The 112,036-nt window shown below is 67.0% G+C and carries 108 protein-coding genes, 1 tRNA gene and 1 other RNA gene (2 of these 110 only partly in view); 56 read left to right on the top strand and 54 right to left on the bottom strand.

Annotated features, from left to right (window positions below):
* From GO488_RS13625 to GO488_RS13610, 4 genes are all read left to right on the top strand, one after another.
* Window positions 1-1,863, top strand: the 3' portion of a protein-coding gene (locus GO488_RS13625; protein WP_162318370.1) for a twin-arginine translocase subunit TatC. 363 nt of this gene lie to the left of the window's left edge; only the last 1,863 of its 2,226 coding nucleotides appear in the window; the start codon falls outside the window, past its left edge; its stop codon occupies window positions 1,861-1,863.
* Window positions 1,864-1,910: 47 nt separating this feature from the next.
* Window positions 1,911-2,087 (top strand): ribbon-helix-helix domain-containing protein, encoded by a 177-nt coding sequence (locus GO488_RS13620; protein WP_135303406.1) that lies wholly within the window; start codon window positions 1,911-1,913, stop codon window positions 2,085-2,087.
* On the top strand, window positions 2,077-2,793 hold the full coding sequence (locus GO488_RS13615; RefSeq protein WP_162318369.1) for a queuosine precursor transporter: 717 nt from the start codon (window positions 2,077-2,079) through the stop codon (window positions 2,791-2,793). The genes GO488_RS13620 and GO488_RS13615 overlap by 11 nt, the downstream gene beginning before the upstream one ends.
* Before the next feature lie 66 nt (window positions 2,794-2,859).
* Window positions 2,860-3,822: a dienelactone hydrolase family protein gene (locus GO488_RS13610; protein WP_162318368.1), complete on the top strand. Its 963-nt coding sequence runs from the start codon at window positions 2,860-2,862 to the stop codon at window positions 3,820-3,822.
* A gap of 19 nt (window positions 3,823-3,841) precedes the next feature.
* Here GO488_RS13610 and GO488_RS13605 read toward each other — a convergent pair whose 3' ends face one another.
* Both GO488_RS13605 and GO488_RS19795 read right to left on the bottom strand, forming a co-directional pair.
* Window positions 3,842-4,636 (bottom strand): 23S rRNA (uridine(2552)-2'-O)-methyltransferase, encoded by a 795-nt coding sequence (locus GO488_RS13605; RefSeq protein ID WP_162318367.1) that lies wholly within the window; start codon window positions 4,634-4,636, stop codon window positions 3,842-3,844.
* A 49-nt stretch (window positions 4,637-4,685) separates the two neighbouring features.
* Entirely contained in the window at window positions 4,686-5,285 is a 600-nt protein-coding gene (locus GO488_RS19795; protein ID WP_162318366.1) for a hypothetical protein, read from the bottom strand.
* Window positions 5,286-5,471: 186 nt separating this feature from the next.
* Between GO488_RS19795 and GO488_RS13595 the strand changes: the two genes are divergently transcribed.
* From GO488_RS13595 to hjc, 4 genes are all read left to right on the top strand, one after another.
* A complete protein-coding gene (locus tag GO488_RS13595) occupies window positions 5,472-6,215 on the top strand; it encodes a DNA polymerase sliding clamp (protein WP_162318652.1) in 744 nt (247 codons plus the stop codon).
* Between the two features lie 23 nt (window positions 6,216-6,238).
* On the top strand, window positions 6,239-7,126 hold the full coding sequence (locus GO488_RS13590; RefSeq protein ID WP_162318365.1) for an alpha/beta fold hydrolase: 888 nt from the start codon (window positions 6,239-6,241) through the stop codon (window positions 7,124-7,126).
* Window positions 7,127-7,162: 36 nt separating this feature from the next.
* On the top strand, window positions 7,163-7,774 hold the full coding sequence (locus GO488_RS13585) for a cell division protein CdpA domain-containing protein (protein WP_162318364.1): 612 nt from the start codon (window positions 7,163-7,165) through the stop codon (window positions 7,772-7,774).
* Window positions 7,775-7,872: 98 nt separating this feature from the next.
* A complete protein-coding gene (gene hjc / locus GO488_RS13580) occupies window positions 7,873-8,391 on the top strand; it encodes a Holliday junction resolvase Hjc (RefSeq protein WP_162318363.1) in 519 nt (172 codons plus the stop codon).
* Between the two features lie 183 nt (window positions 8,392-8,574).
* On the opposite strand, the gene GO488_RS13575 is transcribed toward hjc, so the two are convergent.
* Window positions 8,575-9,207, bottom strand: a complete 633-nt coding sequence (locus GO488_RS13575) for an SWIM zinc finger family protein (RefSeq protein ID WP_162318362.1) — start codon at window positions 9,205-9,207, stop codon at window positions 8,575-8,577.
* Window positions 9,208-9,355: 148 nt separating this feature from the next.
* Here GO488_RS13575 and GO488_RS13570 point away from each other — a divergent pair, with 148 nt between their 5' ends.
* A complete protein-coding gene (locus tag GO488_RS13570; protein WP_162318361.1) occupies window positions 9,356-9,565 on the top strand; it encodes a DUF7472 family protein in 210 nt (69 codons plus the stop codon).
* Here GO488_RS13570 and priL read toward each other — a convergent pair.
* Window positions 9,562-10,644, bottom strand: a complete 1,083-nt coding sequence (gene priL / locus GO488_RS13565; RefSeq protein ID WP_162318360.1) for a DNA primase regulatory subunit PriL — start codon at window positions 10,642-10,644, stop codon at window positions 9,562-9,564. The genes GO488_RS13570 and priL overlap by 4 nt on opposite strands.
* A gap of 93 nt (window positions 10,645-10,737) precedes the next feature.
* Between priL and GO488_RS13560 the strand changes: the two genes are divergently transcribed.
* Both GO488_RS13560 and GO488_RS13555 read left to right on the top strand, forming a co-directional pair.
* A complete protein-coding gene (locus GO488_RS13560) occupies window positions 10,738-12,249 on the top strand; it encodes an MATE family efflux transporter (protein WP_206674411.1) in 1,512 nt (503 codons plus the stop codon).
* Between the two features lie 104 nt (window positions 12,250-12,353).
* On the top strand, window positions 12,354-13,841 hold the full coding sequence (locus GO488_RS13555) for an MATE family efflux transporter (protein ID WP_162318359.1): 1,488 nt from the start codon (window positions 12,354-12,356) through the stop codon (window positions 13,839-13,841).
* Between the two features lie 924 nt (window positions 13,842-14,765).
* Here the strand turns inward: GO488_RS13555 and GO488_RS13550 are convergent.
* The 3 genes from GO488_RS13550 to GO488_RS13540 form a co-directional block, all read right to left on the bottom strand.
* Window positions 14,766-16,043, bottom strand: coding sequence for an adenosylhomocysteinase (locus GO488_RS13550; RefSeq protein WP_162318358.1), 1,278 nt, complete (start codon window positions 16,041-16,043; stop codon window positions 14,766-14,768).
* Window positions 16,044-16,088: 45 nt separating this feature from the next.
* On the bottom strand, window positions 16,089-16,934 hold the full coding sequence (locus tag GO488_RS13545) for a hypothetical protein (protein WP_162318357.1): 846 nt from the start codon (window positions 16,932-16,934) through the stop codon (window positions 16,089-16,091).
* Between the two features lie 133 nt (window positions 16,935-17,067).
* A complete protein-coding gene (locus GO488_RS13540; protein WP_162318356.1) occupies window positions 17,068-18,366 on the bottom strand; it encodes an amidohydrolase in 1,299 nt (432 codons plus the stop codon).
* A gap of 89 nt (window positions 18,367-18,455) precedes the next feature.
* On the opposite strand from GO488_RS13540, the gene hisG reads away from it, so the two are divergent.
* On the top strand, window positions 18,456-19,304 hold the full coding sequence (gene hisG / locus GO488_RS13535; RefSeq protein WP_162318355.1) for an ATP phosphoribosyltransferase: 849 nt from the start codon (window positions 18,456-18,458) through the stop codon (window positions 19,302-19,304).
* 26 nt (window positions 19,305-19,330) lie between these two features.
* On the opposite strand, the gene GO488_RS13530 is transcribed toward hisG, so the two are convergent.
* The 4 genes from GO488_RS13530 to GO488_RS13515 form a co-directional block, all read right to left on the bottom strand.
* On the bottom strand, window positions 19,331-20,956 hold the full coding sequence (locus GO488_RS13530) for a gamma-glutamyltransferase family protein (RefSeq protein WP_162318354.1): 1,626 nt from the start codon (window positions 20,954-20,956) through the stop codon (window positions 19,331-19,333).
* Between the two features lie 42 nt (window positions 20,957-20,998).
* Entirely contained in the window at window positions 20,999-22,288 is a 1,290-nt protein-coding gene (locus GO488_RS13525; protein WP_162318353.1) for an MFS transporter, read from the bottom strand.
* A 1-nt stretch (window position 22,289) separates the two neighbouring features.
* Entirely contained in the window at window positions 22,290-22,679 is a 390-nt protein-coding gene (locus tag GO488_RS13520) for a DUF7473 family protein (RefSeq protein ID WP_162318352.1), read from the bottom strand.
* 74 nt (window positions 22,680-22,753) lie between these two features.
* The gene (locus tag GO488_RS13515) at window positions 22,754-23,314 is read right to left on the bottom strand and encodes a TATA-box-binding protein (protein ID WP_162318351.1); all 561 of its coding nucleotides are present in this window, start codon (window positions 23,312-23,314) and stop codon (window positions 22,754-22,756) included.
* Between the two features lie 162 nt (window positions 23,315-23,476).
* Here GO488_RS13515 and GO488_RS13510 point away from each other — a divergent pair, with 162 nt between their 5' ends.
* Both GO488_RS13510 and GO488_RS20095 read left to right on the top strand, forming a co-directional pair.
* On the top strand, window positions 23,477-24,508 hold the full coding sequence (locus tag GO488_RS13510; protein WP_162318350.1) for a TIGR01177 family methyltransferase: 1,032 nt from the start codon (window positions 23,477-23,479) through the stop codon (window positions 24,506-24,508).
* An 89-nt stretch (window positions 24,509-24,597) separates the two neighbouring features.
* Window positions 24,598-24,750 (top strand): rubrerythrin-like domain-containing protein, encoded by a 153-nt coding sequence (locus tag GO488_RS20095; RefSeq protein WP_162318349.1) that lies wholly within the window; start codon window positions 24,598-24,600, stop codon window positions 24,748-24,750.
* On the opposite strand, the gene GO488_RS13500 is transcribed toward GO488_RS20095, so the two are convergent.
* The 8 genes from GO488_RS13500 to GO488_RS13465 all read right to left on the bottom strand — a co-directional run bounded on the left by GO488_RS13500 (window position 24,751) and on the right by GO488_RS13465 (window position 30,435).
* Window positions 24,751-25,287, bottom strand: coding sequence for a GTP-dependent dephospho-CoA kinase family protein (locus GO488_RS13500; RefSeq protein ID WP_162318348.1), 537 nt, complete (start codon window positions 25,285-25,287; stop codon window positions 24,751-24,753). It lies immediately after the preceding gene.
* A 1-nt stretch (window position 25,288) separates the two neighbouring features.
* Complete coding sequence (gene spt4 / locus GO488_RS13495) at window positions 25,289-25,486, bottom strand: transcription elongation factor subunit Spt4 (RefSeq protein ID WP_162318347.1); 198 nt, start codon at window positions 25,484-25,486, stop codon at window positions 25,289-25,291.
* On the bottom strand, window positions 25,486-26,064 hold the full coding sequence (locus tag GO488_RS13490; RefSeq protein WP_162318346.1) for a DNA-directed RNA polymerase: 579 nt from the start codon (window positions 26,062-26,064) through the stop codon (window positions 25,486-25,488). Before GO488_RS13490 ends, spt4 begins: the two co-directional genes overlap by 1 nt.
* A gap of 1 nt (window position 26,065) precedes the next feature.
* Entirely contained in the window at window positions 26,066-26,446 is a 381-nt protein-coding gene (locus GO488_RS13485; protein ID WP_162318345.1) for a twitching motility protein PilT, read from the bottom strand.
* Window positions 26,443-27,675 (bottom strand): translation initiation factor IF-2 subunit gamma, encoded by a 1,233-nt coding sequence (locus GO488_RS13480; protein ID WP_162318344.1) that lies wholly within the window; start codon window positions 27,673-27,675, stop codon window positions 26,443-26,445. The genes GO488_RS13485 and GO488_RS13480 overlap by 4 nt, the downstream gene beginning before the upstream one ends.
* A 155-nt stretch (window positions 27,676-27,830) precedes the next feature.
* Window positions 27,831-28,244 carry a response regulator gene (locus GO488_RS13475; RefSeq protein ID WP_162318343.1) on the bottom strand — a complete coding sequence of 138 codons (414 nt, stop codon included), beginning with the start codon at window positions 28,242-28,244 and terminating at the stop codon, window positions 27,831-27,833.
* A gap of 145 nt (window positions 28,245-28,389) precedes the next feature.
* Window positions 28,390-29,040 (bottom strand): potassium channel family protein, encoded by a 651-nt coding sequence (locus GO488_RS13470; RefSeq protein WP_162318342.1) that lies wholly within the window; start codon window positions 29,038-29,040, stop codon window positions 28,390-28,392.
* 3 nt (window positions 29,041-29,043) lie between these two features.
* The gene (locus GO488_RS13465) at window positions 29,044-30,435 is read right to left on the bottom strand and encodes an APC family permease (protein ID WP_162318341.1); all 1,392 of its coding nucleotides are present in this window, start codon (window positions 30,433-30,435) and stop codon (window positions 29,044-29,046) included.
* Between the two features lie 136 nt (window positions 30,436-30,571).
* Between GO488_RS13465 and GO488_RS13460 the strand changes: the two genes are divergently transcribed.
* Window positions 30,572-31,522, top strand: coding sequence for a DUF5787 family protein (locus tag GO488_RS13460; protein WP_162318340.1), 951 nt, complete (start codon window positions 30,572-30,574; stop codon window positions 31,520-31,522).
* Here the strand turns inward: GO488_RS13460 and GO488_RS13455 are convergent, their stop codons facing one another.
* The 10 genes from GO488_RS13455 to GO488_RS13410 form a co-directional block, all read right to left on the bottom strand.
* A complete protein-coding gene (locus GO488_RS13455) occupies window positions 31,523-31,696 on the bottom strand; it encodes a hypothetical protein (RefSeq protein ID WP_162318339.1) in 174 nt (57 codons plus the stop codon).
* 24 nt (window positions 31,697-31,720) lie between these two features.
* Entirely contained in the window at window positions 31,721-32,038 is a 318-nt protein-coding gene (locus tag GO488_RS13450; RefSeq protein ID WP_162318338.1) for a hypothetical protein, read from the bottom strand.
* A 70-nt stretch (window positions 32,039-32,108) separates the two neighbouring features.
* Window positions 32,109-32,276 (bottom strand): DUF8015 family protein, encoded by a 168-nt coding sequence (locus GO488_RS13445; RefSeq protein WP_162318337.1) that lies wholly within the window; start codon window positions 32,274-32,276, stop codon window positions 32,109-32,111.
* 45 nt (window positions 32,277-32,321) lie between these two features.
* Window positions 32,322-33,599, bottom strand: a complete 1,278-nt coding sequence (locus GO488_RS13440; protein ID WP_162318336.1) for an argininosuccinate synthase — start codon at window positions 33,597-33,599, stop codon at window positions 32,322-32,324.
* Window positions 33,600-33,605: 6 nt separating this feature from the next.
* A complete protein-coding gene (cysC, locus tag GO488_RS13435) occupies window positions 33,606-34,463 on the bottom strand; it encodes an adenylyl-sulfate kinase (RefSeq protein ID WP_162318335.1) in 858 nt (285 codons plus the stop codon).
* A complete protein-coding gene (locus GO488_RS13430; protein WP_162318334.1) occupies window positions 34,463-35,323 on the bottom strand; it encodes a hypothetical protein in 861 nt (286 codons plus the stop codon). The genes cysC and GO488_RS13430 overlap by 1 nt, the downstream gene beginning before the upstream one ends.
* A complete protein-coding gene (locus GO488_RS13425) occupies window positions 35,314-36,537 on the bottom strand; it encodes a sulfotransferase family protein (protein ID WP_162318333.1) in 1,224 nt (407 codons plus the stop codon). The genes GO488_RS13430 and GO488_RS13425 overlap by 10 nt, the downstream gene beginning before the upstream one ends.
* A 641-nt stretch (window positions 36,538-37,178) precedes the next feature.
* Window positions 37,179-38,054 (bottom strand): MBL fold metallo-hydrolase, encoded by an 876-nt coding sequence (locus tag GO488_RS13420; protein ID WP_162318332.1) that lies wholly within the window; start codon window positions 38,052-38,054, stop codon window positions 37,179-37,181.
* Window positions 38,055-38,146: 92 nt separating this feature from the next.
* Entirely contained in the window at window positions 38,147-38,413 is a 267-nt protein-coding gene (locus GO488_RS13415) for a hypothetical protein (protein WP_162318331.1), read from the bottom strand.
* Between the two features lie 56 nt (window positions 38,414-38,469).
* The gene (locus tag GO488_RS13410) at window positions 38,470-39,849 is read right to left on the bottom strand and encodes an ATP-binding protein (RefSeq protein WP_162318330.1); all 1,380 of its coding nucleotides are present in this window, start codon (window positions 39,847-39,849) and stop codon (window positions 38,470-38,472) included.
* Window positions 39,850-39,943: 94 nt separating this feature from the next.
* On the opposite strand from GO488_RS13410, the gene GO488_RS13405 reads away from it, so the two are divergent.
* The 4 genes from GO488_RS13405 (at window position 39,944) to GO488_RS13390 (ending at window position 42,644) form a co-directional block, all read left to right on the top strand.
* A complete protein-coding gene (locus tag GO488_RS13405; RefSeq protein WP_162318329.1) occupies window positions 39,944-40,426 on the top strand; it encodes a pyridoxamine 5'-phosphate oxidase family protein in 483 nt (160 codons plus the stop codon).
* Window positions 40,427-40,549: 123 nt separating this feature from the next.
* Window positions 40,550-41,683: a thiolase family protein gene (locus GO488_RS13400; protein ID WP_162318328.1), complete on the top strand. Its 1,134-nt coding sequence runs from the start codon at window positions 40,550-40,552 to the stop codon at window positions 41,681-41,683.
* A gap of 485 nt (window positions 41,684-42,168) precedes the next feature.
* On the top strand, window positions 42,169-42,384 hold the full coding sequence (locus tag GO488_RS13395; RefSeq protein WP_162318327.1) for a DUF7511 domain-containing protein: 216 nt from the start codon (window positions 42,169-42,171) through the stop codon (window positions 42,382-42,384).
* A 56-nt stretch (window positions 42,385-42,440) separates the two neighbouring features.
* Complete coding sequence (locus tag GO488_RS13390) at window positions 42,441-42,644, top strand: hypothetical protein (RefSeq protein ID WP_162318326.1); 204 nt, start codon at window positions 42,441-42,443, stop codon at window positions 42,642-42,644.
* Here the strand turns inward: GO488_RS13390 and GO488_RS13385 are convergent.
* Window positions 42,641-43,729 carry a pyridoxal-phosphate dependent enzyme gene (locus GO488_RS13385; RefSeq protein ID WP_162318325.1) on the bottom strand — a complete coding sequence of 363 codons (1,089 nt, stop codon included), beginning with the start codon at window positions 43,727-43,729 and terminating at the stop codon, window positions 42,641-42,643. The two genes, GO488_RS13390 and GO488_RS13385, sit on opposite strands and share 4 nt — an antisense overlap.
* A gap of 88 nt (window positions 43,730-43,817) precedes the next feature.
* Here GO488_RS13385 and GO488_RS13380 point away from each other — a divergent pair, with 88 nt between their 5' ends.
* Window positions 43,818-44,258, top strand: a complete 441-nt coding sequence (locus GO488_RS13380; protein ID WP_162318324.1) for a hypothetical protein — start codon at window positions 43,818-43,820, stop codon at window positions 44,256-44,258.
* A 147-nt stretch (window positions 44,259-44,405) separates the two neighbouring features.
* On the opposite strand, the gene GO488_RS13375 is transcribed toward GO488_RS13380, so the two are convergent.
* Window positions 44,406-45,362 (bottom strand): succinylglutamate desuccinylase/aspartoacylase family protein, encoded by a 957-nt coding sequence (locus GO488_RS13375; RefSeq protein WP_162318323.1) that lies wholly within the window; start codon window positions 45,360-45,362, stop codon window positions 44,406-44,408.
* A gap of 102 nt (window positions 45,363-45,464) precedes the next feature.
* Here GO488_RS13375 and GO488_RS13370 point away from each other — a divergent pair, with 102 nt between their 5' ends.
* Window positions 45,465-45,716: a DUF7536 family protein gene (locus GO488_RS13370; protein ID WP_422111221.1), complete on the top strand. Its 252-nt coding sequence runs from the start codon at window positions 45,465-45,467 to the stop codon at window positions 45,714-45,716.
* Here the strand turns inward: GO488_RS13370 and GO488_RS13365 are convergent.
* Window positions 45,713-46,933 carry a potassium channel family protein gene (locus GO488_RS13365; RefSeq protein ID WP_162318322.1) on the bottom strand — a complete coding sequence of 407 codons (1,221 nt, stop codon included), beginning with the start codon at window positions 46,931-46,933 and terminating at the stop codon, window positions 45,713-45,715. The genes GO488_RS13370 and GO488_RS13365 overlap by 4 nt on opposite strands.
* A gap of 232 nt (window positions 46,934-47,165) precedes the next feature.
* On the opposite strand from GO488_RS13365, the gene citZ reads away from it, so the two are divergent.
* A complete protein-coding gene (gene citZ, locus GO488_RS13360) occupies window positions 47,166-48,311 on the top strand; it encodes a citrate synthase (RefSeq protein ID WP_162318321.1) in 1,146 nt (381 codons plus the stop codon).
* 75 nt (window positions 48,312-48,386) lie between these two features.
* Here the strand turns inward: citZ and GO488_RS13355 are convergent, their stop codons facing one another.
* Window positions 48,387-50,021, bottom strand: a complete 1,635-nt coding sequence (locus tag GO488_RS13355) for a potassium channel family protein (protein WP_162318320.1) — start codon at window positions 50,019-50,021, stop codon at window positions 48,387-48,389.
* A gap of 293 nt (window positions 50,022-50,314) precedes the next feature.
* Between GO488_RS13355 and ilvA the strand changes: the two genes are divergently transcribed.
* The 4 genes from ilvA (at window position 50,315) to GO488_RS13335 (ending at window position 52,253) form a co-directional block, all read left to right on the top strand.
* Window positions 50,315-51,526: a threonine ammonia-lyase gene (gene ilvA / locus GO488_RS13350; RefSeq protein ID WP_162318319.1), complete on the top strand. Its 1,212-nt coding sequence runs from the start codon at window positions 50,315-50,317 to the stop codon at window positions 51,524-51,526.
* A 36-nt stretch (window positions 51,527-51,562) separates the two neighbouring features.
* The gene (locus GO488_RS13345; protein ID WP_162318318.1) at window positions 51,563-51,940 is read left to right on the top strand and encodes a Rid family detoxifying hydrolase; all 378 of its coding nucleotides are present in this window, start codon (window positions 51,563-51,565) and stop codon (window positions 51,938-51,940) included.
* Window positions 51,940-52,143 (top strand): DUF7981 family protein, encoded by a 204-nt coding sequence (locus GO488_RS13340; protein ID WP_162318317.1) that lies wholly within the window; start codon window positions 51,940-51,942, stop codon window positions 52,141-52,143. Before GO488_RS13345 ends, GO488_RS13340 begins: the two co-directional genes overlap by 1 nt.
* Window positions 52,144-52,171: 28 nt before the next feature.
* Window positions 52,172-52,253, top strand: a tRNA-Ser gene (locus GO488_RS13335).
* Between the two features lie 227 nt (window positions 52,254-52,480).
* On the opposite strand, the gene hisH is transcribed toward GO488_RS13335, so the two are convergent.
* Complete coding sequence (gene hisH, locus GO488_RS13330) at window positions 52,481-53,131, bottom strand: imidazole glycerol phosphate synthase subunit HisH (protein ID WP_162318316.1); 651 nt, start codon at window positions 53,129-53,131, stop codon at window positions 52,481-52,483.
* Between the two features lie 346 nt (window positions 53,132-53,477).
* Here hisH and rnpB point away from each other — a divergent pair.
* The 11 genes from rnpB to GO488_RS13275 all read left to right on the top strand — a co-directional run bounded on the left by rnpB (window position 53,478) and on the right by GO488_RS13275 (window position 66,085).
* Window positions 53,478-53,847, top strand: an RNA gene (gene rnpB, locus GO488_RS13325) — RNase P RNA component.
* Between the two features lie 60 nt (window positions 53,848-53,907).
* A complete protein-coding gene (locus tag GO488_RS13320) occupies window positions 53,908-54,903 on the top strand; it encodes a matrixin family metalloprotease (RefSeq protein WP_162318315.1) in 996 nt (331 codons plus the stop codon).
* Between the two features lie 202 nt (window positions 54,904-55,105).
* Complete coding sequence (locus GO488_RS13315; RefSeq protein WP_162318314.1) at window positions 55,106-55,717, top strand: rubrerythrin family protein; 612 nt, start codon at window positions 55,106-55,108, stop codon at window positions 55,715-55,717.
* Between the two features lie 119 nt (window positions 55,718-55,836).
* A complete protein-coding gene (locus GO488_RS13310; protein ID WP_162318313.1) occupies window positions 55,837-56,646 on the top strand; it encodes an SDR family NAD(P)-dependent oxidoreductase in 810 nt (269 codons plus the stop codon).
* Window positions 56,647-56,855: 209 nt separating this feature from the next.
* Entirely contained in the window at window positions 56,856-58,922 is a 2,067-nt protein-coding gene (gene uvrB / locus GO488_RS13305; protein ID WP_162318312.1) for an excinuclease ABC subunit UvrB, read from the top strand.
* Window positions 58,923-59,010: 88 nt separating this feature from the next.
* On the top strand, window positions 59,011-60,546 hold the full coding sequence (locus GO488_RS13300) for an ATP-binding protein (RefSeq protein WP_162318311.1): 1,536 nt from the start codon (window positions 59,011-59,013) through the stop codon (window positions 60,544-60,546).
* 84 nt (window positions 60,547-60,630) lie between these two features.
* Window positions 60,631-61,119: a cation:proton antiporter regulatory subunit gene (locus GO488_RS13295; RefSeq protein ID WP_162318310.1), complete on the top strand. Its 489-nt coding sequence runs from the start codon at window positions 60,631-60,633 to the stop codon at window positions 61,117-61,119.
* A complete protein-coding gene (locus tag GO488_RS13290) occupies window positions 61,112-62,314 on the top strand; it encodes a cation:proton antiporter (protein ID WP_162318309.1) in 1,203 nt (400 codons plus the stop codon). The genes GO488_RS13295 and GO488_RS13290 overlap by 8 nt, the downstream gene beginning before the upstream one ends.
* 248 nt (window positions 62,315-62,562) lie before the next feature.
* Window positions 62,563-63,405, top strand: a complete 843-nt coding sequence (locus GO488_RS13285) for an alpha/beta fold hydrolase (RefSeq protein WP_162318308.1) — start codon at window positions 62,563-62,565, stop codon at window positions 63,403-63,405.
* A gap of 434 nt (window positions 63,406-63,839) precedes the next feature.
* Window positions 63,840-65,102, top strand: coding sequence for a putative manganese transporter (locus GO488_RS13280; RefSeq protein ID WP_162318307.1), 1,263 nt, complete (start codon window positions 63,840-63,842; stop codon window positions 65,100-65,102).
* 50 nt (window positions 65,103-65,152) lie between these two features.
* Window positions 65,153-66,085 (top strand): hypothetical protein, encoded by a 933-nt coding sequence (locus tag GO488_RS13275; RefSeq protein ID WP_162318306.1) that lies wholly within the window; start codon window positions 65,153-65,155, stop codon window positions 66,083-66,085.
* On the opposite strand, the gene GO488_RS13270 is transcribed toward GO488_RS13275, so the two are convergent.
* A complete protein-coding gene (locus tag GO488_RS13270) occupies window positions 66,086-67,024 on the bottom strand; it encodes a M48 family metallopeptidase (RefSeq protein WP_162318305.1) in 939 nt (312 codons plus the stop codon).
* Window positions 67,025-67,359: 335 nt separating this feature from the next.
* Here GO488_RS13270 and GO488_RS13265 point away from each other — a divergent pair, with 335 nt between their 5' ends.
* The 4 genes from GO488_RS13265 (at window position 67,360) to GO488_RS13250 (ending at window position 72,358) form a co-directional block, all read left to right on the top strand.
* Window positions 67,360-68,622, top strand: a complete 1,263-nt coding sequence (locus tag GO488_RS13265; protein WP_162318304.1) for a DUF7504 family protein — start codon at window positions 67,360-67,362, stop codon at window positions 68,620-68,622.
* A gap of 127 nt (window positions 68,623-68,749) precedes the next feature.
* Complete coding sequence (locus GO488_RS13260) at window positions 68,750-69,316, top strand: HalX domain-containing protein (RefSeq protein WP_162318303.1); 567 nt, start codon at window positions 68,750-68,752, stop codon at window positions 69,314-69,316.
* Window positions 69,317-69,804: 488 nt separating this feature from the next.
* The gene (locus tag GO488_RS13255) at window positions 69,805-71,199 is read left to right on the top strand and encodes a sensor histidine kinase (protein ID WP_162318302.1); all 1,395 of its coding nucleotides are present in this window, start codon (window positions 69,805-69,807) and stop codon (window positions 71,197-71,199) included.
* Window positions 71,200-71,782: 583 nt separating this feature from the next.
* Window positions 71,783-72,358 (top strand): DUF7344 domain-containing protein, encoded by a 576-nt coding sequence (locus GO488_RS13250; protein ID WP_241692942.1) that lies wholly within the window; start codon window positions 71,783-71,785, stop codon window positions 72,356-72,358.
* 444 nt (window positions 72,359-72,802) lie between these two features.
* Here GO488_RS13250 and GO488_RS13245 read toward each other — a convergent pair whose 3' ends face one another.
* The 6 genes from GO488_RS13245 to GO488_RS13220 form a co-directional block, all read right to left on the bottom strand.
* Window positions 72,803-74,485 carry an asparagine synthase-related protein gene (locus tag GO488_RS13245; protein ID WP_162318300.1) on the bottom strand — a complete coding sequence of 561 codons (1,683 nt, stop codon included), beginning with the start codon at window positions 74,483-74,485 and terminating at the stop codon, window positions 72,803-72,805.
* A gap of 27 nt (window positions 74,486-74,512) precedes the next feature.
* Complete coding sequence (glmS, locus tag GO488_RS13240) at window positions 74,513-76,327, bottom strand: glutamine--fructose-6-phosphate transaminase (isomerizing) (RefSeq protein ID WP_162318299.1); 1,815 nt, start codon at window positions 76,325-76,327, stop codon at window positions 74,513-74,515.
* Window positions 76,328-76,901: 574 nt separating this feature from the next.
* A complete protein-coding gene (locus GO488_RS20150) occupies window positions 76,902-77,483 on the bottom strand; it encodes a helix-turn-helix transcriptional regulator (RefSeq protein WP_338401342.1) in 582 nt (193 codons plus the stop codon).
* Window positions 77,484-77,738: 255 nt separating this feature from the next.
* Window positions 77,739-78,401, bottom strand: a complete 663-nt coding sequence (locus tag GO488_RS19845; RefSeq protein ID WP_194242922.1) for a DUF7344 domain-containing protein — start codon at window positions 78,399-78,401, stop codon at window positions 77,739-77,741.
* Between the two features lie 340 nt (window positions 78,402-78,741).
* On the bottom strand, window positions 78,742-80,073 hold the full coding sequence (locus GO488_RS13225; protein ID WP_162318297.1) for a nucleotide sugar dehydrogenase: 1,332 nt from the start codon (window positions 80,071-80,073) through the stop codon (window positions 78,742-78,744).
* Entirely contained in the window at window positions 80,070-80,654 is a 585-nt protein-coding gene (locus GO488_RS13220; protein WP_162318296.1) for an acyltransferase, read from the bottom strand. Before GO488_RS13220 ends, GO488_RS13225 begins: the two co-directional genes overlap by 4 nt.
* A 308-nt stretch (window positions 80,655-80,962) precedes the next feature.
* Between GO488_RS13220 and GO488_RS13215 the strand changes: the two genes are divergently transcribed.
* Complete coding sequence (locus GO488_RS13215) at window positions 80,963-82,531, top strand: hypothetical protein (protein ID WP_162318295.1); 1,569 nt, start codon at window positions 80,963-80,965, stop codon at window positions 82,529-82,531.
* 207 nt (window positions 82,532-82,738) lie between these two features.
* Here GO488_RS13215 and GO488_RS13210 read toward each other — a convergent pair whose 3' ends face one another.
* Entirely contained in the window at window positions 82,739-83,728 is a 990-nt protein-coding gene (locus tag GO488_RS13210; protein WP_162318294.1) for a Gfo/Idh/MocA family protein, read from the bottom strand.
* The gene (locus GO488_RS13205) at window positions 83,725-84,816 is read right to left on the bottom strand and encodes a DegT/DnrJ/EryC1/StrS family aminotransferase (RefSeq protein WP_162318649.1); all 1,092 of its coding nucleotides are present in this window, start codon (window positions 84,814-84,816) and stop codon (window positions 83,725-83,727) included. The genes GO488_RS13210 and GO488_RS13205 overlap by 4 nt, the downstream gene beginning before the upstream one ends.
* A 364-nt stretch (window positions 84,817-85,180) precedes the next feature.
* On the opposite strand from GO488_RS13205, the gene GO488_RS13200 reads away from it, so the two are divergent.
* From GO488_RS13200 to GO488_RS13190, 3 genes are all read left to right on the top strand, one after another.
* Window positions 85,181-86,188, top strand: a complete 1,008-nt coding sequence (locus GO488_RS13200) for a DUF1616 domain-containing protein (RefSeq protein WP_162318293.1) — start codon at window positions 85,181-85,183, stop codon at window positions 86,186-86,188.
* Window positions 86,188-86,763 carry a metal-dependent hydrolase gene (locus GO488_RS13195; protein WP_162318292.1) on the top strand — a complete coding sequence of 192 codons (576 nt, stop codon included), beginning with the start codon at window positions 86,188-86,190 and terminating at the stop codon, window positions 86,761-86,763. The genes GO488_RS13200 and GO488_RS13195 overlap by 1 nt, the downstream gene beginning before the upstream one ends.
* A gap of 240 nt (window positions 86,764-87,003) precedes the next feature.
* Entirely contained in the window at window positions 87,004-88,734 is a 1,731-nt protein-coding gene (locus GO488_RS13190; RefSeq protein ID WP_162318291.1) for an asparagine synthetase B family protein, read from the top strand.
* Window positions 88,735-88,852: 118 nt separating this feature from the next.
* Here GO488_RS13190 and GO488_RS13185 read toward each other — a convergent pair whose 3' ends face one another.
* Window positions 88,853-90,265, bottom strand: coding sequence for a right-handed parallel beta-helix repeat-containing protein (locus GO488_RS13185; protein WP_162318290.1), 1,413 nt, complete (start codon window positions 90,263-90,265; stop codon window positions 88,853-88,855).
* Between the two features lie 258 nt (window positions 90,266-90,523).
* Between GO488_RS13185 and GO488_RS13180 the strand changes: the two genes are divergently transcribed.
* The 3 genes from GO488_RS13180 to GO488_RS13170 are packed head-to-tail and all read left to right on the top strand — an operon-like array spanning window position 90,524 to window position 92,960.
* A complete protein-coding gene (locus tag GO488_RS13180) occupies window positions 90,524-91,396 on the top strand; it encodes a winged helix-turn-helix transcriptional regulator (protein WP_162318289.1) in 873 nt (290 codons plus the stop codon).
* Window positions 91,393-91,854, top strand: coding sequence for a response regulator (locus GO488_RS13175; protein ID WP_162318288.1), 462 nt, complete (start codon window positions 91,393-91,395; stop codon window positions 91,852-91,854). The genes GO488_RS13180 and GO488_RS13175 overlap by 4 nt, the downstream gene beginning before the upstream one ends.
* Window positions 91,851-92,960 carry a hybrid sensor histidine kinase/response regulator gene (locus GO488_RS13170; RefSeq protein WP_162318287.1) on the top strand — a complete coding sequence of 370 codons (1,110 nt, stop codon included), beginning with the start codon at window positions 91,851-91,853 and terminating at the stop codon, window positions 92,958-92,960. Before GO488_RS13175 ends, GO488_RS13170 begins: the two co-directional genes overlap by 4 nt.
* Window positions 92,961-92,991: 31 nt before the next feature.
* On the opposite strand, the gene GO488_RS13165 is transcribed toward GO488_RS13170, so the two are convergent.
* The 4 genes from GO488_RS13165 to GO488_RS13150 form a co-directional block, all read right to left on the bottom strand.
* Window positions 92,992-93,903 (bottom strand): glycosyltransferase family 4 protein, encoded by a 912-nt coding sequence (locus tag GO488_RS13165; protein ID WP_162318286.1) that lies wholly within the window; start codon window positions 93,901-93,903, stop codon window positions 92,992-92,994.
* Window positions 93,900-94,982 carry a DUF354 domain-containing protein gene (locus GO488_RS13160; protein ID WP_162318285.1) on the bottom strand — a complete coding sequence of 361 codons (1,083 nt, stop codon included), beginning with the start codon at window positions 94,980-94,982 and terminating at the stop codon, window positions 93,900-93,902. The genes GO488_RS13165 and GO488_RS13160 overlap by 4 nt, the downstream gene beginning before the upstream one ends.
* 259 nt (window positions 94,983-95,241) lie before the next feature.
* Window positions 95,242-96,801 (bottom strand): right-handed parallel beta-helix repeat-containing protein, encoded by a 1,560-nt coding sequence (locus GO488_RS13155; protein WP_162318284.1) that lies wholly within the window; start codon window positions 96,799-96,801, stop codon window positions 95,242-95,244.
* 303 nt (window positions 96,802-97,104) lie between these two features.
* On the bottom strand, window positions 97,105-97,926 hold the full coding sequence (locus GO488_RS13150) for an LpxD N-terminal domain-containing protein (RefSeq protein WP_162318283.1): 822 nt from the start codon (window positions 97,924-97,926) through the stop codon (window positions 97,105-97,107).
* A 300-nt stretch (window positions 97,927-98,226) separates the two neighbouring features.
* On the opposite strand from GO488_RS13150, the gene GO488_RS13145 reads away from it, so the two are divergent.
* From GO488_RS13145 to GO488_RS13135, 3 genes are all read left to right on the top strand, one after another.
* Window positions 98,227-99,237 (top strand): glycosyltransferase family 2 protein, encoded by a 1,011-nt coding sequence (locus tag GO488_RS13145; RefSeq protein WP_162318282.1) that lies wholly within the window; start codon window positions 98,227-98,229, stop codon window positions 99,235-99,237.
* Window positions 99,227-99,988 (top strand): polysaccharide deacetylase family protein, encoded by a 762-nt coding sequence (locus GO488_RS13140; protein ID WP_162318281.1) that lies wholly within the window; start codon window positions 99,227-99,229, stop codon window positions 99,986-99,988. Before GO488_RS13145 ends, GO488_RS13140 begins: the two co-directional genes overlap by 11 nt.
* A 183-nt stretch (window positions 99,989-100,171) precedes the next feature.
* A complete protein-coding gene (locus tag GO488_RS13135) occupies window positions 100,172-102,136 on the top strand; it encodes a glycosyltransferase family protein (protein WP_162318280.1) in 1,965 nt (654 codons plus the stop codon).
* A gap of 253 nt (window positions 102,137-102,389) precedes the next feature.
* Here GO488_RS13135 and GO488_RS13130 read toward each other — a convergent pair whose 3' ends face one another.
* Window positions 102,390-103,691: a glycosyltransferase family 4 protein gene (locus GO488_RS13130; RefSeq protein ID WP_162318279.1), complete on the bottom strand. Its 1,302-nt coding sequence runs from the start codon at window positions 103,689-103,691 to the stop codon at window positions 102,390-102,392.
* A 188-nt stretch (window positions 103,692-103,879) separates the two neighbouring features.
* On the opposite strand from GO488_RS13130, the gene GO488_RS13125 reads away from it, so the two are divergent.
* The gene (locus tag GO488_RS13125; protein ID WP_162318278.1) at window positions 103,880-105,517 is read left to right on the top strand and encodes an alkaline phosphatase family protein; all 1,638 of its coding nucleotides are present in this window, start codon (window positions 103,880-103,882) and stop codon (window positions 105,515-105,517) included.
* 85 nt (window positions 105,518-105,602) lie between these two features.
* Here GO488_RS13125 and GO488_RS13120 read toward each other — a convergent pair whose 3' ends face one another.
* The 3 genes from GO488_RS13120 to GO488_RS13110 form a co-directional block, all read right to left on the bottom strand.
* Window positions 105,603-106,361 (bottom strand): YihY/virulence factor BrkB family protein, encoded by a 759-nt coding sequence (locus tag GO488_RS13120; protein WP_162318277.1) that lies wholly within the window; start codon window positions 106,359-106,361, stop codon window positions 105,603-105,605.
* 206 nt (window positions 106,362-106,567) lie between these two features.
* Entirely contained in the window at window positions 106,568-106,891 is a 324-nt protein-coding gene (locus GO488_RS13115; RefSeq protein WP_162318276.1) for a helix-turn-helix transcriptional regulator, read from the bottom strand.
* Between the two features lie 253 nt (window positions 106,892-107,144).
* Complete coding sequence (locus GO488_RS13110; protein ID WP_162318275.1) at window positions 107,145-108,731, bottom strand: ATP-binding protein; 1,587 nt, start codon at window positions 108,729-108,731, stop codon at window positions 107,145-107,147.
* Between the two features lie 287 nt (window positions 108,732-109,018).
* Between GO488_RS13110 and GO488_RS13105 the strand changes: the two genes are divergently transcribed.
* The 4 genes from GO488_RS13105 (at window position 109,019) to GO488_RS13090 (ending at window position 111,799) form a co-directional block, all read left to right on the top strand.
* Window positions 109,019-109,189 (top strand): hypothetical protein, encoded by a 171-nt coding sequence (locus GO488_RS13105; protein WP_162318274.1) that lies wholly within the window; start codon window positions 109,019-109,021, stop codon window positions 109,187-109,189.
* Window positions 109,186-109,404, top strand: coding sequence for a hypothetical protein (locus tag GO488_RS13100; protein ID WP_162318273.1), 219 nt, complete (start codon window positions 109,186-109,188; stop codon window positions 109,402-109,404). Before GO488_RS13105 ends, GO488_RS13100 begins: the two co-directional genes overlap by 4 nt.
* 566 nt (window positions 109,405-109,970) lie before the next feature.
* Window positions 109,971-111,440 (top strand): ATPase domain-containing protein, encoded by a 1,470-nt coding sequence (locus tag GO488_RS13095; RefSeq protein ID WP_162318272.1) that lies wholly within the window; start codon window positions 109,971-109,973, stop codon window positions 111,438-111,440.
* Window positions 111,440-111,799 carry a response regulator gene (locus tag GO488_RS13090; protein ID WP_241692941.1) on the top strand — a complete coding sequence of 120 codons (360 nt, stop codon included), beginning with the start codon at window positions 111,440-111,442 and terminating at the stop codon, window positions 111,797-111,799. Before GO488_RS13095 ends, GO488_RS13090 begins: the two co-directional genes overlap by 1 nt.
* Here GO488_RS13090 and GO488_RS20090 read toward each other — a convergent pair.
* Window positions 111,796-111,906, bottom strand: coding sequence for a HAMP domain-containing histidine kinase (locus GO488_RS20090; protein ID WP_162318271.1), 111 nt, complete (start codon window positions 111,904-111,906; stop codon window positions 111,796-111,798). The two genes, GO488_RS13090 and GO488_RS20090, sit on opposite strands and share 4 nt — an antisense overlap.
* A gap of 95 nt (window positions 111,907-112,001) precedes the next feature.
* A protein-coding gene (locus tag GO488_RS13080) for a hypothetical protein (RefSeq protein ID WP_162318270.1) crosses the window boundary here: on the bottom strand, window positions 112,002-112,036 show its end. 652 nt of this gene lie beyond the right edge of the window; the window shows 35 of its 687 coding nt (coding positions 653-687); its start codon lies off the right edge, out of view; it ends in the stop codon at window positions 112,002-112,004.

Here is a 112,036-nt window from a genome sequence, read left to right as displayed (position 1 = left end):
CACGTCCCGGTCTGGAAGGGGGCGCTGTTCGTCCTCACCAGTCTGGGGCTGTTCACCGTCGGCGTCGCCTACGCCTACGAACTGTTCTTCCCGATGATGTTCAACTTCCTGGCGGGCAACGCGATCGCCGCCGGGTTCAAGCCCCAGTACTCCATCGTCAAGTGGGCGCAGTTCGTCTTCCTGCTGGCGGCGTCGTTCGGGCTGGCCGCGCAGTTGCCGCTGCTGATGACCGTCCTCTCCTACACCGGGATCGTCCCCTACGAGACGTTCCGTGACAAGTGGCGCTACGCCGTGGTCATCATCTTCGCCTTCGGGGCGCTGTTCTCGCCGCCGGACCCCTTCACCCAGATCATGTGGGCCGCGCCGCTGTGCGGGCTCTACGCGCTGAGCCTCGCGCTCTCGAAGCTCGCGGTCACGGTCAAACGCTCCTCGGACCTCATCAGCACGCGCCGGGTCGCCGCGAGTCACTGGAACGTCCTGCTGGGCGTCGTCGTCGCCGTCGGCGGCGCGGTGTACCTCGTCTTGACCACGTCGGCCTTCGAGTACGTGCGGGCGACCGTCGCCTTCCTCGCGCAGTACTCCTCGCGGCTCCCCGGCGCCCTCTCGCGTCCCGCGCTGTTCGGCCTCACGACGGAGACGACGGCCATCGTCCTCGGCGCGGCGCTCGGCCTCCTCGTCGCCGTCGGCGTCCTCTACTACTACGTCCTGCAGGCGCTGGGCCAGAGCGCCGCCCCCTCGGGCCGACGACACGGCGACCCGACGGCCATCGACATCGACGAGATCGACGGAGCGGCCGTCGAAGTCGCGCCGCCGGAGGTCTTCGAGGAGATGAGCGAGGAACAGGCGCTGGCCCACGCCGACACCGCGCTCTCGGAGGGCGACCAGGAGAAGGCCCAACTCATCCTCGACCGCTGGGACATGGCCAACGAGGCCGACGAGTCAGATCAGGAGGACTCTCAGGCCGCCGACGCCGAAGCCGCGACGGCCGAGAGCGGTCAGGGCGGCAGTGAGGGCGAGAACGTCCTCGCGTCGACCACCGCCGGCATGATGAGCGCCTTCTCCGAGGAGGAGACGACCGAGGACGACGTGGGCGGATACTACTACGACCTGCGCTTCATCTTCGACTCGATCGCCTCCAAGGCGTTCTGGATCATGGGCGTGTTCGGCGCCGTCCTCGCCGGCGCGTTCTTCTTCCTCTACTCGGGCGGCATCGAGCGGCTACAGCGGACCTTCGTCAGCCGCCTGCCGCCGGGAATGGCCGAGGGGTTCGACATCGTCACGCTCCATCCGGTCGAACACCTCGTCTTCATCGTGAAGTTCTCGACCATCCTCGGATTCGTCTCCGTCGTCCCGCTGTTGCTGTACTTCGCGTGGCCGGCGCTGCGCGAGCGCGGCTTCGTCGTCGGCGACCGCAACGTCCTGCTCCTCTGGGGCGGGACGGTGTTTGCGGCGCTTATCGGCGGGAGCCTGCTCGGCTTCCTCTACGTCGCGCCGATGACCATCTCGGCGATCGCCTACGACCAGTTGCAGGCCAACATGGTCATCGCCTACCGCATCAGCAAGTTCGGATGGCTGGTGTTCTTCCTCACCATCGGTATCGGCCTGCTCGTGGAGATCCCCGTGACGATGTTCCTGTTCCACCGGGGCGGCATCGTCCCCTTCGAGCTGATGTACGAGCGCTGGCGCGAGGTGATCATCGCCATCGTCGCGCTCTCGGCCATCCTCTCGCCCAGCGGCATCTTCACGATGCTGCTGGTCGGCATCCCGGTGTCGCTCGCGTACCTCGTCGGACTGGGCATCCTCTGGGTGTACACGCTCGGCGGCCGGCGGACGCCGAAGGGCCGGAGCGACCCCGCGGACTGAGGCGGCGAGCCGACTGATTTAAGCGGGCCTGTCGGTATTCTCCAGATATGCCCAAGATAAGCGTCGAAGTGCCCGCCGAGCTACTGGGGGACCTGGACGAACACGTCGGCGAGGACGGGAAGTTCGTCAACCGGAGCGAGGCGATCCGCGCCTCCATCCGCAAGACCCTCGACCTGCTGGACGATATCGACGAGCGACAGGGACGGCTGGACGATGAGCAGTGATGGCCGGACGACGCGCGATGAGGGCCAACCGGTCCGGATCGCCCTCGTCGCGCTGTTCGTGACGGCGCTGGTCGTCTCGCAGGTCACCGCGTCGAAACTGCTCGCCTTCGGCCTGCCCTTCTCGCTGCCCGTCGCCGGCGACACGCTCGTGCTCCCCGGCGCGGCGCTGGCCTACGCGCTGACGTTCTTCGCGTCGGACTGCTACGCCGAACTGTACGGCCGGCGGGCCGCGACCGTCGTCGTCAACGTCGGCTTCGCGATGAACTTCGTCCTGTTGGCACTGGTCTGGAGCACGATCCTCGCGCCCGGCCTGCCCGCACCGGCCCAGCCCGTGGACCCGACGGCGTTCCGGAACGTGCTGGCGGCCAGCACCGGCATCGTCGTCGCCAGCCTCGCGGCCTACGTCGTCAGCCAGAACCTCGACGTCTTCCTCTTTCACGCGCTGCGAGACGCGACCGACGGCGACGCCCTCTGGCTCCGCAACGTCGGGTCGACGGCGACGAGCCAGCTCGTCGATACGGTCATCTTCGTCGGCGTCGGCTTCGTCCTCTTTCAGGGGATGGGGCCGGCCGGAGCGCTCTCGCTCGTCGTCGGTCAGTACCTCCTGAAACTCACCATCGCGCTGGTCGACACGCCGTTCGTCTACGCCGTCGTCGGGTTCGCTCGCGGGAACGGCGTCGGTAGCGAGCCCGCACGGGCCGACTGACCTGACCAGTATCTGCGGGGCAACTCGTCACAACGGCTTTGATTCGTATAGCCTATCCAACAGGATATGCGAACCACAGCTCTCGCGTCGGCGCTGGCCGTACTGCTACTCCTGAGCGGCTGCACCGGCGCGCTCCAAGGGAGCGAGGCGGCCGCGCAGACGAACGCCACCGCGACGCCGGCTACCGCGACAGCGGCCACCGCGACGCCGAGTTCCACGGACGCGCCGACCGCATCGTACACCCAGACGCCGCACATGGGGTGTCAACCGGGTGCAATCGAGAAGAACGGGACCTGCCGCGCGGTCACGAACGGGTCGAACGCCGACATCTTCAGCGCCGAGAACCTCTCGGCGATCACCGCCAAGAACACGACGATAAACGGCACCTCGGGCTATCTCGCTCGGCCGGCCGACAACGGGACCTACCCCGCCGTCGTCATGATCCACGAGTGGTGGGGACTCAACGAGAACATCAGGCACATGGCCGACATCCTCGCGGGCCACGGCTACGTCGTCTTCGCCGTCGACCTCTACGACGGCCGCGTGGCGACGAACTCCTCGGAGGCCGCCCAGTTGTCGGGCGAGGTGCGGAGCGACCCCGACGAGGCGGTGGCGAAGATGAGCAACGCGACCGCCGGTCTGCGCTCCCTGCCGTACACGACCGACCGCGTCGCCAGCCTCGGCTGGTGTTTCGGCGGCGGCCAGAGCCTCCAGTTGAGCCTGAGCGACGCCGACCTGAACGCGACGGTCGTCTACTACGGGACGCTGACGACGAACGAGTCGACGCTCCGGAGTATCGACGGCCCGGTGCTCGGCATCTTCGGCGCGGAGGACCAAGTCGTCCCCGTCGAGACGGTGCGGGAGTTCAACCGGACGCTGGGCGACCTCGGCGTCGAGCGGGAGATCTACGTCTACGAGGGGGCGGGGCACGCCTTCGCCAACCCGAGCGGCGAGAGCTTCCGGCCGGAAGCGACCAGAGACGCCTGGTCGAAGACGTTAGACTTCCTGAACCGGACGCTGAAAGAGTAGGGCGGAAAATCGCACGTCCCTACTCCGCCGGCTGTGCGAACGCGTAGCGCGGCTTCACGTCGCCGACGCGCACGTCGAGCGTCTCGCCTTCCTCGACGCCGCTGACGAAGACGGTGAACCCCTCGACCTTGGCGATGCCGTCGCCCTCCTCGCCGATGTCCTCGATCGTCACCTCGACCACGTCGCCCTCGCGGACGGGCGCTGTCAGGCGGTGTTTCGCCACCAGATACAGCTCCGAGGAGGAGTCCCGGGAGGCGTCCGGGCGGACCTCGCGGACGTACTCGAACTCCGGTTCGATGTCGGCTATCAGGTCGTCTAAGTCCTGGCCGTCGAACACCTTCGCGGCGAAGTCCCCGCCCGAGTCGAGGAGGTCCGTCGCTACCTCGAAGGCCTGCCGCACGAGGTGGACCGAGCGAGCGTGGTCTAAGTCGTACTCGCCGGTCATGTTCGGGGCCATGTCGGAGACGACCACGTCGACGGGGCCGCCGCGTCCGCCGTCCGCGCCGCCGACCACGTCACGGATCTGGTCCTTCGTGCTCTCGTCGGTCATGTCGCCGCGGACGTACTCGACGGCGGGTTCGGGGTCCGAGAGCGGGTCGATCCGCTGGCGGTCGACGCCGACGACGGTCCCGCGTTCGCCGACGCGCTCGGCGGCGACCTGTAGCCAGCCGCCCGGCGCGGCTCCCAGGTCTACGACGGTGCGGCCTTCGCCTAACAGTCCGGCCGTCTCGTCGAGCTGCTGGAGCTTGTAGGCCGAGCGGGCGCGATAGCCCTGCTGTTTGGCCTTGTTGTAGTACTCGTCTTTCCGGCTCATTTGCCACGCATAGCCCGCCGAGGCGGTTATGGGTGTCGTTCTCCGGGTTCTACTCGCCGCGGAGCGCGCCGTAGCCGAGCGCGGCGGCGACGGTAGCGACGACGCCGAAACCCGGCCCGGCCGCGCCGCTCCCGCCATCGTCGCCGCCCCCGCCGCCTCCGCCGCCCGAGGGCGTTGTGGTACGGGCGCCGCCGCTGACGGCGGCTTCGAGTTGGTCGGAGCCGAGCTTTTCGAGGCGAATGCCGACGTACCCCTCCGTACACTGCTCCTGCGAGTTGATGACGAAGAGGCTGCCGGGCGGGACCTCCGTCGAGTTGTCGACGTACAGCGACCGCGAGTACTGTTCGTAGTCGGGCCGCCCCCGGTCGATGAGCTTCACGTCGTACGTCCGCGTCTCGTCGGCCGGCCAGTCGGCGAACTCGCAGCTATCGGCGACCTGGGCGTCCGCCGGGTCGGTGGTCTGACCGACGTGGACGAAGAAGCCGGTCATGTCGTTCTCGGTCGCCGACCCGTCGGTGATGACGGCCTTCCTCGTCGACTGTGCCGCCGCCTGCCCGGACGCGACCAGCGTCCCGCCGACGACGGTTCCGGTTGCAGCCAACACGTCACGACGCGAGTAAGACCGCGAGGAGTCGTCCGTTGTCGTCATGCTGGCGACAGCTTACGCCTCCGCTCGGAAAAGTCCGGGAACTGCACTTGCAAGGCCCCCGTAGCGAGTTTTCCGCCGGTAGTCGCATCAACCGAGACTGCCCGCCATCGCCCGATTGGGGGTCGCACGCGCACGCGGATTCAATGAGGGGCTTTTTAATGCATGGGGGGCGTAGCCCGGTTCAAGATGTTCAACGCCATTGTGAGCGCGGACACGCTCCAGGCGGCTCTCGACTCTGTGAGCGTGCTGGTGGACGAGTGCAAGATCCACCTCGAAGACGACGGGCTGGAGATCCGGGCGGTCGACCCGGCCAATGTCGGCATGGTCGACCTCCGGCTGGACGCGGCGGCGTTCGAATCCTACGAGACGGACGGCGGACTCATCGGTGTCAATCTCTCTCGGCTGGAAGACATCGCCGGCATGGCCGACTCCGGCCAGCTGGTTCACCTCGACCTGGACGAGGAGACGCGCAAGCTCCACATCGCCATCGACGGGCTCGAGTACACGCTCGCGCTCATCGACCCCGACTCCATCCGGCAGGAACCGGACCTGCCCGACCTCGACCTGCCGGCTCACATCGTCGTCGAGGGCCGCGACATCGACCGCGCGGTCACCGCCGCGGACATGGTCTCGGACCACATCGCGCTGGGCGTCGACGCCACCGACGAGCTGTTCTACGTCGACGCCGAGGGCGACACCGACGACGTCCACCTCGAACTCACCCGGGACGACCTCGTCGACCTCACCGCCGGCGACGCCCACTCCCTGTTCTCGCTCGACTACCTGAAGAACATGAACAAGGCCATCCCGAAAGACGCGGAAGTCGAGATGGAACTGGGCGAGGAGTTCCCTGTCAAGATGCACTTCAACTTCGCCGAGGGCGAGGGCCGCGTCACCTACATGCTCGCGCCGCGCATCCAGAGCGAGTAACTTCCCGCGTTCGAGAGGTTCCGATGCTCCCCGCCAGCGACTGGACGCCGGCCGACGCCCCTTCCCCTTCCCCTTCCACTCTCGCTCTCGACGGTCGACGGGTCGCTTACGCGACCTACGGCGACCCCAGCGGCCCGCCGGTCCTGTTCGCACACGGCACGCCCGGATCGCGACTGCTGGGCCGACTGCTCGACGAGCCCGCCGCCGAGCGGGGCATCTGTCTCGTCGCTCCCGACCGACCGGGAATCGGCCGCTCGGACGACGCGAGCGTCGGTATCGAGGGGTGGCCGGCCGACGTCGCGGCGCTGTTGGACCACCTCGACGCCGACCGGGCGGCGGTCGTCGGCTTCTCCGGCGGCGCGCCGTTCGCGCTGGCCTGTCACCGACTGGAGCGCGTCGAGCGCGTCGCGCTGCTCGGCGGGAGCGGGCCGCCGGGGATTGGGGACACCGGTCGGACACAGCGGCTTCTCGGCATGCTAGCCCGATACGCCCCGCCGGCGGTCTCGCTCCTCCTTCGAGGCCAGCGGTGGGCGCTCGCCCGCCGCGACCCGTCGTTCGCCCGCTCGCTCGTCGCCGACGGCGATCCCGCGACGGACGCGCTGTCGGCCGACGAGGTCGCCCGCCTCGTCCGGGCCGACGTACTGGAAGCGATGACCGACGGTCCCGACGGCGTCGTGCGAGAGCTGGGGCTGCTCGACCGACCGTGGCCGTTCGCTCTCGAAGACGTGACCGTTCCGGTGACCGTCTTTCAAGGGCAGCGTGACACGAACGTCGCCCCCTCGACCGGCGAACGACTGGCCGCGGCCCTTCCCGAGGCGACGCTCGAAACGGTCGACGCGGACCACCTCGGAACGCTGTGTCGAGCCGGTAACGACGCCCTACGGGCCGTCTCCAGTCCGACGCGCGTCTGACGCATCGTTTTGTGGGTCGGGGACCAATCCCGTGCCATGGAGAACCTCGGCGACGCCTACGGCACTCCCCGCTTCGAGGGGCGGGACCCGCGCCGCGTCTTCGCCGGGGTCGCCCTCGGACTCCTCGGAGCGACCGCCGTCGTCGTCGGCGTCTTGCTGGTGACGACGCCGCTGTCGGACTGGGTCGGAGCCACCGACATCCGGACCGCCGAGAAACTCGCCGGGACGCTCGGGGGCCTGGGGATCCCGGCGATGTTCCTCGCCGTCGTCGCCGTCCTCCCGTCGAGTCGCCGCGAGCAGATCGGCGTCGGCGTCGGCACCCTCTGCTGTCTGGTCGGCATCGGCATCTTTCAGTACGCCTATCCCGGCCGCTGGACGACCGGCGCGGAGACGCTGGCCTTCGAGACGGCGATGGCGTACTTCGTCGGCGCGTCGCTGTCCTTCTGGTTCGTCTTCACCGCGATGGCGAGTTTCCGCACCCGGAACAACCCGCAGGGGATGGTCCGACTGGAACTCACCCACAAGGGCGAGTCCAAGACGGTGCAGGTCTCACCGCGGGAGTACCGCCGCTACGCGGAGGCGGTGCGAAGCGACGGCGGCGAGACCGAGGAAGTCATCCGGGAGTTAGAGGAGAGAGCGAAGGAGTAGCGAGGGGACGTAGTGTGACCTACGAGTAACACCTCTCTCGAACGATCACTTCCGCCAGCCGCGAGCCATTTTTACCCGCGACCGATAAACGGACGCTAATGGCAAATTCGAACGCGAAGGGGGACCGCCGCGAGCGGGAGCTGGTCAACGCCTTGGACGAGGCGGGATTCGCGGTGATGCGAGCGCCGGCCAGCGGGAGCGCGACCGAACGCGAACTGCCCGACGTGCTGACCGGCGACGGCGAGACGTTCTACGCGATCGAGGCGAAATCCAGCGCCGGCGACCCGATCTATCTGACCGGCGAGGAGATCGAGGCGCTGCTGTTCTTCGCGCGGAACTTCGGCGCGAAGCCCCGCGTCGGCGTCCGCTTCGACCGCGAGGACTGGTACTTCTTTCACCCGGGCGACCTCTACACGACCGACGGCGGCAACTACCGCGTCAAGAAGGAGACGGCCATCGCCGAGGGAACGGACTTCGCGGAGTTCGTCGGCGACACGCGGAAGGTTACACTGGATGAGGTGGCCGACGACGGGCCCGACCAGGCGGTGCTGGACGTCCTCTCGGCGTTCGAGCGCGGCGATCTGGAGAAAGACGAAGCGGCCCAGATGTTGGAGTAGCGAGGGGCGACGATCGAACGATAGTGAGGGAGTCGGCCCTCGTACCGAAACGGCGACCGCAGGGAGCCGTGGAGAGCGAACGGCGACGACCGGAGGTCCCTCAGGCGGCCGGGCGGCGTTGCCGCCCGACGACGGCGAAGCCGCGAGCGGCAACGAGTGTCTGAGCGGCGCGAAGTCCCTCGCCTACCCGACCAGTTCCGCGTCCGTGCGGTTCAACCGCGAGTACGGGAACGCGTAGCGGCGCGGGTTCTCGTTCCGTGTGGCGTCGCCGAGATACGTCACTTCGACCACGACGTCGTCTCCGGGATAGCCGTCGTTGGTGTCGTGCTCGGCGACGGTCTTCCCGGTGGCTTCGATGACGTGCTCGTCCGCTCTCTCGGTCAGCACTTCGGCGACGACGAGGCTGTCGCCGGTCTCGCGGTCGACGACGATGTCGCCCGGCGCGACGCGGCAGTCGCCACAGAGATGCGGCGGGTCGGCCGCCTGAGGGACGAACGTCACCGCCTCGCAGACGTCACAGCGGGCGCGCTGGCGGCCCGGCGGGGCGATTCGGCGGGCGGTAATCTCGATGGCGACCCGGCGGAGGTGTTTGCACCGCTCGCCGCGGATCTCGTAGTCGGGACAGGTACAGGAGTGCTCGCGCAGGTCGACGACGTACGTGTGGCCGCTCTCGGTCGTGACCGCGTACGTCTCGTCTCGCTGCTTCCGGACGGCCATCCGCTCGGTCCAGGCGCGGACGGCGCGTGAGGAGAGCGTGCTGGGGTCCGGTGCGAGTGCAGTCGGCTCCGAATCTGAAGCTGGCTTAATGAGTGTCATGGCGGTCGGACACGGCTGTTTTTCTCGGTGTGTCCAGTCGAAACGTAGGGTCTCCAGAGACGTAAATCTCTCGCCCGGGCGAGCGGTAGAACGCCTCTCTCCGGGCCGCTTCGACACTCTTTTGGCCGGGCCGGAGGTAGCGCGCCACATGGAACTCGATCGGGAGGCAGTTATGCAGATCGTCATCTCCGGCGTCGCGCTGGTCGTCTTCGTCGCCGCCGCCGTCTTCGTCTCCACGAACTATGCGAGCAACGGGGGGCTGACCGACCAGGGCGGCGTCGCGATCGTCGGGGCTATCGGGCTGTTCATTGTCGTGATGCTCGCCGCCGGCGTCTGGATGGAACGACAGCAGTTCTAAGCGTCGGCCTCGGCCTCGTCCTCGCCGTTCTCCTCTCGCCAGTCCACCAGTTCGTCGTCGTCGGCGTCGTCCAGTTTCTTCTCGTAGTACGCCATCGGGTGCGAGATGCGCTTACAGAGGTCGTCCATGTTGACGCAGTCGCCGTAGGACTTCATGGTCGAACAGGCTGGCGTCGAGTACTCCGTCGGACTGGTGTCGCCGCGGATGTGGTCGACCTGATAGCGGGTCGCCTCCTCGCCGAAGCCGGGGTTGACCTGAAAGAGGTCGACGATCTCGTCGGTCGTCATCCCGATGCTGGTGAGGAAGGCGGCGATGGCGAACCGGGAGTGGTGTTCGAGGTGCTCGCCCTTCTGGACCTGGTCGAGCAGCGCCTGCATACAGGGCGGGAACATCTCGGGGACGACGGTGTCGATCTCGCGGGTCAGGTCGAGGTCGGCGAGCACCTCCCGGAGCCGTTCGACCTCCTCGTCGAGTTCGTCGGCGATGACGTCGGGCACGTCGAAGGGCAACCCGTCCTCGACGCGGTGACGGATGGCTTGCTTCAACAGGACGTGGAGGTCGGCGGCGGCGACGCGAACCCGGCCGTCGGCGAGCGGGCGGTTGACCAACCGCCACTCGTCGCCCCGCTGGTCGGCCGCCAAGTCGAGGTACGTCCCGACGTCCACCCAGTAGCCCGTCTCGGCCTCGTGGACCGACGACGAGAGGTCGAACTCCGCGAGGAGGTCGCGCAACTCGACGCGCTCGCTCCGCGTGGACTTGAACTCCGTCGTCTGTTCGAACTCCGCGGCGAACCGCTCGTGGGCCGTCTCGGCCTCCGCGCGGGCGTACTTGCGGGTGCAGACGTGCTGGTCGACCAGCGAGACGAGAACGCGCGCGACCGGATAGGAGAGCAGTTCGACGCGGGTCCGGCGGTGCGGCTCGCCGACGGTGCCGTCCGTGATGGCGCGTTCGACCCGCTCCAGCGCCCGCTGCACGACGGTCTCGTCGGTGGCGACGACCTCGCTCAGATCGACCGCAGCGGCCTCGACGGCCTCGCGTGCCCCTTCGAGGAACGGATAGCGTGCGTGGAGCGGCTGCATGGACTGGCGTTTCGGACGTGGGCGAATAAATTTGCCGTCCCGGCTCGGACCAATCCAGATGAATTATCACTTCGCGTCTATGTAGGGTGGGACGTGCCAGAGACCGACCGCTCCGTGGACCTGACCGAGGGGCCACTCCTGCGTCCGCTGTTGGCCCTCTCCCTGCCGCTCGTGGGCACGCAGCTCCTCCAGGTCGCGTACAACCTCGTCGACACGTTCGTCGTCGGGCAGCTGGGCGGCGAGGCGGTGGCGGCGCTGACCTACTCGCTGCCCTTCATCTTCGTGACCATCTCGCTCGGGAGCGGGCTGACTATCGCCGGAACGGTCCTCGTCTCCCAACACCGCGGGGCGGGCAACGACGAGCGAGTGCGGACCGTCGCCGGACAGACCATCGCGGTGACGGCCGCCGTCTCAGGCCTGCTCTCCGCGGTCGGGTTTCTCGTCGCACCGATCCTGCTGCCCTACGTCGGGACGACGCCGGGGTCGGCCATCCACGCGATGGCCGTCGACTACACCCGCATCGTCTTCGCCGGGACGGCGTTCATGTTCGGCGCGTTCGCGTTTCAGGCCATCCTGCGGGGCTGGGGCGACACGAAGACGCCGATGTACCTGATGCTCGGCAGCGTCCTCGCCAACGCCGTGCTCGACCCCTTCTTCGTCCTCGGGTTCGACGAGAACGTCGTCTTTGAAATGGCCGGGCTGACGGGTCTCGAAGCGACGCTGTACGACCTGACGGGCTTCGCCGGGATGGGCGTCGAGGGGGCGGCGATCGCCACCGTCATCGCCCGCGGCGGGGCGGCGGTCGCGGGCTTCTGGCTCCTCTTCTCCGGTCGACTGGGCATCGCCCTCTCGTTCTCGGACCTCCGGCCGGACCGCGAAACGGTCCGGAAGATACTCGACGTGGGCGGTCCCGCCGGTCTCGAACGGTCGGCGGACTCGCTGGCCTACACCGGGATGACGGTCCTCGTGGCGATGGTCGGCACCAACGCCGTCGCGGCCTACGGCGTCGGCAACCGCATCAACACGCTGGTCTACCTCCCCGCGGTCGGGCTCGCACAGGGCGTCGAGACGGCGGTGGGGCAGAATCTCGGCGCGGACCAAGCGGGACGCGCCCGGCGATCTGTCCTCTTGGCGGCCGGCCTCGGCGGCGGTCTCTTCCTGCTCGCCAGCGCCGGGGCCTACGCCTTCGCCGCGGCCATCGTCGCCTCGTTCTTCGACGCGGCCCGGACCGACCCCGAGATCCTGTCGATGGGGGCCGACTACTTCCGCATCATCGGTCCGACGTACGTGTTCATGGGGCTGTTCCACCTCTTCAACGCCGCCTTCCGCGGGGCCGGCAGCACGCGGACCGCGCTCGCGTTCTCGATCACCTCCCAGTGGCTCTTTCGCATCCCGCCGACGCTCCTGTTCATCACCGTCTTCGGCATAGGTGCGGCCGGCGTCTGGTGGGGAATCGCCGTCTCGCACCTCGCGGCCGCCGCCGTCGTCGCCGCGTGGTTCATCTTCGGGAACTGGGACGACTCCGTCGTCGGGGAAGGCGACGCGAACGACGCGGACGAGGCGGGCGATGCGGACGACCGCGAATCGCCTGCTTCCGCCGACTGAAATCCCTTGTGTGTGAGAGCGTACCGTACTCACGCAACGGCTATACTGACTGACCGACCAGTCAGTACCATGTTCGGTCCCCTCTCTCCTCGGCGGTGGTGTTCGTGACGGCCACGAGCGAGCAGGCGGAGCGGTTCACACGGGGCAGTCTCCTCCGGCCGCTGTTGGCGCTGGCCGCGCCGTTAGTCGCCACGCAGCTCCTTCAGACGATGTACAACCTCGCCGACACCTTCTGGGTCGGCCGCCTCGGCCGCGACGCCGTGAGCGCGCTCTCGTTCTCGTGGCCCATCGTCTTCCTGCTGGTGAGCGTCGGCGGCGGTATCGCCGCCGCGGGGACGATCCTCATCTCCCAGCACACCGGCGCGGAGAACGACGCGCAGGTCAGCCACGTCGCCGGCCAGACGTTCGTCTTCGTCGCCGCCCTCTCGGTGGTCATCTCCGTCGTCGGCTACCTGGTGACGCCGCACCTGCTCGCGCTCATCGGCTCTCAGCCCGGCACGGCAATCCACGAGATGGCCGTGACGTACACCCGCTACGTCTTCCTGGGCCTGTACTTCCTCTTCGGCTTCTTCATCTTCCACGCCCTGCTCCGCGGCTGGGGCGACACGAAGACGCCGATGTACCTGATGGTCGGCAGCGTCGCGCTCAACGTCGTCTTAGACCCGATCCTCATCCTCGGCTTCGCGGACAACCCGCTACTGGCGTGGCTCGGCCTCGAAGCGCTAGGTGCCAGCGCGCTCGCCGCGACCGGATTCACGGGACTGGGCGTCGAGGGCGCGGCCATCGCGACGGTGTTCTCCCGCGGCCTCGCCGCGGGCGTCGGCTTCTGGCTCCTCTTCACCGGCCGCGTCGGCATCGAACTCTCGCTGTCGGACCTCCGGCCCGACCCCGAGACCATGCGGAAGCTCGTCAGCGTCGGCGGCCCGCTCAGCGTCGAACAGAGCACGCAGGCGCTGTCGGTCACCGTCATGACCGCGCTCGTCGCCCTCGTGAGCGCCGACGCCGTCGCCGCCTACGGCATCGGCAGCCGCTTCACCTCGCTCGTCTGGCTCCCGATGATCGGCATGGGGATGGCCGTCGAGACGGTGGTCGGCCAGAACCTCGGCGCGGGGAAGCGAGAGCGCGCCCGCAGGACGGTCCTGCTCGCCAGCGCCATCCTCGTGGCGACGTTCGTCGTCGCTGGCGCGCTCGCCGTCCACTTCGCCCCCGCCATCGTCGGCGTGTTCATCACCGGCGAGCGAGCGGGAAGCGTCGTCAACCACGGCGCGACGTTCGTCCGCATCGTCGCCCCGACGTGGGCCGTCATGGCCGTCTTCCACATGATCAACGGTGCGTTCCACGGTGCCGGCTCCACCCGCCTCTCGATGGGCCTCGGACTGCTGACGATGTGGGGCTTCCGCGCCGCCGCCGCGGCGTTCCTCGTCGTCGTCCTCGGCATGGGCGCGACGGGCGCGTGGTACGGCATCGCCGCCTCCAACGTCGCCGCCACCGTCGCCGCCGTCGCCTTCTTCCTCCACGGCGGCTGGCTCGACGGGGTCGTCGAGAACGACGGCGACGCCGACGCGACCGAGGTCGCGACGCCGGCCGACTGAAAACTGAGTGCGATAGCGTGATCGAGAATAGTTGCTTCCTCGGCGCTGCCGTCTACGCATCGCTCGGTACAGAGGAGAGAGTTAACACGAGTACGTGAATCTGATGTCTTCTGGTTCAACTAAGATTTGAACGTCTTCCCCGTCGTGCGAACAGAGAAGGTCATCCCCGGCAGGTTCGTATTCGTGTCTTAGCTCGTCTCCACCATCTCGTGAGACAACGAGATGGTCAACGCGATTTTCGACACCCTTTGATTCGTTACCGTGTCCCGCTGGCAACGAGTACGAGTGATCGAGTAACAGGGAGCCATCTCTCGCGTAGACGGCTACAGAAAGCGAGACCTGTTGATCAGTGTGGTTCCTCGGGATGATTTCGACGGTCGTTCCTTCTCCACTCCGCTCTCCGTCAAGGCCGAAGCAACCAGTTATTGTGAGACTGCACCCAAGAGCGGTGGAGAGGAGGGCACGTCGTTTCACGCATAAAATTCCAGTTGGAATCTGGAAAAGCCTTCTCACCGGTTGGTAGTACGCACGTCCGCTTTAGCAGCTGATTCACGGCTCCTTCGAAAAAAGAAACGCTCGTGGACTGTCCTCTATCTCCCTTGACGTATGGGGTGATTCCGAGGGTTCTCGTAGTTTGACGGCTCTCACTCGCTTAGTTCGCGCCGCTCGCAATTCGAGGTTCTTCGCTCCTCGCTCTCCCCACTCGCAACTGGCGGTCTTCACTCCGTTCAGACCGCTCTACTGCTCCGCGGCTCCCGCTGGTCGCCGCGTCGCTTTCGGAGATTCTCGCTCGCGTTGCTCGCTCCGAATCTCCCTACGTCCCTCGCGGGTCGCTTCGTTCGCGGCTAGCGCCGCTCACATCCGAGGCGCTTCGCGCCTCGCTCTCCCCGCTCGGGTATCGAGGCCTCCCTACGGTCGGCCTCGCTACGTCCCGTGCTGCCACGAATCCATATACTCGGCCTGTTCGTCCGTCAGCCCGTCGAAATCGACGCCTTCGGCGGCCAACTTCACCTCGGCGACCTCCTTGTCCAGCCGGTCGGGCACGTCGTGGACGCCGGCGTCGTAGGCGTCGCCGTTCTCGACCAGTTCCCGCACGCAGACCGCCTGAATCCCGAAGCTCTGGTCCATCACTTCGACCGGGTGGCCCAGCGCGATGGGGGTCGCCAGATTGACGAGTCGACCTTCGGCCAGCACGTTCAGGCGGCGGCCGTCGGCCATCTCGTAGGCCCGCACGCCGTCGCGGGCCTCGTAGGTGTCGGCGGCTATCGAAGCGAGCGCGTCGAGGTCGATCTCCACGTCGAAGTGGCCGGCGTTCGCCAAGAGAACGCCGTCCTGCATGTTCTCGAAGTGGTCTTCGACGATGACGTCCCGATTTCCGGTGGTCGTGATGAAGACGTCGCCCGCTTCGGCCGCTTCGGCCATCGGCATGACGTCGTAGCCCTCCATGTGGGCTTCGAGCGCGCGGCGGGGCTCGACCTCGGTGACGACCACGTCGGCGTTCTGGCCGCTGGCCTTCTTCGCGACGCCCTTCCCGCAGTGGCCGTAGCCGGCGACGACGACGGTCTTGCCGGCCCACGAGAGATTCGTCGTCATGGCGATGGAGGCCAGCGACGACTCGCCGGTGCCGTGGACGTTGTCGAACAGCCGTTTCATCGGCGTGTCGTTGACCGCGAACACCGGGTAGTCGAGTTCGCCGTCCGCGTCCATCGCGCGCAGGCGGTGGACGCCGGTGGTGGTCTCCTCGGCCCCGCCGACGATGGTGTCGATGAGTTCGGGGTAGTCCTCGTGGACCGCGGCCACCAGGTCCATCCCGTCGTCCACCGTGATCGTCGGTTCGTGTTCGAGCACGGCCTCGATGGCGGCGTAGTACGCCTCGTCGTCGACGCCGCGCTCGGCGTAGGAGGTGACGCCGTCGACGGCGTCGAGCGCCGCGCTCACGTCGTCGTGCGTCGAGAGCGGGTTACACCCGGTGATGGCGACTTCCGCGCCGCCCTGGGCCAGCAGTTCGGCGAGCACCGCCGTCTTCGCTTCGACGTGCATCGCCATGCCGATCCGCTCGCCGGCGAACGGTCGGTCGGTCTCGAACTCCTCGCGCAGCGACGCGCAGATGGGCATGTGCTGTGCCGCCCAGTCCATCTTCCGCCGGCCCGACTCGCGGGCCGACTCTACGTCGTCGAGTCGCTCAGAAATGGGGGCTGTCATGCCCGGAAAAACGGCCAGTGTTCCTAAAACGGTACCGAAGCGGGTTCAGCGACCGCCGCCGTTCCCGTTCGCGTGGGCCGGCGGGCCGCCGTCGTCGTCCGAGCCGTCGTCAGCGTCTTCGCTGTCGGTTTCGCTCTCCTCGTCGTCGGTCTCTTCCTCGGTCGCTTCTTCGTCAGCGTCTGCTTCTTCGGTCTCCTCCGCTTCGATCTCCTCGGTCTCGCTCTCCTCGTCTTCGCTGGCGTTCGCCTGCTCGCCGCGCTGTCCGCGCTCTTCGGGTGCGTTCGCGCGCTCCGACGGGCCGCGCTCGCCGCTCCGTTCGGCGGCCTCGTTCCCGTCGCTACCGTTCTCGCCCGCAGCGTCTGCGCGTTCGGACCCGGCGTCTTCGGGCGGGCCGGCGTGGTCAGGAGCGTTCCCGGGGTTGTTCTGGGTCACGAACTCGGCGATCTCCGGACCGATGTTGGTCGACCCGTGCTGGAGCAGGTACCGGACGAACGACGAGACGCGAGCGCCGAAGCTCTCGGTCGCCTCCTCGGCGTCGGCGGTCAGCTCGGCCGTCGTCGTCGACGTCTCGTTGCCGACGGTCGCAGTCACCTCGATAGTGACGTTCTCCTCGGGGGCGGCCAACTCGACCGTGCCGTTCTCGCCGGTCGCGTAGTCGCCGGTGCCCGCGTACGTGCCGTTGTCGAGCGCTTCGACGCTCACCGACGCGTTCTCGACGGCGGTGTCGTTGTCCGTCACCGTCACCGTCGCCGCCTGATTCCCTGCCTGACTGACCCCGACGGCCAGCGTTCCGTCGCCCGTCGTCCCGGCAGTCGCGGTGGCGACGCCGGGTCCGACGGCGAACAGGACCATGCCGATCGCGGCAGTCAATGCGAGTAGTTTGGTACGCATCTCGTCAGTAGCGAGACGGTAGTTGGGATTAAACACCGACTCTCGTTCACTCCGTTCAGCCGGGTTTCCATCGGTGATATCGACGGCGCTAATCAACCGAGAGCGTTTAAAATCTATTCTGGACGTTTATCTTTCAGTTCGACGCGCGGTCGACCAGCGCGTCTGCGTGCGCCTGTGCACGCTCCCGAACCGCGTCTTCGTCGAAGACCGTCACGTCTCTATCGCGCATCAGCACCTCGCCGTCACAGACGGTGTGGCGGACGTCGCTCCCGGTGGCGGCGTAGGCGAGATGCGAGACGAGGTCGTGGGCCGGCGTCAGGCGCGGCGCGTCGAGCGAGAGCACCGCGAGGTCGGCGTTCGCGCCGGGTTCGATGCGACCGCTGTCGATGCCGAGCAGTTCGGCCCCGTTCTCGGTGGCCATCTCGACGACCGTCTCGGCGGCGACGGCGCTGGCGTCGTCGGCGGCGAGTTTCCCGACCATCGCGGCGTCGCGCATCTCGTCGAACATGTCGAGGTCGTTGTTCGAGGCCGCGCCGTCGGTGCCGATGCCGACGGTGACGCCCGCGTCTAAGAGCCGCTGGACGGGGGCCATCCCGCTGGCGAGCTTCATGTTCGAGGCCGGGCAGTGGGCGACGCCGGTCCCCGTCTCGGCCAGCAGGTCGATCTCGGTCTCGTCGACGTGGACGCAGTGAGCCAGGAACGTGTCCTCGGCGAGCAGGCCCACGTCGTCGGCGTATTCGAGCGGTCGAATTCCGTGTTCCTCGACGAGCGGTTCGACCTCGTCGGTCGTCTCGTTGGCGTGGAGATGGATCGGTAGCCCCGCGGCGTCTGCCTCGGGAACGTACTCGCGGAGGTATTCCTCGCCGACGGTGGTCAGGCTGTGCGGTTGGAACGTCGTGCTGATTCGGCCGTCGGCCGCGCCGTCGAGGTCCCGGGCGGTCTCCAGGCTCTGCCGAACGTCCTCGCGCGCGCCCTCCTCGTCCTTGCCGACGGTGACTGCGGTGTGGCCGAGCACGGCTCGAACACCCGCCTGCTCGACGGCCGCCGCGATCTCGTCGACGTGGAAGTACATGTCAGAGAGCGCCGTCGTCCCCGACTTCACCATCTCGACGAGTCCGAGTTCCGCGCCGACTCGCACGTCCTCGGGGGTTAGCTCACCCTCGACGGGCCAGATGTCCTCCTGCAGCCACGCGTCCAGCGGCTTGTCGTCGGCGTAGCCTCGAAGTAGGGTCATCGCGACGTGCGTATGGGCGTTGACCAGCCCGGGGACGACGAGGCCGTCGCTCGCGTCGAGTTCGTCGTCGCCAGCGAGTTCGCCCGGCGATTCGACGGCCACGATGTCGCCGCTCGACTGGTCGACGAGCACGTCGGCGCGTTCGACGGTCATATCGGGGCGGAGGACCTGTCCGCCGGTGACGAGAAGTTCGGTCATGGCGCGGGGTTGGACGCCCCCGCTCTTAGTTCGCCGGGTCCCGAACCGCGAGGGGAAAGACAGTTGGCCCGCGCCATCCCAGAGAGCGTATGCGCATCGCCGTCCCCAACAAGGGCCGCCTGCACGACCCGGCGGAGGACTTGCTCGAACGGGCCGGTCTCCACATCGTCGACGGAGCGGACCGACAGCTGTACGCCGATACCGTCGACCCGGAGGTGACCGTCCTCTACGCTCGCGCCGCGGACATCCCCGAGTACGTCTCCGACGGGGCCGCCGACGTGGGTATCACCGGCCTCGACCAGGTCCGGGAGGCCGACCCCGGAAACCTCGAAGAACTGCTCGATTTGGAGTTCGGGAGCTGTCGCCTCGTGCTGGCCGCGCCCGAAGACGGCGACATCGAGACCGTCTACGACTTGGACGGCGGCACCGTCGCCACGGAGTTCCCCAACATCGCCCGGAACTACTTCGCCGAACTCGATGTCGAGGTCGACATCGCGGAGGTCTCGGGCGCGACGGAACTCACGCCGCACGTCGACATCGCCGACGGCATCATCGACATCACCTCGACGGGGACGACCCTGCGGATGAACCGGTTGGCGATCGTCGACGAGGTGCTGAAATCCTCGGTTCGCCTGTTCGCCCGCGAGGACGTCGCCGACGACGAGAAGGTGCAGCAGGTCAAGATGGCGCTTCACTCCGTACTCTCGGCGGAGGGCAAGCGCTACCTGATGATGAACGCCCCCGAGGCCGCGCTCGACGACGTGAAAGACGTGCTGCCGGGGATGGGCGGACCGACGGTGATGGACATCGCCGGGTCCGACGACGTGGCGGTCCACGCCGTCGTCGACGACAGCGCCGTCTTCGAGACCATCAACGACCTCAAGGGAGTGGGTGCGAGCGACGTGCTCGTGACCGAGATCGAGCGTCTGGTCGAGTGACGTAGCGGCTTTCCCGTCTTCTCCGCTCAGTACACGTCGACGGTCCCGTCCTTCCGCGGCTCGGTCGCCCCCGAGAGGACGCCGTCGTTCCACCGGGCGATCTGTGCGCCGCCGAACTGGAGCGGCACGTCCACGCGCACGTCGTGACCGCGGCGGACGAGTTTCGAGGTCACGTCGCCGTCGAAACGCGCTTCGACGGCCAGCGTCCCGTCCTCACGGTAGCGCCAGCGCGGTTCGTCCAGCGCCGCCTGCAGGGGCATTTCGCGGTCCAGCAGGTTCGAGAGGACCTGCACGTGGCCCTGCGGTTGCATGTACCCGCCCATGACGCCGAAGGCCGCCCAGTCGTCCTCGCCGAACCGCGCGAGGCCGGGAATCAGCGTGTGGAACGGCCGCTTGCCGGGTTCGATGCGGTTGGGATGGGAGTCGTCGAGCGAGAACGATGCGCCGCGGTTCTGGAGCGTGAGGCCCGTGTCGCCGGCGACGAGGCCGCTCCCGAAGCCCATGAACAGCGAGTTGATGAAGGAGACGACGTTGCCCTCGCCGTCGGCGACGGTCAGCAGGACGGTGTCGGCGTCCTCCGCCGGCGAGTCGAGCATGCCCACGTCGGGGCTCTCGATGACCTCCTCGCCCACGGCCTCGGCGCGCTCTTCGGCCCACCGTTTCGACTGGAGCGGCGGGATCTCCTCGTAGTCGGGGTCGGTGATGTAGCGGTGCCCGTCGGTGAAGGCCAGCTTCATCGACTCGGCGAGCAGGTGGGTCCGCTCGACGGGGTCGTCCGTCTCGGGAGCGCCCACCGCGTCGGCGACGTTGAGCGCCTCCAGCGCGATGAGCCCCTGGTTGTTCGGCGGGAGCTCGTACACCTCTGTACCGCCGTAGGTCGTCGAGACCGGGTCGGGAAACTCCACGTCGAAGGCTTCGAGGTCCGAGCGTTCCAGCAGGCCGCCGGCGTCCTGCACCGTCTCGGCGATCTGTGCGGCGATCTCGCCCTCGTAGAACGGGTCCGCGCCCTCGGCGGCCAGCGTCTCCAGCGTCTCGCCGAACTCCGGCAGCCGCATCCGCTCGCCCACCTCCGGCGCTCGTTCGCCGTCGACGAGGTACTGCTCGCGGGCGGCGTCGTTGCGTAGCTCGGGCTCACAGAGCGCCCACGCCGACGCGATGACCTCGCTGACCGGGAACCCCTCGGTGGCGTGGTGAATCGCGTCTTCGAGCGCGTCGGCGAGCGAGAGCCGGCCGAAGCGCTCGACGGTCGCCTCCCACCCGCGGGGCGCGCCCGGCACCGTCACCGGGAGCGGCCCGCGTTCGGGCATCTCGGCGTCGCTCGGGTCGCCGCCCTCCTGTTCGGCGACGGCCTCGCGAGTCCGTTCGAGCGTCGCCGCCTCGGGCGCGCCGCCGCAGGCCCGCATCGCGCCCACGTCGCCCTCGGCGGTTCGGTAGAGCGCGAAGGCGTCGCCGCCCAGTCCCGTGCTCATCGGCTCGACGACGTTGAGCGTCGCCGCCGTCGCCACCGCCGCGTCGAAGGCGTTGCCGCCCGCTCGGAGCGCGTCGATGCCCGCCTCGGCGGCGAGCGGTTGGCTCGTGGCGACGACGCCGCGCGTCCCGTAGGCCGTCGAGCGGCGGGAGGCGAACCGGTCCAGATTCGGCTGGCTGTCCATGCGCGGATACGGGTGGCTGGCGCGGAAAACTGTTTGGCCCGCTCACTCGTCCAGCCACCAGAGCGTCGCCGCGAAGACGAACCCGAGCGCGGGGAACGCGGCCAGTCCGAGGAAGGTGCCGTCCGCGCCGACGGTCGACAGGAGATACCCCGCGATCGCCGCGCCGGCGGCCCCGACGCCGAAGTTCGTCAGGTAGGTGTAACCGTACGAGAGCCCCCGGTCGCCCGGCGGGCTGTACTCGGCGATGGACGCCTGATAGATCGGCTGGAGGGTGAAGAGGGCGAATCCCAGCAGAGCGCTGATCGCCAGCAGCGGCCCCAGCCCGGCCTCCGCGGCGGGGACGAACACGACGGCGATGGCGGCGAGGCCGGCGAACACCGCAGTCAGGCCGACCGGGATGGAGATGCGGTCGGTGAGCTTCCCGCCGACGTACTGGCCGGCGATACCCACCGACAGCAGGCCGACGTAGAAGTAGTACGCCAGGTCGAACTCCGCGGCCAGCGCGCTGTCGGGTTCGAACACGCCGAGGAGCTCGCCGACCGGCGGGAGGAACTCCCCGAGCACCTCGGGGAGGAAGGTCAGCGTCCCGCGGTAGAACAGGCCGTTCATCATCACGACGAGCATGACGATGGTGAACCCGACGGTGAACAGCGCCCGCGTGTCCGCGAGGAACGCCCGGATCGAAGACGGCGGCTCGCTCGATTCGCCGCCGTCGGAACGCTGTTCCGACGAGGTCCCTCTCGCGCCGCTCGACGGACCGCCGTCGGCGCTGACGGCGGCCATCTCGTCGAACTCCGCCGTCCGGGCGTAGGCGACGGCGACGACGGCGGGCAGAACGAGTAACGCGGCGACGAGTCGCCAGTCGAAGGCCAACAGGAGGAGCGCGGTCAGGAGCGGGCCGGCGGCGATGCCGGCGTTGCCGGCCATCCCGTGGTAGGCGAAGCCGGTGCCCCGCTCCTCGACGCCGGTGGAGATGAGCGCCAGTCCCGCGGGATGGTAGACGCTGGCCGAGAGGCCCCACAGGCCCAGGGCGACCGCGATGGTGAGGACGCCCGGCGCGACGCTCAACAGGAGGAAGGACGCGCCCATCCCGACCAGCCCCGCGGTGACGAGGCTGTTCGCGCCGTAGCGGTCGGCGAGGATGCCGCCGGGGAGCGCCCCCGCGCCGAATAAGCCGTAGCCGATAGCGGTGACGGTGCCCAACAGCGCCGTCGTCACCGGCAGCGTCTCCAGCCAGACGACGACGAAGATCGGGATCGAGAGTTCGTAGGTGTGGACGAGGGCGTGCGAGACGCCGGTGAACGTGACGATGGAGCGGTCGTTTCCCTGCATCTTAGATCAGTCCGAAGATGTTGTTGAGCGCGAACCCGAGCACCGCCGCGAAGGCGAAGTGTAAGACGACCAGCGGGGCCGTCGACCGGGTCGAGAGCCGGTAGACGAAGCTAATGGCGATGCCGTCTGCGATCATCGTGGCCAGTATCACCACGAGGACGCCCAGGCTCGGCGAGACGACGCCCGTCTCGACGCCGTAGGACTGGAGCAACAGCGAGACGATCGCGGGGACGATCGCCGCCTTCGCCGCTAGCTGAGACGGCGTCTCGCCGATGAAGAAGGTTGCCGCCAGGTGGAGCGTGACGGCGTAGAACGCCCACGTCAGCAACAGGGTGACGACGATGGCGAGGAGTCCGCCACCGGTCAGACTCGGCGTGCCGGCCTGAAACATACCTGCGGTTCGGAACCGCGGCGCTTGTGCGTTGTGTTCTGCTGGCTAGACGGCGCGGACCGGCCGACTGCAGTTCAGTCGAGTAGGCCGAGCTCCTCGAGGCGGGAGACGATCTTGTCGACGGCCTCCTCGGCGTCCTCGGGCTTCTTCCCGCCGGTGATGACGAGCTTCCCGGAGCCGAACAGCAGCGCCACCACGTCGGGTTCGTCGAGGCGGTAGACCAGCCCGGGGAACTGCTCGGGCTCGTACTCGATGTTCTCCAGCCCGAGGCCGATGGCGATGGCGTTGAGGTTGAGGTTCCGCCCGAGGTCCGCGCTCGTGACGATGTTCTGGACGACGATCTCGGGGTCGTCGTCCACCTGGATGTTCAGGTCGCGGAGCTTATCGAAGACGATGCGCAGGCTCTGGTGGACGTCGTCGGTGGACTTCGCGCCGGTACAGACGATCTTCCCGGAACGGAAGATGAGCGCCGCGGACTTCGGCTCCTGCGTGCGGTAGACGAGTCCGGGGAACTGCTCCGGGTCGTAGTCGGCACCCTCGAGGTCCATCGCCACGCTCTGAAGGTCGAGCTCCTGGCCGATTCCGGTCGAGGCGACGACGTTTTCGATGTTGATGGTTTCCTTGGGGTCAACCATGTCTCGACTTAAAGCACGTATTTAAGGTTTATAAAGGTTCATGGCATCGGCTGCCAGTCAGCACGCCGAAACGATTGGCTGTCTATCAGATTCGCCCTAAAACGGGGGGCGGGGGCGTCGGCGACCGGCACGCTCATACCCGCGCGCCCACACCGCTCGGGCGTGTACGTCCTCGAACTCGGCGGACAGGACGACGACTTCGCGGCGTGTGAGGCCGCGAGCGCGGCCAGCGACGTGTCGGTGCTCGCGCCCGGCCTCGCCACCGCCCGCGGCGTCACGGAGCGGGCGCGCTATCTCGCCTACACCCACCGGGCCTGCGAACTGGTGGGGACCGCGGACCCGACGGTCGAGAGCGCCCGCGCGCTGTTGGACGCCGCGACTATCGACCGCGAGGGGACGGTCGCGGTGCGGGCCGTCGACGTGCGGGCGAGCACCGGGATCGACACGCAGCGAGCGGAGCGAACGCTCGGCGGCGTCCTCACCGACCGCGGGTTCGCCGTCGACCTCGACGCGCCCGAGCACACGCTCTACGCCTACTTCGCGGACCCGGCGGGCGACGACGAGGGCGGCTCCGGCGAGGCCCGCTGTGCGCTCGGCTGGCTCGAAACCGAGTCGGTGCGGGACTTCGGCGACCGGCAGCCGACGAATCGGCCGTTCTTCCAACCCGGGAGCATGGACCCGCTGGAGGCCCGCGCGCTGGTCAATGTCGCCGGGGCGCGACCCGGTGCGACCGTCGTCGACCCGATGTGTGGGACCGGCGGGCTCCTCCTGGAGGCCGGACTGGTCGGCGCGCGCGTGGTCGGCGGCGACGCACAGGAAAAGATGGTCCGCGGGACGCGGGAGAACCTCGAATACGTTCTCGACGGCACGGGTCACCCCGACCGCACCGCGTACCCCGAGAGCGGCCGCTGGGACCTCTTCCGGTCGGACGCGGCCCGCCTACCGCTCGCCGACGGCCGCGCGGACGCCGTCGTCTTCGACGCTCCCTACGGTAGACAGTCGCGCATCGAGGGCGAACTCCGCCCCCTCGTTTCCGGTGCGCTACGCGAGGCTCGACGCGTCGCACCGCGCTGCGTGCTCGTCGCCGACCGGACGTGGAGCGACGCCGCCCGCGAGGCCGGCTGGACGGTCGCCGAGCGGTTCGAACGCCGCGTCCATCGCTCGCTCGTCCGCCACGTCCACGTCCTGAAGTGACCAAACGTCCAGATAATTTGGACGAGCGTACGCATATTTTGCGCTAGCAGCAATCTATATGGTCGAGAGTGTGCTAAACCCCTCCAAATATGCCCCGATGGTCAGACCCAGCACCACGGAGCGAGGAACAGCTCTTCGAATGTCTCGGCTGTGGGACTCGCGTCTCGCGGGCCCGCTCGCCGCCGCGATGCGAGGACTGCGGCGGCGAGATGAGGAACCTGAGCGTGCCGCGTCCGGAGTGACTACCGGACCGCCGCGAGCGCCGCGTCCGCGTCGCCGTCCATCCGCGAGAGCAGCGACCGGACCCGCTCGCGCGCCGCGTCGTCGGGCGTGACGAGGACCATTCCCTCGTCCGGTTGGCCGTAGACGACGGCACCGTCCTCGGGGACGGCGAGCACCGCCGGGAGCGCCGCGAGGTCCTCTTCGCCCTCGACGTCGAGCAGCGTCGTCGCCTCGCCGTCAAGGGCCTCCCGCATGGCGTCGAGCAGCGCGCGGGTGAGCGTCCCCGCCGGGTTCTCGACGGTGATCCGCCGGTCGAACCCGGAGATAGCGGCCGTCACCTCGCTGTCGACGGCCGAGCGCTTGGTGCGTTCGTCGACCAGCGCGAGCCGCGGGACCGTTCCCGCCTCCAGCAAGTGATACGTGACGATGTCGCCGACGGCCACGAGCGGGGTGCCGGCGTCGGCCAGAAGCGCGTCGGCGTCCGTGTAGAGACGGCCCATCGGCTCTTTGAGCTCGCTCCGCAGCGACGGCGGCAGTTCGAGGAGAACGTCGGACACGTTATCTGACTTTCAGCGCGTACGTTCCGGCCTCGGTCACTTCCATCTCGCGGGCGATCTCGGACTTCTCGGGGTGGGCGATGACGACGTAGCCCGCCCAGTCCTCGGTGAGGGCAGTCCCGCCACAGGCCTCGCACTGGCTCTCGATGCCGGCGCTCTGGACGCGGTGACAGTCCCGGCAGACGAGTCGGTCAGCCATCAGCTCTCACCGGCTTCCGCCGTGCTCTGTCGCTTTTCTCGCTCCTCTTGGAGCCAGCCGTGCTTGCCGAGCCCGACCTGTTTGGCCGTGAGCCCGATCTTCGAGTCCCGCGGGTTGCGCTCGTCGATGCTCTTGGTGACGATGCGGGCGCGGACGGCGTCGCCGACGCCGAGCGTCCGGTTGGACTCGCGGGAGGCGAGTTGCTGGTTCTCCTCGTCGTAGGCCAGATACTCGTCGGAGATCTGCGAGACGTGGAGCAGCCCGTCCACCGGGCCGATACCCACGAAGGCACCGAAGTTGACGACCTCGACGACCTCGCCGTCGACGACCTCCTGCATCTGCGGGTCGAAGGTCAGGGCGTCGAACTCCACCTCGTAGTAGACGCCGGGCTTGTTCGGCAGGACGGCCCCGTCGCCGATGTCGTGGATCTCGACGACGCTCACGACGCTCCCGACGTCCTCGTCCATTCGGCCCTCTAGCTTCTCCTGCAGGAGTGTTTTGACCATCTTCGACCCGACGTCTGCCAGATGGCGCGGCGGCACCTCGACCGTATCGCGTAGACGTACCCGTTTGTACATGTTATGGTTGAGTGATACCCAGTTTGTTCCGGCCCCTTAAACTAATTACTGGAACGCCTGCGTCGAGCAGGCGGCGTTTGAGGGGCTTGTCGTTCGTTACAGCGTGCGTCGCGTCGTCGCCGGTCGCCAGTTCGAGGACGGCGTCGTCCGCGTAGCCGGCGTCGGTTTCCCGGACCGAACAGCGGTCGAGCAGGTCCCGTCCGACCGACGCGGCCGTCGCCTCCGCTCCGGCCCCGTCCGCCAGTTTCGCCAGTTCCTCGCGGACGGCTTCGGGGACGACGTAGTCGCCGGCGTCGGCTGCAAGGACCCTGTCCAGTTCCTCGAACAGCCGGACGTTACATTCGATAGGCATCATGAGCGCGTTCGTGTCCAAGACGATCATCCACGCAGCGTGCCGACACCGATGAGTCGCCACCGGGCGCCGACGCGGCGGTTGATGGCGATCTTCGCGCCGTCTTCGGCGCAGACCGGCCGCTTGAGCGCGAGTTCGCACTCGCCGTCGCGGGCGCTGGTGACCGAGCCGACGGTGGTGGCGGTGCCGATGGTCAGCATCAGCGGCTCGCCGGTCGAGATCTCCTCGACCTCGCCGCCGTCGTCGCCGACGATGCGCTCCAGCAGGTCGACGTCCATCGTGAACTGCTCGCGGGTCGGCGGGAGGCTGCCGGGCGGACCGGCGACCTGTCCGGCCAGCGCGTCGCCCTTCGTGATCGAGGGGTCGAGTCCCGTCCCGACGCCGAGGAGGCCGCCGGGGGTGACCTCGTCGACGAAGTCGCCGCCGGCCTGTAGCGAACGGACGTCCGTGGTGACCGGCCGCCACTCGGTCTTCCCGCCCTCTTCGACCTCCCGGCCGGGGCGGAGCTCGATCTCGTCCTCGACTTCGAGTTTCCCCTCGACGAGCGACCCGCCCAGCACGCCGCCGAGTAAGTCCTCCCACGTCGTGCCCGGGCGGTTGATGTCGAACGACCGCGCGACCATCATGCGGGCGTCGGCGTTCGGATCCCGTTCGGGTGTGGGGATCTCGCGCTCGATGGCGTCGATGAGCAGGTCGATGTTGGCCTCCTGCTGGGCGCTGATGGGGACGACCGGGGCGTCCTCGGCGACGGTGCCGGCGACGAACTCCTGGATCTGCTCGTAGTTCTGCTTCGCCCGCTCCTCGTCGACGAGGTCGACCTTGTTCTGGGCGATGACGATGTTGTCGATGCCGATGATGTCGAGCGCGCTGAGGTGCTCCTCGGTCTGGGCCTGCGGGACGGGCTCGGTGGCCGAGACGACCAGCACCGCGCCGTCCATGATGGCCGCGCCCGAGAGCATCGTCGCCATCAGCGTCTCGTGACCCGGAGCGTCGACGAATGACACCGTCCGGAGGTGGTCGGTGTCCACGTCGTGTTCCTCGCAGTGCTCGGAGACGGTGAACGCCTCCGGCTCCTCCTCCTCCGGACAGCGGCGGAAGGTGGCGTCGGCGTAGCCGAGACGGATAGAGATACCGCGCTTCATCTCCTCGGAGTGCTGGTCGGTCCATTCGCCGGACAACGCCTGAACGAGCGTGGTCTTGCCGTGGTCGACGTGACCGACGAGTCCGATGTTCACCTCCGGTTGTTTGTTCGATGTCATTTCGAAAGTAATCTTGGTGGAGATTCGCCGCGTGCGACTGATAAACCTACTGTTTCGGCCCGTCGGCACTCCTCGGCCGGGCCGCATATCCGGCCCTATGGCCCGGCTCGTCACCGCACGCGACCGAATACGCGTCGCTCCGGTCGACGGCGACTCTATGTGGCCTGTGCCCTGATGAGCGCCGCGAGCGCCGCGTACTGGTCGGTGTCGGTCCGCTTGCGCATGTACGCCGCTCCGACCTCGTCGGCGGAGGCGGCGACGCCGTAGTCTCTGGCGGCGGTGTAGAGCACGAACCCGGCGTCGCCGTCGGCCCGTTCGACGAGGGAGATCCCGTCCAGTTTCGGCAGCCGGTAGTCGGTCACCACGCAGTCGAACTCGTCGACTCTGTCGAGTGCCTCCGTCGGGGCCGTCGTGTACGTCACGTCCAGCCCCTCGTCCACGTGTTCGAGGTACTCCGCGACGAGCGCCGCCACCGTCGGCTCGTCGTCGACGAGGAGCACGCGGCACCGCGTCTCCCCCTCCGTCGCCCGGTCCCGTTCCCCGTTGGTGTCAGAATGCACCATCCCCATGCAATGGAAGCAACATCGTTCGACAGTATAAATCGTGCGCCGGTTTCTCACTCGCTGAAAAGACCGCAAACAAGTACGGTTTGTAGATAGGAATGCGGGCCGGCGACGGCTCACCACGACTCCCGGACCGACGAGCCCCGGCCGCTCAGCCGCGCAAGAGGTTCATCACCTCGTCCGTGACGGCCCCTTCGACCGCGACGAGGAACCGCTCGCCCGGTTCGAGCACCGTTTCCGGGCCGCCGATGCGGTTCCCGTCGGCGTCGACGATGATGAGGCTGCCCTCCGGGAGCCGCACTTCGGCGAGCGTCTTTCCGGCCGCCGGGGCGTCCTCGGCGATTTCGATATCCAGAATCTCGACTCGCCCGCCGACCTCCTCGATGCTTCGGACGCCGCCGCCGACGACTTCGTTGACCGTGACCCGCGCGGTGAGGCTCGCCGTCGAGACGATGCCGTCGACGTACTGGGGATAGAGCTCGTCGGGGTCGCCGTCGATTCGCATGACGGTGCGGATCTCGGCCATCCGCTGGGCGGCCATGCAGACGGCGAAGTTGGTCGCCTCGTCGTCGGTCACCGCCGCGACCGCGTCACAGCGGTCGGGCTGGGCCTGTCGCAACACGGCCGGTCGAGCCGCGTCGCCCTCGATGATGCTGGCGACGTACTCGGCGGCGACCCGCTCGCTCCGGTCGGGGTCGCGCTCGATGAGGACCACGTCGTGGCCCCGGTCGTCCAACAGTTCGGCAGTTCTGAGGCCGACGGTGCCGCCGCCGGCGACGATGACGCGCAGTGATTCTGTCATGTGTCAGTCCTCCGTGGGAACGGTGACTTCGGGGTCGCTGATCTCCGTCTCGGGTTCGCCGGTCGGGACGGCGGGTTCGCCGCGCCGCCGGGAGAGAAGCAGATAGACGACCGCGCCGACGACTAACCACCCCACCGCGAGCGCCCACGTCGTCAGGTCGATGAAGGCCCCCAACAGGAGGTTGAGGACGATGCCGAGGACGGGTGGCGCGGGGTAGAACGGCACCTCGAACGGCCGGCGCAGGTCGGGTTGCTGGCGGCGGAGTCGAATCACGCTCAGGTTCACGATGACGAACCCCAGAAGCGAGAAGAGACTGGCGAGGTTGCCGACGACGCGGATCGGGACGACGGCCACCGCGACGAGCATGACGACGGCGGAGGCGGCGATGGCGACCAGCGGCGTCCCGAAGCGGTGGTGGAGGCGGCCGAGCGCGACCGGAAGTTGCGCCTCCCGCCCCATGGCGAAGGCCACTCGGCTGGAGCCGATGACGACGGCGTTGAGCGCGCTGATGGTTGAGAACACCGCGCCGAAGGCGATGAGCGCCGCGCCGCTGCCCAGTGGCTCGAACCGCGGCATGAACCCCTCCGCCGCCTGCGCGATGGCCGTCTCGCCCGCGCCGGCCAGCCCCTCCGCGCCGAGCGTTCCCAGCGCGACGAACACCACTAACAGGTAGACGACGACGGTGGTCGCCACCGACAGCAGGATCGCCCGCGGGATGTTTCTCTCGGGGTCCTCGACCTCCTCGGTGACGGTGGCGATGAGGTCGTAGCCCTGAAACGCGATGAACGTCAGCCCCATCGCCGGGAGGACGGTGAGCGGGTTCCCGCGCCGGAAGAACGGCTCGAACTCGCCCAGGTCGACGAACTGCAGGCCGAAGGCGACGAACACCAGCAGGATGAGTATCTTCACGAGCGTGATGAGCGTCTCCGCGCTCCCGCTGGCGGCCGTCGAGACGGCGTTCAGCGTTACGAAGGCGACGACCACCGAGCCCGCCCAGAACAGCACGCCGCCCGGCAGCGAGACGCCGAAGATGTGGCCGAACTCGATGAAGTTCGAGGCGAACCCCAGCGCGTAGAGCGCCCCGGCGATCATGTACGTGAACCACCGCGTCCACCCCATGACGAAGGCGACGGGCGCGGAGAACACCTCGCGGACGTAGGCGTAGCCGCCGCCGTTGCGCGGGATCGCGGACGCGAGTTCCGCGTACGACAGCGCGGTGAACGTCGTGACGCCGCCGTTGAGCGCGAACACGAGGATGGCCGCCGGCCCCGCCGTCTCGACGGCCAAGCCGGTCAGCACGAAGATGCCCGCGCCGATCATCGCCCCGATACCGACCATCGTCGCGTCCAGTAGCGTGAGCGTCGCCGCGGGCGAGCGCTCGCCGGCGTGGCTCATGCTCTCCCCTCCCGCCGATGCGTGAGAGCGCCAAAGCGTGCCATACGAACACACTCACCACACTATTCGTCCGCCGGCGATTTATACTTTCGACGGAGGCGCGCCCCTTTTGTCCGTGCCGCTCCTGCCTGTGGCCGTGCGAGAGTTCGGCTTCGAACTGGTGCTGTGTGCCGCCCTCGAACGCGAGGGCCACCTCGTGAGCCGACAGCTCGGCGGCGGCGTCCGCGGCCGCCGGGTCCTCGATACCGTTCTCGTCCACCCGAGCGACGAGTTCGAGCGCCGCGCGGCCATCACGCCCGAGCGCATCCCCGCGGCGGCCATCGAGGCCGACGTGGGGCCGGGGCGAGCCCGCTACTGGAAAGACGCCTTCGACGATCACTCGGAGTGGACCGAGGAGGCCGTCGAACTCGCGGTCGAGCGGGGCTTCTTCGAGCGCGAACGCCGCGGCGGCCGCGCGTACGTCCGCCAGACCGCGCGCTATCCCGACTGGGTCGCGGGTATCACCGCCATCGAGAACAAACCGGACCTGGACCGACCGGGGGACCTGAAGACGCAGTTGCGAACCGACGTCTCGCTGGCGCTCGCCGACCGGGTCGTGCTGGCGACGGCCGACTACGTCACGCGCGCCCACCTCAATCGCATCCCCGAAGAAGTCGGCGTCTGGCGGTTCGATCCCGAGACGGGCGACCGAGAGGTAGTGCGGGAGGCGACTGACCTCCCGACCGACGAACCCGGCGTCGAACTCCTCGACCAGCGGCCGCTGCGGACGGACGTGCGCGTCGTCTCGGCCGCCGAGAAGGCCCGCGCCCGCCGCCGGCTCGCCGAGCGCGCCTACGGCAAGGGGTGGCGGAACTTCGACTACCCGTCGTGTACGAACTGCTCGCCCGACGCCGACGGTATCCCTCACTGTACGTGGAAGGGCCGCCCGGTTCGGGCGAGCGAGGAGTGCGGCCCCGACTGCGGGGGCCACGAGGAAGCCGACGCGCCGACCATCGACGGCGAGGCGCTCCGGGCCGAGCGCACGCCGTGGGACTCCGACCCCGACGGCAGGCGGCGACGGCAGTCCGGTCTCGACCGGTTCGGGTGATCAGATACGACCGCGATTGACGCGGATCTGGTGGTCGACGGCCAGCGCGATGGCGAAGGCGACGACGGCGTTCAGCCGCCACGCGACCGTCCCCATCGCGACGAGGTCGCCGCTGGCCGCGACGAGGAAGGCGGCGACGCCGCCGACGACCGGATACGCCCACGGTCGGTCCACGGTCGGTCCTCTCCCCGCGACCACTTACCGGACCCGATCGGCGTCGGTTTCCCGCTCGTTGCCGTTCGAGCCGTTCTCCCGGTCGCTGCCGCCGTCGCTGGCCGCGCGCTCCGCGTGCGCCTCGTAGTTGTCGGCGGTCACTTCGGGGGCTTCGGCGGCGACGCGGTCGGCGTGGCCGGTTCGGCCGCGGTAGTTGGCCGCCGCCGCGATGGCGACGCCGGCGACGAGGCCGACGACCAGGACCCAGTCGATAGAGCCGGCGAAGAGCCGCAGTCCCGCGACGGCGAGGCCGCCGCTGACCAGCGCCGAGCCGACTACCTCCGCGGTCCCGCGCCTGTCCATGCCGGTGTCTGGGCGTTCTTCCCACAAAGGTGTAAGGTCAGTTTCACTGACTGTGCTGCGACCGGGGCGCTCACGTTTCCGGGGGCACGACGAACAGCGAGACGAACATGAGGGCACAGCCCAGGAGGCTGCCGGTGATGACTCCCAGCGTGATGGGAATGAGGCCGATCCAGCCGGCTATCGCGCCGCCGACGAGCGGTATCGGTATCGAAGCGAGGAGTCTGTCGTACGTGAGCATAGTCGAAAGCGGGTGAGACGTGGTGTGATTTCGGCTACGGCCGCGTCACGACGCGTCGTCGCCGGTCGCCGAGGGATCGTCGATCGGCGTCCCGCCGTCCGCGATCCCCTTCGCGGCCGCTCGATCCATCGCGCTCTCTCTGGCCTCGCGGGCGAGGCGCTCCTGGAACCCGTGGTACTTCGCGACGCCGGTCGCGTCGGCCTGCGAGATGTCGCCGACCGACTCGGTGTCGAACGAGGCGGCGTCGGCGGAGTAGACGGCGTACTCGCTCTCGCGGCCCACCGGCCGGGCCTGCCCGCCCTCGAACCGCATCGTCACGGTGCCGGTCACGCGCCCGTTCGTCCGGTCGATGAACCCTTCCAGCGCCTCCATCAGCGGCGCGTCGACGAGCCCCTCGTAGGCGTACTCGGCCCACTGGTCGTCGACCTGCCGCTTGAACGACCGCTCGGCCTTCGTCAGGACGAGGTCTTCGAGGGCCTCGTGCGCGTTCAGCAGCACCGTCGCCGCGGGGTGCTCGTAGTTCTCGCGGACCTTGAGCCCGAGCATCCGGTCCTCCATCACGTCCGTCCGACCGACGCCGTACGGGCCGGCGAGGTCGTTCAGTCGCTCGACGAGTTCGACCGGGTCGAGTTCGTCGCCGTTCACGGCGGTCGGATAGCCGTCCTCGAACGTCACTTCGACGCGCTCGGTCTCCTCGTCGGGAGCGCTGGTCCACTCGTAGATCTCCTCGCCGGGAACGTGGTCCGGCTCCTCGAGTTCGCTGCCCTCGACCGAGCGGGTCCAGAGGTTCGTGTCGATGCTGTAGCGGCCCTCGTCGCCGCCCTCGACCGGGAGCCCGCGCTCCTCGGCGTACTCCTGCTCCCAGTCGCGGGTGAGGCCGAGTTCGCGGACCGGGGCGACGACGTCGAGGTCGGACTTGCGCCAGACCGCCTCGAACCGGAGCTGGTCGTTCCCCTTTCCGGTCGAGCCGTGAGCGAGGGCGCTACAGCCCTGCTCCTTGGCGGTCTCGAGTATCTGTGCCGCGATGACGGGCCGGGCCAGCGCCGTGCCGAGCGGGTAGCCCTGGTAGGTCGCGTTCGCGCGGACGGCGTCGAAACAGAGGTCCGCGAAGGCGTCCTCGGCGCTGACGACGTGCTGTTCGAGGTCGAGGGCTTCGGCGGTCTCCTCGGCCTCCTCGAATTCCTCGTCGGGCTGGCCGACGTCGACGGTGATGCCGACGACCTCGTCGAAGTCGTACTCTTCTTTCAACAGCGGGACACAGACCGTCGTATCGAGCCCGCCGGAGAAGGCGAGCGCGACGCGGTCTCCGGTGGTACTTGACATGACGGTTCAGTCCCCGAAGTGCTGACCGGCGAGGAGTTCGCTCTTCTCGTACTCCGCTCGGGTGTCGGTCCCGCTGATCTGTGCGACCTCCTCGGGGACCGAGACGACCGTGTATCCGACGTCGCGCCCGATGGCGACGGTGTCGACGTCCGGGATGATGGTCGACTCGACGTTGGGGTGGTCCCCGTACACCTCGTCGATGAGCTCCTTGCGCTCCTTGGCCGTGAGCGGGTTCTTCTCGCTCAGCTCGGTGTCGCGGATGCCGATGACGACGTCCTTGCCGTTGTCGGCCGCGGAGTCGATGATGGTTCGGTGGCCGTCGTGCAGCGGCTGCCAGCGACCGACGAAGAGGTGGCTCGGGTCGAACTTGATGTCCAGTTCGGTGTTGATCTTCTTGAGCGTCTCCTCCTCGGAGTGCGTCGCCGTCCGGACCTCGAGGTCGGCCTCGCCGGGCTCGGGCTCCTCGAAGGGGTCGTCGACGCCGGTGAACCCTTCTATCTCGCCGTCGCGAGCCTGCTGGTACATCCCTTTCACGTCCCGCTCCTCACAGACCTCGACCGGGGCCTGGACGTGGACGAACGAGACGTCGTCGACCTTCTCGTAGATGAGCTCTCGCTGGGAGCGGTACGGCGTGATGAACGACGCGATGACGTCGAAGCCCTGTTCGTTCAGGGCCTGTGCGACGCCCGCGGCGCGACGGAGGTTCTCCGTCCGGTCCTCCTTCGAGAAGCCGAGGTCCGTGTTGAGCGTCTCTCGGAGGTAGTCGCCGTCCAGGTGGACCGTGTCCGGGCCGACGAGCCCCTCGGCGAGGGTGGACTTCCCGGAACAGGGGAGGCCGAAGAGCCAGGTGGTCTCGGCCGTCATCAGTTGACCCTCCCGGTGAGGCAGGCCAGTCCGCCCGCTCCTTTTCGGATTTCGTCGACGGCAGTCGTTTCGACGTCGTACTGTTCGGCTAGCTTCGACTCGGTGGTCGGTGTGTCGTTAGGCATGAGTATGGTCTCGTCTGCTGCGATCGTGAAGTTCATCGCTTGTTTCCGGGTGACCTCCTCGGTCTCGTCGAATCGGAGGACACCGTCGTAACACTGTGCGACTGCGTCCGGGTCGTCGAGATGCGCGGGGCGGATCGCCGCCCGGCCGTCGGGCAGGGGGCGGAGCGCGCCCATCAGGTGCTGCACGTCGTCGCTCATCCCGACGACGGTCGTCTCCGCGTCGACGAACGACGCGAGTCGTCTCGCCGCCGTCTCGGTACTGCGCTTCCCGACGCCGACGACCAGCCCCGACGGCGAGGGAATCGCGCTGCTGATCTCGAAGTGCTCGCCCGACGGGAACGGCACGACCGGGTCGTAGCCGCGGTCGTGGGCGACGGCGAAGCGCTCCGGCTCCTCGGGCTTGCGGACCTCCGAGGCCATCCGGGAGAGGAGGAGGTCGCCGTCGAACCCGAGGTAGGCGTCCGCGCTGTAGACGGCGTTGGGATGCCGTGATTCCTCGACGACCGTCTCCACGCCGTGGTCGGCGAGGCGGTCCGCGTAGGTGCGGACCTGCTCGTTGAACGCCTCGGCGTCGGGCGATTCGAGGAACTGGTAGTCGTCCGGGTCGTCGCCGGGCTCCTCGGCGAGCGTACAGAGGAACGCGGTCTCGAGCTGTCCCCGGTAGTCGCCGCTCGCCGGCGAATCGCGGCCGTCGTACGTCGACCCGTGGTACGCGGCGGCCTCGGTCAGATCCACTCTGACTCCTCCGTATAGCCGAGGCGCTCGACCACGTCGTCGAACGGCTCGTCCGCTCGGTCGAGCGCGCCGCGGACCAGTTCCTCCCGGTTCCGCCAGCGAGCGCGTTCGGGCTCTTTCGTCGTCATCACCTGATTGAGGTCCGCGGCGTTCTCCCGGAGTAGTTCGGACTCGCCGAGGCCGGCGAAGTCGACGATCTCCTCGACCGTGGACTCGGTGTCGGTGATGAGGTCCTCGAACCTGACCCGGTGGACGTCGTCGAAGGCGTCGCGGCCATCGAGGATGTGACCCTGCGCCTGCGTCCACTGCCGCAGACAGGCGTCGATGAGCCGGCCGTCACCGGACCAGCCCGGCGGCAGGTCGTAGTTCCAGAGCTCCCCGTCGTAGTCCTCTAAGTCGAGGTCGCCGACGTCGTAGGTCTGGAACCCCCGGTTCAGCCGCCAGCCGTCGTAGAGCCCGTTGATCGACGCCGCCGGGTTCCGCGTGAGGTGGACCACGTCGACGTCGGTGTCGGGGAACAGCTGCTCGCGGATCCAGGGGAGCCGGTAGGCGTCGACGCTGGTCTTCAGCACCAGCGTCCGGCCGAAGTCCTCCTCTCTGAGCCCGCGCTTGTGGTCGTGAGAGGTGATGAACGGGCGCTCCTCGATGGCTTCGTCGTTGAGCCGCTCGTCGGTGTCCTCCTCGGCGAACTCGTCGAAGTGCTTCGGCGAGACGCCGTGGTCTTCGAGGACCTCGTCGAGCGATGCCCCGTCCAGCATCGCCTCCCGCATCTCCCCGTAGGGGAGATCCCGCTCGGGGAACTGCAGCGGCAGTCGGACGAGCGCGTCGTCTATCCGGTGGGTCCGGTCGCCCTCGGCCGTCGTCGCGCCCACGTCGGCGAGGAGGTCCGTCAGCAGGGCCTCCCGGTCGAAGTCGTCGAAGTCGGCGGGGACGCGGTCGGAGTCGAACTCGGGGAAACAGACGCCGTTGAAGGTGTACCACTTCCCGTGTTCGCCGTCAGGGCTACACGTCCCCTCGTGATGCCGAAGGGTATCGAACAGGAGGCTGCTCCCGCCTCTCGACGCGGAGGCGATCAGCAGGACGCTGTCGAAGTCGTCGGCGCGGTGATCCGACAGTATCGCCCGTTTCTCCGCCGATACGACCTCCTCTCGTACCGTCTGACTCTTCTCGTGGGCCTGCCGTCGAGCGCTGCCCAGCGGCTTTTCCAGACTCATCTGTTACGCTCTGTCCCTCTCTCGGTCCGCCCGCGACGCCAGCGGTCGCGTCGACGCAGTTGTAGCAGCGTTCATGGTAGTGCGTTCGCCGACTGCCCCGGGCGGCCGCAGCGCGCAAACTCCGGCCGCCGTCGGTGGTTTGTCGACAGAAATGTACACGGTCCCTAACGGGAAGGGCGAATGGCTTTCGAGCGCTGGGAGAGAAGCGGCGCTCTCGCCGGGAGACTGCGGGACTCCTTCGAGCGTCGCCGCTCGGTCCCGCCGATCGAGTCCGGCGTATATCGTCGGTGGGTATATAGCGTTCATATTTCGACAAAATCTGCGGGAAATAAGTCGCTAAATATCGAATCGAACACTGAGAAATCTACCTTTGTGACACCGCTGAGATACATCCAGAAATAGACCGTTACAGCGCGGGTCGTGAGCGCTCTATTCGTGCGCTGAGGTCTAAACGGGTTGGTATCAGACTGCTGATTGATATGCCGGCCTCGATACGAGCCGAGTCGGATTCGAATCGCCGGAAGTGCGCGAGGCTTGCAAAGACAACCGAAGTTACTCCGAACTCAACTCAACCTGTGTCGCCGGATCGGAGAATCGCGTCGGGAGCCGGCGGTCGAATCGAGAACTGTCGACCTACCGATCTACAGCGAGAATCGCTCGCCGTCGACGGCGATGTCGTCGGCGAAGGCCCGCTCGGGCGGGACGTAGTGGGCCGTGTGCATGATCCGGTAATCGTCGGCGGCGACGTCGTCGGCGAAGTCGCGGGCACCGGGCAGCGTCATGTGTTTCGTCCCGAACGTCCGGGGGACGCCCTCGTCGTCGTGGTGCGCGCCGCCCTCGGGGTGGAACTCGCAAGCGCCGGGGTGGACGATGCCCTCGACGAGCGCGAGGTCCGCGCCGGTCAGGACCTCGCGCGAGCGGTCGGGGACTTCGTAGCAGGTGTCGCCCGAGATCGAGAGGACCGCGCCGGTCGCCGGCTCCTCGACGCGGAGGCCGTAACAGACCAGCGGCGGGTGTTCGACCGGGACGAGCGTCACCTCGAATCCGGCGGCGGAGAACGGTTCGTAGGGAGACTTCGGATGGACCGAGACGGTGTCGAGGTAGTCGTACTGGTCCCGGACGGTCTCGGCGACGCTCTCGCCGGTCTGGGCGTCGGTCTCGTCGGCGGCGTGGACCGGCAGGTGGTCGAGCAGGCGATAGGCGTTGCCCAGCCCGTCCAGGTGGTCGAAGTGGACGTGCGTGATTACGGCGGCGTCGGGCAGGGCGACGTCCTCGCGTCGGAACTGGGTGCGGAAGTCGGGACTCGCGTCTATCAGGAGCACCTCGCCGGTCTCCTCGTTCCGGAGATGGACCGAGAAGCGCGAGCGCTCGACGCCGTCGGTCGGGTCCACGCCCCGCTCGCGCAACTGCTCGCGCAGCTCCGCGTCGGGGTCCCGCGCGCGCTCGCAGGTGTCACAGTCACAGCCGACCGTCGGCGTCCCCGTCGTGTCACCGGTCCCCAGCAGCGTGACCTCCATGCTGTCCGGGTGTCCGCGCCCGACGGGCTAAAGCCCGTGGGTTGCGTTTTCACCGCCGGCTCTCGCCGCTCGCAGGCACCCTTCCCGCCCGGTCACTCCTCGGCGAGGTCGTCGAGGTCGATACCGTTTCTGGCGGCCGTCTCCCGGAGGACCTCGTGGGCGCGTTCCTCGGCGACGTCCTCGACCAGACAGTCGATGAACCCCGAGAGCAGCGACGGTCGAATTCGCAGGTCAACGTACTCGACGCGGCCGTCGGCGACGACCACGTCGATGTCCCACTCGCCGGCGTCGGGGTCGGTCATGCGAACGTCTACCCACTCGCTTCCGTCGTCGGGATCTGTGAACGCGTCGGTCGTCATACGATCGAGAGACGACGGCAGGGAGCATAAGCGTCCGCCCCGGTAGAAACCCGCAGTCAGTGGTCGTGTTCGTGGTCGTGCGCGTGGTCGTGTCCGCCGTCGGAGGCGGCGTCGGCGCTGTCGCCGTCGCCCGAGAAGTCGCCGCCGGCGACGAGCGCGTCGTGGTCCCCGTCGATCATGTCCATGTTCTTCAGATTGTCGCGCTCCTCGAACTCGGCGATAGCGTCCTCCAAGTCCTGCTGGGTGAGCGTCGTCCGCTCCTCGGTCAGCGCTTCCAGCACCGCTTCCCGGAGCACCATCCGGAGGTCGCTCCCGGTCAGCCCCTCGGTGAGGTCGGCCAGCGTCGCCGGGTCGAAGTCGACGATGTCCATCTCGCGGGTGACGATGCGGAGGATGTCCGCTCGCATGCCGTGGTCCGGTTTCGGGAAGTTGACGATCTCGTCGAAGCGCCGCCACGCCGCGGCGTCGAGCTGGTCGGGGTGGTTGGTCGCGCCGATGAGCAACACCTCGTGCTGGATGAGCGAGATCTCGTCGATGCTCTTGAGCAGGGTGTTGACCGCGCGCTTGATGGCGGCGTGCTCGTCCGACGAGCGGGTCTTCGCGACGAAGTCGAACTCGTCCATGAAGAGGATGCACGGCGAGAGCCGCCGGGCCACTTCGAACACTTTCTCGACGTTCTTGGCCGTCTCGCCGAGGTACTGGCTCGTGATCATCGACAGCTTCACCTCGACGAACGGGAGGTCGAGGTCGTGGGCCAGCGCCCGCGCGACGCTGGTCTTGCCGGTCCCCGGCGGGCCGACGAACAGCAGTTTCCCGATCTCGCGTAAGCCGATCTGGGCGAGGTAGTCGCGGTGTTCGATGGCCTTGACGATCTTCTGGATCTCCCCCTCCTGGTCGGGGGTCAACACGAGGTCGTCGAGGGTCGTCTCCACCTCGGCGGGCGCGCGCACGTCCACGAGGTCCAGCATCTCCTCGTCGTCCTCGTCGTCGCTGTCGAAGGCCTCTTCGAGCCTCGCGTCGATGAACGCGCGGTCGGCCCGCGAGGGGCGGTTGCGGGCGCGGGCGGTCTCGTAGTCCACGCCGTCGTAGCGGTCCGCGTAGGCCGCCGCCAGCACGGGGTTGGCCCGTATCTGCTCGGCGTCGGCCCGCTCGAGGAACCACTCCTCGGCCAGCTCTCGGTCGGTGAAGGAGATCGTGCCCGAGAAGTCGTCGCGGTCGGTGAACATCAGGCCGGAGACGGCGGCCCACGGTCGTTCGACGCCGGTGGCTTCGCTGGCGGTGGTGTTGGTCGCGGACAGCGGTCGCTCGATGTCGCCCTCGCTCCAGAAGACCGTCCGATAGGCCGGCGGTAGGTCATCCGGGTCGAGGTCCCGTCGCTCGCTGTATACGTCGGTCGTCAACAGGAACTCGACGACGTCCAGTTCCGGGTTGCTCATTCCCACTCACGTTGCCCCGCGACGGGGATAAGTGACTCGAACCTGCGCCGCCCCGGCGAACGCTTATGCGCCCGCGCCGAGAAGTTTTAACCATATGACAGTTGAGGCGATGCGGGAGTACGGGCTGGAACACATGACCGACGAGGAGATGCGGAACTTCCTCTCGAACCAGCGGATGGGCGTCCTCGGCCTCCCGGCGACGGAGGCCCCCTATATCGTGCCGATCTCGTTCGGCTACGACGGCGAGTCGGCGCTGTACTTCACGTTCGTCGGCGGTCCCGACAGCAGGAAGCGAACGCTGATCGAAGCCGCCGAGACGGTCCGCTTTCTCACGTACTCCGCCCAGTCGGTGTTCAACTGGGAGAGCCTCATCCTCACCGGGACCGTCTCCCGAGTCCCCGAGGCTGAGTGGGACGAACTCGCGGACGTCCTGCAGGGCGTGTGGCGGCCCGAGGTGTTCGAGGCGGCGATGGAGTCCGAGGAGGTGGTCGTCTATCGGTTCGACATCGACGAGCGGACGGGTATCAAGCACACGGGACTGCCGCCGGGCTTCGACGTGGCCGGAACGGGCGAGTGACCCTGAACCGCGCGAGCGAGAACGGCGGCGCGACCCCGGCCGGCCGCCGCGGGCCGAGACAACTCCCGCTCCGCGGTTCGGAGTTTGTGAGCTTTTAACACAACTCCTCTCCTTGGGCCGTCCATGGCAACACCGGTCATCGTGGACGCGGTCCGCACACCGCAGGGGAAAGAAGACGGCGCGCTCGCCGGCGTCCGCAGCGAGGACCTCTCGATCCCGCTCGTCAACCAGCTGCTCGCCAGCACGGGTATCGAGAGCGACGACGTGGACGATCTGCTGTGGGGCTGTGCCCAGCAGCGCGGCGAACAGGGCAACAACGTGGCCCGCGTCGTCGCCCTGCTCTCGGACCTCGGCGAGAGCGTCCCGGCCTCGACGATCAACCGCTGGTGTGCCTCCTCGGCGGAGGCGTTGATGCGGGCCGCGGACGCCATCGCGGCGGGCCAGCGAGACGTGCTCATCGCGGGCGGCGTCGAGTCGATGTCCCGCGTCCCGATGGGCGAGAACACCCACAACGTCCACCCGCGTCTCGCGGAGGAGTACAACATCGGCGAGCTCCAGATGGGGATGACCGCCGAGAAGGTCGCCGAGGAACACGACATCTCGCGCGAGGCGCAGGACGAGTACGCCCTGCGAAGTCACCAGCGGGCCGCCGACGCCACCGACTCGGGCCGCTTCGACGACGAACTCGTCTCCATCGAGACCGAGGAGGGCCGCGTCGAGGAGGACGAGGGCATCCGCCGCGACACCGACATGGAGACGCTGTCGGGCCTGCCGACGGTGTTCAAGTCCGACGGGTCGGTCACGCCGGGCAACGCCTCGCAGGTCTCCGACGGCGCGGCCGGGCTGATGGTCACCTCCCGCGAGTTCGCAGAGGAGCGCGACCTCGATATCCTGGCCGAGATCGGCGCACACGAGGTCGCCGGTGTCGACCCGACGGTGATGGGCGTCGGCCCGGTCCCCGCGGTCCGCGGGCTCGCCGAGCGGACCGGCCGCGACACCGACGAGTACGACCTCGTCGAACTGAACGAGGCCTTCGCCTCCCAGTGTCTCTACTGCCGGGACGAACTCGGCTTCGACGACGAGATCTACAACGTCAACGGCGGTGCGATCGCCATCGGCCACCCGCTCGGTGCCTCCGGCGCGCGCCTCCCGGTGACGCTCGTCCACGAGATGAACCGCCGGGACGCCGAACTCGGGCTGGCGACGGAATGCGTCGGATTCGGCCAGGGCGCGGCGATCGAGTTCCACCGGCCGTAACGATATCGTCACCGACTGGCCACGAGTGAAACGAGTGGCAGCCTCTTTCGCCCACGTTCATCAGAGCAGAGCTCTGATGCAGTCGTCCGAAAGGCGCTCTGTGCCTTTCGTGATGAGCGGGGGACTCTACGAGTCCCACGAACCTGCGAACGGGCGGCGTCGCCGCCCGTGAGCAGATGACGAGAGAGCGTAGCTCTCTCGAACCACCCATCAGAAGTCTTCGACTTCTGAGGACGTTTTTCGAGGCGAGGTGCGCGAACGAAGTAAGCGCGCCCAGCGAAGAAAAAGGTGGCAGCGGCGCAGCCATCGAATTCCGCCGGCCGGAGTGAGAACGTAGCGGCCGTTTACCGGCCGTCGACGTCGCGGTAATGCATCACGTACCGGCCCTACTCGCCGCTGAGAACCGGAGTAGGAGTCGCCAACTTCGCACGCTCCATGCGGTTATGTAGCGTATAACAAGGCGTATCGACCGATTAGCGAGGGGTATGAGCAGCGAACGGCGACTGGGCGAGGGCGGGGCGTCGCCACCGCTCCCACAGGACGAGTTCGCGGAGACGTCGCTGGTCGCCGAGTTGGAACCGTCCGCAGACGGCGGGAAACGGGCGATACTGTATCCGGCGGATCGACCCGGGCCCGAGGTCGCCACGCGGTGGCTGTCGGTCCCGGCCGATTCGCTCGTCGATCTGGAGTCGGTTCGGTAATCCCTTCTTTCGATAACGGACCCGTAACAATACCGTCGCTGGGTCATCTCCCCGGCATGGGAACGGACCACTGGTCGCCGACCGGCGGCACGCCGTCGCCCGACCCCGACGAGGGGGTGTTGCCGGCGGTGGTGCGGACGCGCTCCGACGGGGCCGAGCGCTACATCTGCTACGCCGACGACGTGGACCCGGCGGAGGTCGACAGCCAGTGGTTCTCCGTCGACGCCGACGTCCCGGTCTCGCTGACGCTGTGGCGCTAGGCGTTCCGACCGGTGAGCGCGACGACCACGTCGTCGTCGGGAGCGAGGACGCCGCGGTCGCGGTACGCCGAGAGCGCCGCCGTCGCGGTCGCGCAGGTCGGCTCGACGTGGAACCCGCTCGCCGAGAGCCGGTCGTGGGCCGCCCGCGTCGCCGCCTCGCTCACGGCGACCGCGTCCCCATCGGTGGCGTCGATGGCCGCCCGAATCTGATCGCCGCGCGCGGGATTTCGAATCTGGATGCCGTCGGCGAGGTCGTTCGTCTCGCTCGGCGCTCCTGCTCCCCCGCTTTCCGCGTTTCCACCGCCGTGTCGGTCGTCGGCGATGGGGCTCGCGCCGGCGGCCTGCGCGCCCAGTAGCTTCGGGAGCTCGTCTATCCAGCCCGCCGCTTCGAGCGCGCGGAACCCGCGATACGCGCCCAGAAACAGCGTGCCGTGACCGAGTGGCGTGAGGAGCGCGTCCGGCGCGGTCCAGCCCCGCTGGGCGGCGAGTTCGTAGGCCACCGTCGCCGTCCCCGCGAAGAACGCCGGGTTCCACGCGTGGCTGGCGTACCACCCCTCGCCCGCCTCGACGGCCTCGATGCAGGCGTCGGTCACCGCCTGTCGGTCGCCGTCGACGGCCACCACGTCCGCGCCGGTCCGCTCGATGCGTCGGCGCTTCTCGGCCTTGGCGTCGGCGGGGACGTAGATCTCGGCGTCGACGCCCGCCCGCGCGGCGTAACTCGCCACCGCCAGACCGGCGTTGCCCGAGGAGTCTTCGAGTATCCGGTCGGCCCCCACGGCCAGCGCCTCCGCGACCACCGCCGCCGCACCGCGGTCCTTGAAGCTCCCCGTCGGGTGCAGGAAGTCCAGTTTGAACGTCGCGTCCCACTCGGGCGCGTCGACCAGCGGCGTCCACCCCTCGCCCAACGTCACTCGCGTCTCCATCGGCAGGAACGACTCGAACGCCCATATCCCCTCGTCGCGGTCGAAATTCGGCGGTTCGCCGTCGGGGAGCGGCCGCTCGGCGTAGTCCAGCGCGTGCCCGCACTCACATCGCCACGGCCGGTCGCGGGGATACGCCCGACCGCAGGCCTCGCATTCTCGCATACGTCGAGTGTGAGCGGCCGACTACCAGAAGGTGGTGGCTGAAACGGTTGCACACAAGACTTATTCTGATATCGACTGTTCGGAAAATATGGTTGGTCCCACCCGGCGACAACTCCTCTGTACCGCCTCTACTTTCGGGATGGGCACACTCGCGGGCTGTGGACAGGCTCTTCTGGAGTCGGACGGCGACGTAGTGATCGGGAACTGGGATGACGCGACACACGAGTTCGCTGTTACGATGGACGATGGTGGCGATACGAAGGAGGGGACGGTCACGGTCGAAGCCGACTCGCGGGGAGAACTCACCGATTTCCTGCCTCAATCGGACTGGCCGTATCCGTTCTTGCTGCACATCACCGTTGACGGTGAGTACGTGGCGACGACGAAACACCGCTGGCAAAACCGTATAGAGGTCGTGTATCTGACCGACGGCTCCGTGATCGCCGACGAAACGGAAATCGACATAGAGGTCACGCCGTCGGAGGGGTATCCGACCCCTTCTCCGGATACCACGACCAAGACGCCGTGACTGGCAGAGAGCATACCGCGGCCGGAGGCCGCGGTTTCGCCGAGCGCGAACATCGCGAGCGCTCGGTCTTTTTGGTCCAGATTTTTGGCCCAAGGTTGAGCGCTCGCCGTGGGCGAGCGCGAACCCTTGGGCGAAAAAGGTGGTCTTTCAGACGGTGTCGAGGTTCGTCCCGACCGAGCAGACGTACTCGCCGGTGGCGACCTGCGGGAGGCGGCGCGAGCGCCAGAAGATCCCCGGCGAGTCGGCGGTGACTTCGGCCTTGGTCTGGCCGAACACGCTGGTCACTTCGAAGAGAGTCTGGCCGCGGGAGACGCGGTCCCCGAGGTCGACCGCGAAGTCGACGAGCCCGCCGTTGGGCGAGCCGTACTGCTCGAAGCCGGTCGCGCGGGTCTGGGGCCGTTCGCTCAGCGTGTTGTTCAGGAAGCCGTAGTGGGTGAGGACGTTGAACACGCCCTCGACGCCGGTCTGGATGGACTCCTCGTCCCAGCCGACGCAGCCGCCGAGCTCGGGATCGATGGTCGGGACGCCCTCGTCGGGGGCGGCGCGGGCCAACTGGCCGTCCGGTCCCTTCTGGTCGAGGATGTACCCGCAGCCGAAGACCTTCGCCAGCTCCAGGCACTCCTCGTGGAGGCGGTGGCGGGTGCCACAGCGGACCCGACACTCGTCGAGCATCCGCGACGTCGAGCCCTGGTGGAGGTCCAAGACGAGGTCGGCACCCACCGCGGCGTCGTAGGTCGCGGCGGCGATGCGCTCGCTGGACGTGCCCGCGGCGTCGCCGGGGTAGGCCCGGTTCATCTTCGTGTCGTCGATGGGGTTGCGGTGTTCGGCGACCTGGAAGGCGTGGTAGTTGACGATGCCACAGACGAGAATCGTCCCCGACAGCTCGGCGGGGTCCAGTTGCGGGAGGACCTGCTGGACGACCCCGACGCCGTTGAGTTCGTCGCCGTCGCTTGCGGCCTGCATGTAGAGCGTCTTCCCGTCGCCGGCCCCGTTGACGACGGCGACCGGGAGCCCCACCGGACTGCCGTCGCGGGATTCGCCGACCTCCAACCGCCCCGTGTCTATCTCTCCGGGGGCGGCACTCGCCGTACCGAAAGTTACCATTACGCGCCGTGTTCGGGTCGTTCGCTTTTACCGGTTCGGTTTCCCGGCCGTCCCTGCCGTCGGACCGACGGTATCTTGAGCGAGCGACCCCAACCGTCTCGCGTGTCAGAGCGCGAGCAACAGAGCGAGGCGGCGGCGATGGCCGCGGCGCTCGACGTCCCGCGGAACGCGAAACTCGGGTTCGGCGTGGCGACGCTGGTGACGGCGGCCGTCGTCGCCCTGTTCGTCCTGCCCGGAACCGGACGACCGACGTTCCTCTACGCCGCGCTGGCGTTCGTCCTGCTCGTCTCGCTGGGCGGTCTGCTGACGGCCGTCTTCACCGCCGTCTCGGCGGTCAGGTTCGCTCGGCGCTAACTCTCGGCGAGTTCGGCGAACCGCTCGGCCCCGGAGCGAGTCCCCTTCGCGAGGAGGACGTCACCGACCCGGAGCGGCGTCTCCGGGCCGGGTGAGACGACCCACGCGCCCCCTTCGCGGCCGGTGCGGTCGCTCTCGCCTTCGGCCCGCCGGACGGCGATGATGCGCATCCCGGTCTCGGTCTTGACGGCGGCGTCGCCGATGGTCGTCTTGGCGAGGGCGCTCGACTCGGCGACGGTGGCCCGGACGAGTATCTCGTCGGACTCGCGGACGGCTTCCGCGACGACCGGGTGCGCCGAGAGACCGCGGAGGACGCCCTCGCTGATCTCGAGGGCGGCGTCGGAGATGACCTCCGTCGACTGGGCGAGCTGGACGAGGCCCCGGAGCGAGACCGGATCGTCCATGTCCGCGGCCGCGCGCAGCGTCCACGCCTCGAAGCGTGACTGGAGCGCGTCGACCTCGGCCTCGAGTTCGACGACCTCCTCCGCGACCTCGTCGCTGTCGAACAGCACCGCGCCGTAGGCGAGGTCCACCGCGAGCTCGCCCATGTCCTTCATCAGGACGATGGAGTCGACCGCGCGCTCGAGGTCTTGCCCCTCGCCCTCGGGCGGTTCCGGCGGTTCGTACGCCGTCCCGGTGGCGTCGGCGTACACCTCGCTGACGCCGTCGTCGGGGCCGCGAAAGAGGACCACGTCGTCGGCTTCGAGGCGCGTCTCGCGGTCGGGGTTGAGCAGCCAGTTACCCTGCCGCCGGACCGCGATCGCGCGGACGCCGGTCTCGGTTTCGAGATTCAGGTCGCCCAGCGTCTTTCCCGCCAACTGCGAGTCGGGCGCTATCGTCGCCCGGACGAGCGTCTCCATGGCCTCGGGGAGCGTCGCCCGCATCGCCTCCGGCAGCCCGATGTCCTCTAAGACGACCTTCGCGATGTCGCCGGCGGCGTCGCTGATCTTCTCCGCGGCCCCGACCATGCCGAGGACGGGCGCGAGCGCCTCGGCGTCGTCCGTCGAGCGACAGGCCATCAGCAGGCTCATCCGGGCGCGCATCTGCAGGACGTCCATCTTCGCCTCCAGCTCCAGCACCTCGGCGGCGACGTCGTCGCTGCCGAGCAGCACCGCCGAGTACGAGAGGTCGATGAGCAACTCGGCGGTGTCTTTCATCTCCGCTAGCACCGCCTTGACGCTCACCGGCTCGTACTCGACGGTCCCCGTCGGCTCCATGCCTCCCGATTTGGCACCGCCTCTCAAAAGGGTTCGCCGTCCCGTGGCTATCGTTCCCACGGAACGATGGCGGTACCGAACGGACGGACAGTCGATTCGAGGCGGATATCGAGGTGACCGTCTCGCAGATACTGGGATTTGTGACTGAACGTCCAGTTACGGCCCGCCAACGGCCGGACACAGACGCCCGGAAAGAAAATGCTTTTCCCGGCAGGTCGGGAACCATTGGGGTATGTCCGAAGACCTCAAGAAAGGGTTAGAGGGTGTCCTCGTCGCCGAATCTTCGTTGAGCGTTATCGACGGTGACGCGGGCAAACTCGTCTATCGGGGATACACCATCGAGGACCTCGCTACCGGTGCCAGCTACGAAGAGGTGCTGTATCTGCTCTGGTACGGCCACCTGCCGAACGCTTCGGAACTGGAGGAGTTCGAATCGGAGATGGCGAGCGAGCGCGAGGTCGACGACGACGTCCTCACCACCGTCCGCGCGATGGCCGAGAGCGACGAGAACCCGATGGCCGCGCTCCGGACCGCGGTGTCGATGCTCTCGGCGTACGACCCCGCGCCGGAGGACGCGGACCCGACCGACGAGGCGGTCAACCTCGCCACCGGACGGCGCATCACCGCGAAGGTCCCGACGCTCGTCGCCGCCTTCACTCGCATCCGCGACGGCGAGGACCCAATCGAACCGCGCGAGGACCTCGGCCACGCCGCGAACTTCCTCTACATGCTCAACGGCGAGGAGCCCGACGACGTGGCGGCGGACGTCTTCGACCAGGCGCTCGTCCTCCACGCCGACCACGGCCTCAACGCCTCGACGTTCTCCGCGATGGTCACGGCCTCGACGCTCTCGGACCTCCACAGCTCCGTCACCGCCGCGATCGGCACCCTGAAGGGGCCGCTCCACGGCGGCGCGAACCAGGACGTCATGGAGATGCTCAAGGAGGTCGACGACGCCGAGCGCGACCCGCTCGAATGGGTCAAGAACGCGCTGGACGGCGGCCGTCGCGTCTCCGGGTTCGGCCACCGCGTCTACGACGTCAAGGACCCGCGCGCGAAGATCCTCGGCGAGCGCTCGAAGGAGCTCGGCGAGGCCGCCGGGTCGGTGAAGTGGTACGAGATGTCCACGACCATCGAGGAGTACATGCAAGAGGAGAAGGGGCTGGCCCCGAACGTCGACTTCTACTCTGCCTCGACGTACTACCAGATGGGCATCCCCATCGACATCTTCACGCCCATCTTCGCCATGTCCCGCGTCGGCGGCTGGGTCGCCCACGTCATCGAGTACATCGAGGACAACCGGCTGATCCGGCCGCGCGCCCGCTACACCGGCCCGAGCCCCGAGGAGACGGAGTTCGTGCCGATCGAAGAGCGGTAAGTCAGTACCGACTTTTCCCCTTTCGTCGCAGCCGCCGCGGCAGTCGGCAGCTACGAGATGCGCCGCGAGTACTCGCTACTCGAACAGGTCGGTGAAACGGTCGACGCCGGCGTCGGTCCCGGCGATGACGAGCTTGTCGCCGTAGCGCACTTCCACGTCGGGACCGAGGTCCGTCAAGACCGTCCCGTTGCGTTCGACGGCGACGACCGTACAGCCCGTCTTCGAGCGCACGTCGGCCTCGCCGAGCGTCTGCCCGGCGAGGCTGCCGACGTCGGTGCGGACGATCTCGACTTGCTGGTCCATGGAGATGACGTCCTCATCCTCTAGGATGGTGGAGGCCAGCATCCGACCGCTGACCGTCGCCAGCGAGAGGACGTAGTCCGCGCCCGCGCGGTACATCTTCTGGACGTTCTCGGTCTCCTCGGCGCGGGCGATGATCTCCACGTCGGGGTTCAGGTCGCGGATGACCAGCGTGGCGAACTCGGTGTCGGTGTCGTCCGAGAGCGCGAGGATGACGGTGCGAGCGTCGGCGACGCCGGCGGCTTCGAGGTCCTCGGGCTCGGTGGCGTCGCCGATCACGTCGACGCCAGGCTTCTCGGCCCTGTCGATGACCGTGTACGGAACGTTCGCGCTGTCGAGGCCGCCGGCGATGGTCTCGCCCACTTCGCCGTAGCCGACGACGACGGTCTGACCGCGGCGGAAGCCCCGGACGCTGGAGAGGGTCTTCGACTTGAGAGCTTCGAGCTGTGCGGCGGTCCCCGACGCCAGCAGGACCGTACTGCCGGTGAGTTCGGCGTCGGGCGAGGGCGGGCTGACGAACTCGCCGTGGAACCACGCGCCGATGACGTTGACGCCGGTCTCCTCGCGGATGCCGCTCTCGGCCAGCGTCAGGCCGACGAGGTCGCTTCCGCGGTGGATGGGGAGTTCGGCGATGTCGAAGTCCTCGCCGAGTTCGAACTCCTCGCCCAGCGTCGCCGAGACGCCGGTCGTGACCTTACTGGCGAGGCTCTCGCCCAGCAGGCCCCGCGGCGAGAGGACGGCGTCGGCCCCTGCGAGGTCGTGGTACTTCGCACGGTCGGGCTCCTCGACGACGCTGACGGTGCGGACGTGTTCGTCCACCTCGCGGGCGGTGAGAACGATACTCGTGTTCACTTGGTCGGAGGCGTCGGCGACGAGCGCCCGCGCGTCGGCGAGTTTCGCCTTCTCCAGTCCCTCGACGGACTGGGGGTCGGCGTGGATCGCGTGGTAGCCCTCGTCGTACAGCTCGTTGGCCCGGTCGCGGTCGGGCTCGACGACGACGTAGTCGACGTCCCACGACTCCAGTTCGGCGACGAGCGTCTCGCCGCGCGGCGTGAAGTGACAGATGACGACGTGGTCCGAGAGGTCACGCTCGACGGTGGTCGGTGCCTTCGTCTTCATCGCCTCCTCGAACAGCGGGAACATCAGGACGGGAAGCGCGAGGAAGATGAGGACGACGCCGGTGACGTCCATCACGATGACGAACACGCGCATCAGGTCGCTCTCCCACGGGGCATCAGACCCGTAACCGGTCGTGGTGAACGTCTCGACGACGACCTGCAGCGCGTGGAGGAACTCCCGCGGTTCGTTCTCGAACGCCCCCATGCCGTAGTCGTAGCCGAACGTGAACGCGAGAATGACCCCGGCGAGGCCGATGACGTACAACAGCGTGCGCCGCTGCCAGGTGTCCATCTATCCGATACCTCACGGAGCGCTTGTAAAACAGTTCTGCCGAGAGAGTCGTTTGCCACTCCTTCTCGCGCCAATATCTGTCGAGACGACGCGCGTCAGCCGCGCGGCTGACGACGATCTCGCGGCGCTCTCGTCTTGCGGTTACACTTTCACTCCGATATGGCGGTGTTTAAGTCAGTACAGACGGTCAGTTCGATTGCAGTCACACGCTCTCCCCCGAGTTTTCCGGTCGCTACCCGACCAGCGGCGTCGCCGCCCCCGGCTATAACACGCCGCGGCGAGTAGGCCGGGCCATGCTCTCGTTCGAGGATGTGCTCGCGGCCCGCGACCGGGTCGCCGAGACGGCCCGGCACACGCCGCTCGACTACTCGCACACCTTCTCCGCGATGACCGACGCGGACGTCCACCTGAAGCTCGAACTGTTCCAGCGCACCGGCTCGTTCAAGATCCGCGGCGCGACCAACCGCATCGCCACGCTCTCGCCCGAGGAGCGCGAGAACGGCGTCGTCACGGCCAGCGCCGGCAACCACGCGCAGGGCGTCGCCCTCGCCGCGACTCGAATCGGCGTCGACTCGACCATCGTGATGCCCGAGCACGCGCCCATCTCGAAGGTGAAGGCCACGCGGAGCTACGGGGGGCGGGTCGTCCTCCACGGCGAGGACTACGACGAGGCCGCCGAGAGAGCCCACGAGATCGAACGCGAGGAGGGGCGGACCTACGTCCACGCCTTCGACGACGACTACGTCATGGCCGGGCAGGGGACCATCGGCCTCGAGATCTACGAGGACCTCCCGAGCGTCGAGACGGTCGTCGTCCCCATCGGCGGCGGCGGCCTCATCAGCGGCATCGCCACGGCGCTGAAGGGGAAAGACGAGGACATCCGCGTCGTCGGCGTGCAGGCCGAAGGCGCGTCGAGCGTCGCCGAGTCACTCGAAAAGGGCCACCGCATCGAACGCGAGGGCGTCGAGACCATCGCCGACGGCATCGCCACCCGGACCGTCGGCGAGCGGACCTTCGCGGTCATCGAGGAGCGCGTCGACGAGGTGGTGACCGTCTCGGACCCCGAGATCGCGGTCGCGCTGACGACGCTGCTCGAACGCTCGAAGACGCTCGCGGAGGGGGCCGGGGCCGTCGCGCTGGCCGCCGTCACCGAGGAGAAGTTCGACTACGCCGACGACGAGACGATCGTCCCGGCGCTGTGTGGGGGAAACATCGACCTGAACACGCTCACGAACGTCGTCATGCGCGGCCTCGTCGAGACGGGCCGCTACGTCAAACTCCGGACGGTGCTGAAGGACCGCCCCGGCGCGCTGGAGGAACTCGTCGAGGTGCTCTCGGCGCAGCAGACCAACATCTACGGCATCGAACACGACCGGACCAACCGCGACGTGGCCATGAACGACGCCGAGGTTGAACTGGACTTGGAGACCCGCGGCCCGGACCACGTCGAGGAACTCCTCGCGGCGCTCCGGGAGCGCGGTTACGAGGTCGAGGTGCTCGTATAGAGCCGGGTTTATACGGGAGGCGGGCGGCGTTCGGATATGAAACGCACTGTCCACACCGACGACGCGCCCGCCGCCGTCGGCGCGTACAGTCAGGCGACGGCGACCGAGGACCTCGTCTTCACCGCCGGCCAGATCCCGCTCACGCCCGACGGTGAGCTGCGCGCCGACGCGCCGGTCGCCGAACAGACCGAGCAGGCGCTGGCAAACCTCGAAGCCGTCCTGGCGGAGGCCGGCGCCGAGATGACCGACGCGCTGAAGGTGACCGTCTACCTCGACGACATCGACGACTTCGACGAGATGAACGACACCTATCGGACGTTCTTCGACGAGGACCCGCCCGCCCGTTCGGCGGTCGGCGTCGACGCGCTCCCGAAGGGCGCGGCCGTCGAGGTCGAGGCGGTCGCCACAGTCTGATGGACCCGAAACTCAAATCGAGCCTGCTGTGGGGCGTCGTCGGCGGCCTCGCCTATCTCGTCCTCATTCAGGGCTACCAGTTGTTCGCCAGCGTCCCCATTTCGACGCCCGTGAAGTTCGGCGTCGCCCTCGTCGTCGCCGCGGGCGCGGCCGCGCTCACCTACGCAGCGGGCGGCGGCCTGCCCGGAAACGAAAGCCCTTAACCGACCGACCCCGCACAATCGCTTGCGAGCCAGGATGGCCGAACGGTAAGGCGCACGCCTGGAAAGCGTGTTCCCTTTCGGGATTCTGGGTTCAAATCCCAGTCCTGGCGCTCCACCTTTTTCTTCGTCGGGTTTCCTCGCGCCGCGGAGCGGCGCTGTGGGAACCCTCCTCGAAAAACGTGGGCGAAAAAAGCGCGAATCGCGGAGCGATTCGCGTGAACCGGCGGCGAAGCCGCCGGATGCGCTCAGGCAGGCCTGCCCTCCCCCGGGTCGCTCGGGTGCGACAGTCGTCACACCCCTCGCTCCCGGCCACCGCAACCGCGACTGCTACCGGCCGCTACCGCTGGTCGACGCAGTAATCGACGTAGTTCCGCAGGATCCGCAGGCCCGTCTCGCCGGATTTCTCGGGGTGGAACTGGGTGCCGAAGACGTTGCCGGCCTCGTTGGCGACGACGGAGGCGAAGTCGACGCCGTAGTCGGTGGTGGCGACGACGCTCTCCTCGTCGTCGGGGACGGCGTAGTACGAGTGGACGAAGTAGGCGTACTGGCCGTCGATCCCCTCGACGAGCGGGTGGTCGCGCCGCACGTCGAGCTCGTTCCAGCCCATGTGGGGCACCGTCTGGTCGCGCGAGAAGCGGACGTTCTTCCCGGGGACGAGGTTCAGCCCCTCGGCGTCGCCCTGTCCGGCGTGGTCGGCCTCCTCGCTCGTGGTCAGGAGCATCTGCATCCCGAGGCAGATGCCGAACAGCGGCTTACCGGCCTCGGCCTGTTCTAAGAGGGCCTCGCGGAACGGCCCGGCGTTGTCCATCCCCTCGGAGAAGGCCCCCACGCCGGGGAGGACGATGCCGTCGGCCGCGTCGAAGTCGGCCGGATCCTCCGAGATAGAGACGTTCGCGCCCGCGCGTTCGAGCCCGCGCGTGACGCTCCGGAGGTTCCCCAACCCGTAATCGACGACGACCACGTCCGCGGTCGTCTGCTTCACGTTCATACGAACGCTAGGCGAACGCGGGCTAAGTGCGTTCCCCTTCGAACAGGTTTCGCCAGCGTCGCGATACGTCGCGGGTACGGCGGCGGCCGGGAGCGCGTTTCATCGTGCGAAGGCACCGTCCGAATTTCGTTCTGACGAGCCTTCGTTCGCGCCGCTCACGAAAACGGGGAAGGGCAGGCTGACGAAGGAAGCATCCGGCGGCTTCGCCGCCGGTTCACGCGAATCGCGGCGCGATTCGCGCCTTTTTGGTCCAGATTTTTCGAGGCGTGGTTCGCGCGAAGCGCGAATCCAACGAAGAAAAAGGTGGTTGGCAAGCGTTATGGGCCGCAGTCGCGTATTTTCATTCGGCAGAGGGAGGCCGGCTCCCGTGCCGCGAGGCATGAGGAAAGTCCCCCCACCTGTCGGACAGGTGACCGGGCACAAGCCCGGGGCGGGAGACCGTCGGCGCTGGAACAGCAACGACACGTCACTGCGGGACCGATGAGGTGCGCGACGCCCGAGCGATGGCGGATGCCAGAAGCGAGGGCAAGCTAACCCACCGAGGGCCATCGGGGGCCGCCGGATGGTGGCCCCCGCCCGCAGTGGACCGATGGAACGGCGAATCCTCACCGGTGCAAGGCCGCGTCGACAGGTAGTCCGACGCCGCGCGCGAGCGCTGGACGCGGCCGCTGAGCCGAATGCCGGCCCGAACAGAAGGGGGCTTACTCCCCTCAGCCGCTTACGTCTCGATCGCTTCAGTCATAACTGTCAAATACACACAGTGCCACCCGAAGGTAATGGACCGTCGGGCGGTGGTCGTGACGATGCTGGTGCTGTCGATCGGATTGACTGGGTGTAGCGCCGTCTCGGACGCCGTCGACACGTCGACGGTGACCGAACAGCGTCATCCCTTCGCCGAGGAGACGGTGACCGTCGCCGTCTCCGGTACCGACCGCGAGCGAGCCCTCGCCGCGGCGGGGCTGGCCTACTGGGAGGAAAACGCCTCCCGATACGCCGGTTTCAACGTCAGCTTCCGGGTGCTCGGCCCCGACGAGACCCCGGATGGCGGCACGGCCGACGTGCGGATTGAGTTCGTCGAGACCGTCACGGACTGCGGCGACGCGAACTACTCGGCGGGGTGTGCGCCGCGGCTCAACGCCTCGACCCGCGTCGACCGGCCGGCTGACGTGTCGATTCAGCGCGGCCTCGCCAACGGGTCGACGCGACTGGTCGTCCAACACGAGGCGGGACACCTGCTGGGACTGTCGCACGCCGACTCGCCGCAGCGCGTGATGCGCCACGAGCGGACGTTGGCGACGCTGCCGCAGCCGAACGCCACCGAGCGCGCGGTCCCGTGGGACGACCGGGCGCTGACCGTCGCCGTCCTGAACGGGAGCGTCCCGGCCGACGAGCGTCCGGCCTACCGCGAGGAAGTCGAGTACGCGCTGGCGTACGTCCGCGACGGGGCGAACGGCACCGTCCCGGAGAACGTCACCGTCGAGCGCGTGAGCGACCCCGAGACGGCGGATATCGTCGTCAGGCCGACCGACTCGGCGGCTTGTCGGACCGACGCCGGGTCGTGTGCGCTGATCGAGGGGACCGATCCGGACCGCGACGGTGCCATCGAGACGTACACGCGCGTCGAGATCCTGCTGGTGGACGTCGACACCGACGCGACGAGCTGGCACGTCGCCCGCCAACTGCTCGACGCGCTCGGGGCCAGCCGCGACGGATTCCCGGCCCCGCTCGTCGACGCGACCTACGAGGAGCGGCGGGGCGAGTGGCACGGGTAGGGAGACTCGGAGCGCGACGCGAGCGAGAATCTCCGAAACGCGAAGGGGGAGAGCGAGGCGCGAAGCGCCTCGAAAGCGAACGGTGGAACCGTGAGTGACACGAACCGCGGAGCAGTAGCGAACGAGAGGTCGCGCTGATGGTTTCGGCGTTCAGGCGCGCGGGTCCGATGGTTACAAGCGGCCGCCGGGCGGAGGCGGAAGCATGACCGCCGCCGACCTCACCGACGCCGTCCGCGACGACCAGCAGACCGAACTCTCCAGACTCGGCTCCTCGAAGACGCTGTACGCTGACACGCGCGGCGAGATGGAACCCGACGCCGTCCGCGCGGCCGCCGCCGCCCGCGAAGCGGCCGCTCGCGACACGTTCGAGTCGTGGGCCGACGACAGCGACGGCGACGCGGCGACCCTCTTCGCTGAGGCGGCCGACGACGCCGCGGCGCGGCTGGACGGGCTCGACGCCGGCCCGGCCGACCGCGAGTTCGCCATGCACGAGGTCCTCGACGCCTTTCAGGGGACGGTCGAACGCCTCGGCGGCTTAGTGGGCTGGACGCTCGTCGACCAGAAGGTGAAGGGGCAACTCACCGGCTTCTTCACGGGACAGGCCGACCCGCAGACCGCCAGCACGTTCCGCAGCGCCGGAGACGACGTGGAAGCGCTCCGCGAGGAGGCGGAGGATCTCCTCGACGCGACCTGCGAGGACGAGGGCGACTGGGACACCGCCGAAGCGGCCGCCGTCGAGGTCGTCTCGGCCGCCTACGAGGACTACTTCGAGACGCTCGAAGACCTCGGCGTCAACCCCAAACCGGTCTGCTGAACCGCCCGGTCCGTGGCTGTAGTGGGTCCGCTGCCCCAGACGTTTCACTGTTGGGCGTTCGAGTGCGGTGTCGACCACACGGCCCCCTCCTTTTCCCCGGAACCCGCCTTGGGTCCGTGATGCCAGTCAACGACGAAGTTCGCACGTCGGAGTCGGTTCGTGACAAGTTCAGCGTCGACGGGAAGACGGCCGTCGTCACGGGCGCGTCCAGCGGAATCGGGCGGGCCATCGCCGAGACGTTCGCCGCGGACGGCGCCGACGTGGTGATCTGTTCGCGAACCCGGGACGACGTCGAAGCGGTCGCCGAGGAACTGAACGGAGCGGACGTCGACGGCTCGGTTCTCCCGGTCGAGTGCGACGTGACCGACCGCGACGACGTGGAAGCGCTCGCCGAGGCGACCGCCGAAGAGTTCGACGGTGCGGACGTCCTCGTGAACAACGCCGGCGGGGCCGGCCCGGGCGGGACGCTCGACGAGGTCGGCGAGGACGATTGGAACGGCGTCATCCAGGTGAACCTCACGGGGGTCTACAACGCGACGCACGCCTTCGCCGGCCAGCTCAGGGACGGCGGCGGCGAGGTCGTCAACACCTCCAGCATGGCGGGTCGCTACGGCGTCGCCGGGATGGGACCCTACAGCGCCGCCAAAGCGGGTGTCAGCGCGCTCACGCGCACGCTCGCCACCGAGTGGGCCGACGACGACGTCCGCGTGAACGCGGTCGAACCCGGATTCATCGCGACGCCGCCGGTCCGGGAGATGTTCGGTCTCGACGAGATACCCGACCGCGACGGGGCCGGCCGACGGGTCGGCTCGCCCCACGAGGTCGCCGACACGGTGCGCTTCCTCGCCAGCGACGCCGCCTCGTTCGTCACCGGACAGACCATCGCGCCCACCGGTCCGCCCAACACCTTCCAGCCGCCCGAGAACTGAGTCGGATCGGCGACTCAGGGCGCTGGCTGCGCGGGCTCGCTCGACTCGTTCTCCCGGATCTTTCCCCGTTCGCTTTTGTGAGGGACTTCACTTCGTGCAGTCCCTCGCTGCTGCTCCGCGGTTCGCTTCACTCACCGCGTCGCTTCGAGGGCCCTCCCTTCGGTCGGTCCCTCGCTAGCCTCAAGTCTATCCAGCCCGTTCCTCGCACAATGAGTGACGCCGGAGGTCCCCTCTCGATCGACCGCCCCGACGCCGACAGCGAGTTCCGCGTAGACGCCCCGTTCGACCCCGCTGGCGACCAACCGGAGGCCATCAAGCAGCTGGCCGACGGCTACCGGCAGGGGATGGACGAACAGACTCTGCTGGGCGTGACTGGTTCCGGGAAGACCAACACCGTCTCGTGGGTCGTCGAGGAGATACAGAAACCGACGCTCGTCATCGCGCACAACAAGACGCTCGCGGCGCAACTGTACGAGGAGTTCCGCAACCTGTTCCCGGACAACGCCGTCGAGTACTTCGTCTCGTACTACGACTACTACCAGCCGGAGGCCTACGTCGAGCAGACGGACACGTTCATCGACAAGGACGCCTCCATCAACGACGAGATCGACCGCCTGCGCCACTCCGCGACCCGGTCGCTGCTCACGCGGGACGACGTCATCGTCGTCGCCTCGGTCTCGGCCATCTACGGCCTCGGTGACCCGCGCAACTACATCGACATGTCGATGTCGCTGGAGGTCGGCCAGGAGATAGAGCGCGACGAGTTGCTCGGGCGACTGGTCGACCTGAACTACGAGCGCAACGACGTGGACTTCACGCAGGGCACCTTCCGCGTGCGCGGGGACACGCTCGAGATCTACCCGATGTACGGTCGCTACGCCCTGCGCGTGGAGTTCTGGGGCGACGAGATAGACCGGATGCTGAAGGTCGATCCGCTGGAGGGCGAGGTGGTCCGCGAGGAACCGGCGGCGCTGGTCCACCCGGCGGAACACTACTCGATCCCCCAACAGCGACTCCAGCGCGCCATCGACGAGATCGAGGAGCAACTCGAACAGCGCATCAGCTACTTTGAGCGCAAGGGCGACGCCGTCGCCGCCCAGCGGATCGAGGAGCGGACGCGGTTCGACCTGGAGATGATGCAGGAGACGGGCTACTGTTCGGGCATCGAGAACTACTCGATCCACCTCTCGGACCGCGAGAGCGGTGAAGCGCCCTACACGCTGCTGGATTACTTCCCGGACGACTTCCTGACCGTCGTCGACGAGTCCCACCAGACGCTGCCCCAGATCCGCGGCCAGTTCGCGGGCGACAAGTCGCGCAAGGAGAGCCTGATCGAGAACGGCTTCCGCCTGCCGACGGCGTTCGACAACCGCCCGCTCACCTTCGAGGAGTTCGAGGAGAAGACCGAGCAGACGCTGTACGTCTCGGCGACGCCGGGGGACTACGAGCGCGAGGAGAGCGCGCAGGTCGTCGAACAGATCGTCCGTCCGACGCACCTCGTGGACCCCGCCATCGAGACGGCCGACGCCACCGGACAGGTCGAGGACCTGCTCTCGCGTATCGACGACCGGGTCGAACGCGACGAGCGCGTCCTCGTCACGACGCTCACCAAGCGGATGGCCGAGGACCTCACGGAGTACCTGGAGGAGTCGGGCGTCGACGTGGCCTACATGCACGACGAGACCGACACCCTGGAGCGGCACGAACTCATCCGCTCGCTCCGACTCGGCGAAATCGACGTCCTCGTGGGCATCAACCTCCTGCGGGAGGGACTGGACATTCCCGAGGTATCGCTCGTGGCGATCCTCGACGCCGACCAGGAGGGGTTCCTGCGCTCGGAGACGACCCTCGTCCAGACGATGGGGCGGGCGGCGCGAAACGTCAACGGCGAAGTCGTCCTCTACGCCGACGACACCAGCGACGCCATGGCCTCGGCCATCGAGGAGACGAAGCGTCGCCGAGAGATTCAACGGGAGTACAACGAGGAACACGGCTTCGAACCGACGACCATCGAGAAGGAAGTCGGGGAGACGAATCTACCCGGTAGCGAGACCGACACCAGCGACGTGGCCGGCGACGGGCCGGCCGACGAAGACGAAGCGGCACGGCAGGTCGAGCAGTTAGAGGAGCGGATGGAGGAGGCCGCGAACAACTTAGAGTTCGAACTGGCCGCCGACATCCGCGACCGCATCCGCGAACTGCGCGAGGAGTTCGGACTCGACGTGCCCGACGGGGAGGACGGCAGCGTTCCCGCGCCCCGCGGCGACGAGTTCTGAGCGTCGGACTCGGGGGAAGAGTTATCAGTATATGTATGTCTAACTACGTGTACCCCAACCGGTCAGTAACTGGTCGGCGGGCCCTACCATGGAACTCTCGTCCCTCTCGCGTCGCTTCGCGCCGAGCGGATTGGCCGTCGCCGGACTCGGCTTCTTCCTGACGCGATTCACCGTGACGCTCGCGGCCTACGACGACCCGCTCCGGTTCGTCGTCGGCGGACTCGTGCCCTTAGCGCTGGGTCTCGGACTCTCGGCGTTCGGCGTCTCGCTGGCAGTGGGTGACTTCGAGCGGTCGTTCGTCCGCACGGTGACGGCGTGGTGTGTCGCCGGCGCGGGCGCGATGCTCGTCTTGGTAGTGTTGACGCTCGTAGCCAACGACACGACCCTAGCGATGGATTCCGTCCGCTCACAGACGTATCTCGCGAACTTCCTCATCGGTGGGAGCGTCGGCGGTGCGCTCACGGGCGTCTACGCGGGACGCGCAATCCGTCAACGCCGGGAACTCGAACGCCAGACGGGTCGGTTGGAGATGGTGACGCGACTGCTGCGCGACGAGGTGCTCAACGCCGTCACGGTCATCCGGGGGCGGGCCGAAGTGTTGCAGTCGACCCACGACGCCGACTCTGCGGCCGTTATCGAACGCCGGACCGACGACGTGGCGACGACCGTCGAGAACGTGAAACACATCACTCGAGACGGGGTCGCGCTCGGCGCGCTCGACGTGGTTTCGGTGACAGACCGCGTCACCGCTGCCGTCGAGACGGTGCGGGCCCGCTACCCGGCGTCGGAGATCGCCCTCGACACGCCGACGACCGGCGACGTCACCGTCTGGGCGAACCCGTTGCTGGAGGACGCCGTGGAGCACCTCGTCGAGAACGCCGTCGTCTACAACGACGCCGAGACGCCTCCTGTCGAGGTCGGAGTGACCGTCGATTCCTCGGCCGTCGAAATCACCGTCACGGACCGGGGGCCGGGGTTGCCCCTCGGCCAGCAGGAACTCATCGAGAAGGGCGAAGTCGCCGTGTACGCGGAGCGCTCGACGGGATTTGGATTGAACCTCGTTCGCCTGCTCGCGGGCAGTTACGGCGGGAACGTCGCGGCGGCGGTCGACGAGCAGGGAACGACCATCACGCTGACCCTGCGTCGAGCGGATACGGCCGAACTGGCCGGGACCGACCCCGGAGCGACCTACGGACTTTCTCGGCGGGAACTCGGACTCCTCACCGGCGCGTCGCTGGTCGCGGGCGCGGCAATGACGCTGTTCATGCAATTACTCGGCGGTGGCGTCCCCATCATCGGTGCGCTGTACGGGCTGACGAACACCACGGTGGGCTGGATAACTCACGAGTTCCACAGCGTCGTCTTCGGGCTGACCTACGCCGGCCTCGTCCAGTTAGTCCCGCCGTCGGTCGACGACCGCCTCCGGTACTACGGAACCGCCGTCGGGTGGGCGGTGGCTCTCTGGCTGGTCGCGGCGGGTCTCGTCATGCCGCTGTGGCTCCGGCTGGTCGGCGTCTCCGCACCGGTACCGAACCTCTCCGTAGTAACGCTGAGCGGACATCTGGTCTGGGGCCTGACGCTGGCCGCGCTCTCCCGACACGGTAGACGCTGGTTATCCGGGTAGTCCGATTTCGGAGTCGCCTCGACTGCTCGACGGCCGCACGCTCCCCACAGCCGGATTTATCCTGCGGGCGGTCGTCCTCCCGATATGACCGTCTACGAGACCGACGTGCCGGGCGTGGGCAAGAAGTTCGAGGTGGAACTCGGTGGTGGCGAGCGACTCGTCATCGTCCTCCACCACGACGGCAAGCGCGAGGTGTTCCACAAGGACGACCCGGACGCGGACGCCGACCGCCTGTTCTCGCTGTCGGGCCAGCGGGCCCGCGAGATCGGGGCAATTCTCCAGGGCGCGTACTTCCAGCCGGTCGACATGGACTCGGTTGACGTGCCGCTTGGCGACGCCATCATCGAGTGGATCGACGTCGCCGACGGCTCGCCGCTGGCCGGACAGACGCTCGCCGACGCGAAGATCCGTCAGCGAACGGGGGCCTCCGTCATCGCTATCCAGCGCGATTCCGAGACGCTCCCGAACCCGAGTCCCGAGGACACCATCGCCGCGGGCGATATCCTCGTGACGCTCGGAACCCGAGACGAGCAAGTCGCCGTCGAAGAGCTGGTCGCCGACGACGATGGCTGATCTGCTACTGGAAGTCGGCGTCGCCGTCGCCGGGGTCGCCGCCGCCGGCGCGCTGGCGAGTCGCGTGGGGCTGTCGGTCATCCCCGCCTACATCCTCGTCGGCGTCCTGCTCGGGCCGAACGCACCCACGTCTATCCTCGGCGTCCCGGTTACCCTCGTGAGTGATAGCGAGGTGATAGCCGTCCTGGCCGAGCTCGGCGTGGTCTTCCTCCTGTTCTTCCTCGGATTGGAGTTCAGCGTCGAGCAGCTGCTCCGGGACCGCCGGTCCATCACGTCGGTCGGCCTCCTCGATTTCGCCCTCAACTTCGGCGTCGGTCTCGCCATCGGCTTCGCCTTCGGGTGGACGCTCGTCGAGACGCTGTTTCTGGCGGGCATCGTCTACATCTCTTCGAGCGCCGTCGTCACGAAGTCGCTCATCGAGACGGGGTGGATCGCCAACGACGAGTCCAGTCCCATCCTCGGGACGCTCGTCTTCGAGGACATCCTCATCGCCGTCTACCTCGCGCTGCTGGCCGCGGTGACGAGCGGCGGCGGCCTTCGGGATGCCGCCGTCTCGGTCGGCGTCGCGTTCCTCTTCCTCGGTGCGCTGGCCGCCGCCGCGTGGTACGGCTCCGCGTGGTTCGAGCGGCTCTTCCGGACCGGTTCCGACGAGTCGTTCGTCCTGCGGGTCGTCGGCCTGACGACGCTCGTCGCGGGCGCGGCGCTCGCACTGGGCGTCAGCGAGGCCGTCGCCGCCTTCTTCCTCGGCACCGGGCTCAGCCAGACCACCCACGTCGAACGCATCGAGCACATCGTCTCGCCCGCCCGCGACCTCTTCGCCGCCGTGTTCTTCTTCGCCATCGGCCTCTCGACGGACGTCACCCTCTTGGCGAACGTCGCCGGGCTGCTCGCGGTGGCCGTCGTCGCCACCACGGCCAGCAAACTCGTCAGCGGGACGCTCTCCGGCCGTCTCTACGGACTCGACGCCCGGCGCTCGGCTCGCGTCGGGCTGGGGCTCGTCCCGCGGGGGGAGTTCTCGCTCGTCCTCGTCGCACTCGCGGCCGACGTCGGAACGGGCCGGCTCGGGTCGGTGCTTCCCGCCTTCGCCGTCGGCTACGTCCTCGTGATGAGCGTCGTCGGCTCGCTGCTGGTCCAGCGCGCGGACGCCCTCACCGATGCCGTCCTCTCGCTGACGAACCACGCCGACGCGAGATGAGGTAGCCGGCAGTCCGCGTTTACGCTGTCAGCGGCCTGCAGCGGCTTCTTCGAACGATTTGTCGAGAACGAGTCGCGGTCGGCGTACGGTGAGCGGCAGTTCGGCGGCTACGGCAATTTAGTATAGCGGATAGTAATTTATCACTCGCGCACCTCCGAACACAGATTCGGCCGCGAAACCGCGCGTGAGCGACCGAAACCGGCGACGAACGGCGAAACCCTTCTGTGGCTGGCGAGCGAGTCTCACCTATGGTCGCCGAGAGCGCCGTCACGGTCGATGACACGAAAATCCACTATCGAGAGACTGGCGACGGCCGCTCTGTCGTCTTACTCCACGGCGGCATCATCGACGCCGCACACGTCTCCTGGCCGCAGGTCGAGAATCGACTGGCTCCGGAGTACCACGTCGTCGCCCCCGACATGCTGGGTTACGGCGAGAGCGAACTGGCCGATCGGTCGTACTCGATTCCCGGCCACGCCGAGGTGATCGCCGGGTTCCTCGACCGACTCGACCTCGGCCCCGTGACGCTCGTGGGCCTCTCGCTGGGCGGCGGCGTCGCCGTCCAACTCGCACTCGACCGCCCGGACCTCGTCGAGACGCTCGTCCCTATCGACCCGTTCGGTCTCGGTCGCGAGCTGCCCAATGGTCTGCTCTCCTACGGTCTCGCCCGCGTGCAGGTGTGTAACAAGCTGGCTATCGCGGCGTTTCGCCGGAGCAGACGGCTCACCCGCGCGAGTCTCGACGGGGTCGTCTACGATCTGGACTCGCTGTCCGAATCCGCCGTCGACGCCGTCTATCGGGAGGTGAAGCGCCCCACCGCCGGCGCGGCCTTCCGGCGGTTCCGCGAGGCGGAGGTGACTCGCGGGGGCTATCGGACGACCTTCACCGATCGGTTCGACGACCTCTCGGTGCCGACGCGGCTGCTCCACGGCGCACACGACGAGCTGTTCCCGGTGGCGTGGGCCGAGCGGGCCGCCGACCGGATTCCCGACGCCGAACTGCACGTCCTCGACGACTGCGCTCACTGGGCACCGCGGGAGGACCCCGACGCGGTGGCAGCGCACATCGAGGACGCCGTCGACGGCTCCTAACGCCCGAACGGGACGCTTCGGCGGTTCGGAGTCCGATACGGGTTCCGTTTCCGATATATCTCATATCGCTATAGGAAATACTGCCATCCGGCGTTCGATGTGGGCTCTCGCCTACTGATACTGCCGCTTTCGCGACTGTTCTCGGAACGAGCGCAGCCGCTCTGGAATCATCGGGCGCATCCTTCTATGGGGTAACAGACGTATTCCGGCCGCTTTCCAAGGGAATTAGACAGGTCTAAAACTCTACTTCGACAGAAACTATTTTATCATTTGCCCCCTCAGTCTCCTCTATACGCAAAACATGATGTCTACTACGAGACCGGCTCCGCGGCCACGGCGGAGCGGAGTCACGATATCTGTCGCACGGCACGGCTGGCCGTCGGATTCACTGAACGAGCGCGGGGGATGCGAACGGTCGCCGAGCTACTGGTAGTATGATCGCACTACAGACTTCCGCGGTCGGGCTGGCACAACTGTTCGCCATCACGCCGACCGAGGCGTGGGAGATCTTCGCCTTCTCGGTGCGGGACGGCTTCGTACAGGTCAGCGCGTTCGTCGCCGTCACGGTCCTCCTGTTCAGCTACGTCCAGTACCGCACCGGCGGACGGATCGTCACGTTTCTCGAAGCGAACGAGCGACTCCAGCCCATCGCCGGTGCGCTGCTGGGGCTGACCCCCGGCTGCGGGGGCGCGATCGTCGCGATGCCGCTGTACATCCGCGGGACGATCAGTTTCGGGACCGTCGTCGCCACGCTCGCCGCGACGGCCGGCGACTCCGCGTTCGTGATCCTCGCGCTCGCGCCGGAGGCGGGCCTGTACGCCTATGGACTGGCGTTCGTCGCCGCCGTCCTCTTCGGCTACGCCATCGATATCTGGGGGCTCGGCGTCGGGCGGGTCGACAGCGCCGTCGCCCGGCTCGGCCGGCCGATGACCGATGGCGGGTTCGCCACGACGAGCGTCGCCAGCGGCGGCCCGAGCGTCGTCGGCTACGAGAGCGGGCAGTGCGGACACGACCGCGAGACGCCGACCGGGAGTGGAGCGATGACGACGCTCAGCCACGCGCTCCACATTCTCTGGTGGGTCGTCGCCGCCGCCGGTCTCCTCGCGGGCGTGCTGTACCTCGCTCGCGGCGCGCCCGAGGTCTCGATGGAACTCGCGCCGACCTTCTTCGGTCTGTTCACCGTCGCGGGTCTCACGGGGACGGCGCTGTCGTTTTACCTCCACTTCGTCGGCCGCCGGTACATCGGCGAGGGCGACGCGGGTCGGGTCCGAGAGGACTTCGCCAGCGCGTACGGGACGTTCAAGCACGCCGCGATGGAGACGAGCATGGTGACCGTCTGGGTGCTCGCGGCGTACCTCCTCTACGAGTACGGGATGGCGATCTTCGCGCTGGACATCGGGACGCTCGCGGCGGCCGCGGGGGCGTTCGCGCCTATCGCCGGTGCGCTGCTCGGGCTCGTTCCCGGCTGTGCCCCGCAGATCGTCTTCGCCACGCTCTACGCGGAACAGCAGATCCCGTTCTCCGCGCTGACCGCGAACGCCATCAGCCAGGACGGCGACGCGCTGTTCCCGCTGATGGCGATCGACATGAAAGCGGCTATCGTCGCCACCGTCTACACCACGATTCCGGCGCTGATCACGGGGATTCTCCTCCACTACTTCTGGCCGTTCGCCAGTTTCGGCTTCGGCGTGCTCTGAGGAACTCCCGCCTCGGCAGCGTTTTCCGCCCGTCGGCCCAACCGACGCACATGTCATCGGTCCCGCCGCACTGTCACGTCGAGACGACGCTACCACCGGCCGTCCGGGCGTACTTCGCCGCCGAACTGGAGACGCTCGAGGACTACCTCGAACTGGTGCCCGACGCCATCGACGGGGGGACCGGCGACGCCACCGTCGGTCCGGTACAGGCCGTCCCGTGGGTGTACGTCCCCGACCTGACTGGCTGGCGCGGCTTCGCGCTCGCCCGTCTGCTGGCCGCCGAACGGGACTGCCCCTGCTATCAACTCTCCGCGCTCGCGCGTGACGGCGTCTCCTCGCTGTGGGGCGCGATCGACCGGAGCGCAGACGGCCCGGTCGTCGTCCACGTCGAACTGCGGGGCGACACCGGGCCGATTCCGGGGACCCTGCGAGAGGCGGTTCGACGCGGCTTCGACCAGCCCCCGCGGTCGGCGGGCGACGGCGACCCGGTCTCCGGCGACCCGACGAACCTCGTCGTCGTATTTACCGACACGCAGCCCTCGAAGCGGCTGACGTCACCGCTGCCCGCCGCCACCGCGCCGGTCAGCGGGGCCGTCCTCTCGTACGCCCCTCGGGACAGCATGACGCCGGAACACCCCGACGGGACGACGGCGCTCGACGCCCCGCCGGCCGTGCAGGACCGGACCGAACGCCTCGACGAGCTGCTCTCGGCGGCGCTCGACGGCGTCGGCGACCCCGACCAACGAGAGCGCTTCGTGGACGACGCGGTCGAGGCGCTCACCATCACGCAGTCGACCATCGGCCGACAGGACCTGCTGTTCGACGTCTCGCCGAAAGTAGCGCTGAAACACGGGCATCGACTGGAGCGGGTCGGGTCGGCCGAGGCGCTCTCGGGGCTCCGCCGGGACATCCTCGCGGGCGTCCCGCAGAGCCCCGGCAGCGCGGATTTGCGGCGAACGCTCGCGGACCTCCTCCCCGAGTGATTACGGCCGTCGGAACCGCCGCGGGAGCGGCCGCTCGGCGCGTTCGACGAGCCGAGCCACCCGGTCGTCCATCGGCGGGTGCGTCGAGAGCAGTCTGGACAGCGCGCCGTCGTCGTCGCCGTGGACGTACAGCGGCGTCAGCGGACCCAGCCGCGGCGTCGACGCCCGCTCGATCTTCCGGAGCGCCCGCGCGAGCGCCAGCGGATTCCCGGTCACCTCGACGGCCCGGTCGTCGGCGGCCCACTCCCGCCGGCGGGAGTACGCGAACACGAGCAGCGTCACGCCCAGCCCCAGCACTGCGACGGCCTGCAACGCGGTGCGCTGGGTTCGGCCGAGCCACGACCGGGACCACGAGGCCGGGTCGCCCCGAAGCATCGCGACCGCTCGAGCGATCCCGCCGAGCAGGACGACGACCGGGAACACGAGGAGACCGACCAGTCCGACGAGGCTCTGCGTGAGGCTGTAGGCGAGCGTCTGGACGAGCGCGTCCCGCCCCTCGAGATGCGCCAGTTCGTGCGCCAAGAGCGCTTCCATCTCCTCGGTCGAGAGGATGCCGAACAGCCGCCTGTCGACGACGATGGCCGACCCGAGGCCGCCGATGGCGAAGGCGTTGGGGACCGGGAGCCGGGCGATCAACAACGTCGGCGTCCCGACCTCCATCCGGGCGACGAGCCGCTCCAGCCGCTCGTACACCGACGGCGCACGCGAACGCGGGAGGACCACGGCGTCCAGCGACCGCTTGAGCCTCGTCGTCCCGGTCCAGTAACTCACCAGTCCGAGAACGACCGCCGTCGTCGAAACGACGAGCGCGAGCGTCGCCGGTGAGGGCCGGGACGCCCAGAGCGAGGCCACCAACCGGTAGCCAACGACGGCGACGAACAGATATATCGTCAGCGACGCCAGTCCGAGCGCCGCGAGCCCGATCCGTCGTCCGTTCATACGGACGCTATCTCGAGCGGCGGCGAAACTCCTTCGGTCGATCGCGCTCGCCGTCGAGCGCCGTCTCGGCGGTGAAAGTACCGTGTCACGTCCGCTCGCGTTCTGTCGATGAGACGTACCACAAGGATATTAAATGACAGCACGCATGTGGTAGTATAAGGAATTCCGACGCCCGAACAGTCGGTCCTTTCCGGAACGATGGAAGTACAAGAACACGCGACCGAGCACCGGAACGGCATCGAAAAACGCACGGATTGCCGTAGACGGACCGCCGGGTCGTCCAAACTACCTGCCGAGTGGCCGGGTGGAGGCGCTCGCTGACCGACGAGAGAACGATGACGAGTGATACGATCGAAGACGGGCGTCTCGCCGACGCCTCGAACGTGCTGGTACTCGCCCCGCTGACACCGGCGGGTAACAGCGCGTTCCTCGAACTCATAACGGCGACGAGTGCCCCCGCCGAGACGAACGTGGTGGCGATCACCTACACGCAGCCGCCGGACACCTGGATAGAAGACTGGAAGAGCCAGATCGGCGAACTGCCCGGCGCGCTCGCGTTCACCCACGCGAACGGCGCGGAGGTGACCAACGAGATCGAGAGCTCGTCGGTCAGTGACGACACGTCGATAACGGTCTCGAAAGTGGACCCGCGCGAACCGATGGACATCATCGCGCCGGTCACGGAGTCGCTGACCCGCTGGCGGAACAACGACAGACAGACCGTCGTCTCCGTCCAGACGCTCACGCTCCTCCTCGAGTACGTGGACTTCGACACGGCGTTTCGCTATCTCCACATCCTCACCCATCGGGTCCAGAACGACGCCATCGGGTTCTACCAGATGGACCCGGAGGTCCACGACGTAGAGACGATCAACACGCTCAAGCCGCTGTTCGACGCGGTCGTCGAGTTCGAAGACGGCGAGTGGCGCGTCGCCGAGACGTTCGCCGAGAGCGAGCGCGCCTCGACGGACAGTCACGCGCAGCGCCACGACACGTCCGAGACCGAGGCGGAACCCGAATCCGGAGACCAAGGGGTTCTCGGGGCCATCAGCGGCGTCCTCGAGCGCTTCTCCGGATTCGGCGGGTCGGGCGACGCGACCGCGTCGACTGCGGACGAACCGACCGAACCGACTGAGGCGACAGAGACGGCCGAGACGAGCGGTCCGGAAACCGCCGCGGAACCGGACACCCCTTCGGAGGCGGTCGACGGGGGCGCGTCGACCGATACCGCCGGCGACGATTCGGCAGGGGCGGAACCCGGACCCGATCCCGGTCCCGAATCCGATTCGGTCTCCGACGCGGACGTCACCGAACCCGAGACGAGCGAGTCGGAGATCGAGCAGATCCCCGACGAGGCGATGATGACCGACGAGGACCTCATCTGCCAGCTGCTCACCAAGTACGGGGGACGGATGAAACAGACCGACGTCACCGAGGAGACGACGTGGTCGAAGTCCACGGTGAGCCGAAAGCTCTCCGCGATGGAGGAGAAGGGGGTCATCACTCGGGTGCAGGTCGGCCGCGGGAACCTCGTCTTCCTCGCGGGCTACGAGCCGGAGTCCGCGAAGTCGCCGTTCCTACAGGAGAAATCCGACTGAGACCGATACTATGAATATGACACAACCACTACGGCAGGACCAGTACGCCACCGTCCGACGACGACGTGGTACGCAACCGACGAGTTGCGGCGCGCACCGCGCGACTGGGGCCGAAGACTACTGACACATGCCGGAGCAAGCGACTGTCCTGATTGTCGACGACGAGCAGCCGATTACGGACGGCTACGCTCAGTGGATCTCCGAGGAGTACGCCGTCAAGACGGCCTACAGCGGTACGGAAGCGCTCGACAAACTCGACGAAGAAGTCGACATCGTTCTGCTGGACAGACGAATGCCGGACATCTCCGGCGAGGAAGTGCTCGAGGTCCTCAACGAACGCGGCCTCGACTGTCGCGTCGTGTTGGTCTCTGCGGTCGAACCCGACTTCGACATTCTGGAACTGGGATTCGACGCCTATCTCGAGAAGCCGGTCTCCGAACCGGAGGAGCTCCGGGACGCCGTCGAGACGTGTCTCCGCCGCTCGGAGTACGACAACCAGATGCAGGAGTTCCTCTCGCTGGCGTCGAAGAAGGCGGCGCTGGAATCGAAGAAGAGCAACGCCGAACTCGACAACAGCGAGGAGTACGACACGCTCCAGCGTGAACTGCTGCGGCTTCGCGCCGAGCTGTCGGATACGACCGGTGCGCTCGACGATCAGGACCTGCGGGCCGAGTTTCAGAACGGCCGGAAGTGAGCCGCCGTCCCGGATTTCGGTCCCCCGATACGGCTCTGTCGGGTCGACGCTCGCACGTGAAAGCGAGATGACCGACTGTTCTCCCGCCGCGTCTCGACCGGTATCTCCGTCGGCGAAGCGCTGAACGGCGGTTTCGTCCGCAGCACGACGAACGCTCGATCGTCTATCTCTCCGACGAGACCGAAGCGGCGGTTCTCGCTCGCGTCGCGGCGATAAACTCCCGGCTCGGGCGATGACGGAACTGGGGCACTCGTGGTCCGCGTCGTCGAGCGCTCCATACGCTGATTCGCGATCTCGGGGACCGCGGCGTTACGACGGCCCTATCGAGGAGACCGAACCGGACAGCGGGCCGTTCCAGGTGAGCGAAGCCGGAATCAGTTACCTGATGGACAATATTTTTTCTCCGGCACGTGGAGTTACGGGGTGAGACGGAAGGCCATCGGCGTCCGAGGCGGAGGACGTGACCGAACGCGAGATGGCATCTACCGATGACGACCGAGAAGAACGCTGCCGATCGAACGACGTCGACGGAGAGCGACCGCGTCCTCTTGCTCATCGGCCACGAGCAGAACCGCGAGCTACTCGTGGACTTGCTCGCCGCGTCGTACGACGTCGTCGTCGGCGAGGGGGGTACAGACGTCGAAGAGCCCTTCGACCTCTGTATCGTCGACGAGACGCTCTTCTCCCGGTGTCGAGACCGGCTGGAAGACAGAAAAGACGACGAGAGGACCACGTTTCTGCCGTACCTGTTGGTGAGTTCCGAGGAGTCGTCGGTTCGCAACCCGATGACGTGGCAGTACGTGGACGAAGTCGTCACGACGCCGGTCGCGAAGGCGGTTCTGACGGCGCGTATCGACGGACTGCTCGAACGGCGACAGCTCTCGGTGGCGCTGGCACGCGAGAAAGAGCAGAGCGAACAGCGCTTTCGGACGCTCTTCGAGACGGGGCCGGACCCGGTCTTCGTGCTGGATTCCGGAGGCCACATTCGGGCGGTCAACGAGGCGTTTCGGACGCTGACACGCCTGGAATCGGGGGATGTTACCGGAAAGCGATTCGAGGAGATCGACGCGTTTCCCCCGGAGACGGCGGCGACGCTGACGGAGCCACACGACGGGAATCCGGTGACCGTGAGCTACGTCACGCCGGACGGCGAGACGCGGTACGCGGAGGTGAACACGGCGTACACGCCGGAAAACAGGGAACCAGGCGAGATAATCGGCGTGTTGCGAGACGTCACCGAGCGACGCCGTCACGAGCGCCAGCTCGAACGGCAGAACCGGCGGCTCGACGAGTTCGCGTCGATGTTGGCGCACGAACTGCGGAACCCGCTGGGTATCGCACAGATGTATCTCGGAATGGCGAAACGAGGGGAGAAGGCGGCCTTCGACCAGATAACCGACGCGCTCGACAGGATGGAGACGATGATCGACACGCTGCTCGACCTGGCGCGGCGCGGCGAGGCCGTCGACGACACGAAACAGATCAACCTCGGTGCCGTCGCCGAGGAAGCGTGGAGGGCCGTCGAGACGACCAACGCGACGCTGAACTGCGCGGGCGGTGAATCCCTCGTCGCGGACGCCGACCGGTTGGGCGTCGTCTTCGAGAACCTCTTCCAGAACGCCGTCGAACACGGGGGACCGGAGGTGGTGGTGGAGGTGGATAGCTACGACGACGGTTTCTACGTCGCGGACGACGGACCGGGGATCGACGCCGACCAGCAGGAGATAATCTTCGAGCGGGGATACAGCGCGGCCGACGACCGCGTCGGTATCGGGCTGACCATCGTGCGGCGGATCAGTGAGGCCCACGGGTGGCGGGTGGAGGTCGGTGAGAGCGACACCGGTGGTGCACGGTTCGACATCAGCGGCGTCGAGTTCCGCTGAGGCGATGTCGAGACGGCCGGTCAGATACCGGTAGCGGCTTTTTTCTCGCACCTCGGTAATCGGTTCGTTATCGTCTCAATAGCCACGAGAACCGCTATCACGCCACTCTCGGGGAGATGACCTATCGCTGCGTAGGCCTCCTAGCCGGATGTGACCAACACTCACGAAATAGGCCGTACTCCCGCCGACTAGCGCGATAAACTGACCATTTCAGTAAAGTTTTCTAACCATTTCACGACAGTCGAGCGACTATTTCATGACAGCCTACTAATTGTTCGTGAGGGTGTACGGAGCGTTTATCGTTTCTGCCAACAGTAGGACTAGATGGCTAAAACGCCGAATTTCGGGGCTAGTGAAGCTTACTGAACGAGTGAAACAGTTACGAAGCGTCCGAAACTATCCGCATCAACGGCGGGACTAGTTATGAGGATGTTTATCGGCTGAAATAGTACGTTTCCCCGGAAGGAATCCTCTGGTGGCCGGTTTCCGCGACCACCCGCGTCGAAACCGTCTGCAACCGCTGAGACGGATTTAGGTCCTTATTACCCCGTACTCTGTAAGACTGGGTAGAGCAATGAGCACGATGCAGAACCCTACCGAGCAGTCCGAGCTCGAAGACGAACTCGCCGAGACCGACGACGCCACGCGTGTGCGTGATCTGGCTAAGGACGATATCTTCCACCTCCTGCAGAACCGCCGTCGCCGCGACGCGCTCCGCTATCTCGAGGGGGAAGACGAGGAAGTCCGCATGCGCGACCTCGCGGAGCAGGTGGCCGCGTGGGAGCACGACACGACGGTACAGGCGCTGACCAGCGACGAGCGCCAGCGGGTCTACATCGCGCTGTACCAGTCCCACCTGCCGAAGCTCGACGACGAGGGCGTCATCGAGTACAACCAGAGCCGCGGGATCGTCAAGCGCACGGCCGTCGCCGACCAGCTCTCGCCGTACCTCGACGCCGACGAGGACGACGCCGACGAGTCGGCCGAGGAGCCGGACGGGTCCAACGCGCCCTACTACAGCGGGGCGCTCGGCCTGAGCACCCTCGTGGTCGGGAGCGCGGCCGCGGGGCTGGCGCTGCCGACGATGCTCGCGGTCACGGTCGTCGGGCTCGTCGCACTCACGCTGTTCACGATGGTCACCAACGGCGTTCTGGCGTAGAGGCGCAGTTCGTCCTGCCCGGTATGCGGATGCCCCACCGCGGGCCGCGGTGGCCGGCATCCCCTCGTGCTCTTCTCACGTAGCACCGACAGGTGACGCGTCGAGCGACAGTCGAGTCTCGAACGAGACGTTTAGACGACCGCTCTCACGGAGCGATAGCGAGGCCTCTACGAGTCGATCGAGGCACGGCGGTCACGCGGCGGTCTCGCATCGCTCCGAGAACGACTGACCGGAGTCGAGGTATTCGAAGTCGCACGGAGGTCGCTGGCGGTCCCGTCTCGGATGTTTTCAACCCCCCACTCAGGGGTCGTCGCAGTACGACGCGTCGGATACTCGGTCTCGTCTGTCGTCGGGTCGCGCTCGTCGGTTCGCTGTGCGCTCGGCGTTCCGGTCTTCTGAGGTGTCAAGGCGAGAGCGGTCTGCCCGTCTCGGACGTGGAAAGGGTCACCGCTTCGCTCGAATCACTTCGTCGGGGGCGACCGAGTGGTCGAGCGTGGCGTCGAGCCAACTCGCGACGTCGTTGATGCGGAGCTTCGTCCGCGGAGCGAGTTCGTGGATGGACTCGGTCTCGGGGAACAGCTGCTGGTCCATGTTGTTGTTGGCGTAGATCTGGTCGCGGTCCGGCCACGCCGTATCGAACGCGTCGACGACGGGAAGCTTCCGTCGCAGGAACTTCTCTACCTGGTTGACCCGATAGGAGTCGTGGGGGCGGTCGGGCGGTCGGTGGTGGAGGATATCGTCGTCTATCTGCTTGAGCGCGTCGAGGAACACCTGGTCGTTGCGGTGCTCCGGTGGCGTCATCAGGTGCCACTCGACCAACTCCGCGTCGGCGGCGATGAAACTCTCGATGTAGTTGTCGGCCAGGTGCGCTCGGAACGGCAGGGTCGGTTTCAGCTTGACCCCCAGTAAATCGATGGCGTTGTACACCGAGTCCGCTCGGTCGAGGCACTTCTCGAAGGCCGGCCGTATCGTCTCCTCGGCGAACTGCCGCCCGGCCGCTTCGTCGAGCATCTCCCAATCCCGTTCGCGGACGTCTGGGTCCGGGAAGCAACCCAACAGGTCGCAGTAGTGGCTGGCCACGTCCGGGTCCGGTTCGAGTCGATTGCGCGGGAACGTGAGCCCGAACATCTCGAACCCGTCCCGAGGGAGGAAATACCCGCGGAACATCGTATCGAAAAACAGCCCGTGGTAGATGCTATCGGCCCGTATCTCGGGGTCGTTGCCGCGGTGGTGGATGTGGACTGACTCGCGTAGCCCCTGCGTGTACTGGACCACGTCGTACAGCGTCTGGAGATAGCTGGCGTCCACTTCCAAGATGTCGTGCTCGGCGTCGTACTGATCGGCGAGCAGGCGGGCGACCTGTACCTCGTCGGCGTCCGTAGAACCGATGGAGTAACAGCGGTCGATGTCGTCGATCTGCGAGAGGATTATCCGGGAGTCGTATCCGGCGCTCAATAAGAGGCCGTTCTGGCCGGGGAGGCCGCTCCGTCGCTCGAGCGCGCGCTCCATGCGTTCGGCCAGTTCGCTCGCGTAATCGAACTCCGCGGGCCGGTAGACGAACCGGCGCAACTCCCCGGTCCCGTCGGGGCCCAGAAACCCGTCGAAGGGCACCCGCCTCAGATCCTCGACCGCGGTTCGGTCGGTGAAGACGTTCCCGAAGTGCGTGAACTCGCGTATCGCGCCCCGGTCCGGCGAGGCGTCGTCGATGGTGCGGCCGACGTGAGCGGCGTCGCTCCCGAAGACGCGAACGCCCGGAGCGTCGGTGTAGTAACACTCCCAACTGCGGAGCTGGTCGGTGAAGACGCGCGCGGTCCCCGCTCGTTCGATGACTGCTAGGTACGATCCGTTGACCAGGCCGAGGGCGTCCGCCCCCCGGTCGCCGAACGCGTCGTAGAGGTGTTTCGCCGTCGACGTGCTCCCGGCGTCGTCGATGAACGCCTCGCCCCAGAGGACGCAGAGACCGTCCTCGTCGTCGTAGACCTGCGTCCGGCCGGGGAGTCCGAGAGCGACGTCGCTGACGCCGACAGTCACCTCTCTCCCTTCCAACACGCGGTCGTACTTCGCCGGAGCGGCGAACTGCTCGAACGCCTCGCGGTCGCCGAATACTCCGAATACCTCGGTGTTCATCAGTGGGAAGATATTTCGGGAGACACGCTATCGGACTGTGACGCTCTTTGCGAGGTTGCGGGGCTTGTCGATGGGCCGTTCGAGCTGTCTGGCCGTGTAGTACGACACCAACTGCAGCTGAATGTTCGCGAGCAGGCTGGTGAGGTCCGGATGCGTGTCCGGGATCGTCAGCCGCTCGTCGGCCACGTCGTCTACGTTTACGGATTCGGGGGCGACCGTAACGATGTTCGCTCCGCGGGCACGCGCTTCCTCGGCGTTGCTCCGAGTCTGAGTAGAGGGACCGGACCCGAGGAGGGTGAAGATGGTCGTCTCGGGGGTGACCAGCGCCAGCGGGCCGTGTTTGAGGCCGCCCGACGGGAAGCCCTCGGCGTGTTCGTAGGTGATCTCCTTGAACTTCAGCGCGCCTTCGAGGGCGACGGAGTAGTTCAGTTCGTGGCCGATGAAGAAGAACGCCTCCTTATCGAGGTGGTGACGGCTGAGTCGCTCGGCCTCCGTGGTGTCGAGGAGGCGCTGGATGTCCTCGGGGAGGCGTTCGAGCGCGGCGAGGAACTCCTCGCGGTCCTCCCGCGGCGTCCCCTGCGGGAGGTCGTCCGCGAAGTGTTCGGCCAGCAGGCTCAGCGTGACCGCTTGCGAGGAGAAGGTCTTGGTGGCGGCGACGCCGATCTCCGGGCCGGCGCGGATGTACACCGGCGTCTCGACCTCGCGTGCGACCGTCGAGCCGATGACGTTGGTCACCGCGAGCGTCTGTGCGCCCTTCTTCTCGGCGCGGCGAATCGCGGTGAGCGTGTCGGCGGTCTCGCCGCTCTGTGTCACCGCGATCGTCAGCGTGTCGCCGTCGACGGGGATGGTATCGGTGTACTCGTTGGCCCGGTGGGCCGTCGCGGGGATGCCGCGGCGGTTCATCAGGTTACTGCCGAACATCGCCGCGTGGTAGGAGGTCCCACAGGCGACGAGGTGGACCTGTTCGACGCCCTCCAGATCGCCTTCCTCGAGGGCATCGAGGGTGACCTCGCCCGCTTCGGGATCGACCCGACCCTGGATCGTCTTGCGGAGCGACTCGGGCTGGCTGTCGATCTCCTTGAGCATGAAGTGGTCGTACGCGCCCTTGCCCGTCTCCTCGGGGTCCCACTCGACGGTCTCGATATCGCGGGAGACCTCCTCGCCGTTGGCGTCGGTGATGGTCGCGCCCTCGGCGCTGACCTCGGCGACGTCGCCGTCTTCGAGGTAGCTGACCTGATTGGTGAACTCCAGGAACGCCGGGACGTCGCTGGCGAGATAGTACTCGCCGTTCTGCTGGCCGAGGACGAGCGGGGAGTCCTGTCGCGTCGCCAGCAGCTTCTCGTGGCCCTCGACGAGCGCGACCGTCGCGTAGCTCCCTTCGAGCGAGTCGATCGTGCGCTCGAACGCCTCACGCGCGTCCGCGCCCTCGTCCATGTACCCCTCGATGAGATGCGGGATGACCTCGGTGTCCGTGTCGCTCTCGAACTCGTGCCCACGCGCGCGCAGGTCGCTCTTCAGCTCCTCGTAGTTCTCGATGATGCCGTTGTGGACGACGGCGACCCGCTCGGACTCGGCCGTGTGCGGGTGCGCGTTCTCGTCCGTGGGCGGGCCGTGCGTGCTCCAGCGGGTGTGACCGATACCGATCTCGCCGTCGGGGAGGTTCTGGACGATCGTGTTCTTCAGGTCGCTGATCTGTCCCGACTGCTTGTATATCGAGACGCCGTGGCCGTTCTTGACGGCGATCCCGGCGGAGTCGTAGCCGCGGTACTCGAGGTTCTCGAGGCCGGTGATCAGCCGGTCCACCGCGTCGTTCGTGCCGACGCAGGCGATGATCCCACACATCTCAGTACGCCTCCGAGCGGGCGGCGGGGCTCGACGGAGTGATTCGCGTTGGTGCGGTTCGGGGCCGGTCAGACGAAGGGCGAATAGTACTCATCATGATTGCGTGAGTCTACGGTTCTCTCGCTTCTACCGTACACCGGGATGGGGCATTACTATCTGCTCGTTAAGGACTCGGGTGACGTAATTCCGACAGAAGCACAACAGTACCCCCATCGTTTCGGTTGTTTCGGCTTAATCACCCGAGCGACGGTCGGTTTCCGGGTCTTTGCTTATCACCTCCGTTTGTGGCGCTTATCAGGTGTGTAATTCCGTTTCGACGCCCCGCCGTCCGGAGGTTGATCCCCTGAGCACGGCCCCGCGGTCTCGATGGCAAGGGTTGTCACAAGAACGAGAGATAGAGCGGCGTGTACGGCGCGACACGGTCGGAACGCTCGATCGGGCTATCGACCGACCCGCGGAATATCCACGCTTCGCGTGAGCGCGCGCGAACTGACAGTTCACTCCGTTCAGCGCCGTTCATCGCTTCCCGGTCGCCGCCGCGCCGGTCCGAATCGAGCGGCCGACGACGCTCGCGCTATCCGCGATGCTTGAGGACGATGATGTTCTCGCGGCCGTCCTTGTCCTTCCGGATGATGTCCCGGTCGGCCATCCGCGAGAGGAGGCGGCTCACTTTCGCCTTCGACCACTCGGTCTGCTCGACGATCTCCGACTGCTTCATGTAGCCGTCGTTCTCGGCGAGCAGCTGCTCGACGCGGTCGGCGTCGGTCAGCGGCTTCCAGGGCTCCTGGTCGTCGTCCGAACCGTCGGAGTCGCCGCCACCGAAGAGGCGTTCGCGGACGCGGATGAGCGAGAGGAGGACGAGCGCGAGGAGCCCGCCGCTCGCGAGCAACACGACGGAGGGGTTCGAGACGGGCGAGAACACGTTCGTACTGGTGAAGCGAGCGTCGAGCGCCTCTTGCGTCTCGGTCTTCGCCGACCCCGTCGCGGCCGCGAGGCTCGCGACTACGGACTCACAGGGGAGCCCGTCGGCGGCTTCGACGGCGTGGGATTGAGCGTGTCGAGTGTCGGTCGGCTGGTCGACCGGTGCTGCGCTCACCGTGCCGACGCAGCCCGAGAGGCCGACGCCGAAGACCAGCACGCCGACGACGGCCGCCATCGGCACTCCCAGTCTCGGCCCAGCGATGCGGGCGTCTGCCCACATAGCGTCATCGCGCTCCCGGGGCACGGAGGCCCCCCGAAAGTGCGCTGCCGGCTCTCGTCTCACGTGCGGTTTGGGATGGAAGCACTGTCAGTCACTGTTCACACAGTGGGCCCTTTGTGGGATAGTTTCTCTCCCGTTAAACTCGGACGCAGACGGCTGATGTGATTGATAAACGTACAGTTCTCGATCCGGTCAGAACGACTCGTCGGCTTACGTCCACGCGGACGCGACGGAGGTCAGTGCGAACAGCGCGGTGACGACGACGGCCGTCTGCAGGCCTGAGAGCAGCGTCGAGGGGATCGCCTGGGACCAGACGCCGGCGGTCAGGAGGAGGCTCACCGTCGTCACGCCCATGAACGCGGCGTGCTGGCTGACGCCCGCGGGCGCGTCCGCGTCGTCTTCGGCGTCGTCGTCCACGTCGGCGGCCTCGGGCTCGTCCGCGTCGTCGATGGAGACCGTGTCGTCCGAGCGCGCGGCCACTTCCGGCGAGTCCACGTACTTGCTCACGCTGTCGAGCAGCGCCGTCGCCTCGACGACCCCGCGGCTCTGATTGTACTCGATGAGACCGATGTCGTCGAGCTTCGGCAGGTGGGACTGGTACAGCGCGATGTAGACCCGCTGGCGCTCGTCGGACATGAGCTGGCGGACGGTGGTGTCGTGTTCCCACGCGGCCACCTGCTCCGCGATCGTCCGCATCTCGAAGGGACCGTCGTTGTGGATGATGTACGCGAGGACGCGACGCCGCCGCTCGTTCTGGAGGACGTGAAAGAGGTCGTCTTTCGAGATCGCCGTGGGCGCGTCGTCCCCGTCGTCCGCAGTGTCTGTCTCGCTCTGGGTCGAAACGTCGTCGGTCTGCTCTGCGGTTACAGCCATTGGTGTTCTATTCATCCGATTACCCCGGGCATAGATAAAGGGGGGAAGCCATTGCAATCGATTTCAAACGGTTTCCAATCGTTGCACAACTGTTCTATTCATCCCTGCACCTTACGGGTTTGATTATACCGTATCGATCACGCAGTCTAAAGCGCGGTCGTGAGGCGTCCAGACCGGTGGATAGGCCATTAAACGACCCACAATATGAGTCGTTTGGTACGTATCTGGACGTTCCGTTGACAGGTCTGGGTGACCGGTGAACGTTCGCTGGTGGGAGTCGACTATCGGGCAGAACTGGTGATTCAGGGGGTCGAACGCGAGTCCGTCGGTCGGCGCGCGATTAGAGGTGGTCGTAGATGAAGCCGGCCTCGGTCGCGTCGGCCTCGTCTACGTCCGCCATCACGTCGATGAGCACCGGATCGTCGTTGAGCGCGCCCGCGACCTTCGAGAGGTCGAAGCGGTCGAACTCGTCGTGGGGCGTCGCCAGGAAGACGGCGTCGAAGCCCTCGAAGTCCGGCGTGTCCTGAATGGGGATCCCGAAGTGCTCGGCCATCGCGTCGTCCTGGGCGTGGGGGTCGTACCCCTCGACGTCGATGCCGTAGGTCTCCAGTTCGGTGATGACCTCGTCCACCTCGGAGGTGCGGATGTCGCCGACGTTCGGCTTATAGGAGAGCCCGAGGACGAGCACCGAGGAGTCCTTGAGGACCTTCCCGGCCTCGTTGAGCCCGCGCATCGTGAGCTCGGCGGCGTGTTTCGGCATGTACTCGTTGACCTCGCGGCCCTGCAGGATGAGACTCGGCGTGTAGCCCGCGCGCTCGGAGCCGTGAGCGAGGTACAGCGGGTCCACCGGGATGCAGTGGCCGCCGACGAGGCCGGGCCGGTAGTCGTGGAAGTTCCACTTCGTCCCGGCGGCGTCTAACACCTCGTGGGTGTCGACGTCCATGTGGTCACAGATGATGGCGAGTTCGTTCATCAGCGCGATGTTGATGTCGCGCTGGACGTTCTCGATCACCTTCGCCGCCTCGGCGGTCTGGATGCTCGGCGCGCGGTAGACGCCCGCGTCGACGACCGTCTCGTAGAGCGTGGCCACGTCCTCGAGCGTCTCGTCGGTGTCGCCGCTGACGATCTTCACGACCTCCTCTAAGGTCTTGCCCCCGTCGCCGGGCGAGAGGCGCTCGGGCGAGTAGCCGAGGTTGAACTCCTCGCCGGCGGTCAGTCCGGACTCCTCCTCGATGATGGGGGCGAGTTCGGACTCGGTCACGCCGGGGTAGACCGTCGATTCGAGGATGACGGTCGTGTCCTCGGAGATGTGTTCGCCGACGGTGCGGGCCGCGCCCTTCACGAAGTCCAAGTTCGGGTTCTGCGTGTTGTCGACGGGCGTCGGCACCGTGAGGATGACGTAGTCAGCGCGCACGATGTTGTCGGGCTGTGCGGTGAAGGAGACGTCGCTCTCGGCGACCCGGTCGTGACCGGCCTCGCCGGTCGGGTCGTTGCCGTCGCTGAGCGTCTCGACGAGTTCGGGGTCGATGTCGAAGCCGGTGACCTCGAACCCCTCGTCGTCGAACGCCAGCGCGAGCGGCATGCCGACGTAGCCGAGTCCGACGACGCATATCTGTTCGCCCTCGGGACGGGCGCTCTGTTCGCCTGTTCTGTGTGAGACTGATTCGCTCATGCTATCTGGTTTCCGCCGCTGAGCTGCTCGGGAAGGGGTTTCTCTTCCGCCGGTGCGCCGATGGCGAGCGTCTCCGCCGGGACGTCGTCGGTGACGATGGCTCCGGCGGCCACGAAGGCGTCCTCGCCGACGGTGACGCCGGGGAGAATCGTCGCGTTCGCCGCGATGGAGGCGCCGTCCTCGATGGTCGGGCCGACGAGTTCGGACTTCTGTCTGATGGGATACTGGTCGTTCGTCAGCACGGCCTTCGGTCCGACGAAGACGTTGTCACCGATGGTCGTGTTCTGCGGTACGTAGACGCCCGTCTGGAGGCTGACGTCGGACCCGATCGTCGTCTCGCCGTCGATGACGGTGTCGGTCCCGACGACGACGTCGTCGCCGATGGTCGTGTTCTCGCGCACGAGGACGTCGTGCCCGGTGATGAGGTTCTCGCCGATCTCGACGTCGGTGTAGATCGTCGTCCCCGAGCGGATGCGGGCGTCGTTGCCGACGACGGTCGGGTCGGCGTCCTCGCTGTGACGGTAGCCGACCGTCGCGCCCTCGTCGATGTCACAGTCGCGGCCCAGGTCTGTCGCAGCCATGCTACACCTCTGTGTCGCCGACGTCGGCTGCGGCCGCGCCGCTGCTGTTGAATCGGCGCAGGAGAAGGCCGACTGTGGCGATGCTCGCGAGGACCACCAGTGTCTTGCTCGATTTCATCGGAATCACGTTTCCCCCTCGGGCCGGTCCGGCCCGTGGGCTATTCCAACGGAGTACCCCTACCGGGTTTATTATAAAGGCGATAAGGGTTATGCGGCGGCAGTCCCGACGAAAACACGCAGTTCAGGCGCTGAAAACGCCGCTTATCTAATTCATAATAATGCGGGTAGCTCGACATAATACGGGACGCATGTCTCAGGACAGCCCCCCCGCCCGAATTGGCCGCCGAACGTTCGTCACCGGTCTCGCGGCCGCCGGTGCCGCGCTCGTCGGCGGAACCGCGGCCAGCGCCACTGCGACCCGGACGGAGAGCGGAAGCGGTCCCGCGGTCGCGTGGGAACGGAACTACAGCGACGAGGCGTACGACGTCCACCTCACCGCGGCGACCCAGACGGCCGACGGCGGCTACGCCCTCGCCGGCACCGGCGCGCCGGCCGGGAGCGACGGGGCGCAGTACGGGATAGTCAAGGCGGCCGCCGACGGCTCGACCGAGTGGGTCGCGTTCGTCGACGACGGCGATCCGGAGACGAACGACGTCTCCCTCTGCGATATCGTCCAGACCGCGGACGGCGGCGTCGTCGTCGTCGGATACGCGACGAATCCGACTAACGGCGGCGACGATCTGGTCGGCGGTAAGGTCGCCGAAGCGGCGAAGGTGACCGCGAGCGGCGACGTGGCGTGGGTCGTCCAGCACGACGCCTTCGAGGACGACGAGAGCGCCGACCTCGACGCGGGCAACAGCGACGACTCGCTGTTCCTGACGGCGACGGCGACCGACGACGGCGGCTTCCTCGCCGGGGGTACCTTCGAAGGCAGCGCGTGGCTCGCCAAGCTCGACGGCTCGGGGAGCATCGCGTGGGAACAGAACTACGACGGCTTCAGCGTCGAGTGGGTCCGGCCGCGAGACGGCGGCTACCACGCGGCGGTCGATGCGGACGACACCTGTGCCGGACTGGTGCTCGATTCCGCCGGCGAGGTTCAGCGGCGAGTCACGCTCGGGATCGACTACGGCGCGACCCCGTACAACCACGAGTTCGCGCTGACGAGCGACGGCGGCTACGCCTACACCGGCCGCGACGAGGGCCGCGAGGACATGGTCCTCGGGAAGCTCGACGGTTCCGGCGCGCGTACGTGGCGCGCGGAGTTCGACGGTCCCGCCGGGGATACCGACTTCGGGAAGCACGTCCTCGAAACGGAGGACGGCGGCTACGCCGTGGCCGGCTACATGAGCGTCGACACCGCTGCCGAGTACGCCCCGACGGTCGTCCGCACCGACGGCGACGGGACCGAGCAGTGGCGGTACCTCTTCACGGAGTCCGAGGCCGACGGCGTGGCCGACGTCCTCCAGACCGAGGACGGCGGCTACGCGGTCCTGCTCGCCTCGGGGACGAACACGCTCGTGAAGCTCACCGCCGGCACCGACGCCGAGGAGGAGACGACGCAGGAATCCACGGAGACGGAGACGCAGGAACCGACCGAAACGGCGACGCAGGAATCGACCGAAACGGCGACCGAAGAGCCGACGGAGACGACGCGGGAACCGACGGAAACGCGGACCCAGGAACCGACCGAGACGCGGACTAAAGAATCGACCGACACCGCGACCCAGACGTCGGAATCGACGGCGACGGACGCGCCGACTGACACGTCGGACGGCACGTCCGGGGACGCCTCGACGGAGACGGCGACGCGACGGACCGCCACCGACGCGCCGACCGAGTCCGGGAGCGACGACGATTCGTTCCGCTGTATGCTGTAGGCCGTCGCACTCTTCCTTCGGCACCGAACCGGGTCACTTTTCGATGGTGTCGCTACCGAACGACCGGCGACTCGTCTCTTCGAGCCGGACACCTCCGCTTGCGAGTCTTCGTCCGAGAGACGGTTCTCGGAGCGTCACAGCGTAGAAAACGAGGGGAATCGACCACGAACCGAGGCGGCGTCGGGACGACGCCGCCGGGCGAGTGAGCTACTGCGTGGTGGCGGGCTTGCGGGTCTTGCGGGTCGCGTCCTTCGAGAGCTCGTCGATCTCCTTGACGAGTTCGAGGGCGCGCAGGCCGTCTTCGCCGGTGACCGGCGGTTCGGCTCCGGTGCGAACCGACTCGACGAAGGCGTCGAGTTCGTGTTTCAGCGGCTCGCGGTTCTCGACGCTCAGCTGCTCGACGAAGCTCTCGTGGCGGTGGGTGAACTCGCCGTCCTCGCGGATGTACTCGGGGGCCGAGCCGCGGGTGACCTCCAGCGTCTGGTCGATGTAGTCGACGGTCACGCGGCAGGTCTCGGCGGAGATGGTGAGCTTCCGGACCTTCTCCTGGGTGACGCGGCTGGCGGTCAGTTGCCCGACGACGCCGGACTCGAAGGCGAGGTTCGCGCTCGCGTAGCGGGCGTTGCGGTTGCCGACCGCGTCGACCGACTCGACCTCGTCGTCGACGAGCGCCAGCAGGATGTCGATGTCGTGGATCATCAGGTCCATCACGGCCGACTCGTCGATCTCGCGGTCGAGCGGCGGGCCGAGGCGGTGGGCGTCAACGGCGATGACGTCGAGGTCCTCGACGAGGTCCAGCAGGGTGCTGACCGCCGGGTTGAACCGCTCGACGTGGCCGACCTGGATGTTGACGTCGCGCTCGTCGGCGAACTCGATGAGGCGCTCGCCCTCCTCGGCGTCGGAGACGAACGGCTTCTCGACGAGGACGTCGACGCCCGCGTCGATGCACTCGTGGGCGGTGTCGTAGTGGTACTGGGTCGGGACGGCGATGGAGACGGCCTCGGCGGCCGACAGCAGGTCGTCCAGCGAGCGATAGCGCGTGTCGTACTCCTCGGCGACGGCGCGCGCGTTCTCCTCGTCCGCGTCGTAGACGCCGACGAGTTCGGTGGTCGGAAGCTCGCGGTAGACGCGGGCGTGGTTGCGGCCCATGCTTCCGACGCCGATCACGCCGACGGGGGTGGGTGTAGTCGTTGTCATAGTAGCGGCGTTTCAGTGATGGCAGCGGTTATCTGCTCGATGTCGTCGTCGTCGACCTCCGGGTGGACCGGAAGCGAGAGCGCTTCGTCGGCGGCCCGCTCCGAGACCGGTGCCGAGGCGCTGTACTCCTCGTAGGCTCCGAGCTCGTGGATGGGCGTCGGGTAGTACACCGCGCTGCCGACGCCGTGGTCCGAGAGCGTCTCTTTCAGCCCCTCGCGGTCCGGACACCGGACCGTGTACTGGTGGTAGACGTGCCGGCGGTTCTCGGGTTCCGTGGGCGTCTCCACCTGCGTGTCGGAGAGTCGCTCGGTCAGCTTCCGGGCGTTCTCGCGGCGCTTGCGGTTGAACTCCGGGAGCCGTTCGAGCTGGGCGAGGCCGACGGCGGCCTCCATGTTGGTCATCCGGAAGTTGTGGCCGACCTCGACGTGGTCGTAGCCCGAGACCTCGCGGCCGTGGTTGATGAAGCGTTCGGCCGCGTCGGCGACGTCCTGGCGGTCGGTCGTTATCATCCCGCCCTCGCCCGAGGTCATGTTCTTCGTCGGGTAGAAGCTGAAACAGCCGACGTCGCCGATCGCGCCGACGGGCTCGCCGTCGTAGCGCGCGCCGTGTGCCTGACAGGCGTCCTCGACGAGCGCCACGTCGTAGTCGTCGGCGATGTCCCGCAGCGCGTCCATCTCGGCGGGCAGGCCGTAGAGGTGGACCGCCACGATGGCGTCGACCGGGTCGTCGCTCTCGCGGATCTTCTCCTCGACGCTCTCGGGGTCGAGGTTGTACGTCTCGGGGTCGATGTCGGCGAAGACCGGCGTCCCGCCCGCGAACTGGATGGTGTTGGCGGTGGCGACGAACGAGAACGGCGTCGTGATCACGTTCGCGCCCTCGGAGACGCCGACCGCTTCGAGCGCGGCGTGGAGCGCGGCGGTCCCGTTGGTGGCCGCGACGCCGTGGTCGGCCTCGCAGTAGTCGGCGAACTCGGCCTCGAACTCCTCGACGACGTCGCCGGCGGCGAGGTAGCCCGAGTCGAGGACATCGAGGACGCGGTCGCGCTCGGGCTCGCCGATCGTCGGCGACGCGATGGGGATCTCTACCATCCGTCGCTCACCCGTCTCGGCTGGTATCGTTCGGCCGCCCGCGAACGAGGCGCGGACGGGGTCTGCGATTCGGTCGGTCGTTCGTCGCACGGCGCGACAGTCCCTTGCTCACTCGGATGCATGGTCGATTTGGGCGGCCGCTCCGCCGTCTTCAGACTTCTAGTGCACCAGACAGGGCTTTATTATGGGCGAGGTAAGCGCGCTCCCGCCGTTTAGCCCCCGGCCAGTCGTCGCTGAATGGGTGGCTAAATCACCCCCCGTTCGGCTCGGTTTTCCTTAGGCGGCGGCTATCAGATCGGGTTCAGAACCGTTGAACTCGAACGATCCTGACCGCTTATCAGGCTCGGGTGCTTCCGGCCAACCGATGAACGAACGCCTCGGTACAGTCGCCGACCTACTCGCCGTGCTCCTGTTGCTCGGGGCGGCGACGGCCGTCGTGGTAGTCGAACCGCCCGGGGGAGCGCTGCTCAGGGTCCCCCTCTTGCTGCCCGCTATTCTCTTCTTGCCGGGGTACGCGCTCGTGAGCTTCTTCTATCCGGACGCGCCCCGAAACCAGGCGGCCCGAAACGACGAGGGGTGGAGCCTGACGCCGCTGGAACGGGCCGGGTTCGCCATCGCGGCGTCGGTCGCCATCGTCCCGATCATCGCGCTCGTGTCCAACTTCACGCCGTACGGCGTCCGCGGCCCGCCGGTGTTCGGCGGCACGATCGTCGTCACGGCGGTCCTGACTCTGGCGGCGTTCGTCCGCCGGGCCCGACTCCCGGCCGAACGCCGGTTCCGAGTCCGCGGCGGACTCGCCGAGGGTCTGGAGAAGTACTTCACGACGAGTCGCCGCGGTGCGCGACAGCACTCGCCCTTCGAGGTCAAGAGCGACCGCCACCGCGTCCTGAACCTCGTCCTGGTCGCCACCATCTTCCTGTTGCTCTCCAGCGTCGCCTACGCGGCCGTCGGCCCGACGCTCCCGTCGCACGACCAGGACTCCACGGAGTTCTACCTCCTGGACGAGAACGGCGAGTACCTACTCGGCGTCGAAGAGCCGGTCGACGGCGGCTCCGTCCCGGCGAACGTCGTCATCGCCAACCACGAGAAGGAGGAGATGCAGTACACGGTCGTCGTCAAGCGTCAGCGGGTCTCGGTCGGCGATAATCGGACGCAGGTCCGAGAGGAGCGCGTCACCGACCGATTCCAGACCGGGGTCGCCGCCGGCGAGACCGAGCAGATAGAGAAGACCTTCGAGGGCGGCGGCGAGAACGTCCGCGTGCAGGTGCTGCTCTTCCGCGGCGACGCGCCCGACGACCCGTCGGCGGCGAACGCCTACCGCGAGGCGCGCTTCTGGCCCGCGGGCGACCCCAGGGAGTCGGGGGAGAACTGATGTTCCCCTGGGGGCATCTCGCCTTCGGCTACGTGCTGTACTCGCTGACTCGTCGCGCGCTCGGGGTCAACACCATCGCGGGCCGTGAGGTGATCGTCCTCGCGCTCGCGACGCAGCTGCCCGACCTCGTCGACAAACCGCTGTCGTGGTCGCTGTCCGTGTTTCCGAGCGGGTACGCGGTCGCCCACTCCGTCTTCGTCGCCGTCCCGCTGGGGCTGGCGGCGCTCGCCGTCGGCTGGAAGTACGACCGGGTCCGACTCGGACTGGCGGTGCTCGTCGGCTGGTGGTCCCACCTCGTCGGCGACGTCATGCTCGCTGTCCTGACCGGCGGGGCCTACACCGTCACCCGCGTGCTCTGGCCGGTCGTCGTCCTCCCCGGGTCGCACTCGGAGCTCTCGTTCGTCGAGAAGTTCGTCTACTACGTCGGCGAGTTCATCGAACTGCTCGGCTCGTCGGCGGGACCGTACGTCTTCGCCATCTACTTCGGACCGCTGCTGCTGGCGGCGATTCTGTGGCTCGCCGACGGCGCGCCGGTGGTCCGCGAACTGTGGGACTGGGCCGCCGATCCGCACTGACGCTTCCGCGTCGCTCGGTGGCCGTTGCAGAAACTGTTGCACCCGTGTGACCGTTTCCCTACGACGACCGCTTCGTCTCCTCGGTAAGGGACCTCAGCGACGAGATGACGAAACGACCGAACGACTGCCCGTCCTGTAACTAATTACAGCTAATTGACCCGGTCCTGAGGGCTTAGCACGTAGATAACGGTATATACCTTCTCTATAAGTAAAGCACTACTTCTTGAACGACGAGGTGACATGGTAGATGTCTCAATTCATCTCGACGAAGCTAATCCCTGGGTGGTCCACGACGGGACATACGCCCGGGGAACTGCCTTCGTCGATGACGAACGCCACGACGCGGCGGATCTCGCCGCCCGCTTCGGCTCGACCGAGTCGAAGGCGGAGTTCCGCTCGGCCCTCGACGATCTGAATGGGTATTACGCCGTCGTCCATCGAACGTCCGACGAGGTGTACGCTGCAGTGGACCGCGACCAGTCCATGCCGCTTTACTACGGATGGGCCGACGGCAGTCTCTATCTCGGCGACGACGCACACTGGATTCGAGAGCAGTTAGGTGAGCGGCCGCGGGACCCGCTGGCCGAAGCCGAGTTTCAGGTGACCGGCTACGTCACCGGCGGCGAGACGCTCTATCCCGACCTCCGGCAGTTACAGGCGGGCGAGTTGCTCGCCGTCGGTGACGGACGCGATACCGCGACTCGGGAGCGGTACTATCGCTATCAGCCGTCCGGATCCGCCTCCGGTAGTGAAGCGGAGTTCCTAGAGCAGTTAGACGACGTGCTCGTAGAGGCCTTCGAGCGAGCTATCGACTTCGCGGACGGCCGGACCATCGTCGTCCCTCTCAGCGGCGGCTACGACTCGCGGCTCATCGTCCTGATGCTCGATTATCTGGGGTACGACGACGTCATGGCCTTCAGCTACGGCAAGTCGTGGGACTCGGAACACAAGGTGAGCAAGAAGATCGCGAACGAGGTCGGCATCCCGTGGGAGTACGTCGAGTACACGAACGACAAGTGGGACGACTGGTTCAACTCCCGCCGTCGTGAAGACTACTACGACTTCTCGTACAACTTCGGCGCGCTCCCCGGTTGGGCCAACCTCGCGTGGCCCTCGGTCTGGGAGCTGAAAAAACAGGGACGCATCCCCGACGACGCCGTGTTTATGCCGGGTCACACGGCCGTCTCGCCGAGTGAACACTTCCCGAACAACATCTTGGAGACTGACCGCGTCGGGCGGGAGAAGGTCGTCGAATTCCTCACGAACGTCAACTACAAGCTCTGGGACTGGGACGACGAGCGCTTCGACTCGATGCTGGACGACCGCATCCTCCGCGAGGTCGGAACCGACGAGTACGACGATCCCGACGACGCTGCGAAGGCGATCGCAGAGTGGTACTGGCAGGAGCGCCAGGCCAAGTTCATCACGCGAGACGTGGATGTCTACGAGTTCTGGGGCCACGAGTGGTGGATGCCGCTGTGGGACCAGGAGTTCGCGTCGGTCTGGCAGGACATCCCTCTGGAGTACCGCGAGGACAAGGCGCTGTACCGACGCTACGTCGAGAACCTCTACACCGAACACACCGGGGTCGAACTCGGCCAGGCGCAGGAGACCGAGATGTCGAGCCCGATCCGGCGCGCCCACCAGTGGCTCTATCACTCGTCGCTGTTCGACGTCGTCCGACCGCTGTACGCACGCGGACGGTATTACATGGACCCGCGGGGCTGGCCCGGTGCGATGTCGCGCAAGCAGTTCGCGTCGCTGTTCACGGGCCGCCAGCGGGCGTTCTCCTTCTTCGGGCTGGAGGCCCTCGATAAGATGTCGTTCGATCCGCCTGCGAACATCGACACCCCGACCGACGGAAAGATCACCATCGATTGGGACGCTGCCGATTCGGAACCCGAACCGGGTGAAGAGCGCCGACAGCGCGGTCGGACGACCGACCGGGAGTTCCCGATAGAAGTCTCGTAAGCGAACGACGGCGTAGCTACTCCGCGCTGTCGAGAGACAGGAGAAGAGATACCTACCGATCTATTCGTCGGTCGCGGCCGATCGATTCCGGCTGGGTGCGGGTACTGTCCGAATCCATCTAGAGCGTCTCGGTTTCCATGAGATGCCATTCGCCGTCGTAGTGGTAGGCCAGTCCCTCCTTGCCGCCGCCGACGTGGTACCCCATGTCGTAGTCGTGAAGCGGTTCGGCGTCTGAGAGATCGGAGGGCAGGATCATGCCGTCAGAGCGAGGGCGGATATTGCCGTGGCCGGTCGGGTCAGTCGCGAACAGGCCGTGAGTGGCATCCAACACGTAGTGAGAGGCCGCGTGGAAGTCGGGGTCCCGGCAGCTGAACGTCGCGATGAAGCCCTCGTCGTAGTTCCGGACAGTACAGTCGCGGATGCTGAGCTTCGAGCTCTCGTGGACGTTGATCGCCCGGAGGACGTGGTCGTGGTTGTGCGAAGTCGACCGGGGATTGATGCCGTTGAAGTAACAGTTGCTGATGGTGAGGCCGTCTGCGCCGCTCGCGTAGAGCTCGACCGGGTAACTCTTCGCGCGGCTGTTGCCCTCGATGTAGCAGTTTTGGATGAGGTTCGCCTTGCCGACGCGGGCCTCGATCCCGTAGCTGTGATTCAGCTGGGCAGCACCGCCGATGAGTTTGTTAGTGTAGCCACGGAGACGGAAGCCGATGCCACCGTTCGAACTCGCCTTACAGTTGGTGAACGTCGTCCCGTGCGGAAGTGCGTCTCCCTCGGTGCGGAAGCCGTCACCGCCGCACACCCACGTCTGACAATTGTGGAAGTAGACGCCGAACGTGCCTTTGTTACGGCCGCTGTCCGGGTCGGTGTATCCCTCGATGGAGACGCCGTGTGAACCGGTCCGGTAGATGACGAGGTTCTCGAAGGAGGCGAAGGGGGCCGCGCGGACGCGCAGGCCGACGTCGCCGCCGACGATCTTCAGGTTCTGGACCACGGGGTTGTTGCGGTAGTCGTTCATCCCGCGCCCGAGCACTTCGATGACGTTCTCGTTCGAGTGGCTGGCGTCGATGACGGACCCGGAGGGGTGGCCGCCGGTCAGCATGACCTCCTTCTCCTCGTAGTCCAGCACGACCGGGAACGGCTCGCCGGCCGCTTCGGCGTCGTACGAGCAGTGGACGTAGATGGTGTCGCCCGAGGACGCGGCGTCCCAGGCCTGCGTGATGGTGTCGTAGCCGCCGTCGCCGACGACCAGCGTGCCGCCGAGGTTGAGCGCGTCGCCGCCGACTTCGAACGGCTCCGACGGGCCCTCCTCTGCGGCCGCCGCGTTGCCCGACATCGCAGCGACGCCGAGGCCCGCCGCCCCGATGGTGAGCGCCTGCATGAACGTCCGTCGACCGCTGTCGACGTCTCCGCTCGCTGCTTCGGTCCGCTGGTTCGCTACTTCGGTCTGTCGGTCCGCTGCTTCGATCCGCTGGGCCGCATCTTCGGTCTGCTGGGCCGCATCTCCGGTCTGTAGTGGTTCTTGCTCACTCATTCTCTGTCAACGTCTATCCAAAATACTGTTTTACTTATTAATTTAATCTTACAAATAAGTAAGCGAGCGTACTTACCTGTCCGTAAGTGGGTTCTCAGGCGCTCTCGATGCGACTCAGTGCGAGGGCGTCGATCGACGGCGTTCGCACCGTTGGTATCCACTTATCGACAGAGAAAACTGCCCCATCGGCGTCGCTCCCGGCATTTACGGGCACGATAATAATCACCTTGGGGCGTCTGGATTGTGCTACTGAGAAACGTGAGCCCGAGCACTCCATCGGACGACCGGGTCGCCCAGGCCGTGACGCTCATCTCGAAGAAGTGGCATCCGGTCATCATCCAATCGCTGCTCGACGACGGACCGCTGCGGTTCAACGAGCTACAGGAACGCCTCGACGGCATCTCGGGCAAAGTGCTGACGGATAGCCTCGAAGACCTCCAGGAGAACGACCTCATCGAACGACACGTCGTCAGCGAGTCGCCGAAACGCGTCGAGTACGACCTCACCCGCGCCGGCCGGGAGCTACAGGCGGTCATGGAGACGCTCGCCGACTGGGGGAAGCGGAACCTCGGCGAGTCGACGCGGCCCACCGTGCTGGTCGTCGACGACGACCCGCGCCTCGCGCGGATGCACGCCGGCTGGCTCGCCGAGGAGTACGACGTCGAGACGGCGTTCAACGGCAAGGACGCCATCACCGCGCTCTCTGACGAGATCGACGTCGTCCTCCTCGACCGGCGGATGCCGGGCCTCTCCGGCGACGACCTCTTGGAGAAGATCCGCGAGGCGGACCTCGACGCGGGAGTGGTGTTGCTCACGGCCGTCGAACCGGACGTCGACGTCGCCGACATGGAGTTCGACGCCTATCTGCTGAAACCCGGCGAGGAGAGCGAAGTCAGGGAGGTCGTCGCGGAGGTGCTCGAACGGACCACCGCCGACGAGGATATCACCGAACACTACTCGCTGCTGGCTCGCCGAGCGCTGCTCGACGCGCGGCTGACCGCCGCCGAACGGGAGGCGAGCGACGAGTACCAGCGTCTGCTCGAACGGCTCGAAACCGTCGAGGCGGCCCTCGACGACGAGCCGAGCGAAGCCGACGAGACGACGGCTATCACGGAACGACTCAACCTATGACTGCTACCGCAACCGACTCGCGCTCACCGCGGGTGTTACTCGTCGAGGACAACCCGGCGGACGCCCGCCTGGCGAAGGAAGCGTTCTCCGAGATCGGCGCACGCGTCTCGCTGACCGTCGTCCACAACGGGAGCGACGCGCTGGCGACCCTCCGCGGGGAGGGTCAACGGGACGACGACGTCGCCCCGCATCTCGTCCTCCTCGACATCAACCTCCCGGGCCGAAACGGCGGCGACATCCTCCGGGAGATCAAGTCCGACGACTCGCTTCGCCGCATCCCCGTCGTCATCCTGACGACCTCCGACGAGTCGAAAGACGTCGAACGGATGTACGACAACCACGCGAACGCCTACGTCACGAAGCCGGACTCGGTCTCCGAGTACATCACCGTCATCGACCACCTCCAGTCGTTCTGGCTCTCGACGGCGACGCTACCGCGCGAGCGACGAGTGCGATGACCGGGACCGTAGACGTCCTCCTCGTCGAGGACAACGACGCCGACGCCCGCTACGTCGAGGAACTGTTCCGCGAGCCGATCCCCGTTCAGGAGGAGCGGTTCCCGGGGCTCTCGGACGCCGGCGACGAGGTGCGGATTCACCGCGAGACCTCCCTCGCGGGGACCACCCGGACGCTCGAATCCAGCGCCGAGACGCTCGACGTCGTTCTCCTCGACCTCCACATCGACGACAGCGGCGGGATGGAGACGCTGGAGGGTGCGTTGGAGGCCTCTCGGGACGTCCCCATCGTCGTCCTGACCGGCGTCGACGACACCAGCGTCGGCGCGGCGGCCATCCGGGCCGGGGCACAGGACTACCTCGTCAAGGACGACGTGAACCGGGACTTGCTCGAACGCACCATCCGCTACGCGATCCAGCGCCACGAGACCGGCCAGGCGCTGCGCGAGCGCACCGAGCAGCTCGCCATCATGAACCAGCTGACCCGCCACGACGTGCGAAACGACATCAGCCTCGTCGTCGCCCGCGCCCGACAGCTCCGGAACGAGGTCGACGAGCGCTACGCGGACACGCTGACCGAGATCATCACCGCGAGCAACCACGTCCTGCAGCTCACCCGGACCATCGGCGACGCCGTCGAGGCGGCCGACGAGGACCCGGACGACTCCCGCCTCGGTGCCGTCTCCCTCGCCCGCATCCTCGAGGGCGAAGTCGAGAAGGCCCTCGACCTCTACGAACCGGCGGAGATCGAGATCGGCGGCGACTACGAGGACGTCGAGGTGTGGGGCGACAGCCTGCTGGGGTCCGTCTTCGGCAACATACTCAGCAACGCCATCATCTACAACGACGAGCAGACGCCGCGGGTGGACGTGACCGTCACCGTCGAGGACGACACCGTCACGGTCGACTTCGCCGACAACGGTCCCGGTATCTCGCCCAGACAGCGCCGCGAACTGTTCTCCAGCGAATCGTCTGACTTGGACGGCAGCGGCCTCGGTATCGGCCTCTTCCTCGTGCGCCGACTGGTGGACCGCTACGACGGCGACATCGACATCTCCGATAACCAGCCGAAGGGGTCGGTCTTCTCGGTCGAACTCAAGCGCGCGTAGCCGTTCGCGGAAACGCGCCGAGCCGGGTTCGCTATCGCCCGTCGATAGCACCTCGGTAGATGGCTTCGAGGTCCTCGCCCATCTGATCCAGTCCGACGATGCTCGAGCGGCCGGAACTGCGCTCGTCCGCGTCGAGTACGTCGGAGAGCGCGTCCGCGAGTTCGGTCTCCCCGTCGCGGACGTAACTGTTCTCCACGCCGTCTAAGACGTCCGAGACGAAGCCCACGTCTGTCGAGACCACGGGGACGTTACAGGCGGCGGCCTCCTTGACGACCATCGGGCCGCTCTCGCGCTTCGAAGTGACGAGCATCGCGTCGCTGGCGTTCATGTAGTACGGAACGTCTTCGTAGGGGACGCCCGACATCGTCCGCAAGCTCACGCCGTCGAGTCGGGAGACGACGCGCTCCGCGAGCGGGTGGTTCTTCACGTCGCGCTCCGGCGGATAGGGGAACAGGACGGTCGTCTCGTCCCGTGGCCACCCGAGGCGTTCGCGGGCCTCGGAACGGTCGACCGGCCGGAACTGCTCGGTGTCGACGCCCCACGGGAGTATCTGGTGGGGCGTGTCGAGATACGCGCTCATCGTCGTCGAGGGCAGGATCACCTCGTCGCTCAGGCGCGCCGAGAGCCGGCTGAGCCGCGGGACGAAGCTCTCCTCGTCCATGAGGTCGGAGCCCCACAGCGTGAGGACGACAGGTCGGTCGGGCTGGGCCAGCGCGAACGGCCCCATCAACCCGTAGTGGGCGTGGATCACGTCGTAGCCGTCGAGCGAGTGGTCCAGCACGTCCGGGTAGTACCGGAGGTAGTCGGTCACCGACCGGGACTGGTCGGCGTCGTGGGTCCCGGGGACGGTGACGGTCGTACACTCGATCCCCCGCCGTTCCAGCGCTTCCACCTGCTTGTCGAAGAACGACCGTGGGGTGTTGACCAGCTGGAGGACCCTCATGTGTCGACGACGGCCTTCGTGCGCGCGGTCTGGTCGGAGCCGAGGGTCTCGTCGTTCATCGCCAGCCCGAGCATCCGGAGGATGACGCCCGTCGCGTCCTGCTTGTCGTCGAGGAGCCGCTCGCGGCGGGCTTCCCAGCGGTCCGACTCGGCGTCTTCGAGGATGGCGACGGCGCGTTCGAGGGCGGCGTCCTGCTCGTCGTCCTCGTTGAAGTTCCAGAGCAGGTCGTACTCCGCTTCGAGTTCGTCGGTGTAGCCCATCGTCAGCGAGTTCATGTACACCGCGGGCGTCCCGAGGACGGCGCACTCGGAGGCCATCGTCGCGCCCTCGCCGATGAACAGGTCGGCGTGCGCGAGTAACTGGTGGATCTCCTCGGGCGGGACGAGGGTCCGACAGCGTTCGAGGTCGTCGGGCAGCGGTACCTCGGAGGTGATGAGGACCGTCGCGCCCGTCGCTTCGAGCCGGTCGACGGCGTCGTGGATGTCCCGCACGCCCGACGCGCCCACGTCGTGCGAGGAGTCCCACGCGCTGAGGCGGACGACGACGAACTTGTCGTCGGGGTCGACGCGCAGGTCCTCGAAGGCCGACGTGTCGGGTTCGAAGCGGTCGGGGTGGAGGTAGGCGAGTTCGTGGTACGAGGGGTACGTGACTTGATTGTCGCCCGCGTCCTCCGTGTAGCAGGTCGGCGTCGCCACGTAGTCGGCGACCGGGTGGGTGATCCTGTTGATGAGCGTCGCGTGTTCGGTGTCGGTGAAGACGACGCTCTCCGCGCCGACCACCGCGGCGGTGTGGGCGGCCGTGACGCCGCCGACGCCCGCGACGACGTCCGGGTCGACCTCGAGCGCGTAGCGGATCGACCGCAGTTCGTAGGCGGTCTGGACGACGGCGAGTTGGGCCAGCGACCCGGACTCGTTCGCCAGGACGGTGTGGTCGATCTCGTAGCTGTCGAGCAAGTCGACGGCGACTTCGTTGTCCCGCGCGACGACGTGGACTTCGCGCCCCTCGTCTTCCAGCGCCCAGATGGCGTGTTTGAAGAAGTGGACGTGCGCCGGGTGCTGGATGGTGAACATGACGGTCATGCGTGTCGTCTCCCCCTGTCTGTCGTCTCGTGACTCTCCATACTGGTACAAGCCCGCCAGATACCGTTATTATGGAGATGATAGCCGGCTCCGCGTCCGAAACGCGACTGTGTCTCTCATCCGATCCGACCGAGCGGCGTTCCCTCGACGACGGGGACGAGAGCGTTTATGCAGTGGCAAAACGAGCAAGCGCGGTGATAGGTGCGCCGCTGTGACGCGTAGCGGATAAAAGAACGACTTCGAAACGCGGAGCCCCGAGTCAGTTGTCGGGGTAGCTGTTGTCGTTGACGAAGTAGTCGTCGTTGTCGCTCGGGTTGGTGATCCCGTTGTAGAGGACGCAGTCGTAGATGCTCACGTCCTCGGCCTCGTACATCTTGATGGCCTCTTGGCCGTTGTACGCCTCGGCCGTGAGCCCGAGGATGGCCGTGTCCTCCGCGTTGTTGATGATCGGGTGATGCGTCGAGCGGTACTCGCCGTAGGCGACGATGCAGTCGTCGCCGTTGATGGTGATACAGCGGCGGTAGTCGTCGCCCGGCTGGTCGACCGTGAGGTCGTAGAAGCGCGACTCGTCGCGCTCGCAGCGGATGGCGTGGCTCCCGCCGTACCCACCGCTGGCGTCGCCGGTGATGGTGACGCTCTCGACGAGAGCCGGGACGTCGTCGTCCGAGGCCTTGAGGTCGATGGCGGTCCCGCCGGACCGCATCTCGATCTCGGAGTCGAAGATGGTCACCTCGCCCGCGGACGGCGAGACGGAGATGGCGTCCTCGGCGTCGTCGTCGTCGTCGACCATGATCGAGACGTCCTGGATCGTGGTGTTGTTGGCGGAGTTCGTCACCCGGATCGCGTCACCGGTAGCCGATTCCATCCGGATGTCGGTGTCGTAGACCCAGAAGTCGTCGCCCACGTCGAGACGGATACCGCGCTGGTTGCCGTCCTCGGGACGTGTCTCGTCGACGACGACCTCGGCGTGTTTGATGTAACCGAGCGGCCCGTCGATGCGGATGTTGGCGACGTTGCTGTTGCGATAGCTCCCGCCGTAGACCATTATCTCCCCGTCCTCGGCCGAACTGTACAGGCCGTTATCGGGGAACCCACCGAGCTCGCAGTGTTTGAACCAGATTCGGCCCTTGTGGGCCGGGCTGATGATGATGCCCGTCGGCCCGCCACCGCCGACCGGCGACGGGTAGTGGTCGTTGGGCGTGTTCTCGGAGTACTCCCCGCCGTCGAGTGCGGTCACGTTCTTGACGACGGCGATCTCGTCGGGATCGATGACGTCGAACTGGAACGGACCCCACGTCCCGGTGTCGTGCTGTCCCCTGACGTGGACGTTTCTGACGTAGAGGTCGTTACACTGCATCTGGAGCGCTCGGAGCCCCGTGTTCGACTCCGTGAAGTCGAAGTCGATGTTCTGGACGCGACCCCAGTCCCCCGGGCTGTACGAGGTTCCGAGCTTGAACAGGCGAGCCGGCCCGTCGAACTCGTCGGCCGGCGCGGGCCTGATGGTCGCGTCGTCGCCGAACATGGCGAACGACTCGAAGCCCGTGTGCCGGAGCTGCTCGTCCATCAGGTACTCCCCGGGTGGGAAGTACAGCGAGATGTCGTCCTCTCCGCTGACGAGCTCCTCCAGTACGCCCGTTATCGACTCGCTCCCGTCGTTGGCTGCGCCAGCCTCGACCACGTTGACCGGGTCGTAGCTGTCGTGATACGCTGAGGCAGTTCCGCTGGTCGCCGCTGCTCCGACCGTGGCACCGACCCCTGCGAGGAACGTCCGTCGACCGATACTGCTGTTACCGCCGCGGCCTCCCTTCGGATTATTCATCCTACCCTCTACGGAAATCCGACCCTTGTTAAATGCTCCGACTTTTCTTCGATAATACCATCAAGAAAAATTCGTCTGTTCCAATTTTACGTACCAGATGGAAGAGATTCTTTCAAATATGCTTGATACATACGTTGGAAAATACACCGCGTCCCCACCCTAGTCCCACGAGGGGAACCGGGCGGGCGTTCACGTGTTATTCAACACCGAATGTCTATCTGAATCGCGGTTCGAGCGGACGGCGTCTCGCCGCTCCTCTGCTAACCGTTGCCACGCGGTCTGTTGAGAGTACACATACACGGGTCACTCTATCTCTCTCGCGGGCGATCCGGCGACGGTCGTCTCGCGCGCGACGTCGTCGAGCACCGCCGCGTTCATCGCCAACTCGGCGTCGTCTCCGACGGTCACGTCGGTCGCGACCGAGACGTGGGGATGGACCGTGACCCGGTCGCCTACGACGGCACCGCCCGCGAACCCGCAGCCGAACGCGACGGTGGTGTCCTCGCCGACGTGGACGTGGTGTGCGACGTGGACCTGTCCGCTGACCTTCGCGCCCTCGTGGAGGACGGTCTCCTCGAAGACGGCTCGGTTGACGGTGCAGTTCTCGCCGATCTCGACGCCGTCCTCGATCCGGACGGTCCCCTGATGGGGGAGGCGGTGGAGCGCCTCCTCGTCGTCGCGGACGAACCCGAACCCGGGCCCGCCGATGCGGGTCCCGGTTCCGACGGTACAGTCGTCGCCGATGGTGACGCAGTCCGCGACGTACGCGTGCGGACCGACGGTGCAGTTCTCGCCGATGGTCGCGCCGTCCTCGACGACGGCGGTCGGGTGGACGCCGGTCTCCGAGCCGCTATCGAAGAACGCCTCGACGGCTTCCACGAAGGCCAGTTTCGGGTTGTCGGCGTAGATGAGGGCCTTTCCGGCGGCGTCGGTGACCGACGGCGGACAGATGACCGCGCCCGCCGCCGAGTCCGCGAGGGGCGCGGCCTCGTCGTAGACCGAGAACGCCAGATCGGTCGCTCCCGCGCGGTCCAGCGAGTCGACGCCGGTGACCTCCGTGGCCGACCCCGCGTGTTCGAGGCCGAGTTCGGTGGCGATCTCCGTCGTCGAGTGAGCCGTCGTCATCTTCGTCGGCAAGTCGTCGCCCGGCCTCCTTACTATGGGTTCGGTAAGTCCCGGCTCGGCGTTCGCTAAACGAGCGCGCCGTCACGGCACAAACGCGACTTTCAACGGCCAAAAACGGCGTTCTCCGTGAAACAGTCGTTCAGATTGACGGTATCGGCGCGAGGTCGGACCCGAGCGCGGTCCCTCGCTGTGCTTACTCGATACATAATAACGGCCCTCTGTCCCCAGAGAACAGACGAGATGGAGACCGTGACGAAACCCCGGACGGAGAGACGCTCGATACGACGCCCGACATAAGCCATGTACCAGGGAAAGACAATCGCCGCCGTCGTTCCGGCGTACAACGAGGAGGGCCTCATCGGCGAGGTCATCGACACGCTTCCGGAGTACGTCGATCAGACCTACGTCGTCGATGACGGCTCTTCCGACGGGACGTGGGCGGAGATTCAGGAACACGCAGCACAGGTGAACGACCGCGACCGCACGGCCGATTCCCCGCCGGCGACCGACGGCGGCGTCGAAGCGGACCGCCGCGTCGTCCCGATCCAACACGAGGAGAACACCGGCGTCGGCGGTGCCATCAAGACCGGTTACAAGCGCGCGCTCGACGAGGAGATGGACGTGACCGTCGTCATCTCCGGGGACGGACAGACCGAACCCGACATCGTCCAGCGCATCCTCGAACCCGTCGCGGACGGTCGGGCCGACTACTCGAAGGGGAACCGGCTGCTCGACCGGGACCGCAGCGACATGCCCGCCTTCCGGCAACTGGGCAACTTCATGCTGTCGTTCCTCTCGAAGGTGGCCAGCGGCTACTGGAGCGTGATGGACCCGCAGAACGGGTCGACGGCCATCTCCCTGGAGGCGCTCGAACAGTTGGACTTAGACGAGCTGTACGACGGCTACGGCTTCGTCAACGACCTGCTGGTCCGCCTCAACGCGAACAACATGCGCATCGCGGACGTGGCCCGGCGCGCGGTGTACAAGGACGAGACGAGCCACATCTCCTACAGGTCCTTCATCCCGCAGCTGTCCCTCCTCCTGCTCAAGGGGTTCCTCTGGCGGCTCCGCGCGAAGTACCTCGTCAAGGACTTCCACCCGCTCGCGTTCCTCTACTACCTGGGCGCGTTCGCCGTCGGCACCGGCGGTCTCTTACTGCTGGGCCGTGCGAGCGATACGGGCGAGGGCGCGGGCGTCGGCGAGACGCTCGTCCTCGGCGTGCTGGGGATCATGTGTCTGGTCATGGCGATGATATTCGACCGCGAGGAGAACCGGAACCTGCAGATCCGGGAGGACGGCCGTGACGCCTGATCTGACCGACGGCGGACCCGAACAGACGGACGCTCGGTCCGAGGAGATGAACTTCTCCTTCGAGTGGTACGAGGAGTTCGTCCGCGACGTCGACGCCGCCGGCTACGAGTTCGGCCGGTACGGCGACCCAGTCGAGTCCGGGACGGCGCTGTTGCGCCACGACGTGGACCTCTCGCCGGAGCGCGCCCTGCGGATGGCGAGGATCGAGGACGAACAGGACGTCCACAGCACGTACTTCTTCCTCGTCTCCTCGCCGGTGTACAACGTCCTCAACGAGGACACCCGCGAGGTGCTGACGGCGATTCAGGACCTCGGCCACGACGTGGGCCTGCACTTCAGCACCCACCAGTACTGGTCGCCCGAAGACGTGCCCGAGACGGACGAACCGATAGCCGAGCGAGTCGCCCAGGAGTGGGACATCCTCTCGACGGTCGCCGACCCGATCGAGACGGTATCGTTCCACATCCCGCCCGAGCGGGTCCTCCGCCACGAGTTCGACGGCTTCCCGAGCACGTACGAACCCCGGTTCTTCTCGGAGATCGGCTACTGCGGCGATTCGAGCCAGCGCTGGCGCTCGGACCCGCCCGAAGTCGACCGGTTCGGCAGTAAGATGCAGATACTCACTCACCCGGGTCTCTGGGGCGAAGACGACGACTCCTTCGAGGCGCGGGTCCGCGAGGGCGTCGCCGAGATGCGCGAACGGACCAGCGACTACGCCGAGGGCCGGTACGTCCTCCAGAAGTTCGGGTGAGCGCGGCCGCGTTCTCGGTATCGCTCACGGCGACCGCTCTCGTGCTATCATCTCCATAGACCGCGTTTAGGCGGCCGATTATAATGGGACTGCCCGGTGTGGACCGGAACACGAACCAGCCGTCCGCGACCGACGGCGCTCTCACCGCATGACACGACACCGCATACCGACTCCGTAGCTACAATGAGCCCCAACACGACAGACTCTAGATGGTTCGATTTCAGGCTGGACGTCGCCGCCGCAGTCGTCGGCCTGATACTCGGCCTGTTGATGGTACCGCTCCGTTTCCTCGCTTCGCAGGTGTACATCGAGACGATCCCCGTCGTCCTCGCGCTCGCGTGCCTGCTGTATCTGGTCAGCGTCCGCGTCTCGAACACGGCCGACTTCCCGACGCTGACGCCCACGCTGACGCGAGTACTCCCGTCGGTCGCGTTCCTCGGGATGGCCGCGCTGGTGGTCGTCGCCGTCCATCAGTCGCGCTCGTTACTGTTCCACTATCTCGCCGTCTGGACCGGCATGGTCGTCCTCGCGCAGGTGATGTTCGCCGACGAGCGCGACTACCACGTCGGCCTCCTCCTGGCACAGGTCCTCGTCTTCGGCATGGTCGTCCGCCTCGCGGGCGCGTTCACCGCGCCCGGCTACGTCGGCATCGACGTCTGGACGCACGCCGGCAACTGGGCGCCCGCTATCAAGGAGGCGAACTCGCTGGCCCCGATAGACACCAACAAGTACTACGCGTCGCCGCTGTATCACCTCCTCGTCGCCGTCGGGAGCCAGCTGCTCGGCGTCACGATTCGCCAGTCGCTGATTCTCACTATCGGGATTCCCATCGCGCTGTCGACCATCCTCGTCTACGCGACGGCGAACGTGCTGGTCGAACAGCGCTGGGCCGTCTTCGCCGCCGCCGTCTACACGCTGAGCGGCAACGTCATCGAGTGGGGCATCCACCTGATTCCGACCGGACTCGGGCTGGTGTTCTACATCGGCATCATCTACGCGCTGACCCGCATCATGTCCACGTCGTACAAGATTCGGGACTTCCTGCTGGTCGTGGTCTTCAGCATCGCCGTCATCCTGACGCACCAGATCTCCTCGTTCATCATGCTGATATTCGTCGGCGCGGGACTGGTCGCGAAGGTGTTGCTCTCGACCGGCCTGCTTCGCCCGGTGCGGTCGACGGGTCTCGGCGAACAGGTCCGCGATACGACCAACCTCACGGGGTTGCTCGTCTTCGACCTCGGCCTGATAACGTTCATGTGGTCGCTGACGCCGTATCGTGGGTCGTCGTTCCTCGAAACCATGCTCAGTTTCTTCCTCAACACGCTACGGGAGTCGGCGGGCTTTCTCAATCTCGCGGGCGGGTCCGGCGGGAGCGCCAATAGCGCAGCGGAGACGGCGGGACCGACAGCGATGGAGCAGTTCGTCGGCTATCTCGACGCCATGGGCCTGCTGCTGTTGCTGCTGATAACTATCGCCGGGAGTCTCTACGTCCTGCATCGCCGGCGCACCTCGCAGGTGACCATCGCGAGCATCATCGCCATCGTCGTGATGCTCGTGTTCATCTTCGGGTTCCCGCTGTTCGGCATCCGGACCTTCGTCCCCGGCCGCTGGCTCGCCTTCATCACCGTCCCGATGGCCATCGTCGGGGCGATCGGCGTGGCGTACCTCGCCAGCGAGTCCCCGAAGGGAGTCGCGATCGCCCTCCTGGTGGTGTTCACGCTCGTCTATCCGCCGGTCACGATGCTGTCGAGTCAGGGGACGCTCGACGACCCCGCATTCGACGGCGTCCAGACCCGCTACAGCTACACCGAGAACGAACTGGACGCCGTTCGGACCATCGCCAATACCACGAACACGTCACAGCAGTCGCTGGACCCGGCGGACCGGATCACGACCGACCACCCCTACGGGACGGTGTTCGAACGGGCCTGGGGGGTGAACGCGGAGCCGGTGGTCATCGACAACGGCTCGACGACGAACGAGACCGTCGTCTACCGCGAGTACGCCCAGTCCGGTGCCGAGTACTATCAGAACGGACGGGGCGATCCGTTCCAGCCCAAGATCCGACAGGAGAAACTCTGTCGCGGCTACAGCGTCGTCTACGACAACGGCGACGTGGCGGTCTGTGAACGCTCGGTGAGTTCGTAGCGGCGTCGGGGTCGGGCGCTGTCCCCGGCCGCCGCGACCGTCTCTCGCTTCGGCCGTCGGCTGCACGCGGCGGTTCTGACCCGTGCTCGCGTCTGGTCTCCTGTTCGATTGCTAGCCGGTGGGTTGTCGACGCCTCGCTCGACGACACAGCGGCGGACCCGGCGGCTCTCCGTCGAGCGGTCGCGCCGTCGAGACGCGCAGCGGGGCGAAGACGGCGCGGAGCCCTCTCCGAAAAAGTAACCGTGACGCTCTCTCAGCGCCCCGCGGTCGCGGGAGTCCGCGTCTCGGCGACTTCCGCGTAGAGGTCGAGGAACGCGCTCTCGACGGTGTCGGGGGCGAACCGTTCGAGCTGTTCGGGAATCGCCGCTCGGTGGCGTTCGTAGTCGGCGACGAGGGCGTCGAAGCCGTCGGCCAGCGCCGCCGGGTCGTCGGCCTCGAAGCGGACGCCCGCGTCGCCGACGATGTAGTCCGTGCTGCCGACGTCGGAGGCCAGCACCGGGGTGTAGGTCCCGAGCGCCTCCAGTAAGACGCGGCCGAACGGCTCGTCGAGCAGGCCGGGATAGACGAAGGCGTCGGCGTCCTCGTAGAGCGGCGGCACGTCGTCGTGATCGACGTATCCCAGCCAGTCGATGGCGTGGTCGACGCCCAGCTGCCGCGCCAGTTTGTGCAGGCCCTCCTCGTAGCCGCCCGATCCGGCGACCCGAAGCGTGAGGTCCCCGTGGTTCGAGAGCAGGCGCGGCATCGCCCGCACGAGGCTCTCCTGGCCCTTGTTCTCCTGGAGTCGCCCGACGTGCAGGAGCGTGAACCCGTCGCCCTCGTCTAACGGCCGGTCCCACTCGGGGTGGTAGAACTCGTCGTCGTAGAAGTGCGGGACGACGGTGATGCGCTCCCGGTCGACGCCCATGTTCGCGTAGTCGTCCTTGATATGGGGCGACAGCGCCTGGAAGGCGTCGACGTCGTGGATGGCGGTCATCGCGTCGTCGACGTAGTTGACCTTTCCGAGCGAGGAGTAGACCGACCGGAGGCTGTTCTCGACGCCCTTGCGCCGGTCGACGTCGGCGTGGGCGATGCAGTTGATGCACTTCGCGGTGCCGTGACCGGTACACTTCTCGCCGTCGTAGTAGCGGAAGTCGCCCTTCGGACAGGCCGGCAGGTAGGAGTTGAGCGTCGACAGCGTCGGTACGTCGAGATCGGCGAGAATCGGGATGAACCCCGGCGAGTAGGTGTGGACCATGTCGTGGGTGCCCAGCGCGTCCACCTCCTCGCGCATCGCGTCGAGTTTCGTCAACAGGGGGTGGGGGAGCTTCCCGAGGCCGTCGTGGAGGACGTACTCGACCCGGTCCCGAGCGGGCAGTCGCTCGGGGTCGGCCTCGGCCTGACTGGCGACGTAGACGGTCAGGTCGTGATGGTGTGACAGCTTCTGGATGAGCAACTCCGAGGTCCGAGTCGCGCCGACGGCCCCCGTGCCGGGACACTCGGCGGGGATGAACCCGACGTCGAGCGTCGGTCGATCCGTCTGGTCGTCGGAGCCGTCCGTGACGGCGGTTTCGGTCATTACCCGGTGTTCGGCGTCCGGAGTCGTTATTATCTGTCTAGTAATCCCGACAGGCCCATAGCGGGGTTTCGGCCGCCGTATCTATCCGATACATTTGATATCGAGATTCCATTAAGAGCGATATAATAAGGCCCTTCGGACGCTACGGATCAGACACGAATGCCATCACGAGCTGTGGAGGATCGCAGATGACAGAACACAGTGACCTCGACGTCCTGCTCATCGGCATCGACGCGGGCTGTCTGCCCGTCTTCGATCGACTCAACGACGAGGGACGCATCCCGAATCTGGCATCGATATACGAGGACGGCGTCGCCGGGCCGCTGGAGTCGCAGATTCCGCCGTGGACGCCGAGCGCGTGGCCCTCCCTGTACACCGGCGTCAACCCCGGCAAGCACGGGGCCTACAGCTTCGTCAGCTTCGACGGCTACGACTGGGAGGTGGTCAGCCGCGACCACGTCCGCGAACACAGCATCTGGGAGCTCCTCGACGACCGCGGCAAATCGAGCGTCGTCCTGAACGTGCCCGTCACCGCGCCGCCGGCCGAGATCGACGGGGCCGTCGTCCCCGGCTTCATCGGCCCGGAGGACCCGCCGTGTCACCCAGAGGGCGTCATCGACGACATCAAGGAGGCGCTCGGCGAGTACCGCGTCTACCCCAAGTACACGCGCGGCGAGACCGACCTCTCGGACGCCGAGAAGCTCGAGGAGTACCACGAACTCGTTCGCCTGCGCCGGAGGGCGTTCAGCTACCTCCTCGACGAGTACGAGCCCGACTTCGGGTTCGTCCAGTTTCAGAAGACCGACACCGTCTTCCACGAGTTCCTCGGCGACGAGAGCGCGGTCAACGAGGTCTACGAGACGACCGACGAGGAGATCGGGAAACTGCTCGACGACCACGACCCCGACACGGTCATCGTCGCCAGCGACCACGGGATGGGACCCTACGAGAAAGAGGAGTTCCGCGTCAACGAGTACCTCCGCGACGAGGGGTACGTCGAGACGGTCAAGGGCGGCAAGGGGATGCCCTCCTGGAACCCGATCCGACAGGGCCTGCGCGAGGGCGAAGACGAGACCTCCTGGGAGCCGAACATGATAGAGCGCATCGCCGCGACGGCCGCGAAGTTCGGACTGACGGCCAACCGCGTCGGTGCCGGCCTGCGACACGTCGGCCTCGAGGAGATCGCGAAGCAGTACGCGCCGAACGGCGTCGTCCGCACCGCGAACGAGCAGGTGGACTTCCGATCTTCCATCGCGTATATGCGCGCCCGGACGGAACTGGGCGTCCGCCTCAACGTCGAGGGCCGCGAGCCGGAGGGCGTCGTCCCCGAGGCCGACTACGAGTCGGTGCGCCAGGAGATAATCGAGTCGCTCCGGGACGCTACCGCGCCGGACGGCGGTCCGGTCTTCGAGACGGTCGCGCCCCGCGAAGACTACTTCGAGGGACCGTACGACGCGGGCGCGGTCGACATCGTGACCGTCCCCCGCGACTTCGATCACTTCCTCTCGGCGCAGTTGCTCGGCGACCACTTCGGCGAACCGGCTGAGCCGTGGAACCACAAGCTCGAAGGGATCGTCGCCGCTACGGGCGAGGGGATCGACGAGTCGGCGTCGCTCGACGACGCGCACCTCTTCGACGTCGCGCCGACCGTCCTCGGTGCGCTGGGCGTCCCCTACAGCGACCGGATGGACGGGACGCCCCTCCCCATCGTCGACGACCCCGGATCGACCGCCTACGACGCCTACGAAGAGGAGTCAGCGGCCGCCGCGACGGCCGACGACTCGGCGGTCGAGGGTCGCCTCTCGGACCTGGGCTACCTCGACTGACGCGCCGCTCAGACCGATTCTCGGTGCCGTGTAAATCCCGCTGTTCTGCCGCCGCTCTCCTAGACTGCCCGGCCGCGGCGCTCGCTCACCAGTCGAGCGTCGCGTTGAGGACGGCACCGACGAGGATGACGTTCGCCCCGAAGTGGAGGAACGTGATGAACAACAGCAGCGTCCCCAGGAAGCCGTACCCGCTGTACCCGCCGCTCGTCTCGACGTAGTAGTGAAAGGCGACCTGTAACGCGACCAGCCCCAGCGCCGCGAACGCCGTTCCGGGAACCGCGTGACGGACGGTGGCCGAGATGGGCGGTAAGACGTAGTAGAACGGGAAGAAGACGAGGACGAGCGACCCGACGACCAGGAGGGAGCGAACGAGTAGCGAGGACTCCACCGCCGACTGGTCGAGGTCGAAGGCGAGGGCCGTCGCCGCGAGGAACGCGAACGCGAGGAGTAACACGGCGACGACGACGAAGCTCTTCTCGACGCGGTCGAACAGGGAGCGCTCCGCGCCGTCCTCGTACACCTCCTCGAAGGCGAGCGTCAGCCCCCGGAACACCCTGCTCCCGCTCCAACCGGTGAGCGCGACCCCGATAGCGCCCGCGATCTCGCGGCCTCTCGTGTTCTCGAGGACGCTTTCGAGCACCTCGCTCCCGCTCCGGGAGAGCGTCGAGTGGAGGACTGCGACCAGTAGGTCCCCGGCTCCGAACGTGGACAGGACCGCGAGCGTCAGTACGACCAGCGGGACGAACGACGCCGTCGCGTAGTAGGCGATGCTCGCCGCCTTGAACGGGACGTTCTTCTCCCGGATCGTCCGGAAGACGCGTCGTACCGTGGCGAGAAGCGTCATAGCGTCACCGTCGGGACGCGTCGGGGACGGTCCGACTCCCGGCGGCGGCCGAGAGACGCGACTCGTCGGTGCGCGCTCGTGACGAGGGTCGCGGCGTGATAGATGTCACGGGGAGAGGGATGAGTCTCCTGACGGAGCGTCCGCTCGCAGCCGTACTGTCGACACCCGGTCGGATCGATCGCCGGCGGGAGCGATCGTCGGGGAGATTACTCTGCGGTCTGCTTTATCGCGACGTCGTCCAGCTCGGCGATGAGGTCCTCGGGGAGACACGAGAGCTCCCACTTGAGCCGGGACTTCAATTCGCGCTTGCCGCGGTTTCGAAGCTTGTACTCGTTCGAGCGGTCGTCTTTCTTGCCCTTCTCGATGAGGCGGGCTTCGACCAGCGTGTCGAGGTTCGGATAGAGGCGGCCGTGACGGATGTTCTGGTCGTAGTGTTCCTGCAGCTCGTCCTTGATCTCCAGCCCGTGTGGCTTGTTTAGCTTCGCTATCACGTACAGGATATCCCTCTGAAATCCTGTCAGGTCGTGCATTGACATCTCGTCTGTTTCGTCGTTCCCGACGGCTATATACCCCGTTTACCGTTCGATTTTTTTGATATTGATTAAGGACGGATCGCGTTGTCAGGGCGCTGGTGGGATAGTGTGTAACGATTAGCGACTCGTCCGATTTGTCCGACAGGTACCGAATGAACGCCCGTTGCTCACGAATCGTTGAACGGGAGCTAGCGACTGTTCTGTTTCGGGCTTAAGCGGATGGTAAGGCGGCAACAGTACGGATATTCGGCTATTCTGGAAGGGAAACGTCGACCGCGCTCACGTCCGCGCTCTCGATCTCGCCGTCCTCTCGGACGAGCGTGAAGTGGACCGTCGTCCCCTCGCCGGGCGTGCTGTTGAGCCAGATCCGTCCCCCGTGACTCTGGACGATTTTCCGACAGAGCGCCAGCCCGATGCCCGTCGAATCGTCCCGGCCGGTCGTATAGAAGAGGTCGAACGCCTGCTCCTGCTCGTTCGGGTCGATCCCCGCGCCATTGTCCGCGACGGTTATCTCACACCGTTCCGGTTCGAGGGAGACGCCGATCTCGATGCGCGGGGGGTCGTCGCCCGCGTACTTGATCGCGTTGCTGACGAGGTTCTGAAACAGCTGTTCGAGCCGGTGTCTGTTGCCCCGGACGACGGGTAACTCCGCGACGGTCAACTCGGCGTCCGCCTCTTCGAGCCTGACCTCGAGGTCGATCCGCACGTCGTCGAGCACGTCGTTCAGGTCGACGAGCGTCATCTCGTCGTCGTCGCGGCCGACCCGGGAGTACTTGAGCAGGTCGTTGATGAACCGGCGCATCCGCTGGGCTCCCTCGACGGCGTACCCGATGAAGTCCCGCGCGTCCTCGTCGAGGTCGTCGCCGTATCGTCGTTCGAGCAGCCCGAGGTAGTTAGACACCATCCGGAGCGGCTCGCGCAGGTCGTGCGAGGCGACGTACGCGAACTGTTCGAGTTCGGCGTTCGACCGCTTGAGTTCGGTGACGACCGTGTCCAGTTCGGACTGGCGACGCTCCAGTTCGTCCTGGTGCTGTTTGAGCTCGGTGACGTCCTTGAAGATCAGCACCAGCGCCGACTCGTCGCCGACGTCCAGGGGTTTCCCGTTGACGAGGAGCCAGTGTCTGGGGCCGTCGGAGCGGTCCGGATCGGGGTCGTATCCCACCACCGACGGGCCGGTCGAGAGTATCTGCTGGAAGTGAAACTCCATCGAGGAGACGGGCTGGCCCGACTCGTCGTAGATGCGGCCCGACAGCTGATCGGTGACGCGGGCGCACCCGGTATCGGTGCTGAACTGGAGGATCTCCTCGGCGTGTCGGTTGACGCGCGTGATCCGCCCGTCGACAACGATGGCGATTCCCACCGGACTCGTCTCGACGACCTGCTTCGAGAGGTTCGACCAGCGGTCGATCGACGTCCAGTCGTCGACCTCCCGCAACCCGTCGTCCCGTCGCTCCTCGGTCGCGCCGTCGAGTGCACCGCTGTCCGCGAGCGCGGTCCGAACCGTCTCCTGCCGGAACGCCGCCGGATCCGCGTCCGTGAGCCGCTCGTCGTACCTGCCGTCCTCGGTGTTCGACTCGGCGTCGCCGTGTTGAAACAGAATCACCGGCAGGTCGCTTCGGCTCTCCTCGACCGCGGCGAGAAACGAGGCGACGTCGAGTTTCGGGAGTCGCGTGTCGACGACGAGGCAGTCGACGATACCCGTCCTGAGTCGGTCGAGCGCGGCGTCGGTCGACTCGGTGACGGTGCCGACGACCGCGACCCCGTCGACCGTGGGGAGGAACGACCCCAGCGCCTCGACCGTCGGCCCGAGATAGAGAACTCCTGCTTGTCCAGTCATCGGTTACCGATCGGGACCCGTCCGGTCCGAGATATCCGGGGTGTTCGCCGCGTCCGACCCTACCTTCTGTCCGGAATCAGCCATAGCTAGTAAAGGGAACGAAGGCCCGAGTAAAATGGTTTTGTACGGTTAGACGACCAGTCTCGCCCTACTTACCTCAGGGTAAACGGGGCCACCAACCAGTCGGTTCGCTGAACTATATGTGGCGTTGTCGCCTTCGAACGAACAGAGGCAGCAAAGATGACTGAAACCCCATCCGTCGCCGAGGTCCCCGAGGTGAATCGTCGATGAAACTACCGATCGATCAGCGCGTCGCCGTCGCCCGAGAACTGCTCAGTGGCTGGTCAGAGGACGAATACGAGGGACTGTCCGCCGAGTGCAAGGTAAATCTCCAGGAGGCAATCGATTTCCTGCAATACTACGAGCAGGCACGCCGAGAAGATGAGGTAAAAAAATGAGCCACGGCCAATCTTTCGACGAGGAGAACGTCGAAGCGGACGATTGGCCGGACTTCGAACTGGCCCCCACGTACAACCCGAAGTTCCTCCCCGCGTCGGTCGAGGTCGAGACCGACGAAGTGGTGCTCTACGACCCCGAGGACTGCGACGGCGGCAGCGACCGGTGGATCTCCGCCGACCGCGACTCGCACGTCTCGCTCTCGGATTCCCAATAACCGGATTATCACGCGCTGTCCCGCCCCGCGACGCTTCGTCCGGCCGCCGTCCCGCCGCGCCGTCGATGTGGCCCCCTGTCTGCACGCTCTCCAAATCCCCCAGCGTCGACGCCGACCGACATCGTACCGACCGAATACGGGCTTTAGCAACCGGATAATAAGGTGTATACGGGCCGTCGTCTCGAACGGAGTGGGCTCGGCTCATGGAGCCGCTGTTCGTGGCGCGACCGCCACGGCGGGCCGACCGCGGCCTCGATGCCGCGTCGCCTCGTTTCGAAACCTACCCCCACCCCACCACCCCCAACCCCACCCCCCACCTTGCTGTGATAGCAGTTCCCGCAGTGACTACTACGGATCGCGGCTCTCCGACTGACTGCCCGCCCGACTACTACGGATCGCGGCTCTCCGACTGACTGCCCGCCCGTGACTTCGCTCGTCGCTCGGTGCGTAGCTCGGGCGCAAAAGTCGATTTCCGCGCGATCTCCCCTCCAACTGTCCGGATATCCCACGACGGTATCGAAATGACCGATACAAATATGTCGCCTCCAGGTTCCAAATAGTTCTTAATGAGCAGCCAAACGCCGGAGCGGATTTCGACGGGGATCTCGGGACTCGACGAGGTGCTCCACGGGGGTCTGATAGCGAACCGCAGCTATCTGGTCCGCGGCGAACCGGGGACGGGGAAGACGATCCTCGGGACGCACTTTCTCAAAGCGGGAGCCGACCGGAGCGAGACGGTGCTGTACGTCAACCTAGAGGAGACGACCGAGGACATCAAGACGAACGCCGCGACGCTCGGCATCGACCTCGACGACGTGGCGTTCCTCGATCTGAGCCCGGACTCGGAGATGTTCGCTCACAACCAATCCTACGACATCTTCGCGCCGAGCGAGGTCGAACAGTCCTCGCTGACCGACGCCGTGACCGAACGCGTCGAGGACCTACAGCCCGACAGGGTGTTCATCGACCCCATCACGCGGCTCCGGCATCTGACGCCCGACGACCACCAGTTCCGCCAGCAGGTCATCGCCTTCATGCAGTATCTCCGGGAGGCCGGCGCGACCGTCGTCTTCACCTCCCAGAACACGGAGTCGATCCCCGACGACGATCTCCAGTTCATGAGCGACGGGACGATCAAGATCGACCTCGGCGAGTTCGGGCGCACCGTGACCGTCCCCAAGTTCCGCGGGTCGCAGATTCGAGGCGGGACACATGCGATGCGGATCCGCGACGAGAGCGTCGCGGTGTTCCCGGAGCTCCAGCCCAGCAGTTACGACCGCGAGTTCGTCGCCGAATCCATCCCCTCCGGCGTTCCGGAGATGGACGAGCTGCTCCACGGCGGTGTCGAACGCGGGACCATCACCGTCATCAGCGGCCCGACCGGCGTCGGCAAGACCACGACGGGGACGCAGTTCATGAAGGAGGCTGCCGACCGGGGCGAACGCTCGGTCGTCTACATGTTCGAGGAGACGAAGGGGACGTTCCTCCGGCGGAGCGAGGCCATCGACATGCCCGTCCGACAGATGCTCGAACGGGACGCGCTGAACGTCCACGAGATCGAGGCGCTCGACTTCTCGCCGGAGGAGTTCGCCCACCTCGTCCGCGAGGACGTCGAAGCGCACGACACCAGCATCGTGATGATCGACGGGATCGACGGCTATCAGCTCTCGCTTCGGGGCGAGGAGTCCGGACTCGTCCGCAAACTGCACACGCTCTGTCGCTACCTCAAGAACATGGGCGTCACCGTCATCCTCGTCGAGGAGACGGAGGCGGTGACCGGTCGGTTCACCGCCACCGAAGCGGGCATCAGCTACCTTGCGGACAACATCGTTTTCCTCCAGCACCTCGAACTGGAGGGGCGGATGCGCAAGGCCATCGGCGTCCTGAAAAAGCGGACTAGCGACTTCGAACGCACCCTCCGCGAGTTCCGCATCACCGAACGCGGCATCGAGGTCGGCGAGTCGCTCACCGACCTCCGCGGCATCCTCAGTGACGCGCCGACGACTCGCGTGCGAGCGGAGGAACAGGACGACTGATGGGCGTCGCGTTGGTCCTCGCCCTCTCGAAGAAGCGACGGAACCTCGAGTTGCTCGCGGACCTCCTAGAGGACGTGAGTACGGAGGTGAGCGTCGCCACCGAGGTCGACGAGTTCGAGGCGCTGTTGACCGAACACGGGGAGATATCGATGGCCGTCATCGACATCGACGGCTTCACGCGCGACATTTGGGACCGCTCCGAGCGGCTCCGGGAGGCGGGTATTCCGGTGCTGGTCCTGACGATGTCGGCCCCCTCGGACATCCGCGAGGAAGCCATGCGACACGGCGCACAGCGCATCCTCGAAAAGCCGATCGAGAAGGCGACGCTGCGGGCGACGGTCCGGACCCTCGCGAACTAGGCCCGCGGCAGTCGAACGCGGAAGGCGCTCCCCCTCGGGTCGGTATCGACGACGCCGACCGACCCGCCGTAGCGTTCGATGCGCTCGGGGAGGTGAGCCGGTGACACCGAGTCGGCTATATAATGGAAATAGAACCGTCCCGGCGCGAACTCGACCGGGCGGACGTCTCGTCGTCGCGGCGAGGCCTTCGTTCCGGACCGAATTACAGCAGCGAGCCGTCGTCCGTTCCGCTCTCGG

Origin of the sequence: Haloarcula limicola, from assembly GCF_010119205.1 — an archaeon.
GTDB lineage: Archaea > Halobacteriota > Halobacteria > Halobacteriales > Haloarculaceae > Haloarcula > Haloarcula limicola.
This window is presented reverse-complemented; position numbering and strand designations above follow the sequence as displayed.

Excerpts from the sequence above, each read along its gene's own strand:
- hisH (WP_162318316.1), bottom strand. The coding sequence starts at position 53,131 with ATGAACGTGAAGCAGACGACCGCGGACGTGGTCGTCGTCGATTACGGG.
- GO488_RS13380 (WP_162318324.1), top strand. The coding sequence starts at position 43,818 with ATGGTTGGTCCCACCCGGCGACAACTCCTCTGTACCGCCTCTACTTTC.
- GO488_RS13160 (WP_162318285.1), bottom strand. The coding sequence starts at position 94,982 with ATGACCGTCATGTTCACCATCCAGCACCCGGCGCACGTCCACTTCTTC.
- citZ (WP_162318321.1), top strand. The coding sequence starts at position 47,166 with ATGTCCGAAGACCTCAAGAAAGGGTTAGAGGGTGTCCTCGTCGCCGAA.
- hisG (WP_162318355.1), top strand. The coding sequence starts at position 18,456 with ATGCGCATCGCCGTCCCCAACAAGGGCCGCCTGCACGACCCGGCGGAG.
- GO488_RS13550 (WP_162318358.1), bottom strand. The coding sequence starts at position 16,043 with ATGACAGCCCCCATTTCTGAGCGACTCGACGACGTAGAGTCGGCCCGC.
- GO488_RS13470 (WP_162318342.1), bottom strand. The coding sequence starts at position 29,040 with ATGACAGAATCACTGCGCGTCATCGTCGCCGGCGGCGGCACCGTCGGC.
- GO488_RS13270 (WP_162318305.1), bottom strand. The coding sequence starts at position 67,024 with ATGAACGGACGACGGATCGGGCTCGCGGCGCTCGGACTGGCGTCGCTG.
- GO488_RS13615 (WP_162318369.1), top strand. The coding sequence starts at position 2,077 with ATGAGCAGTGATGGCCGGACGACGCGCGATGAGGGCCAACCGGTCCGG.
- GO488_RS13475 (WP_162318343.1), bottom strand. The coding sequence starts at position 28,244 with ATGGGGATGGTGCATTCTGACACCAACGGGGAACGGGACCGGGCGACG.
- GO488_RS13265 (WP_162318304.1), top strand. The coding sequence starts at position 67,360 with ATGACGAGTGATACGATCGAAGACGGGCGTCTCGCCGACGCCTCGAAC.
- GO488_RS13515 (WP_162318351.1), bottom strand. The coding sequence starts at position 23,314 with ATGGTTGACCCCAAGGAAACCATCAACATCGAAAACGTCGTCGCCTCG.
- GO488_RS13280 (WP_162318307.1), top strand. The coding sequence starts at position 63,840 with ATGATCGCACTACAGACTTCCGCGGTCGGGCTGGCACAACTGTTCGCC.
- GO488_RS13300 (WP_162318311.1), top strand. The coding sequence starts at position 59,011 with ATGGAACTCTCGTCCCTCTCGCGTCGCTTCGCGCCGAGCGGATTGGCC.
- GO488_RS13125 (WP_162318278.1), top strand. The coding sequence starts at position 103,880 with ATGACAGAACACAGTGACCTCGACGTCCTGCTCATCGGCATCGACGCG.
- GO488_RS13375 (WP_162318323.1), bottom strand. The coding sequence starts at position 45,362 with ATGGTAACTTTCGGTACGGCGAGTGCCGCCCCCGGAGAGATAGACACG.
- GO488_RS13185 (WP_162318290.1), bottom strand. The coding sequence starts at position 90,265 with ATGAGTGAGCAAGAACCACTACAGACCGGAGATGCGGCCCAGCAGACC.
- GO488_RS19795 (WP_162318366.1), bottom strand. The coding sequence starts at position 5,285 with ATGACGACAACGGACGACTCCTCGCGGTCTTACTCGCGTCGTGACGTG.
- GO488_RS13200 (WP_162318293.1), top strand. The coding sequence starts at position 85,181 with ATGAACGAACGCCTCGGTACAGTCGCCGACCTACTCGCCGTGCTCCTG.
- ilvA (WP_162318319.1), top strand. The coding sequence starts at position 50,315 with ATGCTCTCGTTCGAGGATGTGCTCGCGGCCCGCGACCGGGTCGCCGAG.
- GO488_RS13575 (WP_162318362.1), bottom strand. The coding sequence starts at position 9,207 with ATGACACTCATTAAGCCAGCTTCAGATTCGGAGCCGACTGCACTCGCA.
- GO488_RS13220 (WP_162318296.1), bottom strand. The coding sequence starts at position 80,654 with ATGGCTGCGACAGACCTGGGCCGCGACTGTGACATCGACGAGGGCGCG.
- GO488_RS13540 (WP_162318356.1), bottom strand. The coding sequence starts at position 18,366 with ATGACCGAACTTCTCGTCACCGGCGGACAGGTCCTCCGCCCCGATATG.
- GO488_RS13215 (WP_162318295.1), top strand. The coding sequence starts at position 80,963 with ATGTCTCAGGACAGCCCCCCCGCCCGAATTGGCCGCCGAACGTTCGTC.
- GO488_RS13250 (WP_241692942.1), top strand. The coding sequence starts at position 71,783 with ATGCAGAACCCTACCGAGCAGTCCGAGCTCGAAGACGAACTCGCCGAG.
- GO488_RS13225 (WP_162318297.1), bottom strand. The coding sequence starts at position 80,073 with ATGAGCGAATCAGTCTCACACAGAACAGGCGAACAGAGCGCCCGTCCC.
- GO488_RS13385 (WP_162318325.1), bottom strand. The coding sequence starts at position 43,729 with ATGCGAGAATGCGAGGCCTGCGGTCGGGCGTATCCCCGCGACCGGCCG.
- GO488_RS13525 (WP_162318353.1), bottom strand. The coding sequence starts at position 22,288 with ATGCAGGGAAACGACCGCTCCATCGTCACGTTCACCGGCGTCTCGCAC.
- GO488_RS13605 (WP_162318367.1), bottom strand. The coding sequence starts at position 4,636 with ATGAGCCGGAAAGACGAGTACTACAACAAGGCCAAACAGCAGGGCTAT.
- GO488_RS13445 (WP_162318337.1), bottom strand. The coding sequence starts at position 32,276 with ATGCTCACGTACGACAGACTCCTCGCTTCGATACCGATACCGCTCGTC.
- GO488_RS13530 (WP_162318354.1), bottom strand. The coding sequence starts at position 20,956 with ATGGACAGCCAGCCGAATCTGGACCGGTTCGCCTCCCGCCGCTCGACG.
- GO488_RS13410 (WP_162318330.1), bottom strand. The coding sequence starts at position 39,849 with ATGAGCAACCCGGAACTGGACGTCGTCGAGTTCCTGTTGACGACCGAC.
- GO488_RS20095 (WP_162318349.1), top strand. The coding sequence starts at position 24,598 with ATGCCCCGATGGTCAGACCCAGCACCACGGAGCGAGGAACAGCTCTTC.
- GO488_RS13340 (WP_162318317.1), top strand. The coding sequence starts at position 51,940 with ATGGACCCGAAACTCAAATCGAGCCTGCTGTGGGGCGTCGTCGGCGGC.
- GO488_RS13400 (WP_162318328.1), top strand. The coding sequence starts at position 40,550 with ATGGCAACACCGGTCATCGTGGACGCGGTCCGCACACCGCAGGGGAAA.
- GO488_RS13190 (WP_162318291.1), top strand. The coding sequence starts at position 87,004 with ATGGTAGATGTCTCAATTCATCTCGACGAAGCTAATCCCTGGGTGGTC.
- GO488_RS13310 (WP_162318313.1), top strand. The coding sequence starts at position 55,837 with ATGCCAGTCAACGACGAAGTTCGCACGTCGGAGTCGGTTCGTGACAAG.
- GO488_RS13395 (WP_162318327.1), top strand. The coding sequence starts at position 42,169 with ATGAGCAGCGAACGGCGACTGGGCGAGGGCGGGGCGTCGCCACCGCTC.
- spt4 (WP_162318347.1), bottom strand. The coding sequence starts at position 25,486 with ATGGCTGACCGACTCGTCTGCCGGGACTGTCACCGCGTCCAGAGCGCC.
- glmS (WP_162318299.1), bottom strand. The coding sequence starts at position 76,327 with ATGTGTGGGATCATCGCCTGCGTCGGCACGAACGACGCGGTGGACCGG.
- GO488_RS13295 (WP_162318310.1), top strand. The coding sequence starts at position 60,631 with ATGACCGTCTACGAGACCGACGTGCCGGGCGTGGGCAAGAAGTTCGAG.
- GO488_RS13405 (WP_162318329.1), top strand. The coding sequence starts at position 39,944 with ATGACAGTTGAGGCGATGCGGGAGTACGGGCTGGAACACATGACCGAC.
- GO488_RS13275 (WP_162318306.1), top strand. The coding sequence starts at position 65,153 with ATGTCATCGGTCCCGCCGCACTGTCACGTCGAGACGACGCTACCACCG.
- GO488_RS13390 (WP_162318326.1), top strand. The coding sequence starts at position 42,441 with ATGGGAACGGACCACTGGTCGCCGACCGGCGGCACGCCGTCGCCCGAC.
- GO488_RS13130 (WP_162318279.1), bottom strand. The coding sequence starts at position 103,691 with ATGACCGAAACCGCCGTCACGGACGGCTCCGACGACCAGACGGATCGA.
- GO488_RS13450 (WP_162318338.1), bottom strand. The coding sequence starts at position 32,038 with ATGGACAGGCGCGGGACCGCGGAGGTAGTCGGCTCGGCGCTGGTCAGC.
- GO488_RS19845 (WP_194242922.1), bottom strand. The coding sequence starts at position 78,401 with ATGGCTGTAACCGCAGAGCAGACCGACGACGTTTCGACCCAGAGCGAG.
- GO488_RS13245 (WP_162318300.1), bottom strand. The coding sequence starts at position 74,485 with ATGAACACCGAGGTATTCGGAGTATTCGGCGACCGCGAGGCGTTCGAG.
- GO488_RS13205 (WP_162318649.1), bottom strand. The coding sequence starts at position 84,816 with ATGGTAGAGATCCCCATCGCGTCGCCGACGATCGGCGAGCCCGAGCGC.
- GO488_RS13255 (WP_162318302.1), top strand. The coding sequence starts at position 69,805 with ATGACGACCGAGAAGAACGCTGCCGATCGAACGACGTCGACGGAGAGC.
- GO488_RS13480 (WP_162318344.1), bottom strand. The coding sequence starts at position 27,675 with ATGACATCGAACAAACAACCGGAGGTGAACATCGGACTCGTCGGTCAC.
- GO488_RS13345 (WP_162318318.1), top strand. The coding sequence starts at position 51,563 with ATGAAACGCACTGTCCACACCGACGACGCGCCCGCCGCCGTCGGCGCG.
- GO488_RS13490 (WP_162318346.1), bottom strand. The coding sequence starts at position 26,064 with ATGTACAAACGGGTACGTCTACGCGATACGGTCGAGGTGCCGCCGCGC.
- GO488_RS13595 (WP_162318652.1), top strand. The coding sequence starts at position 5,472 with ATGTTCAACGCCATTGTGAGCGCGGACACGCTCCAGGCGGCTCTCGAC.
- priL (WP_162318360.1), bottom strand. The coding sequence starts at position 10,644 with ATGCAGCCGCTCCACGCACGCTATCCGTTCCTCGAAGGGGCACGCGAG.
- hjc (WP_162318363.1), top strand. The coding sequence starts at position 7,873 with ATGGCAAATTCGAACGCGAAGGGGGACCGCCGCGAGCGGGAGCTGGTC.
- GO488_RS13610 (WP_162318368.1), top strand. The coding sequence starts at position 2,860 with ATGCGAACCACAGCTCTCGCGTCGGCGCTGGCCGTACTGCTACTCCTG.
- GO488_RS13290 (WP_162318309.1), top strand. The coding sequence starts at position 61,112 with ATGGCTGATCTGCTACTGGAAGTCGGCGTCGCCGTCGCCGGGGTCGCC.
- GO488_RS13175 (WP_162318288.1), top strand. The coding sequence starts at position 91,393 with ATGACTGCTACCGCAACCGACTCGCGCTCACCGCGGGTGTTACTCGTC.
- GO488_RS13110 (WP_162318275.1), bottom strand. The coding sequence starts at position 108,731 with ATGACTGGACAAGCAGGAGTTCTCTATCTCGGGCCGACGGTCGAGGCG.
- GO488_RS13545 (WP_162318357.1), bottom strand. The coding sequence starts at position 16,934 with ATGCGTACCAAACTACTCGCATTGACTGCCGCGATCGGCATGGTCCTG.
- GO488_RS13210 (WP_162318294.1), bottom strand. The coding sequence starts at position 83,728 with ATGACAACGACTACACCCACCCCCGTCGGCGTGATCGGCGTCGGAAGC.
- GO488_RS13620 (WP_135303406.1), top strand. The coding sequence starts at position 1,911 with ATGCCCAAGATAAGCGTCGAAGTGCCCGCCGAGCTACTGGGGGACCTG.
- GO488_RS13320 (WP_162318315.1), top strand. The coding sequence starts at position 53,908 with ATGGACCGTCGGGCGGTGGTCGTGACGATGCTGGTGCTGTCGATCGGA.
- cysC (WP_162318335.1), bottom strand. The coding sequence starts at position 34,463 with ATGACGGCCGAGACCACCTGGCTCTTCGGCCTCCCCTGTTCCGGGAAG.
- GO488_RS13150 (WP_162318283.1), bottom strand. The coding sequence starts at position 97,926 with ATGACGACGGCTCACTCGACGACGGAGATCGCCACCGAACTCGGCCTC.
- GO488_RS13155 (WP_162318284.1), bottom strand. The coding sequence starts at position 96,801 with ATGAATAATCCGAAGGGAGGCCGCGGCGGTAACAGCAGTATCGGTCGA.
- GO488_RS13590 (WP_162318365.1), top strand. The coding sequence starts at position 6,239 with ATGCTCCCCGCCAGCGACTGGACGCCGGCCGACGCCCCTTCCCCTTCC.
- GO488_RS20150 (WP_338401342.1), bottom strand. The coding sequence starts at position 77,483 with ATGGCGGCCGTCGTCGGCGTGCTGGTCTTCGGCGTCGGCCTCTCGGGC.
- uvrB (WP_162318312.1), top strand. The coding sequence starts at position 56,856 with ATGAGTGACGCCGGAGGTCCCCTCTCGATCGACCGCCCCGACGCCGAC.
- GO488_RS13520 (WP_162318352.1), bottom strand. The coding sequence starts at position 22,679 with ATGTTTCAGGCCGGCACGCCGAGTCTGACCGGTGGCGGACTCCTCGCC.
- GO488_RS13420 (WP_162318332.1), bottom strand. The coding sequence starts at position 38,054 with ATGGAGGTCACGCTGCTGGGGACCGGTGACACGACGGGGACGCCGACG.
- GO488_RS13285 (WP_162318308.1), top strand. The coding sequence starts at position 62,563 with ATGGTCGCCGAGAGCGCCGTCACGGTCGATGACACGAAAATCCACTAT.
- GO488_RS13465 (WP_162318341.1), bottom strand. The coding sequence starts at position 30,435 with ATGAGCCACGCCGGCGAGCGCTCGCCCGCGGCGACGCTCACGCTACTG.
- GO488_RS13570 (WP_162318361.1), top strand. The coding sequence starts at position 9,356 with ATGGAACTCGATCGGGAGGCAGTTATGCAGATCGTCATCTCCGGCGTC.
- GO488_RS13365 (WP_162318322.1), bottom strand. The coding sequence starts at position 46,933 with ATGGAGCCGACGGGGACCGTCGAGTACGAGCCGGTGAGCGTCAAGGCG.
- GO488_RS13425 (WP_162318333.1), bottom strand. The coding sequence starts at position 36,537 with ATGAGTCTGGAAAAGCCGCTGGGCAGCGCTCGACGGCAGGCCCACGAG.
- GO488_RS13145 (WP_162318282.1), top strand. The coding sequence starts at position 98,227 with ATGTACCAGGGAAAGACAATCGCCGCCGTCGTTCCGGCGTACAACGAG.
- GO488_RS13165 (WP_162318286.1), bottom strand. The coding sequence starts at position 93,903 with ATGAGGGTCCTCCAGCTGGTCAACACCCCACGGTCGTTCTTCGACAAG.
- GO488_RS13355 (WP_162318320.1), bottom strand. The coding sequence starts at position 50,021 with ATGGACACCTGGCAGCGGCGCACGCTGTTGTACGTCATCGGCCTCGCC.
- GO488_RS13415 (WP_162318331.1), bottom strand. The coding sequence starts at position 38,413 with ATGACGACCGACGCGTTCACAGATCCCGACGACGGAAGCGAGTGGGTA.
- GO488_RS13135 (WP_162318280.1), top strand. The coding sequence starts at position 100,172 with ATGAGCCCCAACACGACAGACTCTAGATGGTTCGATTTCAGGCTGGAC.
- GO488_RS13120 (WP_162318277.1), bottom strand. The coding sequence starts at position 106,361 with ATGACGCTTCTCGCCACGGTACGACGCGTCTTCCGGACGATCCGGGAG.
- GO488_RS13585 (WP_162318364.1), top strand. The coding sequence starts at position 7,163 with ATGGAGAACCTCGGCGACGCCTACGGCACTCCCCGCTTCGAGGGGCGG.
- GO488_RS13195 (WP_162318292.1), top strand. The coding sequence starts at position 86,188 with ATGTTCCCCTGGGGGCATCTCGCCTTCGGCTACGTGCTGTACTCGCTG.
- GO488_RS13485 (WP_162318345.1), bottom strand. The coding sequence starts at position 26,446 with ATGATCGTCTTGGACACGAACGCGCTCATGATGCCTATCGAATGTAAC.
- GO488_RS13105 (WP_162318274.1), top strand. The coding sequence starts at position 109,019 with ATGAAACTACCGATCGATCAGCGCGTCGCCGTCGCCCGAGAACTGCTC.
- GO488_RS13095 (WP_162318272.1), top strand. The coding sequence starts at position 109,971 with ATGAGCAGCCAAACGCCGGAGCGGATTTCGACGGGGATCTCGGGACTC.
- GO488_RS13440 (WP_162318336.1), bottom strand. The coding sequence starts at position 33,599 with ATGTCAAGTACCACCGGAGACCGCGTCGCGCTCGCCTTCTCCGGCGGG.
- GO488_RS13090 (WP_241692941.1), top strand. The coding sequence starts at position 111,440 with ATGGGCGTCGCGTTGGTCCTCGCCCTCTCGAAGAAGCGACGGAACCTC.
- GO488_RS13260 (WP_162318303.1), top strand. The coding sequence starts at position 68,750 with ATGCCGGAGCAAGCGACTGTCCTGATTGTCGACGACGAGCAGCCGATT.
- GO488_RS13315 (WP_162318314.1), top strand. The coding sequence starts at position 55,106 with ATGACCGCCGCCGACCTCACCGACGCCGTCCGCGACGACCAGCAGACC.
- GO488_RS13115 (WP_162318276.1), bottom strand. The coding sequence starts at position 106,891 with ATGCACGACCTGACAGGATTTCAGAGGGATATCCTGTACGTGATAGCG.
- GO488_RS13100 (WP_162318273.1), top strand. The coding sequence starts at position 109,186 with ATGAGCCACGGCCAATCTTTCGACGAGGAGAACGTCGAAGCGGACGAT.
- GO488_RS13170 (WP_162318287.1), top strand. The coding sequence starts at position 91,851 with ATGACCGGGACCGTAGACGTCCTCCTCGTCGAGGACAACGACGCCGAC.